This window comes from Streptomyces sp. NPDC107575 (assembly GCF_055657265.1).
The window spans coordinates 1-112,596 of sequence record NZ_JBVKBG010000009.1; the positions used below are offsets into that span (position 1 = coordinate 1).

Below are 112,596 nucleotides of genomic sequence, written 5' to 3' on the forward strand. Positions count from 1 at the left end.
CTGATGCTGGAGACGGGGTATCAACAAATTTTGGCGTTGATTTTTGGCACGCTGTTGAGTTCTCAAGGAACGGACGCTTCCTTTGTACTCACCCTTGCGGGCTTTCCTCCGGGCGCTTCCCTTCGGTATTTCGTGTTTCCAACTCTACCAGATCCGTTTTCCGTTCCGTTTCCGGTTCGGATTTCATTTCCGGTGGCCGTTGGAGGGCCTTTGCCTTTCGGCGATTCCGACTTTATCAGAAGTTTTGGGCCGGGCTGACCGGCTCAGGGTTTCCGATTAATCGGGAGGGGCTTCTCGAAGAATTGAATTTCGTGAAGCGCGCTAGATGCTAGCCGTTGCAATCGAACCTGTCTAGTTCGGGGCAACTGTTCGAATCTACCTCCCCGGTCTGGCCGTGTCAACGGTCTTTCCGGGGTGTTGAGGAGACTAGCAGGTCAGCGGGGCGCACGCACATCAGGCGGCAGTGGGCAGAAGCGCGCTGCGCTCGTCCGCGTCCACGTCGCCCGTCTCCCCTTCACGTACCGCTCGGCCACCGAGCACGTAGACGTACGTGAGGAAGGCCAGTTCTGCCGCGATGCCGATGCCGATGCGGGCCCAGGTCGGGAGGCCCGAGGGGGTGACGAAGCCTTCGATGGCGCCAGAGATGAAGAGGACGAGGGCCAGGCCGATGGCCATGCCGAGGGCCGCGCGCGCCTCTTCGGCCAGGGCTGTCCTTCGGGAACGGGGGCCCGGGTCGATCACCGTCCACCCGAGGCGGAGGCCGGTCCCGGCGGCCACGAAGACCGCGGTCAGCTCCAGCAGGCCGTGCGGGAGGATCAGCCCCAGGAAGGTGTCGAGGCGGCCGACGGAGGCCATCAGGCCGATGCCCACACCTACGTTGAGCATGTTCTGGAAGAGGATCCACAGGACCGGAAGGCCCAGGAAGACGCCCAGAACCAGGCACATGGCGGCGGCCTGCGCGTTGTTCGTCCAGACCTGGGCGGCGAACGAGGCTGCCGGGTGGCTCGAGTAGTACGTCTCGTACTGGCCGCCGGGGCGGGTCATCTCGCGGAGCTCGGAGGGGGCCGCGATGGAGGCCTGGACGTCGGGGTGGGTGCCGATCCACCAGCCGATCAGGGCGGCTATCGCGGTCGAGAGCAGTGCGGTGGGTACCCACCAGTGGCGCGCCCTGTAGACCGCTGCAGGGAAACCATGGGTGAGGAAGCGGGTCACATCGCGCCATGAGGCGCGGCGGGTGCCTGTTACGGCACTACGCGCGCGTGCCACGAGTTGAGTGAGGCGGCCGATCACCCGGGGGTCCGGTGCGCTCGACTGGATGAGCGAGAGGTGGGTGGCGGTGCGCTGGTACAGGGTCACCAGTTCGTCCGCCTCCGTGCCGGTGAGCCGGCGTCGGCGGCGCAGCAGGGCGTCCAGGCGGTCCCACTCGGCCCGGTGGGCGGACACGAAGACGTCGAGGTCCATCCGGTCTGCTGCTCCTCGCTTTCCGGCACCTGTACGGCGCGATGGTCCTTCAGCTTGGCAGACTGGCGGTTATTGGGGCAGCTCGTTGAAGGGTGGGTGGCCGGCGTGAGTGAGCTGGTGACGGGTGAGGCGGTGGCGCTGGAGCTGCGGCCCGCGAAGTTGCCGAGTCGGGCGCTTGCCGTGCTCATCGACCTGGCGGTGGCGTTCGCCGTCTATATCGCGGTGACCATGGCGTTCGCGGCTGCGACCGCCTCGCTCGACGACGCCGCGGTCGCGGCCGTCGCGGTGGCGACGTTTCTGTTGGTGCTGGTCGGGATTCCGATCGCCGTGGAGACGTTGAGCCATGGGCGGTCGCTGGGGAAGCTCGCGTGCGGGCTGCGCGTCGTGCGGGACGACGGCGGGCCGATCCGGTTCCGGCATGCGCTCGTGCGGGGGGCCGTCGGGGTCGTGGAGATCATCATGACCTTTGGCGTCGTGGCCTGCATCGCTTCGCTCGTGTCCGCGCGGGGTCGGCGGGTCGGGGACGTGTTCGCGGGGACCCTTGTCGTACGGGAGAGGGTGCCGACGGGGCAGTTGGCGTTCGTGCCTCCTCCCCCGCCGTGGCTGGTCGGGAGGTTCGCCGAGCTGGATCTGTCGGCCGTGCCGGAGGGGCTGTGGCTCGCAGTGCGGCAGTACCTGACGCGGATGGGGCAGTTGGATCCGCAGGTCGGGTGGGGGATGGCCGAGCGGCTGGCGGGTGAGGTCGCCGCGCACACCGGGGCGCCGGTGCCGAGTGACATGCCGCCCGCCGCGTATCTGGCGGCTGTGACGCACGAGCGGCAGTCGCGGGAGGCCCAGCGGGCGTTCGGGGCGGGCGCCGCCGCGGGTGGTCAGGCTGCTTCGCCCGTGGCCGGTGCGGCTTCCGGGCCGTACGGCGGATATCCGGAGGCCGCGCGGCCCGTGCCGCCCACGGTTCCGGCCGCTCCTCCCGTTGCTCCGGCTCCCGCTCCTTCGTCCGGTCCGGCCGAGAATCCTCCGGCCGGGTCCGGGAGTTCGGACGGGCCGGCCACCGGGTTCGTGCCGCCGGCCTGAGTCGGCGGCAGTGTCAGCGGAACACCGACGGCGGGTTCTCCAGGTCCTCCAGCTCGAGGCCGGGGGCCGCGAGGACCACGTCGCCGCTGATGTGGACTGAGTGCTGCTCCCCCGTGTCCAGGGCTGTGACCTGGTATTCGTCCACGGTCAGGGGTCCGCTGTCAGTGGCGTGTGCTTCGCTGTTCAGCAGGGTCCAGGACTGGTCCACGGTGAGTGGTGCGAGGACGGGGTCCGTCAGGGCGACGAGGCGGACCCGGGTCGAGGGGGAAGCGGGGGTGAGACCGAGCAGACGTGCGGTGGCGATGAGGAACGCGGGGGAGGTTCCCGTGAACGCGTGCGCGGGAGCGTTTCCTTCGGTGGCGTGAGTGCCCGTCGGGTCGGTGCGGACCCATGTGACGCCGTCAATGGCGGCACCTCTCACCTGCCAGCTCGCCGCGTTCAGTTCGAGGCGGATGGGGCGGCCGAGTTCGTCGAGGGCGAGGTCGATCGAGCCGGCATGGTCGCCGGAGGGGGTGGTCCGTTGCGCTACATAGCGCCAGCCGGAGGGGCCGGGCGCGCACTGGAAGTGTTCTTCGCCGAGGGGGGTGTGATCGTGCGGATCGTGGAGCGAATAACGGCCGCGGGGCATGGCGTTCGTGGGGTCCTCTGTCTGGCCTGGTGACGGCCGCCGTCGCGTACGAGGCGGGCGGGCGTCGAAGGGCGTGTCCACCGTAGCCAGCGGTGTGGGCGGACACGGGACAGGCCCCCGACACGGGGGTGCGGGGGCCTGTCCTGCGAGGCGGTCGGCCGACGGGCGGCCGGCGCGTGCTCAGTAGCGGTAGTGGTCCGGCTTGTACGGGCCCTCGACCTCGACGCCGATGTACGAGGCCTGCTCCGGGCGGAGCGTCGTCAGCTTCACGCCGAGCGAGTCCAGGTGGAGGCGGGCGACCTTCTCGTCCAGGTGCTTGGGCAGCACGTACACGCCGGTCGGGTACTCGGACTGCTTGGTGAAGAGCTCGATCTGGGCCAGCGTCTGGTCCGCGAACGAGTTGGACATCACGAAGGACGGGTGGCCCGTCGCGTTGCCCAGGTTCAGCAGGCGGCCCTCGGACAGCACGATGATGACCTTGCCGTCGGGGAACGTCCAGGTGTGGACCTGCGGCTTGACCTCGTCCTTGACGATGCCGTCGATCTTCGCCAGGCCGGCCATGTCGATCTCGTTGTCGAAGTGGCCGATGTTCCCGACGATGGCCTGGTGCTTCATCTTGGCCATGTCGCTGGCCATGATGATGTCCTTGTTGCCCGTCGTCGTGACGAAGATGTCGACCTTGTCGACGACCTCGTCGAGCGTCGTGACCTGGAAGCCGTCCATGGCCGCCTGCAGCGCGCAGATCGGGTCGACCTCGGTGACGATCACGCGGGCGCCCTGGCCGCGCAGCGACTCCGCGCAGCCCTTGCCCACGTCGCCGTAGCCGCAGACCAGGGCGGTCTTGCCGCCGATGAGGACGTCCGTGGCGCGGTTGATGCCGTCGACGAGCGAGTGGCGGCAGCCGTACTTGTTGTCGAACTTCGACTTGGTCACGGCGTCGTTCACGTTGATCGCCGGGAACAGGAGGACGCCGTCGCGCTGCATCTCGTACAGGCGGTGGACGCCGGTCGTGGTCTCCTCGGTGACGCCGCGGATCTCGGAGGAGAGCTGGGTCCACTTCTGCGAACCGTTCGAAATCGTGCGGTTCAGGAGCTGGAGGATGACGCGGTGCTCGTCGGACTCGGCGGTGTCGACCGAGGGGACCTTGCCGTCCTTCTCGTACTCGACGCCCTTGTGGACGAGGAGGGTGGCGTCACCGCCGTCGTCGAGGATCATGTTCGGGCCGCCGGTGGGCGTGTTCGGCCAGGTCAGGGCCTGCTCCGTGCACCACCAGTACTCCTCCAGGGTCTCGCCCTTCCAGGCGAAGACCGGGATGCCCTGGGGGTTGTCCGGCGTGCCGTTCGGACCGACGGCGATGGCCGCGGCGGCGTGGTCCTGCGTGGAGAAGATGTTGCAGGAGGCCCAGCGGACCTCGGCGCCGAGCGCGACGAGGGTCTCGATGAGGACGGCGGTCTGGACCGTCATGTGGAGGGAGCCGGTGACGCGGGCGCCCGCGAGGGGCTGGGCCGCGGCGTACTCCTTGCGGATCGCCATGAGGCCGGGCATCTCGTGCTCGGCGAGGGTGATCTCCTTGCGGCCGAAGGCGGCGAGGGAGAGGTCGGCGACCTTGAAGTCCTGGTCCTGTCGGTTGGCGACAGAAGTCATAAGTGAGCTGCTCCTCGGTGCTGTTGCAGTCGGTCGAGGTGGGCTGAGGCGCCTGCCCGCGATACGGGTGGTGCGCGCATGGCTGACCTGCGGCGTCCTGGGACACAAGTGTCCCCTGGTCGTTCGCAGCGCAGTCCGTCGGAGGCCCTCTCTCCCTCGGGTCGACCCGGCGTGCGGGCCGCCCGACCGCCATCAGCAGCGACGTCTGGCTCGGTACAAAGCTACACCGATCGGCCCAGCCGAACCCACCCCGCCTCTCGATCCGGTCGGGCGAGTTCCGGATCGGCCCGCGTCGGAAGGAGATCCGCAGCGAGAACAGGGATACATGACTACGGACTACCTGATACAGGACCTTTGAACTGTCGGGCCTGTGCGTATGTGTTGCACCATGCTGGGGGAGCCGCAAAGATTTGCGCGCTCTTGCACGGAACGCTTGAAGGAGACCCCACGTGACCAGTCCGGCCGACCCCCACGCGGGCGGAGGGGCCGTCGAGCAGCAGAAGAAGTTGAGGCTGCTCGCGGTGACCGCATGTCCGACCGGCATCGCGCACACCTACATGGCGGCGGAGAAGCTGCAGCAGGCAGCGGACGCCGCAGGCATCGACATGAAGGTGGAGACGCAAGGGTCCATCGGGGCCGAGAACGTCCTCACCGACAACGATGTCAAAAACGCCGACGGCATCATCATCGCCGCCGACAAGGACGTCGACCGCGCCCGGTTCGCCGGGAAGCGGGTGCTGTCGGTCGGCGTGTCGGAGGGCATCAGCCACCCCGAGCAGTTGATCGAGCGGGTCCAGAGCGCGCCCGTGGCCGGCTCTGCGGGCGGCGGGGCGCAGGAGGCCGCGGCGTCCGGCGGCAAGGAGCGCAGCGCGGCGTACAAGGCGCTGATGAACGGTGTCAGCTTCATGATCCCGTTCGTCGTGGTCGGCGGTCTGCTGATCGCGGTGTCGCTGGCGATCGGCGGGCATGCGACGCCGGACGGGATCCAGATCCCCAAGGACACGTTCTGGTTCAACGTCAACGCGCTCGGCACGCTCGGCTTCAAGCTGATGCTGCCGATCTTCTCCGGCTACATCGCCTTCGCGCTCGGTGACCGCCCCGCACTCGTGCCGGGCATGATCGGCGGCTTCCTCGCCGCCGACGCCAGCATCTACGGCTCCGACGCCAACGCCGGTTTCCTCGGCGCCATCGTGACCGGTTTCCTCGCGGGCTATCTCGTGCTCGCGATCCGGAAGATCAAGGTCCCGAAGGCCATCCAGCCGATCATGCCGATCATCGTGGTGCCCATCGCGTCCACGCTGGCCGTCGGCCTCGCCTTCATCTACATCCTCGGCGGGCCGATCTCCTGGGTGTTCACGCATCTCACCGACTTCCTCGGCGGGATGACCGGGTCGAGCGCGGTGCTGCTCGGCGCGCTGATCGGTCTGATGATCGCGTTCGACATGGGCGGCCCGGTCAACAAGACCGCGTTCCTGTTCGCCGTCGGTCTGATCGGGACGAACAACGCCGTCATGGGTATGGCCGCCGCGGCCATCCCGGTGATGCCGCTCGGCCAGGGCCTGGCCACGATGATCCGCCGCAAGCTCTATACGCAGCAGGAACAGGAAGCCGGTATCGCGGCACTGTTCATGGGCTGTTTCGGCATCTCGGAGGGTGCCATCCCGTTCGCGGCGGCGCGTCCGGCGCAGGTCATCCCGGCGAACATGCTGGGCGGCGCGGTCGCCGGTGCCATCGCCGGTCTCGCGGGTGTCGAGGACTCGGTGCCGCACGGCGGTCCGATCGTCGCGGTGTTCGGTGCGATCAGCGGTCTCGCCTGGTTCTTCATCGCGATCGTCGCGGGCACGGCGGTCACCGCCGTGACGACGAACGCGCTCATCGGCGTCAGCAACCGGCGTGCCGCCGCCAAGCAGGCCGCGGCCGACTCCGCCGAAGGCAAGGCCGACGAGGCCGCCCTGGCCGGTGCCACTCCGGCCGTCGCCGCCGAGAGCGCGCCCGAGCCGGCGCACGCCACCGCCTCGGTCGCCTCCGCGTCCGCCTCCGGCTCGCTCCAAGCGGCCACGGCGACCGCCACCGCCGCCGGTACGGCCGAGGCCGATGCGGCAGCGGACCAGGACCCCGAGGTCCTCTCCGGCTACCTCACCGACCGGACGGTGAAGGTGCAGCTGGACGCGCAGGACAAGGAGGCGGCGATCCGCGAGCTGGCGGGCCTCGCCGCCGCCACCGGCAAGGTCGCCGACGCGGAGGAGCTCGTGCAGACCGCGCTGCGCCGCGAGGAGCAGGGCACGACCGGGCTCGGCGAGGAGATCGCCATCCCGCACGCCAAGACGGACGCGGTGACCGCCCCGGTCGTCTGCTTCGCGCGGTCCGCCGAGGGCATCGAGTGGGGTTCGCTCGACGGCACGAAGGCCAGGCTGGTCTTCATGATCTCGGTGCCGGAGGCCGCGGCGGGCGACGAGCACCTGCGGATCCTGGCGCTCCTGTCGCGCAAGCTGATGGACACGGACTTCCGGGCGCGGCTCCAGGCCGCGCCGGACGAGGCCGCGATCCTCGAGGTGCTCGCCGAGGTGCAGTAGCCGAACGGCTCTCTACGTAGAGGGGCCCTACCGAGATTCTCGGTAGGGCCCCTCTACGTAGACGTGAAAAACGCGCTCAGTGCTCCGCGCTCGGGGTCGGGCCGCCGGGGCGGGCCTCCGGGTCGGAGCCCTTCGCGGCCTCGGACTCGCTGTAGATGTCGGGCTCGAGGTAGATCACGCGGGCGATCGGGACGGCGGCGCGGATGCGGGCCTCGGCATCGTCTATGGCGCGGGCGACCTCGGCGGCCGTGTCGTCGTGCTGCACGGCGATCTTCGCGGCGACGAGGAGTTCCTCGGGGCCCAGGTGCAGCGTGCGCATGTGGATCAGGCCGGTGACGGTGTCGCCGTCGACGACGGCCTTCTCGATCTTCGCGACCTCGTCGGCGCCGGCGGCCTCGCCGAGCAGCAGCGACTTGGTCTCCAGGGCGAGGACGACCGCGATGGCGATGAGCAGGATGCCGATGCAGAGCGTGCCGATGCCGTCCCAGACGGCGTCACCGGTGGCGAGGGTCAGGCCGACGCCGCCGAGCGCGAGGATCAGACCGATGAGCGCGCCGAAGTCCTCCAGGAGGACGACCGGCAGCTCGGGCGCCTTGGCGCGCTTGATGAACTGGCCCCACGTGAGCTTCCCGCGCAGCGCGTTGGACTCCTTGATGGCCGTGCGGAAGGAGAAGCCCTCGGCGATGATCGCGAAGACGAGCACGCCGACCGGCCAGTACCAGTGCTCCAGGTCGTGCGGGTGGCTGATCTTCTCGTAGCCCTCGTAGACGGCGAACATGCCACCGACGGAGAAGAGCACGATCGACACCAGGAAGGCGTAGATGTAGCGCTCGCGGCCGTAGCCGAAGGGGTGTTGGGGGGTGGCCTCGCGCTGCGCCTTCTTGCCGCCGAGCAGCAGCAGGAACTGGTTGCCGGAGTCGGCGAGCGAGTGGACCGACTCGGCGAGCATCGACGAGGAGCCACTGAAGAGGAACGCCACGAATTTCGCTACCGCGATCGCTAGGTTGGCGGCCAGCGCCGCCACGATCGCCTTGGCTCCGCCTGAAGCACTCATGTCGTTCCTGGTGTCCCTTCGAGGTTCTACGTATTACGTCCCGTGCGCGGTGGGTCATTGTTGCAGCACGGGACGCCTCGCATGCCTCTCAGGCCACAACGGTCGCCCGGAAAAGCGTGCCGGAACCGGACACATTGACCTTTTCGCCCGCCGGGACGAAGGCCGACTCGCCGGGCGCGAGCGCGAGCTCGCCGGCCCGGACGGTGCCCGCCGTGCACAGCAGGATCTGCGGCGTCGCGGCCGTCAGGTCGTGGTCCGCGCCGCCCTCGGGCAGGACGAAGCGCGAGAGGCGGAACTCGTCGATGGGGATGTCGTAGACCTCTTCGCCGTTCGGGGAGGCTTCGGGGCGCAGCACGCCCGCGTCGGTGGCCTCGAAGCGGACGATGCGCAGGAGTTCGGGCACGTCGACGTGCTTGGGGGTGAGCCCGCAGCGCAGCACGTTGTCGGAGTTGGCCATGATCTCGACGCCGAGGCCGTCGAGGTAGGCGTGCGGGACGCCGGCGCCGAGGAACAGGGCCTCGCCGGGCTGCAGTTGGACGTGGTTGAGCAGCATCGCCGCGATGACGCCCGGGTCGCCCGGGTAGTGGTGGGCGATGCCCGCGTACGGCTCGTAGGCGCCGCCGATGCGCTGGGCGGCGGCCGTGGCCTCGGTGACGGTGCGCTCCATGTCGGCGGGGTCCGCGCTCAGTACGGCGGTCAGGACCTCGCGCAGCGCCGCCTCCTCGGGGTGGGCGCGCAGCAGATCGGCGTATGGCTTGAGGCTGTCGACGCCGAGGCCTTCGAGGAGCTTCGCGGCCTCCTCGGGGTCACGGAAGCCGCACAAGCCGTCGAACGGCGTCAGGGCGCAGATCAGTTCGGGCTTGTGGTTGGCGTCCTTGTAGTTGCGGTGCGGGGCGTCGATCGGGACGCCCCGCTTCTCCTCGTCCTCGTAACCCTCCTTCGCCTGCTGGAGGTTGGGGTGCACCTGGAGGGAGAGGGGCGCGCCCGCGGCGAGCAGCTTGAGGAGGAACGGGAGGCGGGGGCCGAACTTCTCGACCGCCGCGGCGCCCAGTTCGTCGGCCGGGTGCGCGTCGATGACCTCGTTCAGCGGGCCGCGCTCGGTGCGCGAGGGGGCGCCGGGGTGGGCTCCCATCCACATCTCCGCCTGCGGCTCGCCGGTCGGCTCCGCGCCGATGAGCTGCGGGATGGCGGTGGTGGAGCCCCAGGCGTAGGGGCGGACGGTGTTGGTGAGGCGGTCCATGAGGGGTTCTTTCGGTACGCGGTCCAGGGCGGGGCGGCCGGGCGCCGTCGGCCGGCCGGGGAAAGGGTCGGTCCGGGTCAGGCCCGCGAGGCGAGGCCCAGGTAAACGGCGGCGAAATCCGTGACGGCGATCAGCTCCGCGAGGGTCTCCAGGTCGCTGCCCTCCTCCGGCTCCAGCTCGCTGATGGCGATGTCGTGCGAGAGCGCGAGTTCGCGGGCGGCGGGCGCGGCGGTGAGGCCGCCCGCGGGCCGGTCGCGCAGCAGGACGACGCGGGCGCGCATCGTCTGGACCTCCTCGACGCGGTCGCGGAAGAAGTCGTCGGGGTCGGCGCCCGCGGCCAGGTCGCCGGTGAGGAGCGCTCCGTGGGCCGGCATCGCCTCGGGCAGGTCCGCGGCGAGCGCGGCGCGTCCGGCGAGCTCGGCGAGGGCGGCGGCGAAGCGGCGGCCCGCCGGGCCCGCGGCGGCGCCCTCGGTCCAGATCAGCGGGAGCGCCTCGGCGAGCTCGGCGGCGAGGGTCTTGGCCGGGTTGCTGTACGTGGCGATGGCCGGGCCGCAGCGCTCGGCGACCTGGTCGAGGCGGTCGGCGACCTTTTCGAGCGTCTCCGGCTCGGCCGTGAGCAGACCGGTGCGGTCGAGCAGCGCGAGGAGGGGCGTGAGCAGCGCCCAGAGTGCGCCGGGCGCGGAAGCGGCCGCCGGTTCGTCCTGCTCGTACGGGGCGGTGGCCATCGGTACGAGGAGGCCGTGCGCCCGGGAGACCGCCTCGGTCAGCGGGGCGCCGGAGGGGCAGACCGCGACGGCGGTGACGCCGCGCCGGTACGCCTGCTCCACGAGGAGCGAGAGGCTCGGCTCCGTGCCGTCCGGCGTGGCGATCAGGAGGAGGTCGACCGAGCCCGCCCAGCCCGGCAGCTCCCAGCGCAGCGCGCCCGAGGCGGGGGCCACGCCGGTGGAGCGCAGGCGGACGACCGGGCAGGCGGCGCCCGCCAGGCGTCCGACGAAGTCGGCGACACCGGCGGCGGCCGTGCCGGGGCCCGCGATCAGGACGGCGCGGGGGCGGCCGTCGGGCTTCAGCTCGGCGATGCCGGCCTCGGCCGCGTGCCGGGCCGCCGTGCGGACGCGGGCGCCGGCCTCTGCGGCGCCGCGCAGCAGGCCGCGGCGGTCGGCCCTGGCCAGCTCGTCCGGGTCGTCCAGGAGCGTTTCGTCGAACATGGCGTCGGGCCTCCTGCGGGCGGCGTCTTTTCGGGGGTTACGCGGGGCGGCGCGCCTCGTCGATCAGGAGGACGGGGATGCCGTCGCGGACCGGGTAGGCCAGGCCGCAGTCCTTGCCGGTGCAGATCAGCTCGGCGTCGGCCTCCTTGAGCGGGGCGTGGCAGGCCGGGCAGGCGAGGATCTCCAGGAGGCCGGCTTCGAGCGGCATGGTTTCCCTCCGGGGGGTGTGGGGTTCGGGTGCGCTGCACCGCGTGCGGTGGCCGGATGGCCGGCCGGGGTGCGGCGCTGGTCACCAGCCTACCGGCGGGGGCGGTGGCGTGGGCGGGGCCGTGGCCTCCGGCGGGGGTGCGGCGCTCCGGAGGTCGGCCTTGGTGGCGGATTGCCCCGGGCGGCGCGAGCCTGGGCCCATCCGGGCTTGACGCCGCGGGGCTCCGCCCCGGACCCCGCGCCTCAATCGCCGGCGGGGCTGGAAAAGATCGGGGCTCTGCCCCGGACCCCGCTGCTCAATCGCCGCAGGGGCTTGATTGGCCGGGGGCCTCAGGCGCGGATGATCGACAAGGCCTCGTCCCGGATCTTTTCCATCGTTGACGTGTCGCGGGCCTCCGTGTTCAGGCGCAGCAGCGGTTCCGTGTTGGACGGGCGGACGTTGAACCACCAGTCGGTCGCCGTGACCGTCAGGCCGTCGAGCTCGTCCGTCGTGATGCCCTCGCGGTCCGCGTACGCCGCCTTGATCGCGGCGAGGCGGTCGGTCTGGTCGGCGACCGTGGAGTTGATCTCGCCGGAGGCCGCGTAGCGGTCGTAGGCGGCGACCAGGGAGGACAGGGGGCCTTCCTGGCCGCCGAGGGCCGCGAGGACGTGGAGGGCCGCCAGCATGCCCGTGTCGGCGTTCCAGAACTCGCGGAAGTAGTAGTGCGCGGAGTGCTCACCGCCGAAGATCGCGCCGGTGGTGGCCATCTCCTGCTTGATGAAGGAGTGGCCCACGCGCGTGCGCACGGGCGTGCCGCCGTTCTCCTTCACGACCTCCGGCACGGTCCAGGAGGTGATCAGGTTGTGGATGATCGTGCCCGAGCCGCCGTTGCGCGCGAGTTCGCGGGCGGCGACGAGGGCGGTGATCGCGGACGGGGACACCGGGTCGCCGTTCTCGTCCACCACGAAGCAGCGGTCCGCGTCGCCGTCGAAGGCGAGGCCGAGGTCGGCACCCTCGGCACGCACGCGTGCCTGGAGGTCCACGATGTTCGCCGGGTCCAGCGGGTTCGCCTCGTGGTTCGGGAACGTGCCGTCCAGCTCGAAGTACATCGGCACGACGTCCAGCGGCAGGCCGTCGAGGACGGTCGGCACCGTGTGCCCGCCCATGCCGTTGCCCGCGTCCACCACGACCTTCAGCGGGCGGATCGCGGTCAGGTCGACCAGTCCGCGCAGGTGCGCCGCGTAGTCCCGCAGCGTGTCCCGACGGGTGACGGTGCCGGGCGTGGCGGCCGGCTCCGAGGCGCCCGAGGCGCTCCACTCCTCGGCCAGGCGGCGGATCTCCGCGAGACCGGTGTCCTGCCCGACCGGCGCGGCGCCCGCGCGGCACATCTTGATGCCGTTGTACTGCGCCGGGTTGTGCGAGGCCGTGAACATGGCGCCGGGCAGGTCGAGCGCGCCCGACGCGTAGTACAGCTGGTCCGTCGAGCACAGGCCGATCTCGGTGACGTCGGCGCCGAGGGCGGCGGCCCCGCGCGCGAACGCCCCCGTCAGGCCGGGCGACGAGGGCCGCATGTCGTGGCCCACGACGATCGCGTCGGCGCCGGTCACCCGCACGAACGCGGCACCGAACAGCGCGGCGAGCTCCTCGTCCCACTGGTCCGGGACCACCCCACGCACGTCGTACGCCTTAACGATCTGCGACAGATCAGCAGCAGCCACGGTCTGCCCAGCCCTCCTGGAGTCCTGCACGGACCCACAAAGTACCTGGCCGCACCGACAACGGATCGTGAACCCCTCATTCCTCCCGAGGAACCCGCCCGCCCGCATCCTCACTGGTCACAGCAGTACCAAGCGAAACCCGCCCTCGCTCACGGCAGCATCCACGACAGCACGGCCGTGCTCTGCCCCCACACGATCAGACACATCACCAGGAGCAGGCCGAGGCTCCACGGCAGCACCTTGCGCAGCAGGTCGCCCTCCCGGCCCGCGAGGCCGACCGCCGCGCAGGCGATCGTCAGGTTCTGCGGCGAGATCATCTTGCCGAGGACGCCACCGGAGCTGTTCGCCGCGGCGAGGAGGTCCGGCGGCAGGCCCGACTGCTGCGCGGCCGTCACCTGGAGGGCGCCGAAGAGCGCGTTGGCCGAGGTGTCGGAGCCGGAGACGGCGACGCCGAACCAGCCGAGGACGGGCGACAGGAAGGCGAGCCCGGCGCCCGCGGCCGCCACGAAGTGCCCGATGGTGGCGGCCTGTCCGGAGAGGTTCATGACGTACGCGAGGGCCAGCACGCTCGTCACCGTCAGGATCGCGAACCGCAGTTCGTGCACGGTGGCGAACCACTCGCGCAGCGCGTCGCGCGCGTGCACGCCGATGACGACCGCGGTGAAGAGTCCCGCGATCAGGACGAGCGTGCCGCCGGTGGAGAAGATCGGCAGCGTGAAGATGTTGCCGCCCACCGGCTTGCCGCTCGGGTCGGCGACATTCAGGAAGGGCCAGTCGAAGACCCAGTTGGCCTTGGCGAGCCAGTCCTTGATGGCGGGGATCTGCGCCAGGGAGAAGATCACGACGATGAGCGCGTACGGCGCGTAGGCCCGCAGCACCTCGGGCCGCGCGTCCTCCTCGTCCAGGTCCTCACTGCGTACGCCGGTCAGGACCGCGGCGCGGACGGGCTCGGCGGCCGGCCTGCGCGCGTGCGGCACCGCGACGAGGGCGCCCGCGCCCACCAGGGCGGCGCCGATGTCGGCGAGTTGGGCGGACACGTAGTTGGAGGCCACGAACTGGGCGACGGCGAAGGCGAATCCGCATGCGAGGGCGGGCACCCAGGTCTCGCGCAGGCCCCGCTTGCCGTCCACCAGGCCGACGAGCACGAGCGGCACCACAAGGGCCAGCAGCGGCGTCTGACGGCCCACCACGGAGGCGACGGCGTCCAGCGGAAGGCCCGTGACCTGAGCCAGCGTCACGACCGGCGTGCCCATGGCGCCGAAGGCGACGGGTGCCGTGTTGGCGACGAGCGCCACGACCGCGGCCTTCACGGGGTCGAAGCCGAGCGCGACCAGCATCACCGAGCAGATGGCGACCGGCGCCCCGAACCCGGCGAGCGCCTCCAGGAGCGCGCCGAAGCAGAACGCGACGACGAGCGCCTGGATGCGCGGATCGTCGGAGAGCCGCCCGAAGGAGCGGCGCAGGATGTCGAAGTGCCGGGTGCGCACCGTCATCCGGTACACCCACAGGGCGTTGACGACGATCCACATGATGGGGAAGAGCCCGAAGACCGCGCCCTGCGCGGCGCTGGAGACGGTCTGCCCCAGGGGCATGTCGTACGCGAGCCAGCCGACGGCGGCTGCCACGGCGAGACCGATCAGGCCCGCCCGGTGCGCCTTCATGCGCACGGCGCCGAGCAGGACGAGGACGGTCACGAGCGGCAGGGCCGCGACGAGGGCGGACAGGCCGAGCGAGCCGCCTACGGGCTCCAATTGCTGGACGAACACGATTTCGCCTCCCGGAATCCCGGAGTCGGGTGGCGAAATCGTCGTGTCCTCAACAATCGCGGGTCAACGCGTTCGACTGTGAAGATCCCGTGAAGAGCCCTGACCTACAAGGAAGTTGAGCCCCGACCGCGAGAAAGAAGGCCGGTCAGTTGTCGGGCGAGCGCAGCACCCGGAGGTGGCCGCGGCGGGCGACCTCCATCGGGTCCGCGGTGCGCGGCCCGGAGCCGCCGGCCTCGGCGGCGCGCTCCTGCGGGCGGGCCGCCTCGCGCACGGCGTTGGCGAGGGCCTCCAGGTCGTCCCCGCTCGGGCGGCTGGGGCCGCTGCCGTCGGAGAGCCGGACGACCTCCCAGCCGCGCGGCGCGGTGAGGCGCTCGGAGTGCTCGGCGCACAGGTCGTAGCAGTGGGGTTCGGCGTAGGTGGCGAGCGGGCCGAGGACCGCGGTCGAGTCGGCGTAGACGTACGTCAGCGTCGCGACGGCGGGACGGCCGCAAGCGGTGCGCGAACAGCGACGTACAGGGCTCACAGCGTTGGACGGTACCGCACTCTTGAGCGGGCCGCGACGACTCTCCCCGAGGTCACCCCACCGTGTCGTGGCGTGATACGGCGCACACCGCCGCGCGCGGGCGCCTCGATGACCTGCGCCGACCCCGGGTTGTGCGCCCCACCGGGCAGTTGAAAGCGGTCACCACTACGGGCATATAGCGCCAATTGCCGCGAGATCATCGATCCGGGAGAGAAGTTGAATCAGCCCCAAGATTGGCTTGATCGGTCAGGAAGCGACATGGAGGGCTCCGTCCGGCGCCACCCCGCTTCCGGCGCCGCGGAGGACTACGCTGCGTCAGTGATGGAAAGGCCAGTCAACACAGACGACGCGGTTTCGCCGCCCTCCGGGGAGCCGCGCCCGCCGCGCCGCAGGGACCGGCACGGGAGGGGCATGCGCGGCCCTGTGGCTCCCCCGCAGGTGCCACTGTCCGCCAGCCGCGCGGAGGCCTTCTCCGATCTCGTACAGGACTCCGTGGAGCGCCTGGAGCGGCGCTGGCCGCAGCTCGCCGAGGTCGACTTCCTGATTCTGGACGTGCCGCGCCTGACGGCCGAGGACGAGGCCCGGACGGGCGGCACGGTGCCGCTCGGCGGCACCGTGCCCGCGCAGGACGACACCCCCGCGCGCGTGGTCGTCTACCGGCGCCCCGTGGAGATCCGCACCAAGGGGCGCGAGGAGCAGGCGGCGCTCGTGCACGAGGTCGTCGTCGAGCAGGTCGCGGAGGTCCTGGGGCTCACCCCGGAGACCGTGGACCCCCGGTACGGGGACTACGGCGACTTCGGGGACGGCGAGGACTGACCCCGCCGCCCGTGCCGCGGGCCGCTACTTCTGCACCACCGAGAGGTCCTCGTCGGCCTTCGGCACCGACACCATGCCCCGGTCGTCCGGCAGCGTCTGCACCGTGAACGCGGGGACGGAGCCCTGCTTCTTCTCCAGCATCCGCGAGCCGTGCACCGGGCCGCCCGACACCGGCTCCACCGTCAGCGCGTAGCTGCCCTTCAGGCCGGACGGGACGGGCGGGGTGACCGAGAGCGTCGTGCCGCCCTTGACCGTGTACTCCTTCGTGGTCGCCGTGCCGCCCTCGGTGCCCGCGGACGCGGTGACCTTGACCTTGCCGGTCGCCCCGGGGGCGGTCAGGGCGAGCGTGGAGCCCTTGGAGCGGTTGTCGGCGACCGTGGCGCGCGCGCCGATGCTCCGCGTGGCCGGGATGAACGCGGTCTCCTGGTCGGCACCCTTGCCGCGCGTGACGCGCAGCGCGGCCACCACCGGCACGGAGCCCTCGGACGGCGACAGGATCAGCGACCCCGCGTCGCCGCGCGTCACGGCACCGAGGTCGACGGCCGTGGTCATGCCCGACTTCAGGTGCAGCGTGTCGTGTCCGGCGGGGGCGATCTTGCCGCTGGAGGTGGCGAGCTGGACCTTGAGGTCGGCATCGTCCTGACCCGGCGCGAAGGCGACCAGCCGGACGTTCTTGGCGTCCTTCGGGATGCCGGGCAGCACGAGGGACGCGGCCGGGTCGGCAGCGGCGGACAGCCAGTCCCCGCCCTGCTTCTCGTCCACGTCCGACAGGGCCGCTCCGACCCGGCCGCTGCGCGCGGTCACGTGCAGCGTCAGGTTCGTGTACGCCTTGTCGGTCAGCGTCGACAGCAGCACCGGGACGCTGGAGTGCGGCGGGACGGTGATGCCCTCGCCGACCTCGGACTTGACGGGCCCTTCGGGGCCGTACATCTGCACGTCCACGACCGCGGCCTCGTCGTCCGGGTTCGTGAGGTGGACGTAGTCGCTGCGGCCCTTCGCGGTGCTGGCGCCCGGGAAGTAGAAGTCCGTGTCGGGCTCCGAGCAGTTCACACCGAGCAGCCCGCGGCCGGCGCCGGCGGTCACGCTGGTGGTCTGCTGAACGGTCCAGCCGGGCGCGAGGGCCCCGTCGGCGGTGCCGGTCAGCGCGGGCGCCTCCGCCCCCGAGGCGTCGCCCGCTACGGGCGTGCCGGGCTTCTCCGGGGTGACGACCGCCTTGCCCTTCTTGCCGCCCTTGGCGGGCAGCAGCTCCGCCGTGCCGCCGCCCTCGGTGCCCTTCGTGGTGGGCGTGTACGAGGTGTACGCGGTCTCGGCGAGGTCGGACTGGCTGGGCTCGGGGCACAGCAGGCTGGAGCGCTCGACCGGGAGGCGCGCGGCGGCCGCGCTGCCGGACGTGTCGTCCCCGCCGGGCGTCGTGGCGGCGGCGAAGCCCGTGACGGCGGCCAGGGCGGTCACGGCGGCGATCAGGGACAGGGTCGTGCGGTTCACTGCTGGCTCCCGTCGGGGCGCTCACTGTCGGCGCCGTTGCCGTGGCCGTGCTGCTGCTCGTACGCGGGGTCGAACTGCTGGTGCTGCTCGTACCCGCCTCCGTAGGCGTACGGGTCGTACTGGCCCGCCTGGTAGGGGTCGGCCTGCTGGTCGTAGCCGTAGGCGCCGCCCTGGTACTGCTGCTCCCCCACCGCGTACGTGCCGTACTCGGCGTTCGCGTAGCTGGGCTGGTCCCACTCCGCGTACGTCTGCTGGTGCGGGAAGCCGGCCACCGGGGCCTCCTCCGGAGGAGTAGGCACTGCGGCGCCCGGAACCGGCTGGGGCGCCGGCTCGGCCTGCGCGGCCTGCTCCGCCTCTGCCTGGGCGCGCAGCCGGCGGGCCCTGCGGCCGTCGCCCGCGAGGTCCTCCGCGGTCACCACGGGCTCGTCCGGCAGGTCGTCGTCGACGTTCTCGCGGCGGCCCGGCAGGGCCAGCACCACGAGGACGAGGGCGAGCGCGCCCTGGGCCCACATCCAGAGGGTGTGCGTGATCGGATCGTCGTACGTGACGTCCAGCGTGCCGCCCGAGGCGGGCAGTTCGAAGCCCTGCGCCCAGCCGTCGACGGTCGTCTTCGTAAGAGGTGCGCCGTCGAGCGTCGCGGTCCAGCCCTCGGCGGACTGGTCGGCGAGCCGCAGCACGCGGCCCTCCTTGCCCTGCGGCACCTTCGTGTGCAGCTCGACGGGGCCCGCCGCGACCGGCACGGCCTCCTCGGCGGTGGAACCGACGCCGGCCTTCGGAAGAACGACGGCCCGCGCCACCTGCCGGTCGACGCGCCACAGCGCCGTGCCGTCCTGCTGGCTGAGCCGGGTAAGGCCGGGCGTCGCGTCGAGGACGCGGCTCATCTCGCGCGGCGCGCCGCCCCGTACGAGGACGTAGCGCACGGCGAAGCCGCCGAGCTGGTCGGCCTGGTCGGCGCCGGAGCCCGCGACCAGGTTGGCGACGACCTTGTCGAGCTTGGCGTTCTCGCCCGCGGCCTCGGTCAGCTCGCCGTCACCGAGACGCGCACCCGCACCGCGGACCAGCGAGTACGAGACGTCGCCCGTGGAGCCGTCCATGACGAGCGTGCGGGCCTGGTCCCGGGTGCCGGCCTCCTCGGCGACGAACGCGGGCACCTGCACCGGGTCGCGCCGCTCCACCGGCCCGTCGGCGCCGCCGATCATCCAGCCCGCGGCGAGCAGTACGGGGCCCGCGGCCGCGGCGAACGCGATGAGCGCGGCCACCGGCTGGCGCCAGCCGAAGCTCTGCTCGGCCACCCGCGAGCGCGCGCCGTCGGCGCCGAGCGCGGCAGCGGCCAGGAGCGCGATGCCGTAGACGAGGGTGGCGGGACCGGCCCACGCCGAGCCGTTCGACAGCGCCGCGAAGACGAGCGCCACGAAGGCGACGGCCCAGGCGGTGAGGATCGCGGGACGCCGCTCGGTGCGGAGCAGGGCGGCCAGCGCGGCGAGGACGATGCCGATCAGCAGCAGGCTGCCCGTGGTCCCGGAGCCGCCCGGCGAGGCGCCGAGCAGACCGAGCCCGGTCGCGGCCCCCGCCTCGTACGGGAGTCCGGCCTCCTTGAAGAAACCGAACGGGAGCAGCGAGAGGGACCACGGGGCGAGCATCAGCAGCGGCGTGCCGAGCACGGCCAGGAAGCGCAGCCCGTAGGCGGTGATGTCCGAGCGCCGCACGACGAGGAGGGCGATGCCGAGGACCAGCGCGACCGGCCACACGATCGGCGTGAAGGCCGTCGTGATCGTGAGCAGCAGCGCGTACGCCCAGGTGGCCCGCCAGCTGCCGCGCCCGCCCTGAGTGTGCGTCAGGCCCGAGGCGGCGAGCCCCGCGCGCGCGAGGAGCGGCAGCAGGATCGCGAGGACCGCGGTGCCGATGCGGCCGCCCGCGAGGGCGCCCGTGACGGCGGGCAGGAAGGCGTACGCGACGGCCGCCCACGCGCGCAGCAGGCGCGAGGTGACGAGCGGCCTGGACGCGAAGTACGCGGTGAATCCGGCGAGCGGCACGGAGCCGACGAGCACCACCGTGACCGCGAGTCCGGTGGAGCCGAACAGTACGGAGGCGAGGGTGGCGAGGACCGCGAGGTACGGGGGCGCCGCCTGGGTGCCGCCCGTGCTGGTGGCGTGCCAGGCGTCCACGTAGCGTGCCCACAGCTCGGAGGCGTCGGCGGGAGCCGGCAGCAGCGCGCCGCCCGCGAGCGCCCCGCCGCCCAGCAGCCCTCTGCAGGCGATGAGGGAGACGAAGAGCAGCACCACGACGAGCATCGGCCCGGGGTTGCGGGCGATGCGCTTGAGGCGCGCGAACCGCTCGACCCGGACGAACTCGGCGTCGTCGGGCGACTCGAGGCCACCGCCACCGTGCCGGCCCGCCCTGGCGGTCTCCGGGTCGGAGCCCTCGAAGAGGCTTCCGGCCACCTGCTCGACGGTGAGCCGCACCGTCGCGCCCGGCGGCGGGAACAGCGGGCGCAGTTCCTTCGGGTCGACGGCGCCCTTGCCACGCTGCCTGCGGGCGGCGAGGATCCGCCCCGGCCGCAGCAGCGTCGCCAGCAGACCGGTGATCTCGTCGAAGGCCTGTCCCGGCACCTTGCCGACGAGGTACGCGAGCGTACGCAGCACCGTGCCGAACACGACGCGCAGCAGGACCCACGGAAGCGTCGCCCCGCGCGCGTTGGCGAGCAGGGTGTAGACGGCGCCCGCCTTGTCGACCTTGTGCGGCGACGTGGCGGTGCGGCCGACGCAGTCGACCGTGCGGCGCTCGCGCGAGGAGGCCTCGGCGTGCCGCACGACGGCGTCGGGGGCGACGACGACCCGGTGGCCCGCCGCCTGGGCGCGCCAGCACAGGTCCACGTCGTCACGCATCAGCGGCAGCCTGCGGTCGAAGCCGCCGAGCTGCTCGAAGACATCACGCCGGATCAGCATGCCGGCGGTGGACACCGACAGGACGGGCCGCACGTGGTCGTGCTGTCCCTGGTCCTGCTCGCGGCGGTCGAGGCCGGTCCAGCGGCGCCCGGAGTGGGCGATGGAGACGCCGACCTCGAGGAGCTGCCTGCGGTCGTACCAGCCGCGCAGCTTGGGGCCGACGATCGCGACGTCGCTGCCCGCCTCGCGCTCCCTCTCGACGACGCGCAGCATCTGGGCGAGCGCGTCGGGATCGGGCGCGCAGTCGTCGTGCAGCAGCCACAGCCACTGCTCGGGTTCGCCGTGCGGCAGGTCGGGCAGGTCGTACGCGTCGTCGCGCCAGGAGCGGCTGACGGGGTCCCAGCCGCTCGGGCGCTTCAGGTACGGAAGCTCTTCAGGGGTGAGGACGCCCGCGCTGCGCACGGCCTCCTCGACGGCCTGGCCGAAGCCGGTGCGGCGCGCGAGGTGCAGCACGCGGTCGTCACCGATGGCGCGGGCGACGAGCGCGGCGGAGTCGTCGGCGCTGCCGGTGTCGGCCGCCATCGCGTTCTGTACGGGGCGCTCCTGGGAGAGCAGTCCTGACAGAACGTCGGGCAGCCAGCGCGCTCCGTCGTGCGAGACGACGACGGCGGTGACGACATGCCTGGGGAACTCGGGGGCGCTGCTCGGGTCGACCCCTGCTGCGGGCCCCGGGTTGAACGCGGCGGCGGCAGTGCCGAATTGACCTGCCGAGTGGCTGTGCACGGACATCGAGGTACGGGCCCCGGTTCGTTGGACTGCGGTGGACGCCCGCGCCCACTGGGGACACGGTGGCGTCCGGGACGGGGCCCCACACTAACGGCTGCCAACAAACGCGACCCGCCGCCTGTGGACAACCACGGGCAGCGGGCCGGAAAGCACCGCACATCTCGGGCGACGACGGGAGTTCGAAGGCAGGTCCTAGACGGCGGCCTTCTTCAGCCGACGGCGCTCGCGCTCGGAGAGGCCGCCCCAGATACCGAAGCGTTCGTCATTGGCGAGCGCGTATTCGAGGCACTCGGAGCGGACCTCGCACGCGAGGCAGACCTTCTTGGCCTCTCTCGTGGAGCCGCCCTTCTCGGGGAAGAAGGATTCGGGGTCGGTCTGGGCGCACAGCGCGCGCTCCTGCCAGCCGAGTTCTTCTTCCGCGTCCTCGACCAGCAGATCCTGAAACGACTCGGTCATAGTGCGCCCCTCGTCTGTCCGTGCGTCCCCGTGATGTTGCCGCTACCGATTTCGGCTGAACGACACGAGTGAAATTACAAGTGTGCCGATCCGGGGCAGTCAAGCCGAGATCTGCTATTGGGCCCGTTATTCACTCTGCGGAACCAAGGCTATGCGGAAAGTGTTCAAATCGCCAAAAACCGTGACACTTGCCCGCGGCTCATGTGGAGCCGACCGCACACCGCGCGACCACCCCTCCTTCGATGACTGCTACAAGGAAGGACGCCGCGAAGATCACTGACGTTCCGACGTTTGCGCGCCGGGTTGCTGCGCCACATGTCCGGCCGCCTCACTGCACAAACCTTTCGCCTGACAAGGGCACCGGATGAGGTGAACCATATTCCACAATCCGGACATTGGGTTGACAACAAGGGCATGACCCGCTGTCCTGTTGGGCATGCTCGCGAATTCGGCACCCTCGACGACCCGCACCGCCGGGTCCGTCCGCGCTGCCCTCGCGTGTTGCTGTTGCTGTTCCAGCTGTTGAGTCGTTGAGCCTCCAGAGCTCCGACCACGCTTCTTCTCATCCCAGTACGGCCCTGTGCACCGCACTTCCTTGAGGAACACCACCACCCCATGAACAGCGACAGCGACCTCCAGATCGCCGGCGACATCTTCGAAGTACCGCACCTGCTGCAGCCCGCCAGGGAACACCCCGAGACGGTGGCCGAATTCGTCGGCCTCGCGCGCTCCATCGCGGCCGACCGCTCCCAGTGGGAGCACCTCGTCGAGTACGACGCCACGACCCGCTGGTACCACCGCCTGCGCACCGGGCCCGGCTACGAGGTGTGGCTGCTGTCGTGGGTGCCGGGCCAGGGCAGCGGGCTGCACGACCACGGCCGCTCCTCCGGCGTACTGACGCTGCTGCAGGGCGAGCTGACGGAGCGTACGGAAGGGGGCGTGCGCGCGCTCGGCACCGGCGCGCAGCGGGTCTTCGCGCCGGGCTATGTGCACGAGGTCGTCAACGACTCGCTCGAGCCCGCGGTCAGCCTGCACGTCTACTTCCCCGGGCTGACCGAGATGCCGATGCACACACCCACCTGCTCGGTCGCCGAGGGCGCGGAGGGCCCCGCCGCGGGCGCCACTGTCTGAGACCGGCCGACGCGCTGTCAGAGGTGCCTGCGATGCTGGGCACATGCGCATTGTGGTTCTGGCAGGCGGCATCGGTGGTGCCCGGTTCCTTCGCGGTCTCAAGCTGGCCGCGCCGGACGCGGACATCACGGTCATCGGCAACACCGGGGACGACATCCACCTCTTCGGCCTGAAGGTCTGTCCGGACCTCGACACGGTGATGTACACGCTGGGCGGCGGCATCAACGAGGAGCAGGGCTGGGGACGCACGGACGAGGCGTTCACGGTCAAGGAGGAGCTCGCGGCGTACGGGGTCGGACCCAAGTGGTTCGGGCTCGGCGACCGGGACTTCGCGACGCACATCGTCCGTACGCAGATGATGGGCGCCGGCTACCCGCTCAGCGCGGTCACCGAGGCGCTGTGCGAGCGGTGGCAGCCGGGCGTGCGGCTCCTGCCCATGTCGGACGACCGCGTGGAGACGCACGTGGCGGTCGATGTGGACGGCGAGCGCAAGGCCGTGCACTTCCAGGAGTACTGGGTGAAGCTGCGCGCCTCCGTGGACGCGCAGGCCGTCGTGCCGGTGGGGGCCCAGGAGGCGAAGCCCGCGCCGGGCGTCCTGGAGGCCATCGCCGAGGCCGACGTGATCGTCTTCCCGCCGTCGAACCCCGTGGTGAGCGTCGGGACGATCCTGGCCGTCCCGGGCATCCGCGAGGCCATCGCCGAGGCGGGCGCGCCCGTCATCGGGCTCTCGCCGATCGTCGGTGACGCGCCGGTGCGCGGCATGGCCGACAAGGTGCTCGCGGCGGTGGGCGTGGAGTCCAGCGCGGCGGCCGTCGCCGAGCACTACGGGGCGGGCCTGCTCGACGGATGGCTGGTCGACACGGTCGACGAGAAGGCCGTGGAGCGCGTCGAGGCCGCCGGGATCCGCTGCCGCGCCGTGCCGCTGATGATGACGGACCCCGTGGAGGGCACCGCCGCGGCGGAGATGGCGCGCGAGGCGCTGAAGCTCGCCGAGGAGGTGCGCGGCGCGTGACTTCCCCGGACGCTCCTTCCTTTCGCGCCTGGGCCGTCCCCGGGCTCCCCGAGGTGCGCGAGGGCGACGACCTCGCGAAGCTGATCGTCGCCGCCGAGCCGGGGCTGGTCGACGGTGACGTGCTGCTGGTCACCTCGAAGATCGTCAGCAAGGCCGAGGGGCGCGTGCTCCGGGCCGACGACCGCGAGGCCGCGATAGACGCCGAGACCGTACGGGTCGTGGCGCGCCGCGGCCCGCTGCGGATCGTCGAGAACAAGCTGGGGCTCGTGATGGCCGCGGCAGGGGTCGACGCCTCCAACACCCCCGCGGGGACGGTGCTGCTGCTCCCCGAGGACCCGGACGCCTCGGCGGCCGCCATCCGGGACGGCGTGCGCGACGCGCTGGGCGTCGAGGTCGGGGTCGTCGTCACCGACACCTTCGGCAGACCGTGGCGGAACGGGCTGACCGATGTCGCCATCGGGGCGGCGGGCGTGCGCGTACTCGACGACCTGCGGGGCGGTACGGACGCGTACGGGAATCCGCTCAGCGCCACCGTGGTGGCCACGGCCGACGAGCTGGCGGCCGCGGGCGACCTCGTGAAGGGGAAGGCCGGCGGCCTTCCGGTCGCCGTGGTGCGGGGTCTCGGCCCGGCCGTCGCCCAGGAACAGGGCGGTTCCGCACGGGAGTTGGTGCGGGTCGCGCGCGACGACATGTTCCGGCTCGGTACGTCGGAGGCGGTGCGGGAGGCCGTGACGCAGCGGCGGACCGTACGGGCGTTCACCGACGAGCCGGTCGATCCGGGGGCCGTACGGCGGGCCGTCGCCGCGGCCGTCACGGCGCCCGCGCCGCACCACACGACGCCGTGGCGGTTCGTGCTGCTCGAGTCGCAGGAGTCGCGGACGCGGCTGCTCGACGCGATGCGCGACACGTGGGTCGAGGACCTGCGGCGGGACGGCAAGAGCGAGGAGTCCATCGCGAAGCGGGTGCGGCGCGGGGACGTGCTGCGCAACGCGCCCTACCTGGTGGTGCCCTGCCTCGTGATGGACGGGTCGCACACGTACGGGGACGCGCGCCGGGATGCCGCCGAGCGGGAGATGTTCGTGGTGGCCACCGGGGCCGGGGTGCAGAACTTCCTGGTCGCGCTGGCCGGGGAGCGGCTCGGGTCGGCGTGGGTGTCGTCGACGATGTTCTGCCGGGAGGTCGTGCGGGACGTGCTCGGGCTGCCGGAGTCGTGGGACCCGATGGGGGCCGTCGCGGTCGGGCATGCGGCGGGGGCGCCGGGAGAGCGGCCGGAGCGGGTCGTCTCCGACTTTGTCGAGGTGCGGTAGGTCCAGGTGCGGTAGGGCGTCTTTGTCGAGGTGCGGCAGGGCGTCGCGGGCAGCTTCGCGGCGGGATTCCTCACCACTCCGCGATGTTCACCTTGCGCATCTTGGGCTGCCTGCGCGGCGGTGAGACGCCGCTGAGCATGATCAGGCGGGCCGCCCGGTGGCGCTGGCCCGCGTACGGGGCCAGGAGTTCCAGCATGTCCTCGTCCGTCGCGTTCCGGTTGGCCGCGAGGGCGTGGCCGACGATGCCGGGCAGGTGCAGATCGCCCGTCGTCACCTCGTCGGGGGCGCCGTGCGTGCGCTGGACCGTCTCCGCGGAGGTCCAGGGGCCGATGCCGGGGACCAGTTCCAGCCGGGTGCGGGCCTCCCCCGGTTCCATCGCCGCCGCCTCCTCCAGGCGGCGGGCCACCTTGGCCGCGCGAAGGATCGTCGAGGCTCGCTTGTTGTCGACGCCGGCCTTGTGCCATTCCCAGGACGGGATCAGCGTCCACGTACGCGGGTCCGGCATCACGCGCATGCGCAGGTCCTCGCCGGCCGGGCCCGGGGCCGGTTCGCCGTACTTGTTCAGGAGCAGGCGCCAGGCGCGGTAGGCCTCGTCCGTCGTGACCTTCTGTTCCAGGATCGACGGGATCAGGGATTCGAGGACCAGGCCCGTGCGGGTGAGGCGGAGGCCGGGGCGGCGGTGGGCCGTCCGCGCGACGAGGCGGTGCCGGGGTTCAAAGGCGGACGGGTCGTCCGACTCGCCCAGCAGGTGCGGGAGTTGGGACAGGAACCAGTCGGCTCCCTCGCCCCAGGCCCGGGCCCGGACCGCGCCGTCGTGGTCCTCGGTCATGCGGAGGGTGGCCGGGCCCTGGGGGGTGCGGCTGGATCGCCACACCGCGCCGTCCGGGGTGGTGCGGAAGGTGGGGTCCGCGGGGCCTCTGCGCAGGGGGCTGAGGGTGAGGCCCAGGTGGAGCGGGGTTTCGGAGGGGTATCGGCGGCCGGCCACGGGGTCCTTCTTGCGGGGCGGGGTGGTGGGGCGGGTGGTTCTTCGAGGGTAGAGGTTCTTCTCCCCCAGCCCGCCCCTTCCCGAAAGTGCCCCTTCGGGGCCCCGTGGTTGACGGCTCGGGGCTCTGCCCCGGACCCCGCTGCTCAATCGCCGCAGGGGCTTGAATGGTCGGCGGGGCTTGAAATGTCGCTTACTGGTCCGACGAGAAGCGGATCGATGCTGCGGGCAGAGTCGCGTTGCACCAGACGCGGACGCCCGAGTGGAGTTCGTTGTCCGCGCCCACGTGGGCTCCGTCTCCTATCACCGCGCCCTTGAGGGTCGTACGGGCGCCCACGCGGGCCGCCGTGCCGACCAGGGAGTCGGTGATCACCGCGCCCGGTTCGATCACGGCGTCCGGCAGGATCGTGGAGCCGGAGATGCGGGCGCCCTCGCCGACCCGCGCGCCCTCGCTCACGACCGTGCCCTCGGTGAGCTTCGCGTCCGGGGCCACGCGTGCCGACGGCAGGACCAGGCGGTCGCCCCTGCGGCCCGGGACCGCGGGCGACGGGGCGCGGCCCATGACCAGGTCGGCGGAGCCGCGGACGAAGGCCTGGGGGGTGCCGAGGTCCAGCCAGTAGGTGGAGTCGACCATGCCCTGGAGGTGGGCGCCGGAGGCCAGCAGGTCGGGGAACGTCTCGCGCTCCACCGAGACCGGGCGGCCCGTCGGGATCGTGTCGATGACCGAGCGGCGGAAGACGTACGCGCCCGCGTTGATCTGGTCCGTGACCATCTCTTCGGGGGTCTGGGGCTTCTCCAGGAAGGCCGTCACCCGGCCCGTGGAGTCGGTCGGCACCAGGCCGTAGGCGCGGGGGTCCTCGACGCGCGAGAGGTGGAGGGAGACGTCCGCGCCGGTCGTCTCGTGCTCATCCACCAGTGCGCCGATGTCGAGGCCCGTGAGGATGTCGCCGTTGAAAATCAGGACGGGCTCGTCGGGGCCCGAGTGCAGGTGCGAGGCGACGTTGCGGATGGCGCCGCCGGTGCCGAGGGGTTCGACCTCGGTGACGTATTCGAGGTGGAGGCCGAGGCGGGAGCCGTCGCCGAAGTAGGGCTCGAAGACCTCGGCCAGGTAGGAGGTGGCCAGAACGATGTGGTCGACGCCCGCCGCCTTCGCGCGCGCCAGCTGGTGCGTGAGGAACGGCACACCGGCCGCCGGGACCATCGGTTTCGGCGTGTTCACCGTGAGTGGCCGGAGTCTGGTGCCCTTGCCGCCGACCAGGAGGATCGCTTCTGTCACCTGTCGTCTCTGCTTCCTGCTGGGGCCGGCCGAACTGTCTTTCGGCCGGCCAGTGTATGCAGACCGTGCGAGGCGCCCAGGCCGGCCGGCGTCAGCGGCCCTGGAGGTGGGCGGAGCTGGAGCGGGCGCTGCCGAGCTTGTTGTAGAGCCGGCGTCCCGGACATTCGGTCGCGAAACCGTCCCTGTGACCGGAGATCACCTTGAGTCGTACATTCTTTCCCTTGCGGTAGAGATTGCCACCGCCCGACTTCAGATATGTCGACCCGCGCGGATTCGCGCCGTGGAGACCGAGCTTCCAGGCCGTGAGCCGGGCGATGGCCTTGACGGCCGCGGCGGGCGGGTTGGAGCTGCTGTACGAGCCCAGGACCGCGATACCCGTGCTGTTGGTGTTGAAGCCGAGGGTGTGCGCGCCCATCACCGGCTTGGTGACGCCACCGGCCCGGCCTTCGTAGATGTTTCCGCACTTGTCCACGAGGAAGTTGTAGCCGATGTCACGCCAGCCACTGCTCTTGACGTGGTAGCGGTAGATACTGCGGATGAGTGAAGGGGCTTGCGAGCAGCGGTAGTTGTTGCCGGTGGCGCTGTGGTGGATGAACGCCGCCTTGACGGTTTTGGTGTAGCCGAGCTTGCGTTCCCGCAGTTTCTCGTTGGCGCCCCAGCCCTTGCGCGTGATGATGCGCGGGCGCGGGCCGATGAACGGGCGGGAGCCGGCCGCGGCGGGGTCGGCGCCGCGGGCCTCGAGCAGCTCGTCCTCCGTCTGCTTCTTGTCGAGGGCGGGGATGACGGCGGCGCTGGTGCCCTCCGCTCGGGAGCCCTGGGAGGGCTCGTCGCCGGGGTCGACGAGTTCGAGGCGCAGGCCCTTGGGGAGGGCGGCCGGCTCCGTGGCGCGGTCGTCGTCGGAGTCCTCAGCCCTGACGCGGACCTCCACGCCGTCGCTGTCGCCGACCCAGAGGGGGGCGGTGGAGCCGTGCAGGTCGCCTGCGGCGCGCTCCGGGGTGTCCAGGTCGGGGGCGTCGTCGTTGTGGGTCTCGACGTCCTGCCAGGTGGACCAGTGGGTGGTGTTCGTGGTTCGCGTACGCACTTGTACGTGGCCGTGGAGGTGGTCGTCCGGGTCGTCCCAGACGACGCCGACGAGGGAGAAGGGTCGTACCTCGCGGCGGGTGAGGCCCTGTTCTTGAGGGGCGCCGGCGGCGCGCGTCGAGGTGCCGGTGGGCGAGGGTTCGAGGGGCAGGGACTGGGTGCTGCCGGGGACCGCTTCGCGCGTCGGGGGTGGCGCGGCGTGCGAGGCCGTGGGCAGGGTGAGCGGGAGGGCCAGGGCCGCCGCGCAGGTGACACCGATCGAGGAAGCAAGGAATCCACGCATGCGCACGATCGTGTGCGGATCCGTGGGGCTCGGCCATCGGGGGAGGGTCATACGGGTGTTGGGGCCTGGGGCGGGGTGGCGCCCCCCTTGCGCGGCACCAGGGTTGCGAGCCGTGCCGGGGCGGCGCCTGTCGTTCCGTTGCGCGGCACCGGGGGCCGCCTTGCCCACCCTGCCGCCCAAGGCGGCAGATTGCCCAAGGCGGTGGGGGCCGACCGCAACGGGTGGGGAGGCGTGGTGGCGGCAGTTACCCAAGGCGGTGGCGGTCGGCCGCAAGGGGCGGGAAGCCGTGCCGGCGGCAGAGTGCCCGACGCGGGGGCGGCCCAGCGCCTCGGGACGGGAGGCGCGGGGGCGGCGTGCGGCCGAGGCACGTGGGGGCGAGGGTGGTGCGTAGGGTGGTTGGTGTGAATGTTGCTGCTCGTACTCCTGCCGCTCTGCTTCAGGCCGCTCTCGGCGCCGATCCGGGGCGGCCGCTCGTCACCTTCTACGACGACGCGACCGGGGAGCGCGTGGAGTTGTCCGTGGCCACGCTCGCGAACTGGGTGGCCAAGACCGCCAACCTGCTGCAGGGCGACCTGAACGCCGAGCCCGGCGACAGGCTCGCTCTCCTGCTGCCCGCCCACTGGCAGTCCGCGGTGTGGCTGCTGGCCTGTTCGTCCGTCGGTGTCGTCGCCGACGTGGGCGGGGACCCGGCCGCCGCCGATCTCGTCGTCAGCGGTCCCGACACCCTCGACGCCGCCCGCGCCTGCTCCGGGGAGCGGGTCGCGCTCGCGCTGCGGCCGCTCGGCGGCCGGTTCCCGCAGCCGCCCGAGGGCTTCCTCGACTACGCCGTCGAAGTGCCGGGGCAGGGCGACCGGTTCGCCCCCTTCGCCCCCGTCGACGCGGACGAGCCCGCGCTCGTCGTGGCGGGCGCCGAGTGGACGGGCGCGGAGGTCGTCGAGAAGGCCGCCGCCGACGCCACCGGGCTCGGCCTGACCGGTCCCGGTTCGCGGTTGTTGTCCGGGCTCGCGTACGACACCTGGCAGGGGCTCGCCGCGGGCCTCTACGCGCCGCTGGCCACCGGCGGTTCCGTCGTGCTGTGCCGCAACCTGGACCGGCTCGACGACGAGGCCCTCGCCAAGCGCGTGGAGAGCGAGCGGGTCACGGCGACCGCCCGCTAGTCCGTTCGGCTCAGCTCCCCCGGCCCGGTCGCCCTGCAAGGTCCATGGTCGTAGGTACGCCTACGTTTCCAGAGGGGGACCTGTACGTGACCGACTCCGCTGCCACGCCCCCGGACCCCGGGCCGGCCCACGGCTCCACGCCCACCGGCGCGGGGCGCGCAAGGCGGCGCAGGAGATGGCTGCGGTACTCGGCGATCTGCGCGGCGTTCCTGGTGCTCGTCGCGGGCGGCGTCGGCTGGATCGCGTACGACAGGCTCAACGGGAACATCACCGAGGACACCGACACCGCCGCCGAGCTCGCGCGCTACGAGAAGGAACGGCCCACCGTGCTGGCCGAGGGCGCGCAGAACCTGCTGCTCATCGGCTCCGACTCGCGCGCGGGCAAGAACGGGAAGTACGGCCGCAACGACGGCACCCAGCGCTCCGACACCACGATCCTGCTGCACGTCGCGGCGGACCGGAAGAGCGCGACGGCCGTCTCGTTCCCGCGCGACCTGATGACCGACGTGCCGGCCTGCCGACAGGCCGACGGCAAGCAGCACGACGCGATGTTCGCGATGTTCAACTACGCCTTCGAGGTGGGCGGTTCGGCCTGCACGATCCGTACGGTCGAGAAGATGACGGGGGTCAGGGTCGACCACCACATGGTCGTGGACTTCGACGGGTTCAAGGACATGGTGAACGCCGTCGGCGGTGTCACGGTGTGCCTGGAGCGGCCGATCGACGACGACGACGCGCATGTGCGGCTGCCCGCCGGCACCCACCATCTGAACGGCGAGCAGGCCCTCGGCTACGTACGGGCCCGCAAAAGCCTCGGCAACGGCAGCGACACCGACCGGATGGACCGTCAGCAGCGCTTTCTCGGCGCGCTCGTCAAAAAGGTGCAGAGCAACGGCGTGCTCCTGAACCCGACCCGGCTCTACCCCGTGCTCGACGCCGCCACCTCCTCGCTGACCACCGACCCCGGGCTCGCCAGCCTGCGCGGTCTCTACGACCTGGTGCGCGGCATGCGGAACATCCCGGCCGAGCACGTCCGGTTCCTGACGGTGCCCCGCGAGTCGTACGCCTACAACGCCAACCGGGACCAGCTCGTCCAGCCCGCGGCCGAGCGGCTGTTCACGCAGCTGCGCAAGGACACCCCCGTGAAGGTGGCCGAACAGCCGCCCGCGGACGAGGAGTACGGCGCGCAGGAGGAATCCGGCACGAACGGCGAATCCGACGAATACTCCGACGGGTACGACGAATACGAAGGATCCGACGAATACGGCACGTACGACGGCGACGAGTCGAGCGACGAGACGAGTGACGGGAAGCCCCGCTCCCCCGCCCACGGGCCCGGCGCCTCCCCCGCCCCCACCTTCCGCGGCAACACGGCGGGGCCGGCCTCCTGCGGCTGAGACCGGACGCCCGGACGGCGCCTCAACCGCCCCTGGGTAAAGCTGTGGTCATCAGCTGACTCACAGGTTCAAAGAAATGGTCCGGATTGCCCAGTTGTAGGGGAGTGGAATTTGTCACCGTCCTCGCTTGACGCTGAACTGGGCGGATAGTGTGAGCGATCCGGTGCACCCGGCCATGCTTGCGAGCCCGGTCGCGCACTACTGACCGACTTGACCGGGCGCCCGCTTTTAAGGGGGGTGGGGCGCCGCGTGGCCCCGACGGAGGACACAGACAACCGTGGACGCGCAAGGCCGTGGGCGGGCTGAGAACATCGACCCCGCAGATCAGTGGGTGCTCAACCCCCACACCGGTGACTACGAACTGCGACTGACCCCCTCCGCTGGGCAGTCGGGAGTGCCGAGCCCCCGCCGCGCCGCACCGCGCGGCGACGGTCCGCGCCGCGGCAGCCCGCAGGGCGGCGGCAGGCGCGACGTTCCTCCGCAGCGCAGACGACGCGAGGCGCCGTCGGTGCAGGAACAGGGCCCCGGCCGGCGGCGTTCGCGGCCGAAGAAGAAGTCGAAGGCCAAGAAGATCCTGCTCTGGACGTCCGGCGGCATGGCCATGGTCGTCCTGGTGGGCGCCGGGGTCGGCTACTGGTACTGGGAGCACCTCAACGGCAACATCACCTCGCAGGACGTGGTCGGCGCCAAGAACGGCTTCGCCAAGGACGAGGCGATCAACATCCTCGTCATGGGCACCGACAAGCGCACCGGCAAGGGCAACGAGGGCTACGGCGACAAGGGCAGCGTCGGCCACGCCGACACGAACGTGCTGCTGCACGTCTCCAAGGACCGTACGAACGCGACGGCGTTGAGCATCCCGCGCGACCTCGTCGTGGACGTGCCGGACTGTCAGGTGAAGCAGAAGGACGGCTCGCTCAAGACCATCCAGGGCACGCCGAACAGCCGCTTCAACACCAGCCTCGGGCAGTCCGACCGCGACGCCGGCTGTGTCATGAAGACCGTCAAGGCGGTCACGGGCATCACCGTCGACCACTTCATGATGGCGGACTTCAACGCGGTGAAGACGCTGTCCAGCGCCGTGGGCGGGGTCAACGTCTGTGTCGCCAAGGACGTCAACGACCCGGACTCGCACCTCAAGCTGTCGGCGGGCACGCACAATCTGCAGGGCGAGCAGGCGCTGGCCTTCCTGCGCACCCGGCACAGCTTCGGCAACCAGGGCGACCTGGACCGGATCAAGGTGCAGCAGCAGTTCCTGGGTTCGCTGGCGCGCAAGATGAGTTCGAGCGACACGCTCACCAACCCGCGCAAGCTGACGAGCCTCGCGGAGGCGGCCACCAAGGCGCTCACCGTCGACAAGGGCATCGGCAGCCTGAACAGCCTCAAGGACCTGGCCCTTGAGATCAGGAAGGTGCCGCCGAAGAACCTGTCGTTCACGACGGTGCCCGTGATCGACAACCCGGCGGAGCCGACGCCGGTGACCGTCGTCGTGAACCCGACGGCCGGGCCGCCGGTCTTCAACGCGATCAAGAACGACGTGTCGCTCACGGAGACGAAGAAGAAGCAGAAGGAGAAGCAGGACGCGAAGCTCAAGGGCCCCAAGTCCGCCGCCTCCGCGGTCCGCGTCAACATCTACAACGGCAGTGGCCGCACGGGCGCCGCTCAGGAAACTCTCACGGAACTGCAGAACAATGAGGGCGTACTGAAGTCGAGCCAGATGGGCAACAAGCCGAATCAGGCGAAGACGAGCCTCGAGTACGCGCCGGACCAGGCCGATCAGGCCCGGCGGCTCGCGGACATCATGGGCCTTCCGGCGTCCGCGCTGAAGGAAGGCAAGAGCGAGAAGAACGATCAGGGGCTGCCGGCGATGACGCTCATCCTCGGCGGTGACTTCAAGGGTGCGGGGACACCCGTCGACGGAGCCTCGGCGAAGGCGCCGGAGGTCGACAAGACAACAGCGGACAAGGCTGTGTGCGCCAAGTGACCAACCTCTGCCGCCTGTTGACTGTCTAAGCAAGTGACAGTGGGCGGCCGAGCCGCTGTCACAGCGCGGGGAGGGCGGGGTAGGACATGGGGCGAGGCACTGTGCGTGGGGAGCGCACACGGCGGCCTGCCGGGCGGGGCGAACCACCGGACCAGGCGTCCGACCTGGGGTGGGACGACAGCCTGTACGAGGACGCGGCGGGCGGTGACGCGGACAGTCGCGGCCGCACCGCGCGCAGCAGGCAGCGGGCGGCCGTCCGGCCGCGCCGCCGCAGACGACGGATACTGCGCTGGACCGCGAGCATCCTCGCGTTCCTGATAATCGGCACGGCCGGCGCCGGATACCTCTACTACCGGCACCTGAACGGCAACCTCAAGACCGGCAAGCTCAACCTCGGCGAGCACAAGGTTCCCGAACCGACGCCGAACGCGGCGGGCCAGCGCCCGCTGAACATCCTGCTGATCGGCTCCGACAGCCGGAACACCAAGGAGAACCTGAAGCTCGGCGGGCACAAGCAGAGCGTCGGCTCCGCCCCGCTGGCCGACGTGCAGATGCTCCTTCACCTGTCGGCCGACCGCAGCAACATGTCCGTGGTGAGCATGCCGCGCGACACCCTGACCCGGCTGCCCCAGTGCACCGACCCGGAGTCCGGCGAGGTGTACGAGGCGACGGTCTCCCGGCAGATGGTGAACTCCTCGCTGGCCCGCGGCGGCCCCGGCTGCACGGTCGCCACGTGGGAGCAGCTGACCGGCATCCACATCGACCACTACATGATGGTCGACTTCTCGGGCGTCGTGTCGATGGCCGACGCGATCGGCGGCGTACCCGTCTGCGTCAACGCCAACGTCTACTCGCGGAACAGTTCGGGCGAGGGCTCGGGCCTGAAGCTGAAGAAGGGCACGACGTCCGTCAAGGGCGAGCAGGCCCTGCAGTGGCTGCGGACCCGGCACGGCTTCGAGGACGGCAGCGACATCGCGCGCGCCAAGGCGCAGCACATGTACATGAGCTCGATGGTGCGCGAGCTGCGCGAGAACGCGACGTTCAGCCACCCGGGCAAGCTGCGCACGCTCGCCGAGAAGGCGACGGACGCGCTGAGCGTCGACGACGGCCTCGACACGGTCAAGAAGCTGTACGACCTGAGCAACGAGCTGAAGCGGCCCGCGCCCAAGCGGATCACGATGACGACGATGCCGTTCGTCTACGAGGGCGCGCGCGTGGTGCCGAAGGAGAAGGACGCCGACGCGCTGTGGCGGCTGCTCCGTGACGACATCGCGCTCGACGGCAAGGACAAGGCCGACAAGGAGAAGCCGAAGGACGAGACGTCCGACGATCCGCCCGCGGCCGACGGCAGGATCGCGGTGCAGGTGCGCAACGGCACGCGTACGGCGACGACACCCGCGGCGCCCGGGCGGGCCGCACAGGTGGCGCAGGCGCTCACCGCCAAGGGCTTCACGCAGGCGGTCGCCGACCAGGCGCAGTCCCTCGTGGAGGACAGGACGGTGATCCGCTATCCGTCGGGCGACCTGGAGGGCGACGCGCAGGCGGTGGCCAAGTCCCTGGGGATTCCGCTGAGTTCGGTGCAGGAGTCGACGGAGGTGTCCGGCGTGACGCTGATCGTGGGCGCCGACTGGAAGACGGGCACCGCGTACCCGAAGTCCACGGACGACGAGGACGCGGGCAAGGCCCTGGACAAGGAGCAGACGCAGAACGGCGCGGACGACTCCACGTGCATGAAGGTGGAGCAGGGCTACACCTGGTAGCGCATCGGCTGCTACGAGAACGGGGCGCGGGAGGTGAACTCCCGCGCCCCGTCGAAGAGTTGACGGTCAGTTGACCGCGGGCTCCTGCGGCACGGCCGGCCTGCGCGAGGCGATGACCTTCTTCGCGAGCGACTTCGGGCTGGTCAGGAAGCCCCAGCCCCACGTCATGTGCATCGTGGCGAGCGCGACGGGGATCTGGGCGCGCGCCTTCAGCGGCAGCCCCTTGCCCGCCGGGATCGAGCCCGCGACGATCGCCGCGAGATAGCCGCCGGGGATCACGAAGCCCCACGGCGTGAGGGCGGCGCCGACCACGACGCCCGCCGCGATCGCGCACACGGCGGTCGGCGGGGCGAGGTAGCGCAGGTTGATCGAGCCGGAGTGGAAGCGGGCGACGACGTGCCGCCAGCGGCCGTAGTTCCGGTACTGCTTGGCGAGTTCCCTGACGCTCGGCCGCGGCCGGTAGTCGACCAGCAGGTCGGGCGAGAACCAGATGAGGCCGCCGGACTCACGGATCCGGAAGTTCAGCTCCCAGTCCTGGGCGCGGATGAACTCCTCGTTGTACCCGTCGAGCTTCTCCAGCACCTCGCGCCGGAAGACGCCCAGGTAGACGGTCTCGGCCTGCTGTGCCTCGCCGCCCGTGTGGAACGCGGCGTTGCCGACGCCGATCTTCGAGGTCATCGCGGCGGCGACGGCCTGCTCCCAGGCGTTGGTGCCCTGGGCGTGCATGATGCCGCCGACGTTCATCGCCCCGGTCTCCTCCAGGAGGCGGACGGCGGTGGCGATGTAGCCGGGCGAGAGCGCGGCGTGGCCGTCGACGCGGACGACGACCGGGTGGCGGGAGGCCTTGATCGCGGCGTTCAGGGCGGCGGGGGTGCGGCCCGTCGGGTTCGGCACCGTGGACACCTTGGGGTGTTCGGCGACGAGCCGCGCGGCGACTTCGTCCGTACGGTCGGTGGAGGGGCCGAGGGCGAGCACGACCTCCATCTCGCCGTCGTACTCCTGCGCCAGGATCGCCTCGACGGCCTCCTTCAGGTGCCGCTCCTCATTGAGGATGGGCATGATCACGGAGACGGCCGGGAGCTGCGTGACAGAGTTGGCGGTTGCGTTCATCGCGGGTCACGTTACCGCTAATGGGGGACACGGGCGCGCGCCGCCGAGTCGCTGCCGTGGGCAGCAGATCGTATGGGCCTACTGTGCTCGCGTCCCACGCCCACTGTCGCGGAGGTGTCCCCCGGTGCCCACGCCGCCCCGCTCCCCCGACCGTCCGCAGCGGCCGGGCCGCCCCCACGGGCAGGCCCGCGGGCCAGGACGGTCGCCGCTCAGGAAGAAGTCGCGGTGGGCCATGCGGGTGGCGACGGCGCTCTCGGTGACGGTGCTCGCCGCGGCCGGCGTCGGGCACGCGCTCGTCTCCGGCATCGACTCCGGCATCCACCGGATCGACCCCTTCAAGGACATGAAGAACCGTCCCGCCGCGGGCGACGGAATGAACGTGCTGCTGGTCGGCACGGACGGCCGCGACAAGATCAGCGACGAGGAGCGCCAGAAGTACAAGCTCGGCGGGGCGCCCTGCCACTGCACGGACACCGTGATGATCGTGCACATCTCGGCGAACCACGAGCGCGCCTCCGTCGTCTCCCTCCCCCGCGACTCGTACGCGGAGATCCCGGCGCACACCGACCAGAACAGCGGCGAGAAGCACCACCAGCACCCCGTGAAGCTGAACGCGGCGTACGCGGAGGGCGGGCCGCAGCTGACGCTGCGCACGGTCGAGCACATGACGAAGGTGAAGCTCGACCACTACCTGGAGGTCGACTTCACCAGCTTCATGAAGACGGTCGACGAGCTCGGCGGCGTCGACATCTGCACGGACACCCCGCTCAAGGACTCCTACACGGGGCTCGACCTGGGCGCCGGCACCCACCAGTTGAACGGCGGGGAGGCGCTGCAGTACGTACGGGCCCGGCATCTGGACGGCGCGGGGGACCTCGGCCGGATGCAGCGCCAGCAGCGGTTCATGGCGGCGCTGATCTCGAAGGCGACGTCGTCGGGCGTGCTGCTCAATCCGGTCCGGTTCCGCGGTGTCGCCCGTACGCTGCTCAGCTCGGTCCGCGCCGACAAGGGCTTCGGGTCGGACGAGATGGTGGACCTGGCGCGGGCGATGCGGAACTTCTCGCCGTCGTCGTCGGAGTTCACGACCGTGCCGATCGGGAACATGAGCTATCCCGTGCCGAACATCGGCTCCACGGTGAAGTGGGACGACAAGAAGTCGGCGGCGCTGTTCAAGTCGCTGCGCGAGGACAAGCCGCTCTCGCCGCACCGGCCGAAGGCGAAGCGGCCGGCCGTGGTCGATGTCGCGCCGAGCGAGATCCGGGTCCAGGTCGAGAACGGGACGGCGTCGGCGGGGCTCGGCAAGAAGGTCGACTCCGCGCTGAAGAAGACGGGGTTCCGGACGACGGGGGCGCCCGTCAACGCGGACGACCGCACGGCGAAGCGGACGACCGTGCTGTACGACCCGGGGTGGGACCGGTCGGCCAAGTCGTTGGCGGCGGCGTTGCCGGGGGCGGAGATGGAGGCGGTGGACGGGCTCGGGCCGACGTTGAAGGTTGTCGCCGGGGCGGACTATGGGGGTGTTCGGGCGGTGCGGGCGCAGGACGCGGATTCGGGGTCGTACGGGGCGGTTACCGGGGACCAGGTCGTGTGCGGGTGAGCTGGGCCGGGGTTGCGGTCGCGGGGCTCTGCCCCGGACCCCGCTGCTCAATCGCCGCAGGGACTTGATTTGGGGCTCTGCCCCATGCCCCGCGCCTCAATCGCCGGCGGGGCTTGAATTGCCGAGCTCGATTGGATCACTCGTCGCCTGACTGCGCCCTCAGCTCCTTGATCGCGCGGCGGCGGGCCAAGCGGTGTTGGCGGCGGATCTGGGCCTCCTGGTAGCGGCGGCGGTCGCGGTCGGTTTCGGGTTCGACCGGGGGGACCGTGCGGGGCTTGCCGTCCGCGTCGACCGCCGCGAAGACGAGATAGGCCGAGCCGACCTGCTGGGCGGGGGTCGACTCGTTCCAGCGCTCGGCGAGGACCCGCACGCCCACCTCCATCGACGTGCGCCCCGTCCAGTTCACCTGCGCCTTCACGTGCACCAGGTCACCCACGCGCACGGGCTCCAGGAACGCCATCTCGTCCATGGACGCCGTCACCGCAGGTCCGCCCGAGTGCCGGCCGGCCACGGCCCCCGCCGCGTCGTCCACCAATTTCATGATCACGCCGCCGTGCACGGTGCCGAGGAGATTGGTGTCGTTGTGCGTCATGATGTGCGACAACGTCGTGCGGGAAGCGGAAGTCGGCTTGCCCGGAATATCCGATTCCGCGCCGTGGGCCTGGTCTGTCATGCCACCAACCTTATGCGCGCGCCGATTGTGTTAGCTCTGCAACAGCACTGGTGCGATTTCCCTTCAGGGCTTGTAAGGCACGTATTCGAGCACGGCACACTGAGCCCATGAATGATTGGCCCGACGGGCGGAGCGACAGGCAGGGCGGCGCGGGCCGCGGCGGATACGGCCGTGGCAGCGGCAGCGCGCGCCCGGAGGGTGCCCGCGTCATGCCGCACGTGCAGCGGCCCGTGCCGCAGCAGCCGCCGCCCCCGTACGACGGCGGCGGGTACGACCAGTCGTACAACGACGGGTACAACACGGGCCAGGTCTACGGCCAGCCGAGCGGCCGGGGCCGGGGCGGCGGCTTCGACGACGGCGGCGACTACGGGCCGCCGACCGGCCGCCCCGTGCGGCCCCCGAACTGGGGCAAGCGCATCAAGCGGACCGTCATCACCGTGGTCGTCGTGCTGGTCGTCGCGAGCGTCGGGACGTACTTCTGGGCCGACTCCAAGCTGCACCGCGACGTCGACCTGTCGAAGGTCATCGACCGGCCCGAGGCGGGCGACGGCACGAACTACCTGATCGTCGGCACCGACAGCCGTGAGGGCATGTCCGCCGAGGACAAGAAGAAGCTGCACACCGGCTCCGCCGAGGGCAAGCGCACGGACACGATGATGATCCTGCACGTCGGTTCGAACGGGGACACCCTCGTCTCGCTGCCGCGTGACTCGAACGTCGAGATCCCCTCGTACAAGGGCGCCGAGTCCGGCAAGACGTACCCGGCCACCGGGCGCCAGACGAAGCTGAACGCCGCGTACTCCGAGGACGGCCCGACGCTGCTCGTGCGCACCGTCGAGGCCAACACCGGGCTGCACATCGACCACTACGCGGAGATCGGCTTCGGCGGCTTCGCGAGCATCGTGGACGCGGTCGGCGGCGTCGAGATGAACCTGAAGGAGGGCTTCAAGGACAAGTGGTCCGGGGCCGACTTCCAGAAGGGCAAGCAGACCCTGGACGGCCAGCAGGCCCTCGCCTTCGTCCGTACGCGGCACGCCTTCGCCCAGTCCGACCTGCAGCGCACCAAGAACCAGCAGCAGTTCCTCGGGGCGCTCGCGCACAAGGTGTCCTCACCCGGGACGGTCCTGAACCCGTTCACGCTGTACCCGACGATGGGAGCGGGCCTCGACTCGCTGACCGTCGACAAGGACATGAGCCTGTACTCGCTCGGCAAGATGTTCCTGGCGATGAAGTCGGTCAACGGCGGCGACGGCAAGTCCATGAACATGCCGACGAGCGGTTCGGTCGGCGGCAATCTGCTGTGGGACAAGGCCAAGGTCAAGCAGCTCGTCGACCAGTTCAACAACGACGAGAAGGTCACGGTCTCCAGCGACTGACTGCCTGTTCGCAGGCTCTCGGGCCAGGATGTCGTCATGACGTCCGCTGTCGTACTCGGTGCCGCCGGTGGGGTCGGCCGGGCGATCGTCGCCCGGCTCGCCACCGGCGGTTCGCATGTGGTCGCGGTCGACCTGGACCCGGCGGTGCGTCAACTCCCAGGCGTTTACGCCGCGTTGGAGGCCGACGCCACCCAACCGGCCACCCTCGCGCAGGCCTTCGACGCCGCACCCGAGCCGCCCGCCGTGCTGGTGCACGCACTGCTGCACGAACTGCGGGCGCCGCTCGGGGAGTTGACCCCGGCGCAGTGGCACAAGGTGTTCGACGTCGGGCTCGTCTCCGCTTGGCAGGCGGCCGCCGAGCTGGTGCGACGCAAGCCCTCGGGCGGTCCCGCCTCCGTGGTCCTCGTCGGCTCGGTGCACGCGCACGGCGCGGCGCCCGACTGCGCGCCGTACGCCGTCGCGAAGGCGGGCCTTGGCGCGCTCGCCCGTGCGGCGGCCACCGAGTGGGGGCCGCTCGGCGTGCGCACCAATGTCGTGGAGCCGGGCTTCGTGCCCGTCGAGCGCAATGCCCACCGCTGGCGCGACCCGGTCGCACGCGCCCGGGTCGAGGCCGACTACCCGCTCGGCCGCCTCTGCTCCCCGGAAGAGATCGCCGACGTCGTCGCCTTCCTGGCCGGCCCCACCTCCTCGTACGTCAACGGGGTCTGCCTGCCCGTGGACGGCGGCTACCTCGCGGCGCTGCCGGAAGTCACAAAAGGTGATGCGGCGGGCCCCCGCTCCTGACACTCTGCGCCGATGGATCGCGAAGAGATCTCCCGCATCGCCCACACCGACCACCCCATCAAGGCCCCGCTCGGCGACGACTCCGTGCGTGAGCTGCTGCGGCACGCCCTGCCGCGCGGCGACGAGCGCGTCCTCGATCTCGGCTGCGGCCCCGCCGAGTGGCTGCTGCGCGCCCTCGCCGACCGGCCCGGCGTCCGGGCCGAGGGGATCGACCTGGACGAGGGCGCGCTGGCGGAGGCGCGCGAGCGGGCGGAGGCGGCGGGCGTGGCCGACCGGCTCACGCTGCACCACAAGGCGGCCGAGGACCTCGTGCCGGAGAAGCCGTACGACGCGGTGCTCAGCGTCGGCGCCGCGCACGCCTTCGGCGGCCTGCTGCCCACCCTCGAAGCGGCCCGCGCACACCTGGCCCCGGGCGGCCGCGCCCTGATCGGCGACGGCTACTGGGAGGCCGCCCCCTCCCCCGAGGCCGTCGACATGCTCGGCGACTTCGCCGACCTGCCGACCACGCTCGACAAGGTCTCCGAGGCGGGCTGGACCCCGGTCGCGGCGCACCTCAGCACGCGGCACGAGCTGGACGCGTACGAATGGTCCTGGCTCGGCTCCGTCGCGAACCACGCCCTCGACACCGACAGCCCCGAACTCCTGGCCCTGGTCACCGAACGCCGCACGGAATGGCTCCGCACCTACCGCCACTCCTTCGGCTTCGCGTGCCTGGTGCTGCGCAGGACGCACGAAGGCCCCTGAACCGTGCGGGTGATCAGGGGCCTTCGGCGTGCGGGGTGTTACGGCAGGTTGCGCGCCATCACGATGCGCTGGACCTGGTTCGTGCCCTCGTAGATTTGGGTGATCTTGGCGTCGCGCATCATGCGCTCGACCGGGTAGTCGCGGGTGTAGCCGTAGCCGCCGAGGAGCTGGACGGCGTCCGTGGTGACCTCCATCGCGACGTCCGAGGCGAAGCACTTGGCGGCGGCGCCCTGGAAGGTGAGGTCCTTGTCGCCGCGCTCCGACTTGGCGGCGGCTGCGTAGGTCAGTTGGCGGGCGGCCTCGATCTTCATGGCCATGTCCGCGAGCATGAACTGGATGCCCTGGAAGTCGCCGATCGGCTTGCCGAACTGCTTGCGCTCCTGGACGTAGCCCTTGGCGTAGTCGAGGGCGCCCTGCGCGACACCGAGCGCCTGCGCGGCGATCGTGATGCGGGTGTGGTCGAGGGTCTTCATCGCCGTGGCGAAGCCGGTGCCCTCGGCGCCGATCATGCGGTCGGCGGGGATGCGGACGTTGTCGAGGTAGACCTCGCGGGTCGGCGAGCCCTTGATGCCGAGCTTCTTCTCCGGGGCGCCGAAGGAGACGCCCTCGTCGGACTTCTCGACGACGAAGGCGGAGATGCCCTTCGAGCGCTTCTCGGGGTCCGTGACCGCCATGACCGTGTAGTACTCGGACTCGCCGGCGTTCGTGATCCAGCGCTTCACGCCGTTGAGGACCCAGGAGTCGCCGTCGCGCACCGCGCGGGTCTTCATGCCCGCGGCGTCCGAACCGGCGTCCGGCTCGCTCAGGCAGTACGAGAACATGCCGTCGCCCTTGGCCAGCGGGCCCAGGTACTTCTTCTTCAGCTCCTCGGAGCCGGAGAGGATCACGGGGAGGGAGCCGAGCTTGTTCACGGCGGGGATCAGGGAGGACGAGCAGCAGACGCGCGCCACCTCCTCGATCACGATGACCGTGGCGAGCGCGTCGGCGCCCGCGCCGCCGTATTCCTCGGGGACGTGCACGGCGTGCAGGTCCGAGGCCGTGAGCGCGTCGAGGGCCTCGCGCGGGAAGCGCGCCTCCTCGTCCACGGCCGCGGCGTGCGGGGCGATCTTCGCCTCGGCCAGCGCGCGGATCGTCTCGCGGAGCATGTCGTGCTCCTCGGACGGGCGGTACAGGTCGAAGTCAGCCGATCCGGCCAAGGTCTCTCACGCTCCAAGCCACGCTTTTACTGATGCTAATTACCGTTAAGTAACCCGAATCTTAGGTCGCGGCCCACTGCGCGGATACGTGAGCTATGCGACAACGGTGAAGTTGCCCGGTGAGGCGCCTCCACATGCCACGGCTATGCTCGGCAGCGCCCTGAAGCACCCACACCTCTGGAGCCCCCCGATATGGCCCTCAAGATCACCGTGATCGGCACCGGCTACCTCGGCGCGACACACGCCGCAGCCATGGCCGAGCTCGGCTTCGAGGTGCTCGGCCTGGACGTCGTGCCCGAGAAGATCGACATGCTCACGCGGGGCGAGGTCCCGATGTACGAGCCCGGCCTCGAGGACCTCCTGCGCCGGCACGTCGAGGGGTTCGAGGGTTCGAGCGGCCGGCTGCGCTTCACGATGGACTTCGCCGAGGCCGGCGCGTTCGGCGACGTGCACTTCGTGTGCGTGAACACGCCGCAGAAGCACGGCGAGTACGGCTGCGACATGTCCTACGTCGACGCCGCCTTCGCCTCGCTCGCGCCGCACCTGAAGGAGAGCGCGCTCGTCGTCGGCAAGTCGACCGTGCCGGTCGGCTCGGCGGCCCGCCTCACCGAACTGCTGCCGCAGCACGCGGAGTTGGCCTGGAACCCGGAGTTCCTGCGCGAGGGCTTCGCCGTGAACGACACGCTGCACCCGGACCGCATCGTGGTCGGCGTGAACAGCGAGCGGGCCGAGCAGCTGCTGCGCGAGGTGTACGCGAAGCCGCTCGCCGAGGGCACGCCGTTCATCGTGACGGACTACCCGACGGCCGAGCTGGTGAAGACCTCGGCGAACTCCTTCCTCGCCACGAAGATCTCCTTCATCAACGCGATGGCCGAGGTCTGCGAGGCGGGCGGCGGCGACGTCGCGAAGCTCGCCGAAGCGATCGGCTACGACGAGCGGATCGGGCACAAGTTCCTGCGCGCCGGGATCGGCTTCGGCGGCGGCTGCCTGCCGAAGGACATCCGCGCGTTCATGGCGCGCGCCGGTGAGCTGGGCGCCGACCAGGCGCTGACGTTCCTTCGCGAGATCGACTCCATCAACATGCGGCGCCGCGGCGCGATGGTCGAGATGGCCCGCGAGGCGCTCGGCGGCGGCGCGTTCCTGGGCAAGCGGGTGGCTGTCCTCGGAGCTACTTTCAAGCCGGACTCCGACGACGTACGCGACTCCCCTGCCCTCAACGTCGCCGGCCAGATCCACCTCCAGGGCGGCCAGGTCACGGTCTACGACCCGAAGGGCATGGACAACGCGCGGCGCGTGTTCCCGACGCTCGGCTACGCGGACTCGGCCCTCGAGGCGGTGCGCGGCGCGGACATCGTGCTGCACCTCACCGAGTGGCGCGAGTTCCGCGAGCTGGACCCGGCGGAGCTGGCCAAGGTCGCCGCGAGCCCGGTCCTCCTGGACGGCCGCAACGCGCTGGACAGTGCGCTGTGGCGGGCCGCCGGGTGGACGTACCGGGCGATGGGCCGCCCGTCCGCGTAACCCTTCTTCGAGGTACTACTTGGCGCGGTAGCGCCGCATCTTCGCCCGGGCCCCGCAGACCGCCATGTCGCACCAGCGACCGCGGCCCGCGGGGCTCCGGTCGTAGTACGCCCAGTGGCAGTCGGCCGCCTCGCAGGCCTTGAGCCGCGCCCAGGTGCCGTCGCCGCGCGCCTCGGCGATGGCCGCCGCGACCCGCCCGGCCAGCGACTTCGGGTCGACCGGGACCAGGCTCGCCGCGCCGTCCCGCCCGTCGACGACCACCCGCAGCGGGACCGGGGCGAGCAGCTCGCTCAGCGGGGTCACGGTGCGGTGCGGCGGATGGCCCGCGTGGGCCAGGCACACCGCGCGCAGCGACTCGCGCAGCTCTCGCGCGTCGTCGACCTCGGCCGCCGCGATGCCGAAGCGCTCGCGCTCCTCGGCCCGGTCCAGCGCGTCCTCGCCCGTCGTGATGTCGAGCAGCGTGTTCACCAGGGCCTCGATCAGGGCGAGGCCGCCGGGTGCGGTCTGACGGGCATTCATGGTTGCGACGTTACCCCCAGTGCGGGAGTATGCAGTAACGCCGAAGTTACCGGTTGGCCCCGTATAGGGGTAACACGAGGAGGCATCATGCCCATCGCACAACTCGGAGTCGTCGTCCTGGACTGTCCGCGGCCGCGCGAGCTGGCGGAGTTCTACGCGGCCGTGCTCGGCGGCAGCGTCACGGGGGAAGAGGAGGACTGGGTCGACGTGAAGGCGCCGGGCGGCCACGCGCTCGCGTTCCAGAAGGCGCCCGGGTACGCGGCGCCCTCCTGGCCCGCCGCCGACCACGACTCGCAGCAGTTCCACCTCGATCTGACCGTGGAGGACCTGGACGCGGCGGAGAAGGAGGTACTCGCGCTGGGGGCCACGGTGCTCGAGGCGGAGGACCGTTCGCGCAGCTGGCGGGTTTACGCGGACCCGGCAGGGCACCCGTTCTGCCTCTGCGCCTGCTGATCCTTCCGCGCCTGCTGTCCTTCCGACCGAGGGAGCCTTCATGGCCTTCGCGAAAATCGGCACCATCGCCTACGACTGCCCCGACCCGCTCGCGCTCGCCGAGTTCTACGCGGCCGTGCTCGGCGGCGAGATCGAGAACTACGAGGGCAAGGGGTACTGGTACAACCTGTACCCGCCGGGCGGGCAGCGGCTGTCCTTCCAGCGGGTCCCGGACCACAAGCCCCCGCAGTGGCCCGCCGCCGACCACGACTCGCAGCAGTTGCACCTCGACCTCGACGTGGCGGACATCGAGGCCGCGCAGGAGCAGGTCCTCGCCCTCGGCGCGGTGCCGCTCGACCTGGACGACGAGGGCGGCGCCCGTGACTTCCGGGTGTACGCGGATCCGGCGGGGCATCCGTTCTGCCTGATCCGGCCGGACGCGGGTTAGCGGCCGGGCCGGGGGGCTACGGCTCCGGGGTCGCCGTCGACGGGCCGCGGCGGTGCCGTGCGGCGCGGGCGGCGAACTCCGTGCTGCGCAGCACCCGTTGGACGTTGCCCCAGGTGAGGAGGGCGAGGTCGGCGTCGGTCCAGCTGCGGGCCTGGAGTTCCGCGATCAGGGCCGGGTAGCCGGCGACGTCGGCGAGGCCCTCCGGGTGCGCGTCCCCGGTGTCGTACGTCCCGGAGAGGCCCACCGACTCGGGGCCCGCGAGGCGGTGGACGTGGTCGATGTGGTCGGCCACGTCGCGCAGGGCCGGGCCGGTGCGGTCGGCCGAGCACGGCACGAGGCACAGTCCCCGGCTCTCGCCCAGGGCGCCGAGGAGTTCGTCCGGGGCGTTGTCCGGGTGGTGGTTCAGGGCGCGGGCGCCGGAGCGGGTCAGGACGACCGGGGCCTTGGAGACGGCGAGGACGCGGGCGGCGGTCGCGGCGGAGGCGCCGGTGAGGTCGATGAGGAGGCCGAGCCGGTTCATCTCCCGTACGACCTCCTCGCCGAACCGGGTCAGGCCGTCGTCCGACGCCCATGAGGTGCCGCTCAGCGTGAGGGCGCGCAGGCCGAGGGCGTGCAGGGAGCGCAGCGTGCCGAGCGAGTCCGCCGCCGCGGAGGCCGGGGCGGGGCCGACGAGGACGGCGATCCGGCCGTGGGCGCGGGCGTCGGCGGTGTCCGAGGCGGAGCGGGCGAGGCGGAGGTCCTCCGGGTGGGCGGCCACGATGCCGATGATCAGGTCGATCTGTTCCAGCGTCGAGGTGACCGGGGCGTCCGGGTCCACGTGCGGTGCCCACAGCTGTGCGCCGGTGCCGCCCGCGCGCAGCCTCGGCAGATCGGCCTCCACGGCGCTCTCGCCCAGCTCCAGGTCGTACCAGGGGAGGGTGCGCAGCACCTGCGGGAGCCCGCAGTACCCGTCGGCCACGGGGTGGCGGGCGAGGAGGGCGTGGGGTGGGGTTGCGGAAGGCTCGGTGGGGGGTGCGGTTGCGGAGGGCGCGGTGTGGGGTGCGGTTTCGGAGGGCGCGGTGCCCGCGGCGGCCGGGACGTGGCCTGCGGGCGCGGGTCTCGCGAGGTCGGAGGGGTCGGAGGGGGCGCCCTCCTCGGCGGTGGACCTGGTGGTTTCCAGGTCACCGGCCTCGGCGGGAGCGCTGAGCTCGTCCTGTAGGTCTGCCATGGCAGGGCTCCGGACGTCGGTGGGACAGTCGTTCGAACCACCGTTGCACGGGGTGGGGGCGGGGTCTCGGCGAGCGGTGCCGTTCGGGTGGGCGGGGTGGTTGTTGGGCGGCGGCTGGGGTTGAGCTGGGTCGGGGTTGGCGCCGCCCGCGGCCGTTGCGCGGCGCCGGGGGGGGCTGGATCGGGGCCGACGCCCCACACCTCGCGACGCGCAGTGCCTGCCCTCCGCTCCAACCACGCCGATCCCTCGCCCATCTCCCACCCGCCCGCCCCCTCCGGGGGCTACGGCCCCACCGGGACCCAGGGGCTGCGCCGCCACCGACGTCGGCGTAACGGCTGCGCAGCACTGGGCGCCCCGGCACGGGGTCGACGCCAACGTCCGATGTACGGCACCGAGGCCGGCGAAAGTGGGCTCGGCGCCAACCGCACCCGGCACGCGGCACCGAGGGCGGCCCTGCCGGGGCCGACGCCCCCACGCCTCGATACGCGGCACCAGCCCGCCACTCCAACCATCCCGATCCCCCGCCCCCTCCGGGGGCTACAGCCCACCGGGACCCAGCGGCTGCACCGACACCAACACCAGCCGCGACGGCTGCGCGACACCGGCGCCGGGGCAAGAAGACGGGGGCGACGCCAACCGTGCCCATACGCGGCACCGGGGGCCGCCTTGCCCACCCTGCCGCCCAAGGCGGCAGATTGCCCAAGGCGGTGACAGCCGACCGCGACCGCACGGAAACCGTGGCCGGCGGACGCCCCGAAGCGGGCAGGCTCGGCCGCCTCGGGTGGGCAGTCGGTCCGGCCGAAGATTGCCCAAGACGGTGCAGTCGCCCCCGGCGGCCGGGAAGCCGTGGTCGGCGGACGCCCCGAAGCGACCAGGCTCAGCCGACCCGGGTGGGCAAGCGCCCCTAGCCGCGCCGGTCGTCGCCGGTGAAGTGCCGGGACCCGGTGGGCCGAAGCCCCTGGAGGGGGCGGGTGGGTGGGAGATAGGCGGAGGCCGTGAGCGAGAGGCAAGCGGAAGGGAAGAGGAGAGTCCTGCGCGAGGAGGCGGTAACCGGGCAGGGAAGCGCGCCGCTCGGTGGGCTACCGGCAGCCCCGGGCTACCGGAAGTCCCGGCTATCCGAAACCCCGGGCCACCCGAGCCCACCCACAGGTCGCCCCCGGTCGACCGCAACCACCCACCCGGTCCGGCAGAGCGCCCCCGTTACCCGTCCAGCTGGGACAGCGTCGCGTTCGACGGGCCCCGGCGGGTCCGGAGGTCGGCCGCCACCGATTCCGCGTCGCCGAGGACGCGCACCGCGTTGCGCCACGTCAGCTTGGAGAGGTCGTCCCGGGACCAGCCCCGGTCGAGGAGCTCGGCGATCAGGTTCGGATAGCCGGAGACGTCGTTCAGGCCGTCCGGCGTGAACGCCGTGCCGTCGTAGTCGCCGCCGATCCCGATGTGGTCGATGCCCGCGACCTCGCGCATGTGGTCGAGGTGGTCGGCGACGGTCGAGACCGTGGCGACCGGGCGCGGCCGCGCCTCCTCGAAGGCGCGGTGCAGCTTCATCGCCTCCGGGGACGTGTCCAGGTGGTGGTAGCCGTGGGAGCGCAGGTTCTCGTCCGCCGCGGCCGTCCAGTCGACCGCCGCCTGCAACACGAACTTCGGGACGAACGTGGCCATCGCAACCCCACCGTTCCCCGGCAGCCGCTCAAGCACGTCGTCCGGGATGTTGCGCGGGTGGTCGCACACCGCGCGGGACGAGGAGTGGGAGAAGATCACGGGCGCCTCGGACACGTCGAGCGCCGCCCGCATCGTCGTCGCCGCGACGTGCGAGAGGTCGACCAGCATGCCCTCGCGGTTCATCTCGCGGACGACCTCGCGGCCGAAGGCGGAGAGGCCGCCGACGCCGGGCTCGTCCGTCGCCGAGTCCGCCCACGCGATGTTGTCGTTGTGCGTGAGCGTCATGTAGCGCACGCCCAGCGCGTACAACGCCCGCAGCGTGGCGAGGGAGTTGTTGATCGAGTGGCCGCCCTCGGCGCCCTTGAGCGACGCGATACGGCCCTCGCGGCGCGCGGCCTCCATGTCCGCGGCCGTGCGCGCCTCCCGCAGCTCACCCGCGTACCGGGCGGTCAACTGGTCGACGCAGTCGATCTGTTCGAGCGTGGCGGACACCGCCGCGTCACCGGTCAGGTCCGTGCGGACGTACACCGACCAGAACTGTGCGCCGACGCCGCCGGCCCTCAGCCGCGCCAGGTCCGTGTGCAGGTGGGCGCTCTGGTCGGTGGCGATGTCGCGCGCGTCGATGTCGTACGTGACCTGCTCGCGCAGCGCCCACGGCAGGTCGTTGTGCCCGTCGACGACCGGGAACTCGGCGAGGATCGCCCGGGCCCGCTCCAGCGCGTCCGTCATGCCGCTCACTTCCCGAAGCCGAAGCCGGTGCCCGAACCCTCGACCTTGGCCCGCAGCCGCTTGCCCTTCTCGGTCGCCTGGTCGTTCAGCTCCTGCTGGAAGTCCTTCATGCGGCCGAGGAGTTCCTCGTCGTGCGCGGCCAGCATGCGCGCCGCGAGCAGGCCCGCGTTGCGCGCGCCGCCGACGGACACCGTCGCGACCGGGACGCCCGCCGGCATCTGCACGATGGAGAGCAAGGAGTCCATGCCGTCGAGGTACTTGAGCGGGACCGGGACACCGATCACCGGCAGCGGCGTCACCGACGCCAGCATGCCGGGCAGGTGGGCCGCGCCGCCCGCGCCCGCGATGATCGCCTTGAGTCCGCGCCCGGCGGCCTGCTCCCCGTACGCGATCATCTCGTGCGGCATCCGGTGCGCGGAGACGACGTCGACCTCGTAGGGGATCTCGAACTCGTCGAGGGCCTTGGCCGCGGCCTCCATGACGGGCCAGTCGGAGTCCGAGCCCATGACGATCCCGACGACGGGTCCCACTGCGGCGCTGCTCATTCGGTGATCGTGCCCCTCAGGTAGCCGGCTGCGTGACGGGCGCGGTCGAGCACCTCGTCCAGATCGTCGCCGTAGGTGTTCACGTGGCCGACCTTGCGGCCGGGCTTCACGTCCTTGCCGTACATGTGGATCTTGAGCTGCGGGTCGCGGGCCATGCAGTGCAGGTACGCGCTGTACATGTCCGGGTAGTCGCCGCCGAGGACATTGCACATGACCGTCCACGTCGCGCGCGGGCGCGGGTCGCCGAGCGGCAGGTCGAGGACGGCGCGGACGTGGTTCGCGAACTGGGACGTGATCGCCCCGTCCTGCGTCCAGTGGCCGGAGTTGTGCGGGCGCATCGCCAGTTCGTTGACCAGGATGCGGCCGTCGCGGGTCTCGAAGAGCTCGACCGCGAGGTGGCCGACGACGCCGAGCTCCTGCGCGACGCGAAGGGCCAGCTCCTGCGCCTCGCCTGCGAGCGCCTCGTCAAGCTCGGGCGCGGGCGCGATCACCGTGTCGCAGACGCCGTCGACCTGCTGGGACTCGACGACGGGGTAGGCGACGGCCTGGCCGTGCGGGGAGCGGACGACGTTGGCCGCCAGCTCCCGTACGAAGTCGACCTTCTCCTCGGCGAGGACCGGCACGCCCGCCTTGAACGGGTCCGCGGCGTCGGCCTCGGAGCGTACGAACCAGACGCCCTTGCCGTCGTAGCCGCCGCGCACCGTCTTGAGGATGACGGGGAATCCCTCGCCCTCCTCGGCGAACGCGACCACGTCGGCCGGGTCCTTCACGATGCGGTGGCGCGGGCACGGCACGTCGAGCGACGTGAGCTTCGCGCGCATCTCGCCCTTGTCCTGGGCGTACAGCAGCGCGTCGGGCCCCGGGCGGACGGGGATGCCGTCCGCCTCCAGGGCACGAAGGTGCTCTGTCGGTACGTGCTCGTGATCGAAGGTGATCACGTCGCAGCCGCGCGCGAACGCGCGCAGCGTGTCGAGGTCGCGGTAGTCGCCGACCACGACATCGCCGACGACCTGCGCCGCGGAGTCCTGCGGGGTGTCACTGAGGAGCTTGAACCTGATGCCGAGCGGGATGCCTGCCTCGTGTGTCATACGAGCGAGCTGTCCACCGCCGACCATGCCGACTACGGGGAACGTCACCGGACCAGGGTATCGGCCAATTGACCGGATCCCGTACCCGCCTCTTCCTGTAGGAAAGGACAAGGATCGCCGTCCCCCGACGTCCGGGAGGGCCCCCGGTTAGCATGGCTGGGTCGGTCATGACCGGACGACCGGCCCGGATCACGACCGGCCCGGACCACGAAACGACGGGGGCTGAGGCGACGAATATGGGGATCACCGGACGCACCGGCCGCATCGGGGCACTGCGACAGCGGCTCGCGGGCGTGGCCCGTGAGGTCGCGAAGTTCGGTGTCGTCGGCGCACTGGGCGTCTTCGTGAACTTCGCCGTCTTCAACCTCATGCGGCACAGCACCGACCTCCAGGTGGTGCGGGCCAGCGTGATCGCGACGATCGTCGCCATCGGCTTCAACTACGTGGGGTTCCGCTACTTCACGTACCGCGACCGCGACAAGAGCGGCCGCACCAAGGAACTCACGCTGTTCCTGCTGTTCAGCGCGGCGGGCCTGATCATCGAGAACGGGGTCCTGTACGCGGCGACGTACGGGTTCGGCTGGAACAGCTCGCTGCAGAGCAACATCTTCAAGTTCCTCGGCATGGGCCTCGCGACCCTGTTCCGGTTCTGGTCGTACCGCACGTGGGTGTTCCGGACCCTGCCCGCGCGAGAGGCCGTGGCCAGCGCGGAGTCGTTCCTCGGCGACTCGGAGCCCGCCCGGCCGGTGCGCCCCCGGCCGGAGACCGAGCGCGTCACCTGATCATTTGCTCCTCGTCGCCGTCCGCCGTCTTCTTCATCGGCGTACGGGAGAGGAACAGGCCGAAGACCGGCGGGCTGCCCTGGAGCATTTCGAGGCGGCCGCCGTCGGCCTCCGCCAGGTCGCGGGCGACGGCGAGGCCGATACCCGTCGAATTGCGGCCGCTGATGGTCCGCTCGAAGATCCGCGAACCCAGTTCCGCAGGGACGCCGGGGCCCTCGTCCGTGACCTCGACGATGGCCTGGCTGCCGGTGACCCGGGTGCGCAGGGCGACCGTGCCGCCACCGTGCATCAGGGAGTTCTCGATCAGCGCGGCGAGCACCTGCGCCACCGCGCCCGGGGTGCCGACGGCCGTGAGGTGGCGCTTGCCCGAGGAGACGATCGCGCGGCCGGCGCTGCGATAGGCGGGCCGCCACTCCTCCAGCTGCTGCTTGAGCACCTCGTCCAGGTCGAAGGGGACGGCGGAGCCGGTGCGCGGGTCGCGGGAGTTGGTGAGCAGCCGCTCGACGACGTCGGTGAGCCGCTCGACCTGCGCGAGCGCGATCGTCGCCTCCTCCTTCACCTCGTCGAGGTCCTCGGTCATCGTGATCTCCTCCAGGCGCATGGAGAGCGCCGTGAGCGGCGTACGCAGCTGGTGGGAGGCGTCGGCGGCCAGGCGCCGCTCGGCCGTCAGCATGCGGGCGATGCGCTCCGCCGAACCGTCGAGGACGTCGGCCACGCGGTCCAGCTCGGGGACGCCGTAGCGCTTGTGCCGGGGCCGCGGGTCGCCGGACCCGAGGCGCTCCGCCGTCGAGGCGAGGTCGGTGAGCGGGGACGCGAGGCGGTTGGCCTGGCGTACGGCGAGCAGCACGGCCGCGACGATGGCGAGCAGGGCCACGCCGGCGATGATCAGGAGCGTGCGGCCGACCTCCGTGGTGACGGCCGACCTGGCCTCCTCGACGGTGACCTTCTCGCCCTGCTCGCCCTTGGCCGTGTAGGAGATGACGTCGCCGACGGGTTCCTTGCCGATGGTGAGCGGGGCGCGGCCGGGCATGTCGATCTCGGCGTAGCGGTCCCCGGCGACCTGGTCCTGGAGGATGCTGCCGGTGATCTGTTCCTCGCCGAGGATTCTGCTGTCCACGATGGAGGCGAGGCGGACGGCCTCGGACTCCACGCGTTCCTGGGCGCTGTTGGTGATGGTTCGGGTCTCCACGATGACCAGGGAGACGCCGAAGACGGCGATCACTACCAGGACCACGGCGAGGGTGGAGTTGATCAGTCGGCGACGCATAGGTCTCAGTGTCCCGGATTGGTGCCCGGTACCGGCGTTACGGCCACGGGGCTCCGCCCCGGACCCCGCGCCTCAATCGCCGGCGGGGCTTGATGGAGCAAGCCCGGCGGAGCTTGATCCGGCAAGCCCGGCAGATGTTGGTATTTCAAGCCCCTGCGGCGATTGAGCAGCGGGGTCCGGGGCGGAGCCCCGTGCGGGTGACCTCTAGCTCTTCTCGAAGCGGAACCCGACTCCCCGCACCGTGGCGATGTAGCGCGGGTTCGCCGCGTCGTCGCCCAGCTTTTTGCGGAGCCAGGAGATGTGCATGTCGAGGGTCTTCGTCGAGGACCACCACGTCGTGTCCCAGACCTCGCGCATCAGCTGGTCGCGGGTGACCACGCGGCCCGCGTCCCGGACGAGGACGCGCAGGAGGTCGAACTCCTTGGCCGTGAGCTGGAGTTCCTCGTCGCCCATCCACGCGCGGTGCGACTCGACGTCGATGCGGACGCCGTGCGTGGCCGGGGCCTGGACGGGCTCGGTGGCGCCGCGCCGGAGCAGGGCCCGGACCCGGGCGAGCAGTTCGGCGAGGCGGAAGGGCTTCGTCACGTAGTCGTCGGCGCCGGCGTCGAGGCCGACGACCGTGTCCACCTCGTCCGCGCGGGCGGTGAGGATCAGGACCGGCACCGTGTGCCCCTCGGCGCGCATGCGGCGGGCCACTTCGAGGCCGTCCATCCCCGGCAGTCCGAGGTCGAGCACGACGAGGTCGATGCTTCCCTGCAGTCCGGCGTCGAGGGCGGTGGGGCCGTCCTCGCGCACTTCCACCTCGTAACCCTCCCGGCGCAGGGCACGGGCCAGCGGCTCCGAGATGGACGCGTCGTCCTCGGCGAGCAGTACACGGGTCATGAGGTGATGGTAGTCCGCGGCGGACGACGCCCGTGGGGTGATCGACCACTGCGCCGTCCGGTGGCTAACGGAATTTTTGCCTCCGGGTTCGTTCCCTGGGGTGTCGGGGTGTCATCGTGGGGAACACCTTTGAAACAGTGCGGGCGGTTCCGTGAAGGCCTGTGATCCATCTCTCAAGTCCTTCCATATGCCACTGAGTCGTTCGTAAGGTGATTCAACGCCTGATGCACTACTGGGGGACCTTTGGAGCGCACCGCGCACCCAAGGTCCCTTTCTTGTGTGAGCTGACTCCGTCAGCATTTTTAGGAATGACCTGTGGCCGGGCCCCGCGTGTAAGGAAGCGCGCCGGGTGTGGATCTCGAGCCCACCGCACCGGTGGGCTTCGGTGCCGGCCTCCCCCACGCGGGCGCCGACTCCCCACGAAGGTGCGGCGTCCCGAGCGAGCAAGGAACCCCCATGGCGTCCAGCCTGACGAAGGAAGCCACCGCGCCCGGCGCCGGTGAGAAGACCTTCCTTGGCCACCCTCGCGGCCTGGCCTTTCTGTTTCTGACGGAGATGTGGGAGCGGTACAGCTTCTACGGGATGCGCGCGCTTCTCGTGCTGTACCTGTCGGCCGGCGTGATCGACGGCGGTCTCGGCCTCGATGTCGCCACGGCGACCGCGATCTACTCCGTCTACAACGCCCTTGTGTACCTGCTCGCCCTGCCGGGCGGCTGGCTCGGTGACCGCGTATGGGGTCCCCGCAAGACGACCGCGGTGGGCGCCGCGATCATCATGGCCGGTCACTTCACACTGGCGCTTCCGTGGGCCGGTTCGTTCTACCTCGGCCTCGGCCTGATCGCCGCCGGTTCGGGTCTGCTCAAGGCCAACATCTCGACGATGGTCGGCCACCTGTACCCGGAGAAGAACGACCCGCGTCGTGACGGCGGATTCTCGATCTTCTACATCGCGATCAACGTCGGCGCCTTCTTCGCGCCGCTGACGATCGGCACGGTCGGCCAGACGGTCAACTGGCACCTCGGCTTCGCGATGGCCGGTGTCGGCATGGCGCTCGGCCTGGTCTGCTTCCTGTTCGGTTACCGCTACCTCTCGGGCGAGTCCAACGTCGTCCCGTCGCCGATGAGCGACGACGAGAAGCGCGACCTCTGGAAGAAGAGCGCGATCTGGGCCGTCGTCGCCGTCCTGTTCTACGCCGTCACCGGTGCCGCCGGTGCGCTGACCGTGAACTGGATCCTGTGGCCGCTGACCATCCTCGGCCTGGTCCTGCCGGTCTGGTACCTGGTCAAGATGAAGCGCGACCGCGAGCTGTCGGACACCGAGCAGTCCCGGGTCTCCGCGTACATCTGGTTCTTCATCGTGGCCGCCGTGTTCTGGGGCATCTTCGACCAGTCCGGCTCCACGCTGAACCTGTTCGCCGACAAGGACACCGCGAACACGCTGTTCGGCTTCGAGTTCCCGTCCAGCTGGTTCCAGTCGCTGAACTCGCTGTTCGTCATGGCGCTCGCGCCGGTCTTCGCCTGGCTGTGGCTGTGGCTCAACCGCCGCGGCAAGGAGCCCAGCTCCCTCTCGAAGTTCGCCAACGGCGTCTTCCTGATCGGCCTGTCCTTCTTCGTCATGATGCTCGCCCAGACCGCCGCCTCCGGCGACGCGAAGGTGACCCCGATGTGGCTGGTCATCGTCTACCTGATCCAGACCATCGGTGAGCTCACGCTCTCCCCGGTCGGCCTGTCCCTCACCACGAAGCTGGCGCCGGAGAAGTACGGCTCCCAGATGATGGGCGTCTGGTTCCTGGCCGTCACCGCCGGCGACTCGGTCATCGCCCTGCTCCAGCTGGTCGGCGCACCGACCGGCAGCGAGTGGTGGTTCGCCGCCCAGGGCGCCCTCGCCGTCCTCGCGGGCGTCGCGGTCTTCATGCTCCGCAAGAAGGTCAAGCCGCTGATGGGTGGCGTGCACTAACGCCGCCGTCTCCGGTCCTCGTGACAACGAAGGGGCCCGGTCGCACCGTTCGGTGCGGCCGGGCCCCTTCGCGTGTCCGGTGTCACTTGCAGTGCGTGTGGAACAGCCACCGCGCCATGGAGCAGCCGAGGGCGTATCCGGTGCCCCCGCTCTGCCACTGGGCCGGGCTGTCCTCCCCGTAGCCGCCCCCGCCGGCCGCGCCGGCCGTACCGGCCACTCCGAACGTCAGCCCCGCCGTGAGCAGCGCGACCGCACCGGCCCTCCGCAACTTGCGCATTGCCAATTCCCCTTGCGTCGATCGTTCCCGCCGTGCCTGGTCAAGCACAGCGTGCACCCCGGACTGAGCCGGGATCATCCACACAAGCACACAGCAAAGAGATCAGCGAGGGGTGGAAGATTACGAGGCAGGCACGATTCTCGCCGGGCAACGTCTCGAGGAATGTTTGCTTCTGCATTCCTCGAGACGTCGCCCCTGACGCTCATCCGGCTACCGGCGAACCACCTTCCGTGCACGCGGCAAGAACGTGAACACCGCGCCGCCCAGGAGGATCACCGTGCCGGCTGCCAGGCCGAGGGCGCGGAGGGCGCCGTCGTTGGAGGAGCCGGTTTCGGCGAGGCCGCCGCCGCCAGAGGCCGCCGCCGCGCCGCCGGCCGCCGCGCCGCCGCCCGCGGAACCCGTGCCGCCCGCCGCGCCGCCCGCCTGCTTCGACGTGTCGAGCTCCAGGGAGACTGGGGCCTTGTTCGGCGTGCAGGTGGTGGTCGTGCCCAGCGCCTTCACCGTGAGGACGCCCGGCGACAGCGTCGACTTGCCATCGGCGCCCGGCTTGTACGTACCGGTGAGGTCCGGGATCTCGATCGGGTCGCCGGACTTGAAGGCCTTCTTGTTGGTCGGGCCCTCCACGGGGACCGTGCCCTTGTCGGAGCCGCCCAGCTTCACCTGCATCGACGGCTTCACCGAGTCGGCCGGGATGTCGGCCGGGCTGTCCATCACGGACTTCTTGAACTTCACCGTGAGGCCGAAGTTCCCGCCGTCCTTCTTGGCGTTGATCTGCACCGGGGACGTGGCGCTCTTGTCGCCGATGGGCGTCTTGCAGGAGTAGGGGACGCTGACCTCCTTGCCGGTGAAGTCGCTCTGGCCGCCGCTGTCACCGCCACCACTCGTGGACCCACCGGAGCTGGACGAGCCGCCCGAACCGGAGGAGCCACCGGAGCTCGACGAGCCGCCCGAGGAGCCACCGCTCGACGTGCCCGGCAGGCCGCCGATCACGCCCCCAGAGCCACCCGAAGAACCGCCCGAACCCCCGGCCCCCTCAAGGACCTTGATGATCGCGCCCGGGTCCACGGCCTCCTTCGGAGAGCACTTGGTGTCCGTCGACATCGGCTTGCTGACGTTGATGTTGTACTTGTCCGGCGTCAGCTTCACCTCCCCCGGCTTCTCCAGCTTCAGCTTGCCCGTCATCGTGGACAGCTTCATCGGACTGTTCTTGGGGATCGCCGGGTTCTCGCGCGGCCCCTGCATGTCGATGTCACCGGTCTGCGCCCCGGCCGCCTTGAGCGTGCCGGTGGGCTGGACGGTGTTCTCACTGAGGTCGAGGACGTCCGGGTTCTTCGACGCGCCCTGGATGAACTTCCAGGTCACGTTCACCGTGTCGCCGACCTTCGCCGTGGCGGGCGCCGTGATCTGGGTGATCGTGGTGCCCTGCACCGGGTCGAGCCCGGAGATCGAGGGCGGTATGCACTCCGTCTTGTACGAGATGTCGGCGGCCTGCGCGGGCGCCGCCACGAACAGCAGGCCCGCCCCTCCGAGCATCAGGGCGACACCGGCCGCGCTCACTCTCCGTTGGGTGCTCACGTGTTTCCTTTCGTCGTCGGACTGTTCTCGGGCGGTGCGGAGAGTTGACCGGCCGCGGGCCGCTCCGGAGCACCGGTGGGGCCGGTGTCCGGGGTGAACCAGGGCAGGGTCGTGGTCTGTGTCGTGCTCGTCGGCGCGGCGGGCGCGTCCGCGGGTGACGGTGGCTTCGGCTTCTGCTGCGGCAGCCGCACCTTCGGCAGCCGCACGGTGCGCCCACCGGCCGCCCCCTTGGGACCCTTGGAACCCTTGGGCCCCTTGCCGTACGAGGAGCGCCGGTCGCGCGGCCGTACGCGGTCCACGACCGCCATGCCGATCCGGAAGACGGCGGCCGGCACGACGACGCACAGCAGGATCCAGAAGAGCGTGACGCCCCAGGGGCGGCCCACGCCCCAGGGCTGTTCGGCCAGCACCTTCCCGCCGTACTTGAGCGAGACGAGATAGTCGCCGTGCGCGCCCGCCGACAGTTCGACGGGCAGCTTGATCCGCTCCTTCTGCCCCGGCTCGATCGTGCCGCGCCACTGCTGGTCCTCCCATTGCGGCGCGAACACGCCGTGGGAGGTGCCCACTTGGAAGATCGGGTTCTTGACCGGGGTCGATCCGACATTGCCGACGGTGAACGTGAAGGACCGCGACGGCGGCGCGCCGAACCACGTCAGCAGCCCGCTGGACCCTTCGAGCCGGGTGTCCGCCACCATCGTCAGCTGCCCGCTCCCGGAGGACTTCGGAAGCGCCTTCACCGGGTGCCCGGCCACCTGGAACACGGCGTCCGCCTGCGCCTTCTGCCCGGTCACCGTGGCGACGTGGACGACACAAGGACACGGCTTCGGCGGCTCGGCGACCGGCAGCGACTTGCTGAACGCCCCCTTGGCGTCGGTGGTGACCGCACGCCCCTCGGAGTTGGCACAGGAGTTGGTGCCGCCGATGACGCCGCGCGACGGGCTCGACTGCCCGCAGATCAGCATCATCAGCAGCGTGTCGGGCCGCCAGTCCGCACCCTTCACGGTGATCGAACCCCCGGTCCCCGCCTGGGACTTGGAGAGGCTCACGGACGGCCTGTCGGCGGCGGACGCGGTGGCCGCCCAGGGCGCGGTGCCCGCGAGCAGGCCGCCCACCAGGGCGAGGACGGTCAGCAGCCGCGAGGCACGGGCGCTGCGGCGGCGGTTCATGGCGTACTCCTTACGTTCCCTTGTCGTCGGAGCAGTCGAAGCAGGTGCGGCGGTACGGGCCAGGAGGGCCGCCGCCTGCGTACGTACCAGTAGGCGGCGCACCCCGCCCCCGCCAGCACGGCGAGGACCCCGCCGACCGCCGGCCACGGCACGAACCGGGCGCTCGCCGTGGCCGAGTCCGCCGCGCCGCCGCCCGCCGTGACCGTCACCTTCACGTCGACGGCGTCCAGCGCCGGGGCGTCCTTCCACGGCTCGCTGAGGCTGATCCTGCGCCCCGGCAGCAGCTGCACCGGCAGGGCCCGGCTCCTGTCGAGGGCGGCGCCGAGCACCCCGTCGGCCTTCATCGCGAGGCGCGGCGACAGCGTCGTGTTGCCGCGGTTCACCACGTCGTACGCGACGGACCCCTTGCGCACCCGCACGTTCTCGACCGTGAGGGCGGACAGCGTGGGACCGCTGACCCGCAGATGGATGCTGACCCCGGAGTCGCGCCCGCCGGCCCGCGCCACCACCGCGCCGGGATGGTCCCCGGGGGTCGCGCCCGCGGGCACGGACACCGTGAAGGGGACCTCGGCGCGGGTGCGCGCCGGGATCCTCACGGACTCCTCGGCGAACCGGATCCAGGACCCGGTGTCGGTCGCCTTCTTACGGACGTCGAGCGAACCGTCGCCCTTGTTGTCCGCGTCGGCCCCGCGCAACGAGACCTTCAGCGCCTTGTCGCCCGGATTGCTCACCGCCACCTTGTCCTCCAGCACGGCCCCGGGCGTCCCCTCGGCATAGATGTACGGCCGCCCGTCCCCGTCGGCGGGCCGGGTACCGGCGGAGGAGGAGGGCGCGACGGTCCAGCTGGGCGCGGCAGCGACTGAGCCACCTACGGGCAGCACGGAGACAGCGGCGATCAAGCACACCATCAAGCCCCTGCGGCGATTGAGCAGCGGGGTCCGGGGCAGAGCCCCGCGACCGCAACCCCGCGAGGCCCCACCGACCAAAGACGAGCGCAACGTCATCTCGGCGACTCACGCCCCCTTAACGGGACGCCGCCTGATGACGCCGCGTCAACCACAACACGCCCGCCGCCCCGGCCAGGAGCACCGTCCCCCCGAGCGTCCCGAGCGCGATCGCCGAATCCTCGGGCCCGGTCTGCGGCAGCTCCCCGCCGGAGGGCGCCGACGCCGAAGAGCCCGACCCGGAGTCCGCGGACCCGCCACCGCCCGCCGCACCCTTCACGTCCATCTCAAGGGACGGCTTCGGGCTGTTGGACGGCGTACACGTGGTGTTCGTGCCGAGCGCCTTGATGGTGAGGACACCGGCGGTGAAGTTCACCTTGCCGCTCTTCTTGGGCGTGTACGTACCCGTCAAGTCACTGATCTTGATCGGGGTGTTGGCGGGGATCGCCTTGTCGTTCGGCGGTCCGGTGGCCGTGAACTGGCCGCTGTCCGCGCCGCCCACCTTGATCACCGCGCTCGGGTGCATGGCGCCCTTGCCGAGCTCGACGGGGCTGGAGGAGACGCCCTTCTGGAAGGACATCGTGATCTTGTAGCCGCTGCCGCTCTTGGCGCTCTTCATGTCGATCGGGGAGACGGCTCCCTTGTTCCCGATCGGGGTCTTGCACTGGTAGTTGACGTTCTGCACGGTGGCCGAGGCAGTGGGGGCGGCCATCAGCACCGCCGAGCCCGCCAGGGCCGCGCTGAGCGCGAACGCGGCGGTTCGTTTCTGGTACGTCCGGTACGTCACCTCGAAGTCCCTTCAAACCGAAGGTTACTGACGGTTCATCAGATCTGGGTGGCTCAAGGTACGCCCGGGGCCCTGCCGAGGGAAGACAAAGAGCACGCCGGATCGAAGTCGATCCGGCGTGCTCGGAAATACGCACGTGGGGCGGCTACGCGGGGGCGCCGACCTCCGCCCACACGACCTTGCCCGTGACGCCCGGGGTGCGGACGACGCCCCAGTCGAGGCAGAGGCGCTGGACGATGAACATGCCGTGCCCGCCCGGGCGGCCGACCCGGTGCGGGGTGCGGGGCGCGGGCTGGCCCGCCCCGCGGTCCGCCACCTCGATGCGCAGCACCTTGTTGGCCGGGGAGTCCCCGAAGTACAGGATGATCTCGTCGGGCCCCTCGGCGTGCAGGCACGCGTTCGTGACGAGTTCGGAGACGACGAGCAGCACGTCCTCCGCCGCGGCCCGGCGGTCCGCGGTAGCCGCCGGCAGCCAGCCCCAGGCGTGCAGCGCTTCGCGGGTGAAGTCACGGGCGAGCGGCACGATTCCGCTCGCGCCGCTGAGGCTCAGCCTGCGGACCCGCGGACCCGCGACGACCGGTACTTCACCGGACTCGGGGCCGTGGTCGCCCGGCGAGTAAGGCCGGGTGGTGCTCATCAGCACTTCACCTCACCGATTCACCAATTCAGCTTCAGGATTCAGGGTCTTCAGGGTCCGAGTGCCCACTGCCCGGCCAAGAAGTCCGGGTCGCGGATCGGAGTCGGAGGGTCGTCGAAGTCGCAGGGTCGGGGTCGTGTTCGGGGGGTCTCCTGCCCGAGGGAACGACGGAAACACCCACTTGTTCAGAACGGCTCCTGTGACGCTGGTAACGCCTCGATCACACAGAGACAACTGGAGCGTAACTTCTATGGTTGGCCACTGCACGCAGCCGCCCGGCTCCGGTCAGTCGCCGGAGGGGTCGGGCGCGAGGGCCTCGTCGAGCGACGCGTGCACCGTGAAGACTGCCTCCGCACCGGTGATCTCGAACACCCTGGCAACCACCGGGAGCATGCCCGCGAGGTGCACTCCGCCACCGGCCGCCTCGGCCTTCAGACGGGCCCCGAGCAGCACGTTCAACCCCGTCGAATCGCAGAATTCGAGCCGGGAACAGTCGATCACCAGCCGGGAATGTCCCTTGTTGAGGCATTCATCCAGGGGGTCGCGCAGCAGATCGGCCGTATGGTGATCCAACTCACCGGCCGGGGTCACGACGGCACTGGAGCCCTCTTGTCGCACCTCGACCAGAAGCCGGCCCCGATGCGCACTGCCGACTGTCCCGCGGTCCATGACGTCTCTCTCTCGCTGCCTACGACGTGCCGATTGACGCCCTCGAACACTACGCCCTCTGGCTGTGCATCGACACCCGAACAACCTCTAGAATTCGGACATTTCGCCGCAATACGCACTTGCGGCCCGGTGTGGAAAACGGGTAGGCCTAGTAAGGACAACATTCGACCACGGCCGGCTTTGGAGGCGCCGCACTAAGAAGCAGTGCACGCATTGGCATCGGCAGCCATATGCCGAGAACGCATGGAGGACATCATGTCAGCCCGGCTCGACGAATCGCGTACTGACCAGGCGACGTCGACACTCCCCCCGGAAACTCATGTCGACGTCGAGACCGAGGGCCTCGAAGGCCTTGAAGGCCTCCCGGAGATCCCCCCGTACGACGAGGTGGGTCCGCTCGACGCCCGAGCCCTCTCCAAGACCCTCTTCGAGCGACTCGAGTCCCTCGAAGAAGGCACGCACGAATACTCGTATGTCCGCAACACGCTGGTCGAACTGAACCTGGCTCTCGTCAAGTTCGCGGCCTCCCGGTTCCGCTCCCGCAGCGAGCCGATGGAGGACATCATCCAGGTCGGCACCATCGGCCTGATCAAGGCGATCGACCGGTTCGAGCTGAGCCGCGGCGTCGAGTTCCCCACCTTCGCGATGCCGACCATCGTCGGCGAGATCAAGCGCTTCTTCCGCGACACCTCCTGGTCCGTGCGCGTACCGCGCCGTCTCCAGGAACTCCGTCTCGACCTTGCCAAGGCGGGCGACGAACTCGCCCAGCAGCTCGATCGCGCCCCCACGGTGGGCGAGCTCGCCGAACGCCTGGGCCTGTCGAAGGACGAGGTCGTCGAGGGCATGGCGGCGTCCAACGCCTACACCGCCAGCTCGCTCGACGCACAGCCCGAGGAGGACGACTCCGAGGGTGCGCTCGCGGACCGCATCGGCTACGAGGACCACGGACTCGAGGGCATCGAGTACGTCGAGTCCCTGAAGCCGCTGATCGCCGATCTCCCGCCGCGCGACCGCAAGATCCTCTCGTTGCGCTTCGTCGCCAACATGACGCAGTCCGAGATCGGTGAGGAACTGGGCATCTCGCAGATGCACGTGTCGCGACTGCTTTCGCGGACGCTGGTGCGCCTGCGCAAGGGTCTGACGCTCGAGGAGTAATCGCTCGGCCCTGCAACACCAGCACCACCCGTAACGCCCTGTCACGTCGAGGGGGCCGACCGTGAGAACGGTCGGCCCCCTCGGTGTTTTTTGCGCCAACTCCCGCCGCCCGACGCCCGGTTACCGCGAGAAACACCTTTCCGTACCCCCTCCCCTGCACCACTATGAGCACCCATCTGGGCCCCGGTGACAGGAGGACACGGTGTCTGCGAACGGCGGCGTCCATGCCACGGCGCCCGACCACCGGCTCGTCGGCCTGCTGCGGGCCGACACCGCGACCGCGTACCCGGCGCTCGGGGAGCTGCGCGGCAGGCACCGGCACGCGCTCCTCGCCTACGCCCGGGTGTGCGCGAACGATGCGGACGCCGCGCGGCAGTTGGGCGCGCAGGCCTTCGCCCGCGCCGCACGCGAGGTCGCGCGCGGCGCCGAGCCGCGCGGCTCCTGGCGCCACCACGCGCTGCTGCTCGTCCACCGCACCGCGGCCGAGTGGGCCGCCGACGAGCGCCGCGCACGCCTCGCTCCCGGCCTCCTGGGCGCCCTCGGCGCCCCGGACGCCCACCGGGCGCCCGCGCTGCTCGCCGCCTTCCACACGCTGCCGCCGCGCACCCAGACGCTGCTGTGGCACTCCGTCGTGGACGGGGAGCCCGACGCCGCCGTCGGCCTCGTCGTCGGCGCGCCCGCGCGGGACGTGGCGCAGGCGCGGGGCGCGGCGCTCGACGCCCTGCGCGGCGCCTGCCTCGCCGCGCGGCAGGGCACGCACTGCCGGGCCTACGGGCGGCTCATCGAGGGGGCCACGAGACCGGGCCGCCCGCGCGGCACCGCCGACCTGGACGCGCACCTCGCCCGCTGCCCGAGCTGCACGGCGGCGTACCTGGAGCTGACGGCCCTGCGGGACGACCCGCGCCGCGCGCTCGCGGAGGGGTTGCTGCCGTGGGGCGGCACGGACTACCTGCTGACCGAGGCGCCGGCGACGGCCCCGGCTCCGGTGCCGCGGCGCGCCGCCGCCCCGCGCCGCCACCGCGCGAAGCCGCCGACGAGGGCCGACCGCCGGAAGGCCCCCCGTCGCCAGCGGCCCGTGCGCGCGACCCCGATGGGCTTCGCGCTCGCCTCGGCGGCGGTCGGCGTGGCGCTCGTACCGCTGCTGATCCTGACGCTGACGGAGGGCCGCCCCGACCTGTCGTCGGTGGGCCAGGGCATGGGCGCCACGCCCTCGACGCCGCCCCCGGTCCGGGTGACGGTCACGGCGACGACGACGGCCACCACCACGACCACGACGACCGCCACGGCGACGACGACCGCGCGCAGCACGGAGACGGTCACGGTGCCGCCGCCCTCACGGGCCGAGCCGACCCCGAAGCCGTCCGCCTCCTCCTCCGCCCACAAGCCGAAGCCCCCGCCCTTCCGCCCGCCCGGCGAGGACTACGCGGAGGTGGTCGACGTCGCCTCCGGGCTCTGCCTCGACGTCTCCCGCACGCCCCTGGCGGACGGCGACGACGTCGTGGCCGTGAAGTGCGACCGCACGGGCAGCCAGCAGTGGCGCGTGGACGCCGACCGCGGCGTCGTCCAGTCCGCGGCCAACCCCGACTTCTGCCTGGACAACCGCGGCGACACGGCCCGCACGATCGGCCTGTGGCACTGCGCGGCCGTCGACGACGACACCCACGGCGCGAACCTGGCGTTCTCCGTCCACGCCGACGGCTCGATCCGCCCCGGCACGGACTGGAAGGCCGCCGTCACGCCGCTCGACGACGGGTCCTTCCGCCTCGGGCAGCGCAAGTTCCACGGCGGCGACGACACGCAGCGGTGGCGGGCGGGGAAGAGCCTCTAGCCGCGCCGGCCGGGGCTCGCGGCGAAGTCCACGAAGGCGGCCCAGCTGTCGGCCGAAACGGCCAGTGTGGGGCCAGCGACGTTCTTCGAGTCGCGGACGTGTATGGCGGAGGCGCGGGCGACCTCCAGGCAGTCTCCACCCGAGTTGCCGCTGTAGCTGGACTTGCGCCACTCCAGGGCGGCTTCGAGGCACTGCCCGCCCGAGTCGCCGCTGTAGCTGGACTTGAACCACGTGAGGTCTGCGGTGGTCATAGTTCGCTCGCCATCCTCTCGATGAGCTTCACGGAGTCCCCCGGCGTGAGGGCCTGGGACCGGATCATGCCAAACCGCTGGAACAACTCGCTTACCGTCGTGCGGTGTTCGAGCACCAGGCCGCCCGCCTGCCCCTCAACGTACGCGACCCATTCGCGCTCGGGCGTCTCCAGCAACGTCCACGGCCCGGTGAAGCCAGCGTGCGACTCGATGGCGGTCGGCATGACCTGGATCGAGATGTTGCGCTTCTCGCTCAGTTCCAGCAAGCGCTCCAGCTGGCGGCGCAGGACGGCCGCCCCGCCCACCGGGCGCCTCAGCACCCACTCCTCGACGACCAGCGCCAGCGACACCGGCGGCACACGGGTGAGCAGCACCTGCCGTTCCAGGCGGGCCTGGACGCGCCGCTCGATCTCCTCGTCGTCCAGTACCGGCACGCGCGCGCCGAGCACCGTCCGGGCGTAGCCCTCGGTCTGCACCAGCCCATTGATCACGTGGGAGTCGTACGCCCAGAGACTGACCGCATCCGCCTCCCGCTCCACGTAGTCGTCGAACCACGCCGGATACCGCCGCCGCTCCAGATGCTCCGCCGCCGCCTCCACCGCAGCCCGCGCCTCCAGGAACTCCCCCGCCCGCGCCACGAACCGCGCGCTCGGCATCCGTGCGCCGCGCTCGACCATCGCCACCTGCGACGCCGAATACCCCACGTACGCCCCGAAGTCCTCCCGCGAACCGCCCCGCGCCTCGCGCAGCGCCCGTACCACCGCCCCGAACATCCGCATGCTCGACGATCCGTCGACACAGTCCTGCACAGGGAACCCCCTCGCCTGCACACCTCGTTGTGTGCTGCTCGCAGTCCTGGCCAGGCTAGCCAGCGGTCACGCACTGTGAACGCATGAAGACGCAATCTCCACCCGAAGTCGTCATCCAACTCCGGGCGGATCCCGAGCAGTTCTCGGACGTACGGCGAACGGTCGCCACGCACCTGCGGGCCTGGGGGCACCCCGCCCTCGTCGACGCGGCGCAGCTCTGCGTGACGGAAATACTGGCGAACGTGCACCGGCACGTGGCCGTCCCCGAGTGCGAGATCCGGCTGCGGGTACTGCCGGAGGCCGACGCCGTGCAGGTGTCCGTGGCCGACCGCTCCCCCGCCCCGCCGGTCCCGTGCGCGGAGCCGGACTGGGCGGCGGAGTCGGGGCGCGGCATGTTCCTGATCGCGGCGGCGGCCGACCGCTGGGGTGTGCTGCCGACGCGGGACGGGAAGCTGGTGTGGGCGCGGCTGACGGCGGAGGGGTGAGGCCTCAGGCGGCCCGCTCGCCGCGGCGCCACACCTCCGAAACCAGCGGTACGCCCGGGCGGTACGCGAAGTGGACGTGGCTCGGGGCGTCCAGGAACGTCAGGTCGGCGCGGGCGCCCGGGGCCAGGTGGCCGACGTCCGTGCGGCGCAGGGCCTTCGCGCCGCCCGCCGTCGCCGACCAGAGGGCCTCGTCGGGGGTCATGCCCATGTCCCGTACGGCCAGGGCGATGCAGAACGGGACCGAGGACGTGTAGGACGAGCCCGGGTTGCAGTCCGTGGAGAGGGCGACCGTCGCGCCCGCGTCCAGGAGGCGGCGGGCGTTCGGCCACTCGGCGCGGGTCGAGAACTCCGCGCCCGGGAGGAGCGTCGCCACCGTGTTGCCGTTCGCCAGGGCGTCCACGTCCGCGTCCGTGAGGTGCGTGCAGTGGTCGGCGCTCGCCGCGTCGAGTTCCACGGCGAGCTGGACGCCGGGGCCGTAGCTGAGCTGGTTCGCGTGGATGCGGGGCAGCAGGCCCTTGGCCTTGCCCGCCGTGAGGATCGCGCGGGCCTGGTCGCCGTCGAAGGCGCCCTTCTCGCAGAAGACGTCGACCCAGCGGGCGTGCGGGGCGCAGGCGTCGAGCATCTCGCCGGTCACGAGGTCGACGTACGCCGCCGGGTCCTCCGCGTAGTCCGGGGAGACGATGTGGGCGCCGAGGTAGGTGACCTCGTCGGTGTGGGCCGATGCGATGCGGAGCGCGCGTTCTTCGTCGGCCGTCGTGAGGCCGTAGCCCGACTTCGTCTCGAACGTGGTCGTGCCCTGGCGGAGGGCCTCCGCCAGGTGGTGCTTGAGGTTCGCCTCCAGGGCCTCGTCGGTGGCCGCGCGGGTCGCGGCGACCGTGGTGCGGATGCCGCCCGCGGAGTAGCTCTGGCCCGACATGCGGGCGTTGAACTCGGCGGTGCGGTCGCCCGCGAAGACGAGGTGGGAGTGGGAGTCGACGAAGCCGGGGATGACGGCGCGGCCGGCCGCGTCGTGGGTGGTGTCGGCGGCGGGGGTCTTGGCGGTCGGGCCCGCCCAGGCGATCTTGTCGTTCTCGATGACCAGGGCGGCGTTGTGGATCTGGCCCAGGGGGCCCTCGCCGAGGGTCGGGTCGTTCGTGACCAGGGTGCCGATGTTGGTGATGGCCGTCGTGCGGTTCGTCATGGGTCCTCTCCGTGGGCGGGTGGGGGTTTTTCTCCCCCAACCCGCCCCTTCCCGAAAGTTGGCGCTACGCGCCGGTGGTCAACGACTCGGGGCTCTGCCCCGGACCCCGCGCCTCAATCGCCGGCGGGGCTGGAGGCGTGCAGTGCCGCGATGGCGTCCGTCAGGGCGCCCGCCACGTCGCCCACCCGGACGTGTTCGCCGTCGCGGACGGTCGCCCGGCCGCCGGTCACCACGTCGGAGACGTCCGCCGCGGTCGCCGCGAAGACTGCCGTTTCCGCGCCGAAGCGGGGGGCCGGGCCTGCCGTGCGGACCGAGTCGAGGCGGATGGTGACCAGGTCGGCCCGCGCGCCCGGTTCGATGGTGCCCGCGTCGTCCCAGCCCAGGGAGGCGTGGCCGTCGGCGGAGGCCGCGCGGAGCAGGGCCGCCGCCGTCCAGTGGCCGCGGGTGCGGGAGCGCAGGCGTTCGTTCAGCTCCATCGCGCGCGCCTCTTCGAAGAGGTCGATCACCGCGTGGCTGTCGGAGCCCAGGGAGAGCGGGGAGCCCGCCGCCTGGAGGCGCGGCGCCGGGCCGATGCCGTCGGCCAGGTCGCGCTCGGTGGTCGGGCACATGCACGTTCCCGTGCCCGAGCCGCCGAGGAGCGCGATGTCCGCGTCCGTGAGGTGCGTGTTGTGCACACCCGTCGTACGCGCGCTCAACACACCGTTGTCGGACAGGAGTTGGGTCGGCGTGCAGCCGTGCGCCGCCTGGCACGCGTCGTTCTCCGCCGTCTGCTCGGAGAGGTGTACGTGGAGGGGTGCGCTGCGGGCCGAGGCCCACTCGGCGACCGTCGACAGCTGCGCCGCCGGGACCGCTCGTACCGAGTGGACCGCCGCACCGATCCGGACTCCGGGGCGCTCCTTCAGCAGCGACGCCCGCTCCGCCCACGCCTCGGCCGTGCCGTCGCTGAACCGCTGCTGGTGGTGGTCGGGCGCCTTGCCGAAGCCGGAGGACAGGTACGCCGTGTCGAGCAGCGTGATGCGGATGCCCGCCTCGTCCGCCGCCGCGATCAGCGCCTCGCCCATCGCGTTCGGGTCGGCGTACGGGGTGCCGCCGGGGGCGTGGTGGAGGTAGTGGAACTCGCCGACGGCCGTGATGCCGGCGAGGGCCATTTCCGCGTACACCGCCCGCGCCAGCGCGTGGTACGTGTCCGGGGTGAGGCGGTCCGCCACCGAGTACATGACCTCGCGCCACGTCCAGAACGTCCCGGAGCCGACCTGCACCGTCGAGCGCAGCGCCCGGTGGAAGGCGTGGCTGTGGGCGTTGGCGAGGCCGGGGACGGTCAGTCCGCGCAGCGCGGTCGCGCCGGGCGGGGGCGTCGTGACGCCCGTGCGGACCGCCGTGAAGCGACCCTCGTCCGACACGTCCACGGCCACGCCGGGCTCGACATGCGTGCCGAGCCAGGCGTGTTCCAACCAGTAGGTCGTCGTCACTTGCAGGCCAGCCCTTCCAGTACGTCGGCCAGTGCGCGCACCCCTTCCAGGCAGTCGTCCTCGGCCGCGGACTCGGCCGGGGAGTGCGAGACGCCCGTCGGGTTGCGTACGAACAGCATGGCGGTGGGGATCGACTGGGCGAGGATTCCCGCGTCGTGTCCCGCTCCCGTTCCGAGCACGGGGACCTTCAGGTCGGTGTCCGTGCCGAGGATGCGGCCGAGCTCGTCGCGGAGCGCGTCGTCGAACTCGACGATCGGCGTGAACGACTCGCGGGTCAGCGACACGTCGATGCCGTGCGCCTCCGCGTACTCGCGGGCCGCCTTCTCGACCCCGTTCACCGTCGCGTCCAGGGACTCCTGGTCGGCGGCGCGGGAGTCGAGCCAGCCCCGTACGAGGGAGGGGATCGCGTTGACGCCGTTCGGCTCGACGGAGATCTTGCCGAATGTGGCAACCGCGTTTGCCAGTTGGGCTTCGCGGCGGGCCGCGAGGACCGTTTCCGCGTACGTCAGCATCGGGTCGCGGCGGTCGACCAGGCGGGTCGTGCCCGCGTGGTTGGCCTCGCCGCGGAAGTCGAAGCGCCAGCGGCCGTGCGGCCAGATGGAGCTTGCGATGCCGATGGCGTCGCCGGAGAGGTCCAGGGCGCGGCCCTGTTCCACGTGCAGTTCGATGAACGCGCCGATGCGGTCGAGGCGTTCGCGGTCGGCGCCGATCGCGTCCGGGTCGTAGCCCGCGCGCTCCATCGCCCGGGGGAGGGTGATGCCGTCGGCGTCCGTGAGCTTGTGGGCCTGGTCACGGGTCAGCACGCCGGACGTGAGGCGGGAGCCCACGCAGGCCAGGCCGAAACGGGCGCCCTCCTCGTCGCCGAAGTTGGTGATCGCGAGGGGCTTGGTGAACTCCACTCCCCTGCGGCGGAGTTCGTCGAGTGCGGCGAAGGAGGAGACGACGCCGAGGGGGCCGTCGAAGGCGCCGCCGTCGGGGACGGAGTCCAGGTGGGAGCCGGTGACGACGGCGTCGCCGGCTTCCGGGTCGCCGAGCCAGGCCCACTGGTTGCCGTTGCGGTCCAGTTCGTAGGTCAGGCCGCGGCTCTCGGCCTGGGCCTTGAACCAGGCGCGGCAGTCGGCGTCCGCGGCGGTCCAGGCGTGGCGCCTGTAGCCGCCGGAGTCGGCGTTGCGGCCGATCGGGCGGAGGTCGTGCCACATCTCCGTGAAGCTGGGCTGCACCGAATTTCCAGCCCCTCCGGCGTTTGAGGAGCGGGGTCCGGGGCGGAGCCCCGCGGCCGTCACTCGCCCTCCCGCATCGGGACCCGCACACCGCGCTCGGCGGCGACGTCGGCGGCGTGCTCGTAACCCGCGTCCACGTGCCGGATCACACCCATCGCCGGGTCGTTCGTCAGCACCCGCTCGATCTTCGCGGCAGCGAGCTCCGTTCCGTCCGCGACGCAGACCTGGCCCGCGTGGATGGAGCGGCCCATGCCGACGCCGCCGCCGTGGTGGAGGGAGACCCAGGACGCGCCGGAGGCGGTGTTGACCAGGGCGTTCAGGAGCGGCCAGTCGGCGATCGCGTCGGAGCCGTCCTTCATGGCTTCCGTCTCGCGGTACGGAGAGGCGACCGAGCCGGAGTCGAGGTGGTCGCGGCCGATGGCGACGGGCGCGGAGAGCTCGCCGTTCGCCACCATCTCGTTGAACTTGAGGCCCGCCAGGTGGCGTTCGCCGTAGCCGAGCCAGCAGATGCGCGCCGGGAGGCCCTCGAAGGAGATGCGCTCGGCGGCCATGTCGAGCCAGCGGTGGAGGTGCTTGTTCTCGGGGAACAGCTCCTTGATCGCGGCGTCCGTCTTGCGGATGTCCTCCGGGTCACCGGAGAGCGCCGCCCAGCGGAACGGGCCGAGGCCCTCCTCGAACAGCGGGCGGATGTGCGCCGGGACGAAGCCCGGGAAGTCGAAGGCGCGGTCGTAGCCCGCCTTGCGGGCCTCGTCGCGGATCGAGTTTCCGTAGTCGAAGACCTCGGCGCCCGCGTCCAGGAAGCCGACCATGGCCTCGACGTGCAGGCGCATCGACTGGCGGGCCTTATCGGTGAAGCCGGCCGGGTCCGCCTCGCGCTCCTTGTCCCAGTCCTCGACGGAGATGCCGACGGGCAGGTAGGCCAGCGGGTCGTGCGCGGAGGTCTGGTCCGTGACGATGTCGATCGGGGCGCCGCGGCGCAGCAGCTCAGGGAAGATCTCGGCCGCGTTGCCGACGACGCCGATGGACAGGCCGCGGCGCTCGTCGCGGGCCTGGACCGCCAGCTCCAGGGCGTGGTCGAGGTTGTCGGCCTTCACGTCCAGGTAGCGGGTGCCGATGCGGCGGTCGATGCGGGTCTCGTCGACGTCGACGCAGATCGAGACGCCCTCGTTCATGCTGATGGCGAGGGGCTGGGCGCCGCCCATGCCGCCGACACCGGCCGTGAGGGTGATGGTGCCCGCGAGCGTGCCGTTGAACTTCTTCCGCGCCACCGCGCCGAACGTCTCGTACGTGCCCTGCACGATGCCCTGGCTGCCGATGTAGATCCACGAGCCGGCCGTCATCTGGCCGTACATCATGAGGCCCTCGGCCTCCAGCTTGCGGAACTCCTCCCAGTTGGCCCAGTCGCCGACCAGGTTGGAGTTGGCGAGCAGCACGCGCGGCGCCCACTCGCTGGTGCGCAGCACGCCGACCGGCTTGCCGGACTGGACGAGGAGGGTCTCGTCCGCCTTCAACGTCTTCAGCGTGCGCACGATCGCGTCGTACGCCTCCCAGGACCGGGCCGCCTTGCCGGTGCCGCCGTAGACGACGAGCTTGTCGGGGTGCTCGGCAACCTCGCCGTCGAGGTTGTTCATGAGCATCCGCAGGGCGCCCTCCTGCTGCCAACCCAGGGTGTTGAGCTCGGTGCCACGCGGGGCGCGTACGGGGCGGGGTCCTGACATCGGCGGCCTCCTGGGGGTCCTGGGGTGCGTATCCAACGGCTGTTCAGTCTTCTATTCACATCCTGGCGACATGAATAGGTCTAGTCAAGAGGGCTCCGGGGGAATCCATACCTCCTACGCGGACAACCACCTACGCACCTCGCGGGAGGTCCAGTGACATCTGCGACGACCGACACCCCACTGCACCGGGCCATCGGACCGAAACTCCTGATCCTCTTCGTGATCGGGGACATCCTCGGCACCGGGATCTACGCGACCACGGGCAAGGTCGCGGGGAAGGTCGGCGGCGCGCTGTGGCTGCCGTTCGCGATCGGGTTCGTCGTGGCGCTGCTGACGGCGGCCTCCTACGTGGAGCTCGTCGGCAAGTACCCGAAGGCGGCGGGCGCGGCGCTCTACACGCAGAAGGCGTTCAAGGTCCCGTTCCTGACCTTCATCGTCGCCTTCATGGTGATGTGCTCGGGCCTCTCGTCCGCGAGCGCCGCCGCCCGCGCGTTCAGCGGCGACTACCTCGGCGAGCTGACGAACGACGCGCTGCCGCCCACCCTGATCGCCATCCTGTTCGTGCTCGCGCTCGCCGCGCTGAACCTGCGGGGCGTCAGCGAGTCCGTGAAGGCGAACGTCGTACTGACCCTGGTCGAGCTGACCGGGCTCGTCATCATCCTCGCCATCGGCGCGTACGCCGTCCTGACCGGGGACGGGGAGCCCTCGCGGCTGACCGACATCGAGACGGGCGGCACCGGATTCGCCCTGATGACGGGGGTGCTGGGGGCGACGGCGCTGGGGTTCTTCGCGTTCGTCGGGTTCGAGGACTCGGTCAACATGGCCGAGGAGACCAAGGACCCGACCCGCACCTTCCCGCGCGCGATCTTCATCGGCGTCACCGTGACCGGCACCATCTATGTGCTCGTCGCGCTCGTGTCCTCGCTGCTCGTCGACCACAAGGTCCTGGAGTCGTCGAGCGGGCCGCTGCTCGAAGTGGTGAAGGCCGGCGGGATCGACTTCCCGCACAAGCTGTTCGCACTGATCGCCCTGTTCGCCGTCACCAACTCGGCGCTCATCAACATCATGATGGCCTCGCGGCTCTGCTACGGGATGGCCAACGAGCGCATCCTGCCGCGCGCCATGGGCCGCGTGCTGCCCAAGCGGCGCACGCCCGTCGTGGGCATCGTCTTCGTGTCGCTGCTCGCGGTCGGGCTCGTGTCGACCGGGGAGATCGAGGGGCTCGGCGACACCACGTCGTTCCTGCTGCTGTGCGTGTTCGCCGTGGTCAACGTGGCCGTGCTCGTGCTCCGCAAGGACCGGGTCGGCCACGAGCACTTCCGTACGCCGACGATCCTGCCCGTGCTCGGCGCGCTCACCTCACTGATCCTCGCGAGCCCGCTCGCGGACCGGGCCGCCGAGGTCTACGTCCGGGCCGGCGTGCTCATCGCCATCGGGATCGGACTGTGGGCCGTCAACAAGATGGTGATGAAGGCGCACGGGGAGAACTGAGCCACCCCTGCGACAGGTTGGCGGATTCTAGTCGCCCTGCGCATGTTCCACCGGGAAATGCCAGAAGCCTCACCTGGTCTCCGTACGTTCCGTAGCTTCGTCGTCACACACGCACCAGTGACACAAATGCGGCGATCAGGTGGGGAGTCCGAGGCGTGCCCGGAATTGACGAGTGTCTCCTGGAGGTCATGCGACTGCCGGGCGCGCGCGGCGCCTCGGTCGTCGACTGGACCAGTGGACTCGCCCTGGGGACGGTCGGCGCGTCACGCAGCGGGGACCACGAGGAGGGCGCCGCCGAGACCGCCGAGCTGGCCCGGATCGCCGCCGAGCACCTGGCCTTCGCCCCGGCCGAGGGCAGCGACTGGGCCCCGGGCACCGCCTCCGACAAGGCGCCGCCCGTCGAGGACGTCATCGTCACCAACCGCGACGGGTACCACCTGCTGCGCTTCGTGCGGACCACCTTCGACAGCAGCGTCTTCATCCACCTGTGGCTGGACCGGGCCGAGGGCAACCTCGCGCTCGCCCGGCTGCGGCTCGCCGACATGGCAGACCGGCTGGTCGTCGGATGAGCACCGCCGCCTCCGCCGGTGTCTCGCCGATGCTGACCCGCCTCGCCGACGAGCAGGCCACCGGCGCCCTGATCCGGGAGTACGGCACGCTCTACCTCGAAGGCGGCCGGGTCGTGCACGCGGAGTCGCCCGCGACGCCCGGCATGGACGTGCTGCTCACCACGGGCGGCGCGGTGCAGGCCGAGCGGTGGTCGGAGGCCGTCGACCGGGCGGGGGCGCGGCAGCGGGTCGGCCGCTTCCTCGTCGAGCAGGGCCGGCTCTCCGACGGGGCGCTCGAACTGTGCCATCTGGGCGCCCTGTTCGACGCCGCGTACTTCACGCTCGCCCCGGGCAGCGGGCCGAGCCGGTTCCGCTACGGCGTCTCGCACTGGTTCGGGACGGTGCGCCCGGTGCCGGTGGCGGCCGTCGAGCGGGAGTCGCTGCGCCGGCGCGAGCTGCTCCAGCGGATCTGGCCGGAGCCCGACACGGACACGGCGCCGATCAGTCGGATCATCCGGCAGGACGAGGCGGGCGTACCACCGCGCAGGCGCCGCGTCCTCGACCTGGTCGACGGCGCGCGGACGGCCTCGCAGATAGCGCTCGCCCTGGGCAGGCCCACCTTCCACACCCTGGTCGACCTGCGGCGCCTCGCCGCGTGCGGCCTGGTGACCACAGCCCCCGCCCCCGCTCCGCCCGAGTGGCTGGAGCTGGCCGTCGTCGAGGACCCCGACGTGGCCCTGCTGCGGCGACTGCGCGCCGGTCTGGAGGCCCTGTGAGACGCCTGCTGCGCTCCTCCGCACGCACCCCCGAAAGGAGACCTCCGATGGTCGACCAGGGCGAACTCCTCGCCGAACTGCACCGGTTGAGAGTGCGCGTGCCCCAGGTCACCGGCGCCCTCGCCGCCAGCGTCGACGGCCTGGTCCTCGCCCAGGACACCCCGGGCATCGAACCGGAGGGCGTCGCCGCGCTCACCGCCACCGCGCTCGGCGTCGCCCAGCGCCTCGCCGACGCCACCGCCCAGGGCGCCTTCCGTGAACTCCTGGTGCGCGGCGCCGGCGGCTACATCGCCACCTACGCGGCCGGGGACACGGCCGTCCTCACGCTCCTCGCGCAGGACCGGGTCAACGTCGGCCGCCTGCATCTCGAAGGGCGCCGCTCCGGCGCCCGGATCGGGGAACTCACCGCTCCCGACGAGGAAGAGGCGCCGCCCGAGCCGGCCCCCCGCACCCGCGGCCGGGCCCGTGCCCGCACGGCGTCCACCACCACGACCGAGACCGGACTCCCGGTCAGGCCGTCCGCCAATGTGCCGCCCCAGCCCACGAGCTGACCTGCGGCACGCCCTCACGAACGCACGAAAGGACCAGCATCATGGCCAACACCGACACCGCACTCAAGGACGCCCTCGCCTCCATAGAGGGCGCCACCGCCGCGGCCCTCGTCGACTACACGAGCGGCATGGCCCTCGGCACCATCGGCGGCTCCAAGAGCTTCGACCTGGAGGTCGCGGCGGCCGGCAACACCGACGTGGTCCGCTCCAAGCTGCGCACCATGGAGCAGCTTGGGCTCAAGGACGGCATCGAGGACATCCTCATCACCCTCGGCTCCCAGTACCACCTGATCCGCCTGCTCACAGGGCGCGGCGGCAACGGCCTCTTCCTGTACCTGGTGCTCGACAAGTCCCGGGCGAACCTGGCGATGGCCCGCCACCAGCTGAAGAAGATCGAGGCCGAGCTGGAGGTCTGAGCGCCTGTCCGCAGGCACTGAACACGCGAAGGCGCCGCGCTCCACGGAGCACGGCGCCCTTCCTTCCCGTCCCGGGGCCCGCGCCCGGCTACCCCTCCCAGTCGGACTCCTCGCGGTCCCGGCGCTCGCGGCGGCGGACGGGCCCCCACCGCACCGCGTGCAGCCCGTTCACCCCGACGATCCCCGCCCAGGCCACGAAGAGCCCCGGCAGACCGGCGTTGACCACGGCGATCGCGGAGAGCGGGATGGCGAGGACGAGCGAGACGACGGCGAAGCCGAAGCGCTCGCCCCAGTTGTCGGCGCCGGAGTCGCGGGCCCCGCGGGCCACGGTGATCCGGTGCTCGGCCAGCTGTCGTCGCACCCTGCGGTCGACGACGGAGTCGAGTCGCTGCTCGACCTTGTCGAGGAAGGAGTCGACGAGCGCCGGCTCGTACTCGTCACCCAGCTCCCTGCGTGCGTGCAGGGTGGCGTCGAGTTCCTTCTTGAGTTCGGCGTCGCGTGCGCGTTCGCGGGCTTCCATACCGCTCGACGTTACGGAGCGGTGGCCCCGACCGCAGTAGGGCTATCCCCCGTCTTCTCACTGGGCCACGCCCCCGCACCGCGCCGGGCGAGCAGCCAGTACAGGGCGGCGGGCACGACGAGCCCCACGATCCAGGACACGTCCGCGCCGCCCAGCGGCCCGACGAGCGGGCCCGTGTAGAAGGCGGTGGCCAGGAACGGCAGCTGGGCGAGGAGCCCGACCCCGTAGACCACGAGCGCGTCCCAGCGCCAGGCGCCGTAGCGGCCGTGCACGTCGAAGAGCGCCGGGATGTCGTAGCGCTCGCGCGAGATCAGGTAGTAGTCGACCAGGTTGATCGCGGACCACGGCGTGAAGAACGTCAGCAGGAACAGCAGGAAGTCCTTGAACGAGGTCAGGAAGCTGTCCTTGCCCGCCAGGGCGACCACCGTGCCCGCGACCATGATGATCCCGATGTAGAGCGCCCGGCCGCGCTGCGAGAGCACCCGCTGCCCGCGGAATCCGCTGATGCCGGTGACCATCGACATGAAACCGCCGTACGTGTTGAGCACGTTGACGGTGAGCTTGCCGAGCGCGATCACGAAGTAGAAGAACGACGCGGCAAGGCCCGCCCCGCCGAGCGAGACGACGTACCCGACCTGGTTGTCGATGAACTTCTCGCCCGCGCTCGCCGCGACCAGCACACCGAACGCCATCGACCACTGCGAGCCGAGCGCGGACCCGGCGAGCGTCCACCAGAAGGTGGCCTTGCCGCTCGTCGTACGCGGCAGATAGCGCGAGTAGTCCGCGACGTACGGGCCGAAGGCGAGCTGCCAGGAGGCCGACAGGGAGACGGCGAGCAGGAACATCGGCAGCGAGAAGTGCGCGTCGGACAGCAGCGCGCCGACGTCGACCCGGTCGAAGAGCCGCACCGCCAGATAGATGAAGGCGAGCGCGCACACGATGCTCGCCACCCGCCCGAGGACGTGGATGACCCGGTAGCCGACCGTCGCCACGATGCCGGTGACGAGCGCGAAGACGATGATGCCGGTGGTGTCGTTCGTGTGCGTCAGCTGCGCCGTGGCCTGCCCGGCGAGCACGGTGCCGCTCGCGAAGAACCCGACGTACATCAGGATGACCAGGAGCAGCGGGACGACGGCGCCCTTCACCCCGAACTGGGCCCTGGACTGGATCATCTGGGGCAGCCCGAGCTTCGGCCCCTGCGCCGAGTGCAGCGCCATGACGGCGCCGCCGAGCAGGTTGCCGAGCACGAGCCCGATCAGCGACCAGACCACGTCGCCGCCGAAGACGACGGCGAGGGCGCCGGTGACGACGGCCGTGATGTGGAGGTTCGCGCCGAGCCAGAGCGTGAACTGGTTGAACGCGCTGCCGTGCCGCTCACTGTCCGGCACCACGTCGATGGAGTGCTTCTCCACTACCGCTGCGGCCATGCGATGGCCTCCTTACTTCTTGCTGATCCCGTGGCGGCGCGCGTAGTCGTTCGCGACGTCCTCGGGGTCCTTCTTGTCCTTGTCCACGAGCCGGTTCAGCTCGGTGAGGTCCTCGGTCGTCAGCACGTTGCCCAGGCGGGCAAGGGCCTTGCGCACGGTCGAGTCGGCCTTGCGGTCGGCGATCAGCGGCACGATGTGCTGACCGGGGACCAGGTTCTTGGGGTCGCTGAGGACGACCCAGTCGTTGGCGGCGATGTCGGTGTCGGTGGTGAACAGATTCGCCACGTCCACATCGCCCTTCTTGAGGGCGCCCTTCACCAACGGGCCCGACGAGTCGAGGGACTTGAACTCCTTGAACTCGACGCCGTACACGTCCTTGAGGCCGACGGCGCCGACCTGCCGCTTCTTGACCTCGGGAGCCGCGCCGATGACGAGCTTCCCGTTGTGCTTCGCGAGGTCGGCGAGCGACTTGAGCTTGTACTTCTCCGCGGTCTCGCGGGTCACCGCGAACGCGTCCGAGTCCTCGGCCATCCCGTACGGGAGGATCTGCAGGCCGGCCGGGAGGACCATGGCGAGGGCGTTCTGCATCTCGCCCTCCTCGGTGGCCTTGGACTTGGTGTCGAGGTAGTGCAGGAGGGCGCCCTGGTACTCGGGCAGCAGGTCGATGTCGCCGCCCTTGAGGGCGGGGATGAGGATCTCGCGGGTACCGAGGTTGGGCCGCACGCTCGTCTTCACACCTGCGGCCTCCAGCGCGGCCGCGTACAGGTACCCGAGCACCTGGTTCTCGGTGAAGTTGGCGGTGCCGATGGTGACGCCCTTCTTGCTGGAGCCACCACCGGACAGCGAACCCCCTTGCTGGTCCAGGGAGGTGATGCCACTGGAGCAGGCGGCGAGCGCGGGGACGGAGGCCGCGGCGGCCAGGCCGCCGAGGAGAGTACGTCGGTTCATGGTGCCCATCTGGCGTGCTCCTAGGCGGACTTGAGAGTGGAGGGACGATTGCGGAAGAGAAGCCGCTGGAGCCCGGACAGCGCCAGGTCGAGAACGATCGCGACGACCGCGACGAGCACGGCCCCGCCGAGCACCTGCACGAGGTCCCGCTGGGCGAGCCCGTCGAAGACGTAGCGGCCGAGCCCGCCGAAGGACACGTACGCGGCGATGGTGGCGGTGGCGACGACCTGGATGAGCGCGAGCCGAAGCCCCGTCATGATCAGCGGCAGGGCGAGCGGCAACTCGACCTGGAACAGCACCTGGTGGGCCTTCATGCCCTGCCCGCGCGCGGCGTCCCGCACCTCGGGGTCGACGGCGGTCATCCCCGCGTACGTATTGGTGACGATGGACGGCACGGCGAGGGCGACGAGCGCGATGTAGACGGGCCACATGGAAAGCCCGCTCGCGAGGAACACCAGCACGACCAGGCCCACGGTCGGCAGCGCCCGCCCGAAGGACGACAGGTTGATGGCGATGAAGGCGCCGCGCCCGGTGTGCCCGATGAGCAGCCCGACCGGGAGGGCGATGGCGGCGGCGACGAGCGTGGCGAGCAGCGAGTACTGGAGGTGCTCGGCGATGCGCGTCGCGATGCCGTCGCTGCCCGCCCACTGCTCCGAGCCGACCAGCCAGGCGCCGAGGTTCTTGAAGAGTTCGAACATGGCGGGTTCAGGCCTTCCGGGTCCGGGTCCACGGGGTGAGCAGCCGCTGTACGCCGACGAGCAGCGCGTCCGCGACGAGCGCGAGCAGCAGGGTCAGCACGACGCCCACGATCACCGGGGTCGGGAAGTTCCGCTGGAACCCGTCGGTGAACAGCTGACCGAGCCCGCCGTCCCCGATGTAGGTCGCCACGGACACGAGCGAGATGGCCATCACGGTGGCGATCCGCACGCCCGCCATGATCACGGGCAGCGCGAGCGGCAGCTCGACGGTGAGCAGCGTCCGCATCGGCCGCGTCCCCATGGCCTTCGCGGCCTCCTTGGTCTTCGCGGGCACGGAGTCGAGCCCCTCGACCGTGTTACGGAGCAGCACGACGAGCGTGTAGATCGTCAGCCCGATGACGGTGGTGGTACGGGTGAGCCCGGAGACGGGCAGCAGCAGCACGAAGACCGCGATGGACGGGATGGTGAACAGCACGTTCGACATCCCGAGCAGAAACCCGCGCAGGGCCCGCACCCGATGCGCGACGACGGCGAGCGGCAGGGATATGAGCAGCCCGAACAGCACGGCACTGAGGGCGGCTTGGAGGTGCGAGAGGGTGAGGGTGGCGAGATCGGCCTGGTGCGAGCCGATCCATTCCCAGTCGATGGTCACGCGACGTCCCCGGCCTTCTCGCCGTTCCCCGCCCCGGCACCATCGACCTCTGCTTCGGTGCCGTCGAGCCCCGGTGCAGGCAAATCAAGCCCCTGCGGCGATTGAGCAGCGGGGTCCGGGGCAGAGCCCCGAGACGTCAACCCCGCCTGGGCATCAAGATGCGCCCGACCGGACCGCTCATGGACGTCGTCCCGCGACGACACCCCCGTGAACACCCCATCCGCATCCACCCGGACGACCAACCCCACGGGCGACGCCACCGACTCGTTCAACGCCGACAACAGCGAGTCCCCATCGCGGAGCGCCCGCACGGGAGACTCCGCCCCACCGTCCCGCTCGCGCCAAGCGACCGGCTTACGCCCCTCGTCGAGCACCAGCTCCCACGAACCGCCCTCCGGCGCGGCCCCCTGCGCCACATCCCCCAACGTCGACAGCGACAACAACTTGAGCCCCCGCTCGGCCCCCAGGAAGTCCGCGACGAACTCGTCGGCCGGCCGCGCGAGCAGCTCCCCCGGCGGAGCACACTGCACGAGGTGCCCGCCCTCCCGGAACACCGCGATCCGGTCCCCGAGCCGCACCGCCTCGTCGATGTCGTGCGTGACGAAGACGATCGTCTTGCTCAACTCGGTCTGCAGCCGCAGCAGTTCGTCCTGAAGCTGCGTGCGCACGACCGGGTCGACGGCCCCGAACGGCTCGTCCATCAGCAGCACCGGCGGATCCGCGGCCAGCGCCCGCGCGACACCCACCCGCTGCTGCTGCCCGCCGGACAACTGGTGCGGATACCGCTTCCCCATGTCCGCCGACAGCCCGACCCGCTCGAGCAGCTCACCGGCCGCCGCCCGCGCCTTCTTCCGCCCCCACCCGAGCAGCAGCGGCACGGTCGCGACGTTGTCGAGAACCGTCCGGTGCGGGAAGAGACCCGCCTGCTGGATCACGTACCCGATGGAGCGCCGCAGCTCGGCCGCGTCCTGCTCCAGGACGTCGCGCCCGCCGACCCGAATGGTGCCCGACGAGGGCTCGACCATACGATTGATCATCCGGAGGCTCGTCGTCTTGCCGCAGCCCGACGACCCGACGAAGACGGTCACGCCCCCTTCCGGCATGTCGAGCGAGAGATCGTGGACCGCTGTCGTGCCGTTGGGGAATCGCTTGTGGACCGCTTCGAACTGGATCATGGAGCGCCTCTGGAGTCCTCTTGCCCGTCCTGCATATCGTCATGCAGAGTTCTCGGTGCGTGAATAATTTGTCAATGCCTCCGTGTAAATCATCGGTAAATCCCCTCGCCGGGCCCGAACTGTGAGACGCGGACGCCCTTTTGCGGCACAGGCGACCTTTGGCCACCTTTCGAGGAGGAAAAGCCAGTGATGTCCCACCCGGCCCACCCGGTCGTCGTGCTCGACGGCCACGGCCTCCCGGTCGCCGACGTCGTCCGCCTCGCCCACGCGAGCGCCCGCCCGGTCCCCGGCACGGACGCCATGAAGCGCGTGGAGCGGTCCTGGAACGCGGCGCGGGAGATCGCCGCCTGGGGCAGGGTCTACGGCCGCTCCACCGGCGTCGGCGCCAACCGCAGCGAGGACGTGCCCACCGAGGCCGCCGCCGACCACGGCCTGCGCCTGCTGCGCAGCCACGCGGGCGCGATCGGCGACGAGCTGCCCGAGCGCGAGGTGCGGGCGATGCTCGCGGTCCGCGCGAACCAGCTCCTGGCGGGCGGCGCGGGCCTGCGCCCCACGGTCGTCACGGCCCTGTGCGAGGCCCTGGAGGCGGGCGCGTACCCGGCGGTCAACGAGCACGGCTCGGTCGGCACCGGCGACATCGCGCCGCTCTCCCAGATGGGCCTGGCCCTGGCCGGCGAGCACCCCTGGCGCGGCAAGGGCACCCCGCCCAAGCCCCAGCCCCTCGACAACAACGACGCCCTCGCCCTGATCTCCTCCAACGCGCTCACCCTCGGCCAGGCCGCCCTCGCCCTGCACGAGCTGCGCGACCTGCTCGCGGCGACCGACCTGGTGGCGGCCCTGAGCCTGCTCGCGGTCGACGGTTCCTACGAGGCGTACGCCCTGCCCGTGCACGAGTCCCGCCGCCACAAGGGCAGCTTCGACGTGGCGGCCCGAATGCGCGGGATCCTCGGCGCGGACGACCACCCCACGCCCCCGCTGGGCCGGATCCAGGACCCGTACGGCTTCCGCTGCGTGCCGCAGATCCACGGCCCGGCGCTTGACGCCGCGGACGCCCTGGAGGACGTCCTCACGGTGGAGATCAACGCCGCGGCGGAGAACCCCCTGATCTCGTACACGGAGATGGCGGCGTACCACCACGGCGGCTTCTACATGGCCCAACTCGCCCTCGCGCTCGACCACTTCAGGCTCGCGATCAGCCAGGTGGCCCGCCTCTCCACGTCCCGCCTCTCCACCCTCAACGAACCGAACTTCACCCGCCTGCGCCCGTTCCTCGCCGACGGCGAACCGGCCTCGTCCGGCGTGATGATCCTGGAGTACGCCGCCGGTGGCGCCCTCGCCGACCTGCGCGCCTTCTCCGCCCCCGCATCGCTCGGCCACGCGGTCCTCTCGCGCGGCGTCGAGGAGCAGGCCAGCTTCGCCTCCCTGGCGGCCCGTCAGACCCTGCGCGCGTGCGCGGCGTTCCGCCAGGTCGTGGGCTGCGAACTGGTCGCGGCGGTGCGGGCGTTGCGGCTGCGCGATCTGCACCCGGACACGGAGCTTCCGGTGGGGCGGGCCTTCGAGCTGGCGACGCGGGAGCTTCCCGACGACGTGGCGGACCGGCCCCTGACGCACGACGTGGAGCGGGCGGCGGCCCTGCTGGAGCGGTTCGTCGAGCAGTGACGGGGGGGGACCGGCACCCCGGCAGAAGGCCTGGAACCTCTGGCGCCCCCACCCCCTGCCTGAATAGAATCATGCACGAATTGCCACCGTTGAATGGACCGGCGGGAGACATGAGCGAGCGCACGGACAGCACACGGAGCGGGACGGGGAGCGACGCGGGGACGCACAGCCCCTCCGCCCGCCTCCAGAACCTCTTCGAGGGGCACCGCCTCACCCCCACCCAGCGGCGCATCGCGCACTGCATGGTGCGGCGGGCGGCCGAGGTGCCGTTCCTGTCGTCCGTGGAGCTGGCCGAGCTCGCGGGCGTCAGCCAGCCCTCCGTCACCCGGTTCGCGGTGGCGCTCGGCTTCGACGGCTATCCGGCGCTGCGCAAGCACCTGCGCGAGACGTCCCCCGCCGAACCGGCCGCCGACGCCCTGGCCAACGAGTACCAGCAGGCCGTGGAAGCCGAGATCGCCAACCTCCGGCACCTCGCCGACCTGCTCGCCGACCCTGAGCCGGTCGAGCGGGCGGGCCGGCTCCTCGCCGCCTCGCCGACGCTGCTCGTCCTCGGGCTGCGCGCGGCCGCGTCCCAGGCGTTCGGCTTCGCCTACTTCGCCGGGAAGGTGCACCCCGACGTCCGCCTCCTCGACGAGGGCGGCACCATGCTCGCCGACCGCATCGACGCGGCCGTCCGCGCGGGCGCCACGACCCTGCTCTGCTTCGCGCTCCCCCGCCACCCGCGCGAGGTCGTCGAGACCCTCGCGTACGCGAAGGAGGCGGGCCTGACCGTCGTCACGGTCGCCGACTCCGCCTTCGCGCCCGTCGCCCGCCACTCCGACCTGCTGCTGCCCGCGGCGGTCGGCACGGGCCTCGCCTTCGACACGGCGTGCTCGCCGATGCTGCTCGGGCGGGTGCTCCTGGAGGCGATGTGCGACGAACTGCCGCAGGCCCAGGCACGGCTCGAGGAGTTCGACGTCCGGGCCGCGGAGCGCGGCCTCTTCATGGAGTGAACCGGGGTGACTCCCGTACGGGAGAAGTGAGTTGCGCGGGGACCGCCGCACCCCCGTGAACGGGGGGCGGGACGACGGCGGTCCCCGCGAAGGGTGTTGCACCGGGTCAGGCCGTGTGCACACCCAGGGCGTCCGTGGAGGTCCGGGAGCCGCTCCGGAGTTCCTGGCGCCACTGACCAATGTGCCGGAGCCGTGTTAAGCCGGTGCTGCGTGCACGTGTCGCGCTCGTACCGTTTTCGCGAACCGGCGGCTCCGGTACGCCGGTCGGCTACTTCGTGCCGGTCCTCGTGCCGGTCCTCGCCAGGAACGACAGCAGGTCCTGACGGCTCACCACACCCGTCGGCCTGCCCTCGACCAGCACGATCGCCGCGTCGGCCGCGCCCAGCACGTTCATCAGGTCCGCCACCGGCTCACCGGATCCGACCTGCGGCAGCGGCGCCGACATGTGCTTCTCCAACGGGTCGTGCAGGGAGGCCCGTTGGGTGAACAGCGCGTCGAGCAGCTCGCGCTCCACCACGGACCCGATGACCTCGGCGGCCATCACGTCCGGGTGCCCGGCCCCCGGCTTCACGATCGGCATCTGCGAGACCCCGTACTCGCGCAGTACGTCGATGGCCTCGCCGACCGTCTCCTCCGGGTGCATGTGGACCAGCGACGGCAGCGCGCCGCCCTCCTTGTCCTTCAGCACGTCGCCGACGCGCGCGCTGGGCCCGGAGTCCTCCAGGAAGCCGTAGTCCGCCATCCAGTCGTCGTTGAAGATCTTCGAGAGGTATCCGCGCCCGCTGTCCGGCAGCAGCACGACCACGATGTCGTCAGGACCGAGCCGCTCCGCGACCCGCAGCGCCGCCACCACGGCCATCCCGCAGGAGCCGCCGACGAGCAGCCCCTCCTCCTTCGCGAGCCGCCGCGTCATCTGGAACGAGTCCTTGTCGGACACCGCGACGATCTCGTCGGCGACCTCCCGGTCGTACGCGGTCGGCCAGAAGTCCTCGCCGACGCCCTCGACGAGGTACGGCCGCCCCGACCCGCCCGAGTACACCGAGCCCTCGGGGTCGGCCCCGACGACCTGGACCCGCCCCTCGCTCGCGTCCTTCAGATAGCGCCCGGTCCCGGAGATGGTGCCGCCGGTGCCGACCCCCGCCACGAAGTGGGTGATCCGGCCGTCCGTCTGCTCCCACAGCTCGGGGCCGGTGGAGTGGTAGTGCGACTCGGGATTGTGCGGGTTGCTGTACTGGTCCGGCTTCCAGGCGCCGGGCGTCTCACGGACGAGGCGGTCCGAGACGTTGTAGTACGAGTCCGGGTGCTCGGGATCCACCGCCGTCGGGCAGACCACCACCTCGGCGCCGTACGCCCGCAGCACATTGATCTTGTCCGTGGAGACCTTGTCGGGGCAGACGAAGATGCACTTGTAGCCCTTCTGCTGGGCCACCATGGCGAGGCCGACGCCGGTGTTTCCGCTGGTCGGCTCGACGATGGTGCCGCCGGGCCTCAGCTCACCGCTCTTCTCCGCCGCCTCGATCATGCGCAGCGCGATGCGGTCCTTCACGCTGCCGCCGGGATTGAAGTACTCGACCTTGGCCAGGACGGTCGCCCGCAGCCCTTCGGTCACCTTGTTGAGCCTCACCAGCGGGGTGTTGCCGACGAGGTCGATCATCGATTCGTGGATGCGCACCGTGGTCTCCGGGTTCTCCTCCGTAATGGTGCCGCCAGGGTAAGGCGCACACCATGGACCATGTCGCTTCATCCGGCGTTGCGATTGGCCGACAGGGATAACGGGGCAAGGAGTCCTTGTAGCCGTAAAAGAGTCGCAGAGGCAGGTGGCCGCGGAACATGTCGAGCAGGGCGAGGGTGGCACGGCGGATCGCAGCGGGCGCGGCGTACGGCGGCGGCGGGATCGGGCTGCTCGGCGCGGCCACGGTCGGCGTCGTGCTCGCCGAGGTGCAGATCGCGCGCCGCCAGGTCGGCAATCACGGCTCCGAGCCGGTGCACGTGCCGGCGGCGGACGGGGTCTACGGCCGGCGGATGTACGGCCCCCGTGACGGCGAACCACTGCGCTTCCTCATGCTGGGCGACTCGACCGCCGCCGGGCAGGGCGTGCACCGGGCCGGGCAGACGCCGGGCGCGCTGCTCGCTTCCGGGCTTGCGGCGGTGGCGGAGCGGACCGTGGAGCTGCGCAATGTGGCGCTGCCGGGCGCGCGCTCCGACGACCTGGATCGGCAGGTGCCGCTCGGCCTCGCCGATCCCGGCTGGCAGCCCGACGTCTGCGTGATCATGATCGGCGCGAACGACGTCACGCACCGCATCCCGGCGACGAAGTCCGTACGCCATCTGTCCGCGGCCGTCCGCCGGCTGCGCACGGCCGGTGCGGAGGTGGTGGTCGGCACGTGCCCGGATCTCGGCTCGGTGGAGCCGGTCCAGCAGCCGCTGCGGTGGCTGGCCCGGCGCGCCTCGCGGCAGCTCGCCGCGGCGCAGACCATCGGGACGGTGGAGCAGGGCGGGCGCACGGTGTCGCTGGGCGACCTGCTGGGGCCCGAGTTCGCGGCGAACCCCCGGGAGCTCTTCGGCCCGGACAACTACCACCCCTCCGTGGAGGGGTACGCGACCGCGGCCATGGCCGTCCTTCCGACCCTCTGCGCCTCGCTGGGCCTGTGGCCCGAGGAGGAGCGCCCGGACGTCTCCCGCTCGGAGGGCTTCCTGCCGGTCGCTCGCGCGGCGGCGAGGGCGGCGCAGGAGGGCGGAACGGAGGTCGCCGCCGCGATGCCGACCGGTCCCCGGGGGCCGTGGGCGCTGCTCAAGCGGCGCCGTAGGCGGCGGGTCTCCAGCGAGGACCCGGTACCGGCTCACTCAAGCCCCGCCGGCGATTGAGGCGCGGGGCATGGGGCAGGGCCCCAATCTTTCGCCCCGTCCGGCGTCGCGCTCCCGGGGCTCCGCCCCGGACCCCGCTGCTCAATCGCCGCAGGGGCTTGATATTTCAAGCCCCGCCGATCCCTCCCGGGGCTTGATGGGCTGAGCAAGCGCTTAGTAAAGTGCGGTGGGGGTCACACCCCTGTACCGGTGACCCGAGCCGTACGTACGGGTAACTTCCCTCACGGTCAGCCGTATCGAACTCTTGGAGCCGCGTGATGCCCGAAGCAGTGATCGTCTCAGCCGCCCGTTCCCCCATCGGCCGCGCCTTCAAGGGGTCGCTCAAGGACCTCCGCCCGGACGACCTGACCGCCACGATCATCCAGGCCGCCCTGGCCAAGGTCCCCGAGCTCGACCCGCGCGAGATCGACGACCTGATGCTCGGCTGCGGCCTCCCCGGCGGCGAGCAGGGCAACAACCTCGGCCGCATCGTCTCCGTGCAGATGGGCATGGACCACCTCCCGGGCTGCACCGTCACCCGGTACTGCTCCAGCTCGCTCCAGACGACCCGCATGGCGCTGCACGCCATCAAGGCCGGCGAGGGCGACGTCTTCATCTCGGCCGGCGTCGAGATGGTGTCCCGCTTCGCGAAGGGGAACTCCGACTCCCTCCCCGACACCCACAACCCGTTCTTCGCCGAGGCCGAGGCCCGCACCGCCGAGGTCGCGACCCAGGAGAACACCACCTGGCACGACCCGCGCGAGGACGGCCTGGTCCCGGACGCGTACATCGCGATGGGCCAGACCGCCGAGAACCTGGCCCGCCTGAAGGGCATCACGCGCGAGGACATGGACGTCTTCGGCGTGCGCTCGCAGAACCGCGCCGAGGAAGCCATCAAGAACGGCTTCTGGGAGCGCGAGATCACCCCCGTCACGACCCCCGACGGGACCGTCGTGAGCAAGGACGACGGCCCGCGCGCCGGCGTCACCCTCGAAGGCGTCTCGGGCCTCAAGCCCGTATTCCGCCCCGACGGCCTCGTCACGGCCGCCAACTGCTGCCCGCTGAACGACGGCGCCGCCGCCCTCGTGATCATGTCGGACACCAAGGCGCGCGAGCTGGGCCTGACCCCGCTCGCCCGCGTCGTCTCCACCGGCGTCTCCGGCCTGTCCCCGGAGATCATGGGCCTCGGCCCGGTCGAGGCCAGCAAGCAGGCGCTGAAGCGCGCCGGGCTCGGCGTCGACGACATCGACCTGTTCGAGATCAACGAGGCCTTCGCCGCGCAGGTCATCCCGTCCGCCCGCGACCTGGGCATCGACGAGGACAAGCTGAACGTGAACGGCGGCGCCATCGCCGTCGGCCACCCCTTCGGCATGACCGGCGCCCGCATCACCGGCACGCTGATCAACTCGCTCCAGTTCCACGACAAGCAGTTCGGTCTGGAGACCATGTGCGTGGGCGGTGGACAGGGCATGGCGATGGTCATCGAGCGCCTGAGCTGACCCCCTGCCGATCCCCTTCGGACCCCGGCGGTCTATCCGTTCGTGATCCAATCTCCCCCAGGATGTGACGTGCATCTCGGGGGAGATTCATTTTCGCAGGTCAACCCCGTTCCCACCCCATACCGGGCCTAAACGCCCGCCAAAAGACCTGTCCGTTTCGTGACGTAATGCACTGACAGCTGGTTCGTCCAGGCTTCAAGCTGATGTAGGAAGTCGGGGGTCGACTTGAAACCGGGAGTACGTCAGTGAGCGCCATGCCCGCAGCCATCAGTGTCCTTGTGCTCGCCACGGCCGCTGCCACGGCCGTCGGAGCCGTCACCCTGCAGCACGTCAGGGGACTGCGTCGACAGGTCTCGGAACTGCGCGACGAGCTGAGCAGGGACCGCGCCGATCAGGCGCTCCCCGCCGTTCCCGCCGCGCGTGCCACGCCCGACGCCGAGGCGATACGCAACGCCGTCGCCGACGCCCTCGCCGAGGAGCGGGAGCGCGAGCTGGCGGAGGCCCGTGCGTTCTGGGCCGCCCAGGAGGCGCGCGACAGCTCGGAGCTGCCGCCGTTCCTGGCCGGCGGAGCGCTGGGCGACGACATGTTCCTGCCGCGTCAGGCGGACCTCGCGGGCCTGGAGCCCTTCGGGGAGCCGGCCCTGGAGCCGGAGGACGAGTTCGCCGGCACGGCCGCGCTCGATGAGATCGTCGAGGAGTCGCCCGAGCTGGCCGCCGCCCGCCGCAGGCACCCCTCGCACCCCGACTTCGTCCCGGTGCAGTCGCCGGTCGTCGGCGACCACGAGCGCACGGTGCAGTGCCTCGAGGAGCTGGCGCAGACCCGCACCGCCCTCGCGGACGTCCGTCCCGGCCCGCTCGGCACGCTCGACGTGTACGTGTTCGCCGACGGCACGACCCTTTGCATGACCCCCGGCCACCGGGAGACGGCGGAGCAGCTGGCGTCCGCCCTGCGCGACGGCGAGACCCCGGTGCTGCTCGGCGGCTCGGGCGTCTCCGGCGCGTACGCCCTGACCTTCGAGTGCGCCAAGGACAACGTCTACATACTGGCCGACCGCGTCATAGCTTCGGCCTGAACCGGCGTTGCGCCCTCGGGGCTCCGCCCCGGACCCCGCGCCTCAAACGCCGGCGGGGCTGGATATGTCGCCCCGGATGTACGGCCCCCGCGCTTCCAGCTGCGGACCAGGTATGTGAAGCCCCTGCGGCGATTGAGCAGCGGGGTCCGGGGCGGAGCCCCGTGAGCTAGACCCCGGCCCGCTTCATCGCCGCCTCGACCAGCTCCACCGCCTCCGCGACCTCCCCCGCATCCCGGAGGGAGACCGCCAAGTCCCGCCCGGCCACCGTGATTTGATCCGCCGCCGCGAACATCCCCGCGTCGGGCATCTCCCGCACGGACCCGCCGGGCGCGTCCAGCCTCTGGGCCCACCCCGAAAGCTCCCTGGCCAGCGCCAGCGCCTCCGCTGCGGCACCCCGCTGCAATCTGCTCTGCGGCGCGGCCCGGAGCCGATCGGCGAACTGATCCACTGCTGCGGTCAAAGGCGTCGTATCAAGCACGCGCCGACTGTAGCTGTTTACAAGGCCCCGACGCTCAGGCACGGTGGCGTGAAGGACCGGCCACATCGAAGCGTTCCGGAGGCGCCGATGTCCCAAGTCTTCTCCGAGGAGACCCACCGCAATCTGCTGGCTCGCATCCCCCACTGCACCGGTCGTGAACTTGCCGACTGGATGCGCACCGTCGAAGAAGGCCCCTGCTTCCTTCGCTTCGAAGAGAAGGTCAGTTGGCTGCGTGGCGAGCACGATCTCGCGTACGGCCACGCGAAAGCGATCATCCACGAGTACGACCTGAGGCGCGCCGCACGGCGATTCCGTTAGCGCGCCGCTCCCCCTCACAACACTCACCTCACGGAAAAGGGGCCCGCGCACCGTCCGGTGCGCGGGCCCCCTACCGTCGGGCGGCTGTTACGCCTAGTCGTTGCCCTGCAGGATCGCGATGAGCCGCAGGAACTCCATGTAGATCCACACCAGCGTCATGGTGAGACCGAAGGCCGCGAGCCACGCCTCTTCCTTCGGGGCGCCGTACGCGATGCCGTCCTCGACCTGCTTGAAGTCGAGGGCCAGGAAGCAGGCACCGAGCAGGATGCCGATGATGCCGAACAGGATGCCGAGGCCACCGCTGCGGAAGCCGAGGCCGTCACCGCCGCCGAAGACGGCGAACAGCAGGTTGATGCCCATCAGCAGGACGAAGGCCATCGCCGCGGCCATCACGAAGCCGTAGAAGCGACGGTTGACTCGGATCCAGCCCGCCTTGTACGCGACGAGGACCGCCGTGAAGACGGCCATCGTGCCGAGCACGGCCTGCATGGCCGCGCCGCTGGCGATCCAGTTGTCGACGATGCTCGAGAGCACGCCGAGGAAGACACCCTCGAGGGCGGCGTACGTCAGGATGATCGCCGGCGACGCCTTGCGCTTGAAGGCCTGGACGAAGCCCAGGATCATCGCGACGAGGCCGGCTCCGATCGCGATGCCGTACGACTTGCCGATGTTGGCCTCGTCGACGGGCAGCAGCGCCCAGGAGAGCGCCGCCGTGACGATCAGCAGGCCGAGCGTCATGCCCGTCCGCGTGATGACGTCGTCGATCGTCATGCGGCCGGTGGTGGCGGGCGCCTGCGGAGCCCCGTACTGGACGTCCTGCTGCGCGTAGGGGTTCTGCGCGTACGGGTTGCCGGCGGGGGCCTGGCCGTACGGATTGGCCTGCGTCCCTACGGCGGGGCCCCCGGCCTGCGGCTGCTGCGCGTTCGCGTTGAACTGCGCGTAGCCGTTGTCGCGGCTGAACCCCCGTCGCGAGAAGACCGGGTTGCTGCTCCTCATTTCACTCCTCCATGGCCACCGTGTATGGCCTTGCCATCAAGAGTAATGGTCTGGCAAAGATCCGACCCTAGTGCTCAGGGAGGATCTTTCCCACACTGTTACGAGGAACGTCCCGTGCGCCCTCTGTGTTCCGCCTTCCGGCCCCTCATACGGGGAAACCGGTGTACGCCTCCGCAAGATCCGTCTCGGCCGCCTCCGAGGTGGTCACGCGGTCCAGCTGGGCCAGCTGGATCTTGTCGTCGAAGGCCGTGGCGTCGGGCGCGCGGTGCAGCATGGTCGTCATCGCGTACGAGAAGCGCTCGGCCTGCCAGACGCGCCGCAGGCAGTCCCGCGAGTACGTGTCGAGCGCCCCGGCGTCGCCCTTCTCCGTGTACGTGACGAGGGCGCGGGCGAAGGTCACGACGTCGCCCACGGCGAGGTTGAGGCCCTTGGCGCCGGTCGGCGGGACGATATGCGCCGCGTCCCCGGCGAGGAAGAGGCGGCCGTGCCGCATCGGCTCGTGGACGTAGGACCGCATCGGGGTGACGGACTTCGACGTGATGGGGCCGCGCTCCAGACGCCAGGCCGGGTCGTCGACCTCCAGGCGGCGGTCGAGCTCGGCCCAGATCTCCTCGTCGGACCAGGACTCGGCGTCGGTGCCGGCCGGAACCTGGAGGTACGCGCGCGTGACGTGCGGTGAGCGCATCGACATGAGGGCGAAGCCGCGGTCGGAGCGGTTGTAGATCAGCTCGTCGTGGGAGGGCGCCACGTCGGCGAGGATGCCGAGCCAGGCGTACGGGTAGGTGCGCTCGTACGTCCGGACCAGCTCCTCGGGGACCGCCTTGCGGGCCACGCCCCAGAAGCCGTCGCAGCCGACCACGTAGTCGCACTCCAGGGTCTGCTCGCGGCCCTCGTGACGGAAGCGGACGCTCGGGCTCTCCGTGTCGGCGCCCTCCACCGCCAGCGCCTCCGCCTCGAACAACAGGGGCCCGCCGTCGGCCAGTTGGGCCGCGATGAGGTCCTTGCAGACCTCGGTCTGCGCGTACACCATGACCTGCTTGCCGCCGGTCAGGGCGGGGAAGTCGACGCGGTGGCGGCGCCGGTCGAAGCGCAGCTCGATGCCGTCGTGCGGCAGGCCCTCGCGGTCCATGCGGGCGCCGACGCCGGCCTCGCGCAGCACGTCGACGGTGCCCTGCTCCAGGATCCCTGCGCGCTGCCGCTGCTCCACGTAGGCGCGATCGCGGCTCTCCAGGACGACCGACTCGATGCCGGCGTTGTGCAGGAGCCTGGCCAGGAGCAGCCCGGCCGGGCCCGCTCCGATGATGCCGACGGTGGTGCGCATACGGGATCCCTCTCGCGTCATTGCGTTCGTTCGCCTGTGGTGCCGTGCTTGCGTGGCGCTTGTTCGCCCCGCTTGTTCGCCTGGTGAACTTTCGTTCATCAAGTTCAGTGCGGATCCTCGCCCCGCACGGGGCGGGTGTCAATGATTTCGAGGATGCCCGGGCCGACGAGGCCGCACGGGAAGGGGAAAAGGGCGCGCCAACACTCCCTGGAACGGGGGAGGTTGGGGTCCGCGACGCGAAGCGGAGGGGAAGGTTCGGAGGTGCCCGGAACCGGACTTGAACCGGTACGCCCGTTAAGGGCAGCGAGGTTTAAGCTCGCCGTGTCTGCATTCCACCATCCGGGCAGGCTGTGGGGCTCCGCGTCGACGTTCCGAGCCTATCCGGCGGCGTCCCCCGATCAGCGGAAGTACGTCCCCACGTTGTCTTATTTTATTGACGTCTGAGGGTGCATCAGCACACGCGGGGGCCCATCAGCACCTGCCGGGAGCCCTGCCGACTCCGGGGACGGGTTCCCTCGGATTGACGGAATTTCACCGCCCAGGTTCACGCACCCGGCTCCGGTGTCCCTCAGGGGCCGGGGTCATCCCCAGGTATGACTCCGGCTCCCCCGGTCCCTCCGAAGTCGCCCATCGGAACGAGAGCTGCGGCTGACCCTCCCGGCCCGATCCGCCGTGAGGATGGAAGCGTCCCCGAAAGCAGCACACAGACCGACAGGAGCACCCTCCCGTGACCACCACCCCGCTCGCGGGCCGCCCCACCACGACGGCCGCCGCCCGCGCCACGGATCTGTCCAAGATCTACGGACAGGGCGAGACCAAGGTGGTCGCGCTCGACCAGGTCTCCGTCGAGTTCCGGCAGGCCGAGTTCACCGCGATCATGGGCCCGTCAGGCTCCGGCAAGTCGACGCTGATGCACTGCGTCGCGGGCCTCGACACGTTCTCCTCCGGCTCCGTCCGGATCGGCGACACCGAGCTGGGGTCCCTGAAGGACAAGCAGCTCACCAAGCTTCGCCGGGACAAGATCGGTTTCATCTTCCAGGCGTTCAACCTGCTGCCGACGCTGACGGCCCTGGAGAACATCACGCTCCCCATGGACATCGCGGGCCGCAAGGCCGACAAGCAGTGGCTGGAGAACGTGATCCAGATGGTGGGCCTGTCCGGGCGCCTCGGGCACCGGCCCTCGCAGCTCTCCGGCGGGCAGCAGCAGCGCGTGGCGGTGGCCCGCGCGCTCGCCTCCCAGCCCGAGATCATCTTCGGCGACGAGCCCACGGGAAACCTGGACTCCCGCTCCGGCGCCGAGGTCCTCGGCTTCCTGCGCAACTCCGTGCGGGAGCTCGGCCAGACCGTGGTCATGGTCACGCACGACCCCGTCGCCGCGGCGTACGCGGACCGGGTGATCTTCCTGGCGGACGGGCGGATCGTGGACGACATGCGCGACCCGTCCGCCGACTCGGTCCTGGACCGGATGAAGCGGTTCGACACGAAGGGGCGGACGAGCTGAGCGTCCGCGTCCACGTATCGGCCCCACCCACCCAGGACTGAGTAGACCCATGTTCCGAACAGCTCTGCGCAATGTGCTCGCGCACAAGGCCCGCCTGCTGATGACCGTGCTCGCCGTGATGCTCGGCGTCGCCTTCGTCAGCGGCACCCTCGTCTTCACCAACACCATCTCCGGCGCCATGGAGAAGTCCTCCGCCAAGGGCTACAGCCACGTCGACGTCGCCGTCACCGCCGAGCGCGCCGCCGACAAGGGCAACACCGTCGGCAAGGAGGCCCGGCTCACCGACGCCACCATCAAGGCGGCGCGGGACACCCAGGGCGCCGGCTCCGCGTACGGCGTCGTCAGCGGTTACGCCGCCGTCGCCGACCAGGACGGCAAGCTCGTCGGCAACGGCTTCTCCACCAAGGGCGGCAACTACTGGGGCTCGTCCGACAAGCCCGACTCCCGGTACCCGCTGAAGAAGGGCACCGCCCCGCACGGCGCCGACCAGGTCGCCCTCGACGCGAAGACCGCCGAGCGCGCCGGCTACAAGGTCGGCGACCAGGTCCGGATGTCCGTCGACGGGCCGGTGCTCACCCCGACCCTCACCGGCATCTTCACCACCGACGACGGCAACGTCTCGGCGGGCGGCTCGCTCGCCCTGTTCGACACCCCGACCGCGCAGACGCTCTTCCACAAGCCGGGCGCGTACGACGAGATCGATGTGACGGCCGCGGCCGGGACCAGTCAGGACCAGCTGAAGTCCGCGCTCGACAAGACGCTGCCGAAGGGCCAGACCGAGACCACCACCGCGCAGCAGCTCGCCGACGACCAGGCCGAGCAGATCTCGTCGTCGATGAGCTCCATGAAGACGATGCTGCTGGTCTTCGCGGGCATCGCGCTCTTCGTCGGCATCTTCATCATCGCCAACACCTTCACGATGCTGGTCGCCCAGCGCACCAAGGAACTCGCGCTGATGCGGGCCGTCGGTGCCTCCCGCCGTCAGGTCACCCGCTCCGTGCTCCTGGAGGCCTTCGTCGTCGGCGCGGTCGCCGCCGTGGCCGGTCTCGCCGTCGGCATCGGCATCGGCGCGGGCATGCGGGCCCTGATGGGCACGACGGGCGCGATCATGCCGGACGGGCCGCTCGTCGTCTCCCCCGGCACCGTCGTCGCCGCGCTGGTCGTCGGCATCCTGATCACGATGCTGGCCGCCTGGCTCCCGGGCCGCCGCGCCGCGAAGATCCCGCCGGTCGCCGCGATGAACGCGGTGCACGCCGCGCCCACCGCCAAGTCCCTGGTGCTGCGCAACACGCTCGGCGCCCTGGTCTCCGCCGCCGGTGTCGCCGCCGTGCTCTACGCGACGACCCTCAGCGGCGACAGCGGCCAGGCCCCGATGGGCGCGGGCGCCGCGCTCCTGGTCATCGGCGTCTTCATCCTGACGCCGCTGCTCTCCCGCCCGCTGATCGCGCTCGCGGCCCCGGTCCTGCGCGCCTTCGGGATCTCCGGAAAGCTGGCCCGCCTGAACTCGGTGCGCAACCCGCGCCGCACCGCCGCCACCGCGTCGGCGCTGATGATCGGCCTGACCCTGATCACCGGCCTCACGGTGATCGCGGGCAGCGTGCAGTCGGCGATCAACAAGATGGCGGCCGACTCGATCAAGGCGGACTACGTCGTCGCGATGTCGAACGGGAACCAGCTCTCCCCCGACGTCGTGAAGACCCTCGACAAGACGCCCGGCGTCACGGCCGTCAGCGGACTGACCAACTCGCCGGCGCGCATCGACAACGGCACCGAGTACCTGACCGGCGTCAACGGCAAGACCATCACGCAGCTCGCCGAACTCCCGCTGGACAGCGGAAAGTTCACGGTCGGCGGCGACAAGGTCGTCGTCGACGACAAGACCGCGAAGGAGCACGACTGGACCACGGGCTCGACCTTCACGACGCACTACGAGGACGGAAAGCGGCAGAAGCTGACCGTCGCGGGCGTCTACGAGGCCAACGAGATGATGCGCGGCATCATGGTCGACAGCCCGACCCTCGCCCCGCACCTCAGCGCCGACTCCGGTGACATGCAGGTCATGCTGAAGACCGCCGACGGCCCGTCCGACGCCACCAAGGACAAGCTCACGAAGGCGCTCGGCGAGAACCCGGCGATCCAGGTCCAGGACAAGCAGGACATCACCAACCAGGTCGCCCAGGTCTTCACGCTGATGCTGAACATGCTCTACGGCCTGCTCGCCATGGCGGTGATCGTCGCCGTGCTCGGCGTCATCAACACCCTGGCGATGTCGGTCTTCGAGCGCCAGCAGGAGATCGGGATGCTCCGCGCGATCGGCATCGACCGCAAGGGCATCAAGCGGATGGTCCGCCTGGAGTCCCTGGTGATCTCCCTGTTCGGCGGCGTGCTCGGCATCGGCCTCGGCGTGTTCTTCGGCTGGGCCGCCGGTCAGCTCATCGGCAACTCCATGTCGACGTACGAACTGATCCTGCCCTGGGGCCGGATGGGGATCTTCCTCGCGCTCGCCGCGGTCGTCGGCATCCTGGCGGCCCTGTGGCCGGCCCGCCGCGCGGCCCGCCTGAACATGCTCGACGCGATCAAGGCCGAGTAGCGGTACGGGAGTTATGACATCGGGGCGCATCCGCGACTGCGGATGCGCCCCGATTCGCTTGCTCCAAGGGCTAACTGACGACGTTCCAGCTGCGGGCCCGCAACGGCATCCCCGACGCCCCGCTCTCCGGCGTCCGCACCGCGAGGATCTGGTTGACCCCGATGCGGTTGCGTTCGAAGCTGAGCGCGGAGGCGGCCATGTAGAGCCGCCAGACCCGGGCCCTGCCGGGGCTCACCAGCCTCAGGGCCTCGGCCCAGCGGGCCTCCAGGTTCCTGACCCACTGGCGCAGCGTGAGCGCGTAGTGCTCGCGGATCGCCTCGACGTCCCGCACCTCGAACCCGGCCCGCTCGAGCAGCCCCGCCGTGGAGCCGACCGGCGCGAGCTCACCGTCCGGGAAGACGTACGCGTCGATGAACTCGTCGACCTCGTACGCCGACTCGTCCCGCTGCGGCCGCCGCGCGATCTGGTGGTTGAGCAGCCGGCCGCCGGGCTTGAGGAGGGCGTACACGTCGGACGCGTACTCCAGGTACCGCTCGGCTCCCACGTGCTCGGCCATGCCGATGGACGAGATCGCGTCGTACGGGCCGTCGCGCACGTCGCGGTAGTCCTGGACGCGGATCTCGACGCGGTCGGTCAGACCCTCGTCGGCGACCCGCTTCCTGGCGTACGCGGCCTGCTCCTGGGAGAGCGTGACACCGACGACGCTCACGCCGTGCTCGCGCGCGGCGTGGATCGCCATGGAGCCCCAGCCGCAGCCCACGTCGAGCAGCCGCATGCCGGGCTTCAGCTCCAGCTTGCGGGAGATCAGCTCCAGCTTGTCGCGCTGGGCCGATTCGAGCCCCGCCTCTGGCGACTCCCAGTAGGCGCACGAGTAGACCATCGACGGGCCGAGGACCAGCTCGTAGAAGTCGTTGCCCACGTCGTAGTGGTGGCTGATGGCCTGCTTGTCGCTGCCCTTGGTGTGCAGGTGGAGACGGCCACCCCTGCGCATCTCCTCGGGCGGCGGGGCGGGCGGCAGCGGGCTGCCGGCGAGCTTCACCAGCTCCTTGGCCGCGGAGCGCACCTTGGGGTCCCTGAGGGCCTGCGCGAGGCTCCTGGAGCTCTCGGCGTCCTCGTCGGGGTCCCGCTCCCAGATCAGTCCTGCCATCCGGTCGAGGGCCGCGTACAGGTCGCCCTCCACGTCCAGGTCGCCCGCGACCCAGGCCCTGGCGAGACCCAACTCTCCCGGCTTCCACATCAGTCGGCGCAGGGCGCGACGGCTGCGGACGATGAGCACGGGGGCGTCCGGAGGGCCCGCCTCCGAGCCGTCCCAGGCGCGCAGGCGCACCGGGAGTTCGACGCCGAACAACTGCTCGGCGAGATTCTTCAGCCGCTGTGCGGCGTTCTGCATGGCGGACACCTCCGTGACGAGACGATTCTCGGAAATCCCGGAACGGTTCAACACCACGTAAACACCGACAGGGCGCCTGCGCAGTCCCGTTACCGAGTCACGGAAGGGCAAAATACCTGTAGCCACCATGCATATGGGTGCGGGAACGCCGAAGGGGCCGCCCGCACCACGGATGGCGAGCGACCCCTTCGGACTGGGCTAACTGCAGGTCAGGAGGCCTTGGCCTTCTCCTCGACCTTGTCGTCCTTCTTCTCCTCCGCCTTCGGCGCCTCGGCCGCGGGCTTCGGAGCCGGCTTGGCGGCCTCGTAGAACTCCTCGCGCGGAGTCTCCAGGGCGCCGAGCGCGGTGATGTCGCGCTTCTGGAACATGTTGATCGTCCACTCGGCGATCACACGGACCTTGCGGTTCCAGGTCGGCATGGCCAGACCGTGGTAGCCGCGGTGCATGTACCAGGCGAGCCGGCCCTTGAGCTTGATCTTCATCTTGCCCATGACGATCATCGCGACGCCCTTGTGGAGGCCGAGACCGGCCACCGCACCCTTGTTGGCGTGCTTGTAGTCCGCCTGCGGGAAGCCCCGCATGCCGGACACCACGTTGTCGCCGAGGACCTTGGCCTGGCGCATGGCGTGCTGGGCGTTCGGCGGGCACCAGGCGTTCGGGTTGCCGTTGGCGCGACCGACCAGGTCCGGGACCTGGGCGTTGTCGCCCGCGGCCCAGATGTAGTCCGTACCGGCGACCTGGAGGTCGGCGGCGACGTCGACGTGGCCACGCGGGCCGAGCGGCAGACCGAAGCGGGAGAGCGCCGGGTTCGGCTTGACGCCCGCGGTCCACACGATGGTGTTGGAGTCGACCTCGAGGCCGTTGCTGAGGACGACGTGGCCGTCGACACAGGACGGCATCGTCGTGGAGAGGTAGACCTCGATGCCGCGGGACTCCAGGTGCTTGCGGCCGTAGACGCCGAGCTCCGGGCCGACCTCGGGCAGCACCTTGTCGGCGGCGTCGACGAGCACGAAGCGCATGTCCTCGCGCTTCACGTTCTTGTAGAACTTGGCCGCGTCGCGCGCCAGGTCCTCGACCTCACCGATGGTCTCGGCGCCCGCGAAGCCACCGCCGACGAAGACGAAGGTGAGCGCCTTGCGGCGGATCTCCTCGTCCGTGGTCGACTCGGCCTTGTCGAGCTGCTCGAGGACGTGGTTGCGCAGGCCGACGGCCTCCTCGACACCCTTCATACCGATACCGGCCTCGGCGAGGCCCGGCGTCGGGAAGGTGCGGGAGACCGCGCCGAGCGCGATCACCAGGTAGTCGAAGGGAACCTCGTACGCCTCGCCGACGATCGGCGCGACGGAGGCGACCTTGCGGTCCTGGTCGATGGAGGTGACGCGGCCGGTGAGGATCTCGGCGCCCGGCACAGCGCGTCGCATGGGGACGACGACGTTGCGCGGCGAGATGCTGCCGGCGGCGGTCTCGGGGAGGAAGGGCTGGTACGTCATGTACGAGCGCGGGTCCACGACCGTGACGGTCGCTTCGCCGTAGCGCATCTTCTTAAGGATGCGACGCGCCGCGTACAGGCCTACGTACCCACCCCCGACAATGAGGATCCTGGGACGCTCCGTGGTGCTCATGCCATCGAGTATCCACCCGACTGGCGGGGGGTGCTCGTGCGCCCCTTCACAAGCTTGTAGGGGGGCTCTGCTACACTGCGCCGCCCACGTGACCCATGTCATGACACGACGGGGGAACCACGGCACCGTCCCAGACGTTGCTCACCCCTCTTGAGCAGCCACAGTGAGCATTTGGCGGTACTGGACCACTTCGGTCCGCAACCGGCCCGCAACACTGCGGCAACCTCACGCGCGACCCGCGGGAGCGCCCCCGCGAGCCCCCGAACGGGCCCGAGAACGCGTAACAGCCACCAAGTGGGCCGATTTCCTTGTGAAGAAGTTCACGAACTTTCCCGACAGCGTGTCGTGGCGGGGTGCCAGAAGCGCCCCGCACGGCGCTCAGACGCTGCGCGGGGTGCTCAGGAGAGACGTTCTCGGGCCCGTTTTCGGGGCCCGGTTCAGGCGATGGACCAGGCGATCCCGTCGAGGATGTCGTGCTCGCTCACGACCACCTCGCGCGCCCCGGTCCGCTCCATGATGAGCCGCAGCACAAGCGCGCCCGAGGCGATGACATCGACCCGGCCGGGGTGGATGACCGGCTTCAGGGCGCGCTGGTCGTGCGTGGACGCCAGCAGCCAGTCGGTCAGCTCGGCGACCTTGTCGTAGGAGATCCGGGAGTGGTGGATCGCCGCCGAGTCGTACTCGCTCAGGCCCAGCGCGAGGGCGGACACGGTCGTGACCGAGCCGGCCAGGCCCACCAGCGTGCGGGCCTCGGTCAGCGGCACGGTCCGGTCGACCAGGTCGAGGGCCTCGCCGATGTCCTGCCGGATCGCCTCGATCTGCGCCGGGGTGGGCGGATCGGTGACCGTGCCGTCCTCGCCGACGAGGTGGCGCTCCGTCATCCGTACGCAGCCGATGTCCACGGAGCGGGCGGCGCGCACGGAGTCGTCGCCGACGACGAACTCGGTGGAGCCGCCGCCGATGTCGACGACCAGGTAGGGCTTGTCGAGGTCGGCGCGGCCGGTGAGTTCCTTCGTCGCACCCGTGAAGGAGAACGTCGCCTCCTGGTCACCGGTGATGACCTCGGGCTCGACGCCCAGGATGTCGAGGACGCCGCTCACGAAGTCGTCCCGGTTCTCGGCGTCGCGGGACGCCGAGGTCGCCACGAAGCGGAGCTTCTCTGCGCCGTGTTCCTTGATGATCGCGGCGTACTCGCGGCAGGCCGCGAACGTCCGCTCCAGCGCCTCCGGGGCGAGCCGGCCCGTCTTGTCGACGCCCTGGCCGAGCCGCACGATCGTCATCCGACGGTCGAGGTCGACGAGTTCACCGGTTTCCGGGTTCGCGTCCGCGACGAGAAGGCGAATGCTGTTGGTGCCGCAGTCGATGGCGGCGACCCTGGTCATGGTGGGTGGGCTCCTCAGGTCGTCGTGTGGTTGCGGTAAGCCGCTGGGGGCGCTGCCCCCAGACCCCCGCGCCTCAATCGCCGGCGGGGCTTGATTTTCAAGCCCCGCCGGCGATTGAGGCGGCCCGTCCGGCGGGACTGAACTTCGAGCCCGTCCGGCAGGGATGAACTCCGAGCCCGTCCGGCGGGACTGAACTCCGAGCCCGTCCGGCGATTGAGGACTTTCGGGAAGGGGCGGGGTGGGGGGAAGAAGGTCAGTCGGTGGGACCGGACGTGACGCACGCGCCCTTGCGCCACCACTCCGGGAGCATCGCGATCGCCTCGTCGCCCAGCGGGTTCACGCCGGGGCCCGCGGCCAGCGAGTGGCCGACCAGGACGTGCAGGCACTTCACACGGTCGGGCATGCCGCCGGCGCTCGGGAAGTTCTCCAGGACCTCGATGGCGTCGCGGCGGGCGATGTAGTCCTCGTGGGCCGCGCGGTACTGACGGGCCAGCTCAGGGTCCGTCTTGAGCCGCTCCGTCATCTCCTTCATCACGCCGTTGGCCTCGAGCGTGCCGATCGCCGACGCCGCACGCGGGCACGTGAGGTAGTACGTCGTCGGGAACGGGGTGCCGTCCTCCAGGCGCGGCGCCGTCTCGACCACGTCCGGGTTGCCGCAGGGGCAGCGGTGCGCGATGGCGCGCAGGCCGCGCGGCGGGCGCCCCAGCTGCTCCTTGAACGCCTGGATGTCGGCGTCCGTGGGCGCGGTGGGCTCGGTCTGCGGCGGGGGAGTTTCCATCGCTCGGGTGTTTCCTTCAGTCTTTGTCAGTTGTCCGCCTGGTCGGCCTTGTCGACGCCGTCCCAGACGTTGGAGTACCAGGGGCGGTCCTCCGCGCCCTGCTCGGCGCGCTCGGCCGCGGTGCGCTCGCTCGGCACCACGTAGCCGGTCTCGCCCGGCATCACCATGTGCAGGCGCTCCCGGATCCGCTGCTCGGCGAACGAGTCGTCCTGCCAGCGGGCCTTCTGGTCGCGCAGCTTGTCGACCCGTTCCTTGGCCTCCTGCTGCTGGCGCCGCAGGTCCTCGATCTCGCCGCGCTGCGACACGTACTGCCTTATCGGGTACGCGAGCGCGACCACGAGGGTGCACAGGACGAGGGCGAGCAGGGCCGCGCGGCCCGTGAGCCGGGAGCGGCGGGCCTGCCGCTTGTTCTGCGAGCGGTAGACGCGCTCGGCGGTCTGCTCGCCCAGCACGCGCAGGCGGGTGGCCGTCGAGAAGCGCTCTCTGGAGTCCCTGTCCCGCACCTTTCCGGGCATCGCCTGCTTCCGCCTCCCCGCTCACGTACGTACGTCCCCGCACACGGTACGGGACCGAGTGCGGGGACGTACGTATCTACAGCGTCAGGGAAGCTCAGCCCTTGAAGCGCGGGAACGCGGAGCGACCGGCGTAGACCGCCGCGTCGTCCAGGATCTCCTCGATGCGCAGCAGCTGGTTGTACTTGGCGACGCGCTCGGAGCGGGCCGGGGCGCCGGTCTTGATCTGGCCGCAGTTGGTGGCGACGGCGAGGTCGGCGATCGTGACGTCCTCGGTCTCGCCGGAGCGGTGGGACATCATGCACTTGAAGCCGTTGCGCTGGGCCAGCTCGACGGCGTCCAGGGTCTCGGTCAGCGAACCGATCTGGTTCACCTTCACGAGCAGGGCGTTCGCCGAGTTCTCCTCGATGCCGCGGGCCAGGCGCTCCGGGTTGGTGACGAAGAGGTCGTCGCCGACGAGCTGGACCTTGTCGCCCAGCTTCTCGGTGATGACGTTCCAGCCGGCCCAGTCGTCCTCGTACAGCGGGTCCTCGATGGAGACGAGCGGGTACGCGGAGACGAGCTCCTCGTAGTACTCCGTCATCTCGGCCGCCGAGCGCTCCTTGCCCTCGAACTGGTACTTGCCGTCCTTGTAGAACTCGGAGGCGGCGACGTCGAGGGCGAGGGCGATCTGCTGGCCGGGAACGTAACCGGCTTCCTTGATGGCCTCGAGGATCAGGTCCAGGGCCTCGCGGTTCGAGCCCAGGTTCGGGGCGAAGCCGCCCTCGTCGCCGAGGCCGGTGGCCAGGCCCTTGCTCTTCAGGACCTTCTTCAGCGTGTGGTAGACCTCGGCGCCCCAGCGCAGGGCCTCGGAGAAGGACTCCGCGCCGATCGGGGCGATCATGAACTCCTGGATGTCGACGTTGGAGTCGGCGTGCGACCCACCGTTCAGGATGTTCATCATCGGGACGGGCAGCAGGTGCGCGTTCGGACCGCCGAGGTAGCGGAAGAGCGGCAGGTCCGAGGCCTCGGAGGCGGCGTGGGCCACGGCGAGCGAGACGCCGAGGATGGCGTTGGCGCCGAGCGAGCCCTTGTTGTCGGTCGCGTCCAGGTCGAACATCGCCTGGTCGATCAGGCGCTGCTCGGTGGCGTCGTAGCCGACGAGCTCCGGGCCGATCTGCTCGATGACGGCGAGGACGGCCTTCTCGACGCCCTTGCCCTGGTAACGGTTCGGGTCACCGTCGCGGAGTTCGATGGCCTCGAAGGCACCGGTGGAGGCACCCGACGGGACGGCCGCGCGGCCGGTGCTCCCGTCGTCGAGGCCGACCTCGACCTCGACCGTGGGGTTGCCTCGGGAGTCCAGGATTTCCCGGGCTACGACGACGTCGATGGACGGCACGAGCATCTCCTTCTGGGATGTGACGAAGCTGTGCGGGCGGCCGTCGGAACAACGGGTCCCGCCCCCCTGAGCCTAACCGGCTCGCGCTCATCGGCCATCCGAACGCCCGCCTCGTGGACAACGCCGTTAGCGAAATGTTCCTTAACGGAACAAAAACAGCGACCTCCGTCCCGGCTGTGCCGGGGCGGAGGTCGCCGAAGTGAGCGGCCCGTGGGGACGGGGTGCGGCGGGGCTCGGCGTCCGCCGATGCCGAGCCCGTGCCTGATGGCCTGGGAGGGCCTTGGGTCCTGTGCGGACCGGTGGCCCCTGCGCGGGGCCGGACGTCTTAGCTGAGGTGCAGCTGCTGACCCGGGTAGATCAGGTTGGCGTCCTTGACGATGTCCTTGTTCTTCTCGAACAGCTGCTGCCAGGTCGTGTCGTGCGCCTCGGCGATCTTGCTGAGGGTGTCGCCGGACTTGACCTTGTACTCGCCGTCGCCCTTCTCGACCTTGTTGCCGGTCGGGGTGGTGACGGTGTCCTGCTTCGGGGCGGCCTGCTTCGGGGCCTCCTGCTTGGGGGCCTCCTGCTGCTGCGGCTGCTGGCGCTGCTCGGAACGGTCGGCGCGCTGCTGGGTCTCCTGCTTCGGAGCCTGCTGCTGCGCGGACGAGTCGTCGCCGCCACCCTCGTTCGGGGTGGAGGAGAGGCCCGAGCCGCAGTTCGGCCAGGCACCGCTGCCCTGGGAAGCGAGAACCTTCTCGCCGACGGCTATCTGCTGCGCCTTGGACGCCTGGTCGGCGGTGGAGGCGTACTGGTCGCCGCCGTAGGCGGACCAGGTGGAGGACGAGAACTGCAGACCGCCGTAGAAACCGTTGCCGGTGTTGGTGGACCAGTTGCCACCGGACTCGCACTGCGCGACCTGGTCCCACTCGGAGGTGGTGGCGGCGGAGGCGGAGGTCGCACCCATCAGCGGCACGGCGACGGCGGCAGCGGCGACGCCGCCGAGCGTGGCGACGCGGACGGCCTTGGACGGGCGGCGGTGCTTGTTCTTGCCGGAAAACAGCATGGAGATGTCTCCTCACCGACGCCTGCGAGGTGAGCTGTCGGGTTCGGGCCAGTGAGTGCCCGGCAGACGCATCCTTGTGCGCTGCTTAACCCCAAGCCCGTCCGGTCTCCCGGAAGGGCGGCTTACCTGGGTCCCCCGCTCCTGCCTACGGCGCTTACGCGACGACTGTTCCCGTACGGACGTTGGCAGGATTCGGCGTGACATCCGTCGGGGCCCGCTGAAGCGAGCGGTCACGAACGTAAGCGGTCGATCCGCCCGATTTCAAAGTCGATCAGGGGCTTTGAGACCCATGTCTCACTCGATCGACATCGGACAAAGCCCCCTCAACCGACCTGAACCCCCGCTACCTTTTGTCCGATCCGTCCCCAAGATCCAGGCTCTGACCAGGAAGGATGAGGTCTGGGTCGGTACCGACCGTCTCCTTGTTCCGCTCGTAGAGCGCGTCCCAGCCGCCGTGCACGTCCTGGGCCTTCGCGATGTCCCAGAGGTTGTCGCCGGCGTGCACCTCGTACGTGTCGCCGGCGCGCTTGTCGTCGCGCGAGGCGTGACGGCCCTCTCCCGTACGGGAGCCGGAACCGTCGTCGTCGGCGCGGTCGCCGCGGTGGCGGCCGGAGGAGGAGTCGTCCGAGGCCGCACCGGAGGGCGAGGCGGACGGTGCGGCCGTCTCGGCGGGGGCGTCGCCAGAAGGCGCGTGGGACTTGTCACTTGACGGGGTCGAGGAGTCCTCGGCCTTGTTACCGGAGGTATCGCCCGACTCGTCGGCCGACGGGCCGTCCGACGCCTCGGGGTCGACGGACTCCTCGTGACCCTTGTCTCCCGAATCCGCGTCTCCCGAATCCGTCGCGTCCGGGGAAGAGGAAGCGGTCTTGTCGGCGTCGGCGTCCTCGTCCGACGCGCCGTCCGCATCGGTGTCGGACGAGTCGGAGGGCTGCGCCGACGGCGACGCGGACACGCCCGGGTCGACGTCCGCCGAGCCGTCGTCCTTGGTGAGGTCCGAGGTGAGCGAGCACATCGGCCAGGCGCTCGGGCCCTTGTCGCCGAGAACCTTCTCGGCGACGGATATCTGCTGCGAGCGGCTGGCCTGATCGGCACGCGGGGCGTAGTCGAGCCCCCCGTACTCCTCCCATCTCTCCTGCGTGAACTGGAGACCGCCGTAGTAGCCGTTGCCGGCGTCCAGGCTCCACTGCCCGCCGCTCTCGCACTCGGCGAGCTTGTCCCACGCCTGCGTGGTCGCGGCGCTCGCGCCGCTCGCGGCGAACAGCGGGATCGCGATGGCGCTGCCGGTGACTCCGGCGGCGACGACGAGAGCAGGGGCCTGACGGGGGCGACGGTGACGACCGTTCCCGGAGAGCATGCGTTTGCCTTTCGCGAGACTGATGCTGCTACGCGCGACGGGTGGTGCGAGTGGTGCGGGTTGTGCATGTGTCGCGATGATCCGTGAACGTAGCTGCACTCGAACGCCTGTCACAAGTCGATGCAGCGTAGATCACGTGAAAGTCACATTGTTGACGGTCCGTCAGTTCCGGCCGGGTTCTGACGCGGGGTGAACTCCACCGGGAGCGTGCGCAGTCCGCGCATGATGAGCCCGCCGCGCCACCGCAAATCGGTCGGTTCCACCGCAAGTCGCAGGTCCGGGAGGCGGCTCAGGAGCGTGCCGAGAGCGGCCTGTCCCTCCAGGCGGGCGAGCGGGGCGCCGATGCAGTAGTGGATGCCGTGCCCGTAGCCGAGGTGCTGGTTGTCGCGGCGGGAGAGGTCGAGGGTGTCCGGCTCGGTGAAGCGCGCCGGGTCGCGGTCGGCGGCGGCCAGCACGACGAGGACCGGGTCCCCGGCGCCGATCTCCTGGCCGCCGATGGTCAGCGGTTCCCTGGCGAACCGCCAGGTGGCCATCTCCACCGGCCCGTCGAAGCGCAGCAGTTCCTCGACCCCGGTCTCCAGCAGGCCCCGCTCCCCCGCCGCGATCGACCGCTGCAGGCGCTCGCGCTGCTCGGGGTGGGTGAGCAGCGCGTACGTGCCGTTGCCGATCAAGTTGACGGTGGTTTCGAAACCGGCGAAGAGCAGGATGAAGGCCATCGCAGCGGCCTCGTTCTCCGTGAGGTGTTCGCCGTGGTCGGAGGCGCTGATCAGGCCGGAGATGAGGTCGTCGCCCGGGTCGTTGCGCTTGCGGTGGATCAGCTCCACCAGGTACGCGCGGATCCGCTTCACCGCCCGACCCACGCCGCCGCGCGGTCCCCCACCGTGGCGGATCATCATGCCCGCCCACTCACGGAAGTCGTCCTGGTCCTCGCTCGGGACACCGAGGAGGTCGCAGATGGCGTAGATGGGGAGGGGGAAGGCGAAGTCGTGGATGAGGTCGGCCTCGCCCTTCGCCTCGAAGGCGGCGATGAGGTCGTCCGTCAACTGCTGGACGCGCGGCGCGAATTCGGCGACTCGGCGCGGGGTGAACGCCTTCGAGACGAGGCGGCGCAGCCGGGTGTGGTCCGGCGGGTCGATGTTGAGGAGGTGGGTGGTCAGCTCGGCCTTGCGTTCGCCGGGGATGCCCGTCTTCCCCTTGGCGTGGCTCGGCTCGTCGTGGTGGTCCGCGTTCTTGCTGAGCCGTTGGTCGGCGAGCGCCTGGCGGGCGTCCGCGTACCGGGTGACCAGCCAGGCCTCGACGCCGCTCGGCAGCGTGGTGCGGTGCACGGGCGCGTGCTCGCGCAGCCACGCGTAGGCGGGGTACGGATCGCCGGCGAACTCCCAGCTGAAGAGTTCGGGGGCGCTGGAGGGGGTGGGGCTCTCGGTCACCACCTGACCGTAACGGGCGCTACTCGCCGGTGAGGCCCTCGGTGGTCCGCACCGCGTCCCGGTAGGCGCGGGCGGCGGCTCTCAGGGCCGCCTCCGGGTCGACGCCCTCCGCCTCGGCGCGCAGGGCCAGCGTCAGGAGCTCGTAGCCGACGCCCTCGCCCGAGGGGACCGGGACGTCCAGGTCCGCCGTGCGCACGCGCGAGCCGAGCTTGGCGGCGAGGGCGAGGCCCGGCTGGCCGAGGGGGACGCCGTCCGTGACCGAGGCGCGGCGCTTGGACTCGCCCTTCTTGCGGAGCCAGATCTCCCGGACCTCCTCGGGGGTGGCCGCGCTCTCGTCGCCGAACACGTGCGGGTGGCGGTGGATGAGCTTGTCGACGATGCCGCCCGCCACGTCGTCGACGGAGAACGGCTCGTCGTCGCCGGAGGCCTCCTCGGCGATGCGCGCGTGGAAGACGACCTGGAGGAGGACGTCGCCGAGTTCCTCGCGCAGCTCCTCCCTGTCCCCCGCCTCGATGGCCTCGACCAGCTCGTACGCCTCCTCGATCGCGTACTTGGCGAGGTCCTCGTGGGTGCGCAGCTTCGACCAGGGGCACTCGCGGCGGATGCGGTCCATGACCTGGACGAGGTCGAGGAGGCGGGCGCCCGGCAGGTCGTACGAGCCGGGGAGCAGCTCCAGGTTCGGCATCTGCTCGCGGCCCGAGCCCGCGAGCCGCGCCAGGCCGTCCGTGAGCTGCCGGTCGCCCTCGGCGGTGGCGAGGACGACCAGCGTGCGCCCGCCGTCGGCGCAGCGGTCGACGAGCTCGCGGGCGGTGGGCGAGGCGATCGTGACCCGGACGCCCGCGTCCTTCACGTACGGCAGCTGCGGGTGCGCGGCGTCGGCGCACAGCACCTCGTCGGCCGCGCGCAGCGTCTGCCACGCCTGCCAGGAGAGGAGCCCGGGGGCGACCCGGTGGCTGGTCGTGAGCAGGACGACGCGGCCGGCGGCGTCCTGGACGTCGGCGGGGGCGTGGGGGTCGTGCGCCTCGGGTTCGTTCACCCCTCGAACGTAACCCAAGCCACTGACAACCCCGACTCCCCCGGCCCTACGCCGTCCGCTGCCCGGCCGGGGCTTCCTTGGTGATCTGCCGCAGCCACGGGGTCTTCGCGTCGACCCGGCTGTTCTTGGTGACGTCCCACGTTCCGTAGCGGGGGTTGAGGTCGACGTTCAGCTCCTTGGAGGCGCTGGAGAGCGCCTTCCAGAACACGGCCTTGCCCTGCGGGGTCTGCATGTCCGCGCCGAGCGCGGTCGACAGCTTCTGCGCCTCGATCTCCGTGCGCAGGCTCTCGGTGAGCCGCTTCGGCGGCACGTTGTACTGCTGCAGCCAGGCGACCTCCAACGCCTTGGCGCCGCCCGCCTGTTGTTCCAGGCCGGACCGCATGCTCTGCATCTCCTTGCGGGTGACGGAGATGCCCGCGTCGGTGGCGGCACGGTGCAGGACCCGGTCCAGGACCATCGTGTGCAGCGTGTTGCGGGTGAGGCCACCGGTCTTGGCGATGGCCTGTTCGTACTGCGCGGAGTCCTTGGTGGCGGTCTGCTGCGCGTCCCGCACCTCGTTCACCCGGCTCTCCAGCTGCGAGACGGTGATCCGCTGGCCGCCGACGACGGCCGCGGCACCGGGGTGCGCTTCGCTGCCGCAGGCGGTCAGGGCGGGGACTGCGACGATGGCGACTGAAAGAGCAACTACGGTGCGGCGGCTGTTGCGGCGGTGCAAGGTGGGCCTCCCTGCGAGCAGTTTGTGCTTCGGTGCACAAAGTCCGGCGGTGATCGATGTTAGGCAGTGACCGCTTGCCCGGCCACCTTTTCGACAACGATTCGCCATGAGTTGAGGTACCGGAGGTACGGGAAGCCGCCGCGGATCAGCCTCTGACCTGGCCCAGCCACTGCAGCGTGCGGCGCACCTCCGCGGGGAACGGGTGGCCGGGCCCGTGCAGCCGCTCGGCGTCGTGCAGCAGCCGGGTCAGCGTCTCGTGGGCCGCGCCCCGGTCTCCGACGGAGAGCAGCAACTGGCCGATGCGGCGGCGCACTTCGAGGGCGAGCCTGAGGTCCGTCGTCGCGTACTGGTTCTCGTAGTACGGCAGGAGGGCGCGGTATTCGGCGAGCGCCGCCGCGGGTTCGCCGAGGGCTTCGAGGCACTGGGCGGACTCGTAGCGGAACTGGAGGGACTGCGGGTCGGCGTGGCCCGCTTCCGCCGCCCGCTCGTCGGCGAGCCTGCGCAGTTCGGGCAGGGCGCGACGGTACTGGCCGTCGTCCATGAGAGTGGCCGCGTACTGCTTGCGCAGGGTGCGGACGACGGGTGAGTGCTCGCCGTGCTGGGCGGCCGCGGCGGGCAGGATCGCGCCGAGGATGTCGACGGCCTGCGTGATGCGGCCCTCGCCGAGCAGCACCTTCACCTCGTCGACGGCCCGTGCCACGTCGGGGCGGTCGCCCTGGAGGTCGGCTCCGGCGGGCTGCGGTGCCGGGGTGACGGCGCGGTCGGGCCAGGGGGCGTGCGGGCGCAGGAAGGGGCGGGTGGGGTCGAGCGGGCGTCCGGTGGGGACGCCGCGCGCGGGCAGCAGCGGGAGCAGTTCCTCGTACGTCTGCTGGGCGGAGGCCGGGCGGTCCTGCGGGTCCTTCGCGAGCAGGCGCAGCACCAGGTGCTCCAGGGCCTGCGGCACCTCGGGGCGCAGCCGGCGGACCGGGACGGGGGCCTCGTAGAGGTGGCGGTGGAGGATGCCGAGGGCGGTGGTGCCCGCGAACGGGACGTCGCCGCTGAGGAGTTCGTGCAGCAGCACCCCGAGCGCGTACAGGTCGGTGTGCGGGCCGACGGCGCCGCCCATCGCCTGTTCGGGCGCCATGTAGGCGGGCGTGCCGATGGGCGAACCGGTGTGGGTGAGGCGCGTGGTGTCGGTGTCGAGGACGGAGGCGACGCCGAGGTCGAGGACGGTGAGCGTGCCGTCCTGCTTGACCATCACGTTCCGCGGCTTGAGGTCGCGGTGCACGATCGGCACGGCGTGCACCGCGGAGAGCACGGCGCACAGTTGGGCCGCGACCGCGACCGCCCAGGGCCACGGGAAGGGGCTGTGCTCGGCGAGGTGGTCGGCGAGGTCGGCCCCGTCGATGTACTGCATGACGAGGTAGAGCTCGTCGCCCTCGGCGCCCGCGTCGTGCACGGTGACCAGGCCGGGGTGGTCGACCTGTGCGGTGACCCGGCATTCGCGCAGGAAGCGGCGGCGCAGCTCGTCGGCCTCGGCGCCGGCGACGCGGTCGGGGCGCACGAGCTTCACTGCGACGCGGCGGTCGAGGCGCTGGTCGTACGCCGTCCAGACCTGGCCCATGCCGCCCTGGCCGATGAGCGTGGAGAGTTCGTAGCGCCCGGCGACGACGCGGCCGCCGCCGGCCTTGGGCTGCCCGGTCACTGGCCGCCGTCCTGCTTGCGCAGGTAGTCGCTCAGCTCGTCCAGCTCGGCGCGGACCTGGTCGATGCGGTGCGGCGGCGGGGCCTGGTTCCGCGGCGGCGCGGGGGCGGGCGTGGGCGTGGGCGTGCCCATGGTCTGTGTGGGCATCGCGTGCTGCTGCGGGGGCGCGGCGGGCCAGGGCTGCTGCGGCTGCGGGTGGCCGTAGGCGGACTGCGGGGGCGTCGGCGCGTAGGGGGTCGGCGACGGTGCGCTGGGCAGCCTGCGTATGTCGTACACGAGGAAGTACACCGCGCTGCCGAGCGCGAGGAGCAGCAGCAGGGCGAGCGCGACGTCCGTGCGCGTGTCCTCCTCCGGCAGCGAGCCGACGATGCCGAACAGCGTGATGCCGACCGGGAGCGAGGCGATCGCCAGGATCCAGTCGACGGGCCTGCGGCGCAGCGTCGCGATGCGGAACAGCGGGGCGCAGGAGAGCAGGCCGCAGGTGAGCACGGACAGCGCGGGGAACAGCACCCTCAGGGTGATGGCCGCGCCGTCGCTCTCGCGGCGGGGCGGTCCCGCGCCGGGCCCGTACATGGCAGCTCCTGGTCACTTGTCCGAGTTGGAACACGCACGGCAAGGGGATGCCGGTTCCTTCGAGCGTATAGGCGGACTCGGACAACGGGCCCGGGGTTGTACGGAACGGATGTCGCTCCGCTCACACCCGGTCGAGCGGAACGGTTGCCTCCGGGGGGCGCCGGTCCGTTCCTACGTCGCGGGGCTCCGCCCCGGACCCCGCGCCTCAATCGCCGGCGGGGCTCTATTCGTCCGGTGGAAGTGTGCCCGCTGTCAGGCCGTCGTGGAGGCCCTGGACGAGTTGTTCGCCGAGGCGGGCCGCGCGGCGGAGGGTGTCCTCGAAGGCGGCGAGGGATTTGAAGCGTTCGCCGTAGCCCGCCTGTTCGGCCAGGGGGAGGCGCGGGAGCTGGAGGCGGCGGACGTCGAGGCGGGTGGCGGTGGAGGCGTAGCTGGAGGCCTGGCGGTTGTTGGCGGTCGAGCGCAGGAAACCGGCGAGGAACCACGGGTCGAGCGCGGCCGGTTCGGGCCGCAGCAGGGCCAGGCCCCTGCCGAGCGCGGCACCCGCGTCCGCCTCGTCGACGACGCGGACGGCGGCGGCGCCACCGACCACCGGCACGACGACGTCCCCCACTTCGAGGATCACCGGGTCGTCCTCCGCGGCATGGACACCCCCGGAGGGCGCGGTGCTCGTCAGCACGTCGTGATCGGTGAGCACGGGTACGCGCGCGTGCCCGCCCGGTCCGCCGCCCGGCGCCGCGGTGCGCAGCGACAGGGCGCCCGCGCGCGCCAGTTCGCCGACCGTGGTCAGTGGCCAGCGGGCCGGGGCCGTGGTGTCCGGAACGGCCCGCGGGGCGAGCTTCGTGGTGAGCCGCAGCGTGTCGGCGAGCTCCTCGCGCACGGCGGTCAGCTCCGCGGCGCCGCCTCCCGTGACCGGCGGGGGCAGGCGGCGGGCGGGCGCGAGGTCGACCTCGTCGTCGAGCAGGTCGATGACGGGCACGGAGCGCGCGAGGCCCGGCTGCTCCTCCAGCGCGCCGTCCCGGTCGAAGGCATGCCAGGCGTCGAGCACGGCGCTGTGCACCTCGTCCCACACCTGCTGCTCCCGTACGTCGCCGGACTCGGCCAGCGCGGTCGTGTCGACGAGCAGCAGCTCGGGCGCGGCGGGCGCGCCCGCGCCGGGACGGCGCAGCACCCACAGGTGCAGCGGGATGTTGTTGGGCGGTACGGCCCCGGCGGGCAGGGCGATCACGGCGCGCAGGGCGCCGCGGCGCAGCAGATCGGCGCGGATCCGGCGGCCCGAGCGGCGCGAGGCGACGGTGGGCGGCATCAGGAGCACGGCGCTGCCGCCGTCCGTCAGGCGCGCCAACGCGTGCTGCACCCACGCCAGTTCGGACTCGGTGCGGGCCGGGAGGCCGTACTCCCAGCGCGGGTCGTAGGCCAGTTCGTCGTGCCCCCAGCCGCGCTCGTTGAACGGCGGGTGCGCGAGCACCACGTCGGCCCGTACGTCGCTCAGGGCGTCGGCGCGCAGGGTGTCGGCTGCGGCGGTGCGCACGGCCGGGGCGTCCGTCCCGCCGTTGCCGTCGAGGGCGAGGCGGAGGGCGGTGAGGGCGGCGAGTTCGGCGGAGGAGTCCTGGCCGTACAGGGTGCGGCCGGGGCGCGGGGCGTGGGCGCGTACGGCGTCGAGGAGGGCGCCGGTGCCACAGGCCG

General features: G+C 71.2%; 99 protein-coding genes, 1 tRNA gene and 1 riboswitch (1 of these 101 only partly in view). Of the genes, 36 read left to right on the forward strand and 64 right to left on the reverse strand.

The genetic code is table 11. The features are described 5' to 3' along the window. Positions 1 to 258 (forward strand): hypothetical protein (locus tag ACZ7L4_RS36185; protein WP_472109249.1); only part of this gene is annotated, 258 nt, incomplete at its 5' end. Positions 259 to 453: 195 nt separating this feature from the next. Here ACZ7L4_RS36185 and ACZ7L4_RS36190 read toward each other — a convergent pair. Further along, positions 454 to 1,461, reverse strand: a complete 1,008-nt coding sequence (locus ACZ7L4_RS36190; RefSeq protein ID WP_472109250.1) for a stage II sporulation protein M — start codon at positions 1,459 to 1,461, stop codon at positions 454 to 456. A 105-nt stretch (positions 1,462 to 1,566) separates the two neighbouring features. Here ACZ7L4_RS36190 and ACZ7L4_RS36195 point away from each other — a divergent pair, with 105 nt between their 5' ends. Continuing rightward, positions 1,567 to 2,532, forward strand: a complete 966-nt coding sequence (locus ACZ7L4_RS36195; RefSeq protein ID WP_472109252.1) for an RDD family protein — start codon at positions 1,567 to 1,569, stop codon at positions 2,530 to 2,532. Positions 2,533 to 2,545: 13 nt separating this feature from the next. Here ACZ7L4_RS36195 and ACZ7L4_RS36200 read toward each other — a convergent pair whose 3' ends face one another. Together ACZ7L4_RS36200 and ahcY are read right to left on the reverse strand one after the other, a co-directional pair. Further along, complete coding sequence (locus tag ACZ7L4_RS36200; protein WP_472109254.1) at positions 2,546 to 3,160, reverse strand: hypothetical protein; 615 nt, start codon at positions 3,158 to 3,160, stop codon at positions 2,546 to 2,548. Between the two features lie 180 nt (positions 3,161 to 3,340). Then, complete coding sequence (gene ahcY / locus ACZ7L4_RS36205; protein ID WP_422407643.1) at positions 3,341 to 4,804, reverse strand: adenosylhomocysteinase; 1,464 nt, start codon at positions 4,802 to 4,804, stop codon at positions 3,341 to 3,343. 449 nt (positions 4,805 to 5,253) lie between these two features. Between ahcY and ACZ7L4_RS36210 the strand changes: the two genes are divergently transcribed. Beyond that, on the forward strand, positions 5,254 to 7,377 hold the full coding sequence (locus tag ACZ7L4_RS36210) for a fructose-specific PTS transporter subunit EIIC (protein ID WP_472109256.1): 2,124 nt from the start codon (positions 5,254 to 5,256) through the stop codon (positions 7,375 to 7,377). A gap of 76 nt (positions 7,378 to 7,453) precedes the next feature. Here the strand turns inward: ACZ7L4_RS36210 and ACZ7L4_RS36215 are convergent, their stop codons facing one another. From ACZ7L4_RS36215 to ACZ7L4_RS36245, 7 genes are all read right to left on the reverse strand, one after another. Continuing rightward, positions 7,454 to 8,431, reverse strand: a complete 978-nt coding sequence (locus ACZ7L4_RS36215; RefSeq protein ID WP_472109258.1) for a cation diffusion facilitator family transporter — start codon at positions 8,429 to 8,431, stop codon at positions 7,454 to 7,456. Positions 8,432 to 8,519: 88 nt separating this feature from the next. After that, positions 8,520 to 9,671, reverse strand: a complete 1,152-nt coding sequence (gene manA, locus ACZ7L4_RS36220; RefSeq protein ID WP_472109260.1) for a mannose-6-phosphate isomerase, class I — start codon at positions 9,669 to 9,671, stop codon at positions 8,520 to 8,522. 77 nt (positions 9,672 to 9,748) lie between these two features. Next, positions 9,749 to 10,876 (reverse strand): SIS domain-containing protein, encoded by a 1,128-nt coding sequence (locus tag ACZ7L4_RS36225; RefSeq protein ID WP_472109262.1) that lies wholly within the window; start codon positions 10,874 to 10,876, stop codon positions 9,749 to 9,751. 37 nt (positions 10,877 to 10,913) lie between these two features. Then, the gene (locus tag ACZ7L4_RS36230) at positions 10,914 to 11,084 is read right to left on the reverse strand and encodes a Trm112 family protein (protein ID WP_266710935.1); all 171 of its coding nucleotides are present in this window, start codon (positions 11,082 to 11,084) and stop codon (positions 10,914 to 10,916) included. A 329-nt stretch (positions 11,085 to 11,413) separates the two neighbouring features. Then, positions 11,414 to 12,781, reverse strand: a complete 1,368-nt coding sequence (locus tag ACZ7L4_RS36235) for a phosphomannomutase/phosphoglucomutase (RefSeq protein WP_472109264.1) — start codon at positions 12,779 to 12,781, stop codon at positions 11,414 to 11,416. Positions 12,782 to 12,930: 149 nt separating this feature from the next. Beyond that, entirely contained in the window at positions 12,931 to 14,547 is a 1,617-nt protein-coding gene (locus ACZ7L4_RS36240) for an L-lactate permease (RefSeq protein WP_472109266.1), read from the reverse strand. Between the two features lie 145 nt (positions 14,548 to 14,692). Beyond that, a complete protein-coding gene (locus tag ACZ7L4_RS36245; RefSeq protein WP_385765462.1) occupies positions 14,693 to 15,070 on the reverse strand; it encodes a DUF3499 domain-containing protein in 378 nt (125 codons plus the stop codon). A gap of 411 nt (positions 15,071 to 15,481) precedes the next feature. Between ACZ7L4_RS36245 and ACZ7L4_RS36250 the strand changes: the two genes are divergently transcribed. Further along, entirely contained in the window at positions 15,482 to 15,886 is a 405-nt protein-coding gene (locus tag ACZ7L4_RS36250) for a metallopeptidase family protein (RefSeq protein ID WP_472109268.1), read from the forward strand. A 24-nt stretch (positions 15,887 to 15,910) separates the two neighbouring features. On the opposite strand, the gene ACZ7L4_RS36255 is transcribed toward ACZ7L4_RS36250, so the two are convergent. The 3 genes from ACZ7L4_RS36255 to ACZ7L4_RS36265 form a co-directional block, all read right to left on the reverse strand. Continuing rightward, positions 15,911 to 17,371: a DUF5719 family protein gene (locus ACZ7L4_RS36255; RefSeq protein WP_472109270.1), complete on the reverse strand. Its 1,461-nt coding sequence runs from the start codon at positions 17,369 to 17,371 to the stop codon at positions 15,911 to 15,913. Continuing rightward, on the reverse strand, positions 17,368 to 21,045 hold the full coding sequence (locus ACZ7L4_RS36260) for a glycosyltransferase family 2 protein (protein WP_472109272.1): 3,678 nt from the start codon (positions 21,043 to 21,045) through the stop codon (positions 17,368 to 17,370). Before ACZ7L4_RS36260 ends, ACZ7L4_RS36255 begins: the two co-directional genes overlap by 4 nt. Before the next feature lie 189 nt (positions 21,046 to 21,234). Further along, complete coding sequence (locus tag ACZ7L4_RS36265; protein WP_127831770.1) at positions 21,235 to 21,498, reverse strand: WhiB family transcriptional regulator; 264 nt, start codon at positions 21,496 to 21,498, stop codon at positions 21,235 to 21,237. Between the two features lie 615 nt (positions 21,499 to 22,113). Between ACZ7L4_RS36265 and ACZ7L4_RS36270 the strand changes: the two genes are divergently transcribed. Genes ACZ7L4_RS36270 through ACZ7L4_RS36280 form a run of 3 tightly spaced genes read left to right on the forward strand, consistent with a single transcriptional unit; the run spans position 22,114 to position 24,948 of the window. Beyond that, the gene (locus ACZ7L4_RS36270) at positions 22,114 to 22,629 is read left to right on the forward strand and encodes a cysteine dioxygenase (RefSeq protein ID WP_472109274.1); all 516 of its coding nucleotides are present in this window, start codon (positions 22,114 to 22,116) and stop codon (positions 22,627 to 22,629) included. A 43-nt stretch (positions 22,630 to 22,672) separates the two neighbouring features. After that, entirely contained in the window at positions 22,673 to 23,641 is a 969-nt protein-coding gene (gene cofD / locus ACZ7L4_RS36275) for a 2-phospho-L-lactate transferase (RefSeq protein ID WP_472109276.1), read from the forward strand. After that, the gene (locus ACZ7L4_RS36280) at positions 23,638 to 24,948 is read left to right on the forward strand and encodes a coenzyme F420-0:L-glutamate ligase (RefSeq protein WP_472109278.1); all 1,311 of its coding nucleotides are present in this window, start codon (positions 23,638 to 23,640) and stop codon (positions 24,946 to 24,948) included. Before cofD ends, ACZ7L4_RS36280 begins: the two co-directional genes overlap by 4 nt. A gap of 70 nt (positions 24,949 to 25,018) precedes the next feature. On the opposite strand, the gene ACZ7L4_RS36285 is transcribed toward ACZ7L4_RS36280, so the two are convergent. From ACZ7L4_RS36285 to ACZ7L4_RS36295, 3 genes are all read right to left on the reverse strand, one after another. Further along, positions 25,019 to 25,933 carry a DNA-3-methyladenine glycosylase family protein gene (locus ACZ7L4_RS36285; protein WP_472109280.1) on the reverse strand — a complete coding sequence of 305 codons (915 nt, stop codon included), beginning with the start codon at positions 25,931 to 25,933 and terminating at the stop codon, positions 25,019 to 25,021. Between the two features lie 190 nt (positions 25,934 to 26,123). Beyond that, on the reverse strand, positions 26,124 to 27,206 hold the full coding sequence (gene manB / locus ACZ7L4_RS36290) for a mannose-1-phosphate guanylyltransferase (protein WP_472109281.1): 1,083 nt from the start codon (positions 27,204 to 27,206) through the stop codon (positions 26,124 to 26,126). Between the two features lie 91 nt (positions 27,207 to 27,297). Continuing rightward, positions 27,298 to 28,569 (reverse strand): peptidoglycan recognition protein family protein, encoded by a 1,272-nt coding sequence (locus ACZ7L4_RS36295; protein WP_472109282.1) that lies wholly within the window; start codon positions 28,567 to 28,569, stop codon positions 27,298 to 27,300. A 401-nt stretch (positions 28,570 to 28,970) separates the two neighbouring features. Between ACZ7L4_RS36295 and ACZ7L4_RS36300 the strand changes: the two genes are divergently transcribed. The 4 genes from ACZ7L4_RS36300 (at position 28,971) to ACZ7L4_RS36315 (ending at position 34,867) form a co-directional block, all read left to right on the forward strand. Beyond that, a complete protein-coding gene (locus tag ACZ7L4_RS36300) occupies positions 28,971 to 29,726 on the forward strand; it encodes a TIGR03089 family protein (protein ID WP_472109284.1) in 756 nt (251 codons plus the stop codon). An 86-nt stretch (positions 29,727 to 29,812) separates the two neighbouring features. Next, the gene (locus ACZ7L4_RS36305; RefSeq protein WP_472109286.1) at positions 29,813 to 31,123 is read left to right on the forward strand and encodes an LCP family protein; all 1,311 of its coding nucleotides are present in this window, start codon (positions 29,813 to 29,815) and stop codon (positions 31,121 to 31,123) included. A 277-nt stretch (positions 31,124 to 31,400) separates the two neighbouring features. Beyond that, on the forward strand, positions 31,401 to 33,107 hold the full coding sequence (locus tag ACZ7L4_RS36310; RefSeq protein WP_472109288.1) for an LCP family protein: 1,707 nt from the start codon (positions 31,401 to 31,403) through the stop codon (positions 33,105 to 33,107). An 86-nt stretch (positions 33,108 to 33,193) separates the two neighbouring features. After that, entirely contained in the window at positions 33,194 to 34,867 is a 1,674-nt protein-coding gene (locus tag ACZ7L4_RS36315) for an LCP family protein (RefSeq protein WP_472109290.1), read from the forward strand. Between the two features lie 66 nt (positions 34,868 to 34,933). Here the strand turns inward: ACZ7L4_RS36315 and ACZ7L4_RS36320 are convergent, their stop codons facing one another. Continuing rightward, on the reverse strand, positions 34,934 to 35,977 hold the full coding sequence (locus ACZ7L4_RS36320) for a glycosyltransferase family 2 protein (RefSeq protein WP_450817384.1): 1,044 nt from the start codon (positions 35,975 to 35,977) through the stop codon (positions 34,934 to 34,936). 124 nt (positions 35,978 to 36,101) lie between these two features. Between ACZ7L4_RS36320 and ACZ7L4_RS36325 the strand changes: the two genes are divergently transcribed. Continuing rightward, a complete protein-coding gene (locus tag ACZ7L4_RS36325) occupies positions 36,102 to 37,574 on the forward strand; it encodes an LCP family protein (RefSeq protein WP_472109292.1) in 1,473 nt (490 codons plus the stop codon). A gap of 136 nt (positions 37,575 to 37,710) precedes the next feature. On the opposite strand, the gene ACZ7L4_RS36330 is transcribed toward ACZ7L4_RS36325, so the two are convergent. Next, positions 37,711 to 38,247, reverse strand: a complete 537-nt coding sequence (locus ACZ7L4_RS36330) for an acyl-CoA thioesterase (RefSeq protein WP_450818123.1) — start codon at positions 38,245 to 38,247, stop codon at positions 37,711 to 37,713. A gap of 107 nt (positions 38,248 to 38,354) precedes the next feature. Here ACZ7L4_RS36330 and ACZ7L4_RS36335 point away from each other — a divergent pair, with 107 nt between their 5' ends. The 3 genes from ACZ7L4_RS36335 to ACZ7L4_RS36345 are packed head-to-tail and all read left to right on the forward strand — an operon-like array spanning position 38,355 to position 41,150. Continuing rightward, positions 38,355 to 39,623 carry an LCP family protein gene (locus ACZ7L4_RS36335; RefSeq protein ID WP_472109294.1) on the forward strand — a complete coding sequence of 423 codons (1,269 nt, stop codon included), beginning with the start codon at positions 38,355 to 38,357 and terminating at the stop codon, positions 39,621 to 39,623. A 36-nt stretch (positions 39,624 to 39,659) separates the two neighbouring features. Continuing rightward, positions 39,660 to 40,406, forward strand: a complete 747-nt coding sequence (locus tag ACZ7L4_RS36340) for an SDR family NAD(P)-dependent oxidoreductase (protein WP_472109296.1) — start codon at positions 39,660 to 39,662, stop codon at positions 40,404 to 40,406. Between the two features lie 12 nt (positions 40,407 to 40,418). Next, positions 40,419 to 41,150, forward strand: a complete 732-nt coding sequence (locus tag ACZ7L4_RS36345) for an SAM-dependent methyltransferase (protein WP_472109298.1) — start codon at positions 40,419 to 40,421, stop codon at positions 41,148 to 41,150. A gap of 38 nt (positions 41,151 to 41,188) precedes the next feature. Here the strand turns inward: ACZ7L4_RS36345 and ACZ7L4_RS36350 are convergent, their stop codons facing one another. Next, the gene (locus tag ACZ7L4_RS36350) at positions 41,189 to 42,346 is read right to left on the reverse strand and encodes an acyl-CoA dehydrogenase (RefSeq protein ID WP_472109300.1); all 1,158 of its coding nucleotides are present in this window, start codon (positions 42,344 to 42,346) and stop codon (positions 41,189 to 41,191) included. Between the two features lie 192 nt (positions 42,347 to 42,538). Here ACZ7L4_RS36350 and ACZ7L4_RS36355 point away from each other — a divergent pair, with 192 nt between their 5' ends. Then, complete coding sequence (locus ACZ7L4_RS36355; RefSeq protein ID WP_472109302.1) at positions 42,539 to 43,864, forward strand: UDP-glucose dehydrogenase family protein; 1,326 nt, start codon at positions 42,539 to 42,541, stop codon at positions 43,862 to 43,864. A gap of 15 nt (positions 43,865 to 43,879) precedes the next feature. Here ACZ7L4_RS36355 and ACZ7L4_RS36360 read toward each other — a convergent pair whose 3' ends face one another. Continuing rightward, positions 43,880 to 44,383, reverse strand: a complete 504-nt coding sequence (locus ACZ7L4_RS36360) for a CGNR zinc finger domain-containing protein (protein WP_472109304.1) — start codon at positions 44,381 to 44,383, stop codon at positions 43,880 to 43,882. Positions 44,384 to 44,470: 87 nt separating this feature from the next. Between ACZ7L4_RS36360 and ACZ7L4_RS36365 the strand changes: the two genes are divergently transcribed. Both ACZ7L4_RS36365 and ACZ7L4_RS36370 read left to right on the forward strand, forming a co-directional pair. Next, positions 44,471 to 44,836 (forward strand): VOC family protein, encoded by a 366-nt coding sequence (locus ACZ7L4_RS36365; RefSeq protein WP_472109305.1) that lies wholly within the window; start codon positions 44,471 to 44,473, stop codon positions 44,834 to 44,836. A gap of 40 nt (positions 44,837 to 44,876) precedes the next feature. Then, the gene (locus tag ACZ7L4_RS36370; protein WP_472109306.1) at positions 44,877 to 45,263 is read left to right on the forward strand and encodes a VOC family protein; all 387 of its coding nucleotides are present in this window, start codon (positions 44,877 to 44,879) and stop codon (positions 45,261 to 45,263) included. Between the two features lie 16 nt (positions 45,264 to 45,279). On the opposite strand, the gene ACZ7L4_RS36375 is transcribed toward ACZ7L4_RS36370, so the two are convergent. The 4 genes from ACZ7L4_RS36375 to ACZ7L4_RS36390 form a co-directional block, all read right to left on the reverse strand. Continuing rightward, the gene (locus tag ACZ7L4_RS36375; protein WP_472109308.1) at positions 45,280 to 46,470 is read right to left on the reverse strand and encodes a dipeptidase; all 1,191 of its coding nucleotides are present in this window, start codon (positions 46,468 to 46,470) and stop codon (positions 45,280 to 45,282) included. A 1,200-nt stretch (positions 46,471 to 47,670) separates the two neighbouring features. Further along, positions 47,671 to 48,858, reverse strand: coding sequence for a dipeptidase (locus tag ACZ7L4_RS36380; RefSeq protein WP_472109309.1), 1,188 nt, complete (start codon positions 48,856 to 48,858; stop codon positions 47,671 to 47,673). A 5-nt stretch (positions 48,859 to 48,863) separates the two neighbouring features. Further along, positions 48,864 to 49,403, reverse strand: a complete 540-nt coding sequence (gene purE, locus ACZ7L4_RS36385) for a 5-(carboxyamino)imidazole ribonucleotide mutase (protein WP_472109311.1) — start codon at positions 49,401 to 49,403, stop codon at positions 48,864 to 48,866. Further along, a complete protein-coding gene (locus ACZ7L4_RS36390) occupies positions 49,400 to 50,602 on the reverse strand; it encodes a 5-(carboxyamino)imidazole ribonucleotide synthase (protein ID WP_472109313.1) in 1,203 nt (400 codons plus the stop codon). The genes purE and ACZ7L4_RS36390 overlap by 4 nt, the downstream gene beginning before the upstream one ends. A 125-nt stretch (positions 50,603 to 50,727) precedes the next feature. On the opposite strand from ACZ7L4_RS36390, the gene ACZ7L4_RS36395 reads away from it, so the two are divergent. Further along, positions 50,728 to 51,273 (forward strand): GtrA family protein, encoded by a 546-nt coding sequence (locus ACZ7L4_RS36395; protein WP_472109315.1) that lies wholly within the window; start codon positions 50,728 to 50,730, stop codon positions 51,271 to 51,273. On the opposite strand, the gene ACZ7L4_RS36400 is transcribed toward ACZ7L4_RS36395, so the two are convergent. Both ACZ7L4_RS36400 and ACZ7L4_RS36405 read right to left on the reverse strand, forming a co-directional pair. Then, positions 51,266 to 52,540 (reverse strand): ATP-binding protein, encoded by a 1,275-nt coding sequence (locus ACZ7L4_RS36400; RefSeq protein WP_472109317.1) that lies wholly within the window; start codon positions 52,538 to 52,540, stop codon positions 51,266 to 51,268. The two genes, ACZ7L4_RS36395 and ACZ7L4_RS36400, sit on opposite strands and share 8 nt — an antisense overlap. 204 nt (positions 52,541 to 52,744) lie before the next feature. Further along, positions 52,745 to 53,422 carry a response regulator transcription factor gene (locus tag ACZ7L4_RS36405; RefSeq protein WP_399237506.1) on the reverse strand — a complete coding sequence of 226 codons (678 nt, stop codon included), beginning with the start codon at positions 53,420 to 53,422 and terminating at the stop codon, positions 52,745 to 52,747. A gap of 456 nt (positions 53,423 to 53,878) precedes the next feature. Between ACZ7L4_RS36405 and ACZ7L4_RS36410 the strand changes: the two genes are divergently transcribed. Beyond that, positions 53,879 to 55,378, forward strand: a complete 1,500-nt coding sequence (locus ACZ7L4_RS36410; RefSeq protein WP_472109319.1) for a peptide MFS transporter — start codon at positions 53,879 to 53,881, stop codon at positions 55,376 to 55,378. An 82-nt stretch (positions 55,379 to 55,460) separates the two neighbouring features. Here the strand turns inward: ACZ7L4_RS36410 and ACZ7L4_RS36415 are convergent, their stop codons facing one another. From ACZ7L4_RS36415 to ACZ7L4_RS36445, 7 genes are all read right to left on the reverse strand, one after another. Further along, positions 55,461 to 55,655: a hypothetical protein gene (locus ACZ7L4_RS36415; protein WP_450810009.1), complete on the reverse strand. Its 195-nt coding sequence runs from the start codon at positions 55,653 to 55,655 to the stop codon at positions 55,461 to 55,463. A gap of 210 nt (positions 55,656 to 55,865) precedes the next feature. Continuing rightward, on the reverse strand, positions 55,866 to 57,212 hold the full coding sequence (locus tag ACZ7L4_RS36420) for a hypothetical protein (RefSeq protein ID WP_472109530.1): 1,347 nt from the start codon (positions 57,210 to 57,212) through the stop codon (positions 55,866 to 55,868). Positions 57,213 to 57,226: 14 nt separating this feature from the next. Further along, positions 57,227 to 58,396, reverse strand: a complete 1,170-nt coding sequence (locus ACZ7L4_RS36425; RefSeq protein WP_472109321.1) for a hypothetical protein — start codon at positions 58,394 to 58,396, stop codon at positions 57,227 to 57,229. Then, on the reverse strand, positions 58,393 to 59,304 hold the full coding sequence (locus ACZ7L4_RS36430; protein WP_472109323.1) for a COG1470 family protein: 912 nt from the start codon (positions 59,302 to 59,304) through the stop codon (positions 58,393 to 58,395). The genes ACZ7L4_RS36425 and ACZ7L4_RS36430 overlap by 4 nt, the downstream gene beginning before the upstream one ends. A gap of 115 nt (positions 59,305 to 59,419) precedes the next feature. After that, a complete protein-coding gene (locus ACZ7L4_RS36435; RefSeq protein ID WP_472109325.1) occupies positions 59,420 to 60,127 on the reverse strand; it encodes an LPXTG cell wall anchor domain-containing protein in 708 nt (235 codons plus the stop codon). 145 nt (positions 60,128 to 60,272) lie between these two features. Further along, a complete protein-coding gene (locus ACZ7L4_RS36440) occupies positions 60,273 to 60,764 on the reverse strand; it encodes an ATP-binding protein (RefSeq protein WP_472109327.1) in 492 nt (163 codons plus the stop codon). A gap of 285 nt (positions 60,765 to 61,049) precedes the next feature. After that, positions 61,050 to 61,433, reverse strand: coding sequence for an STAS domain-containing protein (locus ACZ7L4_RS36445; RefSeq protein ID WP_472109329.1), 384 nt, complete (start codon positions 61,431 to 61,433; stop codon positions 61,050 to 61,052). A gap of 255 nt (positions 61,434 to 61,688) precedes the next feature. Here ACZ7L4_RS36445 and ACZ7L4_RS36450 point away from each other — a divergent pair, with 255 nt between their 5' ends. Further along, positions 61,689 to 62,588 (forward strand): RNA polymerase sigma factor SigF, encoded by a 900-nt coding sequence (locus ACZ7L4_RS36450; protein WP_422476646.1) that lies wholly within the window; start codon positions 61,689 to 61,691, stop codon positions 62,586 to 62,588. A gap of 202 nt (positions 62,589 to 62,790) precedes the next feature. Next, positions 62,791 to 64,416 (forward strand): ricin-type beta-trefoil lectin domain protein, encoded by a 1,626-nt coding sequence (locus ACZ7L4_RS36455; protein ID WP_472109331.1) that lies wholly within the window; start codon positions 62,791 to 62,793, stop codon positions 64,414 to 64,416. Here ACZ7L4_RS36455 and ACZ7L4_RS36460 read toward each other — a convergent pair. Beyond that, positions 64,413 to 64,667 (reverse strand): DUF397 domain-containing protein, encoded by a 255-nt coding sequence (locus ACZ7L4_RS36460; protein WP_472109333.1) that lies wholly within the window; start codon positions 64,665 to 64,667, stop codon positions 64,413 to 64,415. The two genes, ACZ7L4_RS36455 and ACZ7L4_RS36460, sit on opposite strands and share 4 nt — an antisense overlap. Beyond that, positions 64,664 to 65,446 carry a helix-turn-helix domain-containing protein gene (locus ACZ7L4_RS36465; RefSeq protein ID WP_472109335.1) on the reverse strand — a complete coding sequence of 261 codons (783 nt, stop codon included), beginning with the start codon at positions 65,444 to 65,446 and terminating at the stop codon, positions 64,664 to 64,666. Before ACZ7L4_RS36465 ends, ACZ7L4_RS36460 begins: the two co-directional genes overlap by 4 nt. 113 nt (positions 65,447 to 65,559) lie before the next feature. Here ACZ7L4_RS36465 and ACZ7L4_RS36470 point away from each other — a divergent pair, with 113 nt between their 5' ends. After that, the gene (locus tag ACZ7L4_RS36470; protein WP_472109337.1) at positions 65,560 to 65,961 is read left to right on the forward strand and encodes an ATP-binding protein; all 402 of its coding nucleotides are present in this window, start codon (positions 65,560 to 65,562) and stop codon (positions 65,959 to 65,961) included. Positions 65,962 to 65,965: 4 nt separating this feature from the next. On the opposite strand, the gene hutI is transcribed toward ACZ7L4_RS36470, so the two are convergent. The 4 genes from hutI to hutU form a co-directional block, all read right to left on the reverse strand. Beyond that, positions 65,966 to 67,141, reverse strand: a complete 1,176-nt coding sequence (gene hutI, locus ACZ7L4_RS36475; protein WP_472109339.1) for an imidazolonepropionase — start codon at positions 67,139 to 67,141, stop codon at positions 65,966 to 65,968. Between the two features lie 113 nt (positions 67,142 to 67,254). Further along, positions 67,255 to 68,610, reverse strand: a complete 1,356-nt coding sequence (locus ACZ7L4_RS36480; protein WP_472109340.1) for a formimidoylglutamate deiminase — start codon at positions 68,608 to 68,610, stop codon at positions 67,255 to 67,257. Continuing rightward, on the reverse strand, positions 68,607 to 69,809 hold the full coding sequence (locus ACZ7L4_RS36485; RefSeq protein ID WP_472109531.1) for an allantoate amidohydrolase: 1,203 nt from the start codon (positions 69,807 to 69,809) through the stop codon (positions 68,607 to 68,609). The genes ACZ7L4_RS36480 and ACZ7L4_RS36485 overlap by 4 nt, the downstream gene beginning before the upstream one ends. Positions 69,810 to 69,889: 80 nt before the next feature. Next, positions 69,890 to 71,548, reverse strand: a complete 1,659-nt coding sequence (hutU, locus tag ACZ7L4_RS36490; protein WP_472109342.1) for a urocanate hydratase — start codon at positions 71,546 to 71,548, stop codon at positions 69,890 to 69,892. A gap of 153 nt (positions 71,549 to 71,701) precedes the next feature. Between hutU and ACZ7L4_RS36495 the strand changes: the two genes are divergently transcribed. The 5 genes from ACZ7L4_RS36495 to ACZ7L4_RS36515 all read left to right on the forward strand — a co-directional run bounded on the left by ACZ7L4_RS36495 (position 71,702) and on the right by ACZ7L4_RS36515 (position 75,330). Beyond that, positions 71,702 to 73,039 carry an APC family permease gene (locus tag ACZ7L4_RS36495; protein WP_472109344.1) on the forward strand — a complete coding sequence of 446 codons (1,338 nt, stop codon included), beginning with the start codon at positions 71,702 to 71,704 and terminating at the stop codon, positions 73,037 to 73,039. Between the two features lie 155 nt (positions 73,040 to 73,194). Beyond that, the gene (locus tag ACZ7L4_RS36500) at positions 73,195 to 73,608 is read left to right on the forward strand and encodes a hypothetical protein (protein ID WP_472109346.1); all 414 of its coding nucleotides are present in this window, start codon (positions 73,195 to 73,197) and stop codon (positions 73,606 to 73,608) included. Further along, the gene (locus ACZ7L4_RS36505) at positions 73,605 to 74,363 is read left to right on the forward strand and encodes a transcriptional regulator (protein ID WP_472109348.1); all 759 of its coding nucleotides are present in this window, start codon (positions 73,605 to 73,607) and stop codon (positions 74,361 to 74,363) included. The genes ACZ7L4_RS36500 and ACZ7L4_RS36505 overlap by 4 nt, the downstream gene beginning before the upstream one ends. Before the next feature lie 47 nt (positions 74,364 to 74,410). Further along, entirely contained in the window at positions 74,411 to 74,914 is a 504-nt protein-coding gene (locus tag ACZ7L4_RS36510; protein WP_472109349.1) for a roadblock/LC7 domain-containing protein, read from the forward strand. 41 nt (positions 74,915 to 74,955) lie between these two features. After that, positions 74,956 to 75,330 (forward strand): roadblock/LC7 domain-containing protein, encoded by a 375-nt coding sequence (locus tag ACZ7L4_RS36515; RefSeq protein ID WP_472109351.1) that lies wholly within the window; start codon positions 74,956 to 74,958, stop codon positions 75,328 to 75,330. A gap of 88 nt (positions 75,331 to 75,418) precedes the next feature. Here ACZ7L4_RS36515 and ACZ7L4_RS36520 read toward each other — a convergent pair whose 3' ends face one another. Genes ACZ7L4_RS36520 through ACZ7L4_RS36545 form a run of 6 tightly spaced genes read right to left on the reverse strand, consistent with a single transcriptional unit; the run spans position 75,419 to position 80,750 of the window. Beyond that, positions 75,419 to 75,850 carry a hypothetical protein gene (locus ACZ7L4_RS36520; RefSeq protein ID WP_472109353.1) on the reverse strand — a complete coding sequence of 144 codons (432 nt, stop codon included), beginning with the start codon at positions 75,848 to 75,850 and terminating at the stop codon, positions 75,419 to 75,421. Between the two features lie 11 nt (positions 75,851 to 75,861). Further along, positions 75,862 to 77,277 carry a purine-cytosine permease family protein gene (locus tag ACZ7L4_RS36525; RefSeq protein ID WP_472109354.1) on the reverse strand — a complete coding sequence of 472 codons (1,416 nt, stop codon included), beginning with the start codon at positions 77,275 to 77,277 and terminating at the stop codon, positions 75,862 to 75,864. A 12-nt stretch (positions 77,278 to 77,289) separates the two neighbouring features. Beyond that, positions 77,290 to 78,225 carry an ABC transporter substrate-binding protein gene (locus ACZ7L4_RS36530; RefSeq protein ID WP_472109355.1) on the reverse strand — a complete coding sequence of 312 codons (936 nt, stop codon included), beginning with the start codon at positions 78,223 to 78,225 and terminating at the stop codon, positions 77,290 to 77,292. 20 nt (positions 78,226 to 78,245) lie between these two features. Next, the gene (locus ACZ7L4_RS36535; RefSeq protein ID WP_472109356.1) at positions 78,246 to 78,923 is read right to left on the reverse strand and encodes an ABC transporter permease; all 678 of its coding nucleotides are present in this window, start codon (positions 78,921 to 78,923) and stop codon (positions 78,246 to 78,248) included. A gap of 7 nt (positions 78,924 to 78,930) precedes the next feature. Continuing rightward, positions 78,931 to 79,575: an ABC transporter permease gene (locus tag ACZ7L4_RS36540; protein ID WP_472109357.1), complete on the reverse strand. Its 645-nt coding sequence runs from the start codon at positions 79,573 to 79,575 to the stop codon at positions 78,931 to 78,933. Further along, entirely contained in the window at positions 79,572 to 80,750 is a 1,179-nt protein-coding gene (locus ACZ7L4_RS36545; protein ID WP_472109358.1) for an ABC transporter ATP-binding protein, read from the reverse strand. The genes ACZ7L4_RS36540 and ACZ7L4_RS36545 overlap by 4 nt, the downstream gene beginning before the upstream one ends. A 189-nt stretch (positions 80,751 to 80,939) precedes the next feature. On the opposite strand from ACZ7L4_RS36545, the gene ACZ7L4_RS36550 reads away from it, so the two are divergent. Continuing rightward, on the forward strand, positions 80,940 to 82,409 hold the full coding sequence (locus ACZ7L4_RS36550; RefSeq protein ID WP_472109359.1) for an aromatic amino acid ammonia-lyase: 1,470 nt from the start codon (positions 80,940 to 80,942) through the stop codon (positions 82,407 to 82,409). 110 nt (positions 82,410 to 82,519) lie between these two features. After that, entirely contained in the window at positions 82,520 to 83,401 is an 882-nt protein-coding gene (locus ACZ7L4_RS36555; RefSeq protein WP_472109360.1) for a MurR/RpiR family transcriptional regulator, read from the forward strand. A gap of 268 nt (positions 83,402 to 83,669) precedes the next feature. Here ACZ7L4_RS36555 and ACZ7L4_RS36560 read toward each other — a convergent pair whose 3' ends face one another. Continuing rightward, entirely contained in the window at positions 83,670 to 85,073 is a 1,404-nt protein-coding gene (locus tag ACZ7L4_RS36560) for a cystathionine beta-synthase (RefSeq protein WP_472109361.1), read from the reverse strand. A gap of 158 nt (positions 85,074 to 85,231) precedes the next feature. Between ACZ7L4_RS36560 and ACZ7L4_RS36565 the strand changes: the two genes are divergently transcribed. The 3 genes from ACZ7L4_RS36565 to ACZ7L4_RS36575 all read left to right on the forward strand — a co-directional run bounded on the left by ACZ7L4_RS36565 (position 85,232) and on the right by ACZ7L4_RS36575 (position 88,817). After that, on the forward strand, positions 85,232 to 86,266 hold the full coding sequence (locus ACZ7L4_RS36565) for an SGNH/GDSL hydrolase family protein (protein ID WP_472109362.1): 1,035 nt from the start codon (positions 85,232 to 85,234) through the stop codon (positions 86,264 to 86,266). 257 nt (positions 86,267 to 86,523) lie between these two features. Beyond that, the gene (locus ACZ7L4_RS36570; protein ID WP_450809980.1) at positions 86,524 to 87,744 is read left to right on the forward strand and encodes an acetyl-CoA C-acetyltransferase; all 1,221 of its coding nucleotides are present in this window, start codon (positions 86,524 to 86,526) and stop codon (positions 87,742 to 87,744) included. A 254-nt stretch (positions 87,745 to 87,998) separates the two neighbouring features. Beyond that, a complete protein-coding gene (locus ACZ7L4_RS36575) occupies positions 87,999 to 88,817 on the forward strand; it encodes a hypothetical protein (protein ID WP_472109363.1) in 819 nt (272 codons plus the stop codon). A gap of 166 nt (positions 88,818 to 88,983) precedes the next feature. Here the strand turns inward: ACZ7L4_RS36575 and ACZ7L4_RS36580 are convergent, their stop codons facing one another. After that, positions 88,984 to 89,295 (reverse strand): hypothetical protein, encoded by a 312-nt coding sequence (locus ACZ7L4_RS36580; protein WP_472109364.1) that lies wholly within the window; start codon positions 89,293 to 89,295, stop codon positions 88,984 to 88,986. A gap of 87 nt (positions 89,296 to 89,382) precedes the next feature. On the opposite strand from ACZ7L4_RS36580, the gene ACZ7L4_RS36585 reads away from it, so the two are divergent. Next, positions 89,383 to 89,613: a DUF4287 domain-containing protein gene (locus tag ACZ7L4_RS36585; RefSeq protein WP_385765319.1), complete on the forward strand. Its 231-nt coding sequence runs from the start codon at positions 89,383 to 89,385 to the stop codon at positions 89,611 to 89,613. A gap of 93 nt (positions 89,614 to 89,706) precedes the next feature. On the opposite strand, the gene ACZ7L4_RS36590 is transcribed toward ACZ7L4_RS36585, so the two are convergent. The 3 genes from ACZ7L4_RS36590 to ACZ7L4_RS36600 form a co-directional block, all read right to left on the reverse strand. After that, positions 89,707 to 90,609: a Bax inhibitor-1/YccA family protein gene (locus tag ACZ7L4_RS36590; protein ID WP_472109365.1), complete on the reverse strand. Its 903-nt coding sequence runs from the start codon at positions 90,607 to 90,609 to the stop codon at positions 89,707 to 89,709. A gap of 145 nt (positions 90,610 to 90,754) precedes the next feature. Then, entirely contained in the window at positions 90,755 to 91,930 is a 1,176-nt protein-coding gene (locus ACZ7L4_RS36595) for a 4-hydroxybenzoate 3-monooxygenase (protein WP_472109366.1), read from the reverse strand. A 262-nt stretch (positions 91,931 to 92,192) separates the two neighbouring features. Next, positions 92,193 to 92,275: transfer RNA gene (locus tag ACZ7L4_RS36600), tRNA-Leu, on the reverse strand. 382 nt (positions 92,276 to 92,657) lie between these two features. On the opposite strand from ACZ7L4_RS36600, the gene ACZ7L4_RS36605 reads away from it, so the two are divergent. Then, complete coding sequence (locus ACZ7L4_RS36605; protein ID WP_472109367.1) at positions 92,658 to 93,431, forward strand: ABC transporter ATP-binding protein; 774 nt, start codon at positions 92,658 to 92,660, stop codon at positions 93,429 to 93,431. Between the two features lie 49 nt (positions 93,432 to 93,480). Further along, complete coding sequence (locus ACZ7L4_RS36610; protein WP_472109368.1) at positions 93,481 to 96,021, forward strand: ABC transporter permease; 2,541 nt, start codon at positions 93,481 to 93,483, stop codon at positions 96,019 to 96,021. A 70-nt stretch (positions 96,022 to 96,091) separates the two neighbouring features. Here ACZ7L4_RS36610 and ACZ7L4_RS36615 read toward each other — a convergent pair whose 3' ends face one another. From ACZ7L4_RS36615 to ACZ7L4_RS36680, 14 genes are all read right to left on the reverse strand, one after another. Next, complete coding sequence (locus tag ACZ7L4_RS36615) at positions 96,092 to 97,411, reverse strand: class I SAM-dependent methyltransferase (RefSeq protein ID WP_472109369.1); 1,320 nt, start codon at positions 97,409 to 97,411, stop codon at positions 96,092 to 96,094. Between the two features lie 209 nt (positions 97,412 to 97,620). Beyond that, entirely contained in the window at positions 97,621 to 99,033 is a 1,413-nt protein-coding gene (locus tag ACZ7L4_RS36620) for an NAD(P)/FAD-dependent oxidoreductase (protein ID WP_472109370.1), read from the reverse strand. A gap of 437 nt (positions 99,034 to 99,470) precedes the next feature. Beyond that, the gene (locus ACZ7L4_RS36625) at positions 99,471 to 100,415 is read right to left on the reverse strand and encodes a Ppx/GppA phosphatase family protein (protein WP_472109371.1); all 945 of its coding nucleotides are present in this window, start codon (positions 100,413 to 100,415) and stop codon (positions 99,471 to 99,473) included. Between the two features lie 253 nt (positions 100,416 to 100,668). Further along, positions 100,669 to 101,193 carry a DUF501 domain-containing protein gene (locus tag ACZ7L4_RS36630; RefSeq protein ID WP_472109372.1) on the reverse strand — a complete coding sequence of 175 codons (525 nt, stop codon included), beginning with the start codon at positions 101,191 to 101,193 and terminating at the stop codon, positions 100,669 to 100,671. 26 nt (positions 101,194 to 101,219) lie between these two features. Next, positions 101,220 to 101,708 (reverse strand): FtsB family cell division protein, encoded by a 489-nt coding sequence (locus ACZ7L4_RS36635; RefSeq protein WP_472109373.1) that lies wholly within the window; start codon positions 101,706 to 101,708, stop codon positions 101,220 to 101,222. Positions 101,709 to 101,802: 94 nt separating this feature from the next. Beyond that, complete coding sequence (gene eno, locus ACZ7L4_RS36640; RefSeq protein ID WP_399237548.1) at positions 101,803 to 103,083, reverse strand: phosphopyruvate hydratase; 1,281 nt, start codon at positions 103,081 to 103,083, stop codon at positions 101,803 to 101,805. Between the two features lie 325 nt (positions 103,084 to 103,408). Next, entirely contained in the window at positions 103,409 to 104,125 is a 717-nt protein-coding gene (locus ACZ7L4_RS36645) for a transglycosylase family protein (protein ID WP_472109374.1), read from the reverse strand. 4 nt (positions 104,126 to 104,129) lie between these two features. Next, positions 104,130 to 104,288, reverse strand: a riboswitch (cyclic di-AMP (ydaO/yuaA leader). Between the two features lie 180 nt (positions 104,289 to 104,468). Next, positions 104,469 to 105,479, reverse strand: coding sequence for a transglycosylase family protein (locus ACZ7L4_RS36650; protein ID WP_472109375.1), 1,011 nt, complete (start codon positions 105,477 to 105,479; stop codon positions 104,469 to 104,471). A 143-nt stretch (positions 105,480 to 105,622) separates the two neighbouring features. Then, positions 105,623 to 106,906, reverse strand: coding sequence for a cytochrome P450 family protein (locus tag ACZ7L4_RS36655; protein WP_472109376.1), 1,284 nt, complete (start codon positions 106,904 to 106,906; stop codon positions 105,623 to 105,625). Between the two features lie 19 nt (positions 106,907 to 106,925). Then, complete coding sequence (locus ACZ7L4_RS36660) at positions 106,926 to 107,942, reverse strand: nucleoside triphosphate pyrophosphohydrolase (RefSeq protein WP_472109377.1); 1,017 nt, start codon at positions 107,940 to 107,942, stop codon at positions 106,926 to 106,928. 46 nt (positions 107,943 to 107,988) lie between these two features. Then, positions 107,989 to 108,657: a SurA N-terminal domain-containing protein gene (locus tag ACZ7L4_RS36665; protein ID WP_472109378.1), complete on the reverse strand. Its 669-nt coding sequence runs from the start codon at positions 108,655 to 108,657 to the stop codon at positions 107,989 to 107,991. Between the two features lie 145 nt (positions 108,658 to 108,802). Then, entirely contained in the window at positions 108,803 to 110,341 is a 1,539-nt protein-coding gene (locus tag ACZ7L4_RS36670; protein WP_472109379.1) for a serine/threonine-protein kinase, read from the reverse strand. Next, on the reverse strand, positions 110,338 to 110,913 hold the full coding sequence (locus ACZ7L4_RS36675) for a hypothetical protein (protein ID WP_472109380.1): 576 nt from the start codon (positions 110,911 to 110,913) through the stop codon (positions 110,338 to 110,340). The genes ACZ7L4_RS36670 and ACZ7L4_RS36675 overlap by 4 nt, the downstream gene beginning before the upstream one ends. Before the next feature lie 223 nt (positions 110,914 to 111,136). After that, positions 111,137 to 112,596 carry the 3' portion of an N-6 DNA methylase gene (locus ACZ7L4_RS36680; protein WP_472109381.1) on the reverse strand. Its footprint extends 643 nt past the window's final position, so the window shows 1,460 of its 2,103 coding nt (coding positions 644-2,103); the start codon falls outside the window, past its right edge — the gene reads right to left on this strand; its stop codon occupies positions 111,137 to 111,139.

Excerpts from the sequence above, each read along its gene's own strand:
- ACZ7L4_RS36190 (WP_472109250.1), bottom strand. The coding sequence starts at position 1,461 with ATGGACCTCGACGTCTTCGTGTCCGCCCACCGGGCCGAGTGGGACCGC.
- ACZ7L4_RS36200 (WP_472109254.1), bottom strand. The coding sequence starts at position 3,160 with ATGCCCCGCGGCCGTTATTCGCTCCACGATCCGCACGATCACACCCCC.
- ahcY (WP_422407643.1), bottom strand. The coding sequence starts at position 4,804 with ATGACTTCTGTCGCCAACCGACAGGACCAGGACTTCAAGGTCGCCGAC.
- ACZ7L4_RS36215 (WP_472109258.1), bottom strand. The coding sequence starts at position 8,431 with ATGAGTGCTTCAGGCGGAGCCAAGGCGATCGTGGCGGCGCTGGCCGCC.
- manA (WP_472109260.1), bottom strand. The coding sequence starts at position 9,671 with ATGGACCGCCTCACCAACACCGTCCGCCCCTACGCCTGGGGCTCCACC.
- ACZ7L4_RS36225 (WP_472109262.1), bottom strand. The coding sequence starts at position 10,876 with ATGTTCGACGAAACGCTCCTGGACGACCCGGACGAGCTGGCCAGGGCC.
- ACZ7L4_RS36230 (WP_266710935.1), bottom strand. The coding sequence starts at position 11,084 with ATGCCGCTCGAAGCCGGCCTCCTGGAGATCCTCGCCTGCCCGGCCTGC.
- ACZ7L4_RS36250 (WP_472109268.1), top strand. The coding sequence starts at position 15,482 with ATGCGCGGCCCTGTGGCTCCCCCGCAGGTGCCACTGTCCGCCAGCCGC.
- ACZ7L4_RS36260 (WP_472109272.1), bottom strand. The coding sequence starts at position 21,045 with ATGTCCGTGCACAGCCACTCGGCAGGTCAATTCGGCACTGCCGCCGCC.
- ACZ7L4_RS36265 (WP_127831770.1), bottom strand. The coding sequence starts at position 21,498 with ATGACCGAGTCGTTTCAGGATCTGCTGGTCGAGGACGCGGAAGAAGAA.
- ACZ7L4_RS36270 (WP_472109274.1), top strand. The coding sequence starts at position 22,114 with ATGAACAGCGACAGCGACCTCCAGATCGCCGGCGACATCTTCGAAGTA.
- cofD (WP_472109276.1), top strand. The coding sequence starts at position 22,673 with ATGCGCATTGTGGTTCTGGCAGGCGGCATCGGTGGTGCCCGGTTCCTT.
- ACZ7L4_RS36295 (WP_472109282.1), bottom strand. The coding sequence starts at position 28,569 with ATGCGTGGATTCCTTGCTTCCTCGATCGGTGTCACCTGCGCGGCGGCC.
- ACZ7L4_RS36315 (WP_472109290.1), top strand. The coding sequence starts at position 33,194 with ATGGGGCGAGGCACTGTGCGTGGGGAGCGCACACGGCGGCCTGCCGGG.
- ACZ7L4_RS36320 (WP_450817384.1), bottom strand. The coding sequence starts at position 35,977 with ATGAACGCAACCGCCAACTCTGTCACGCAGCTCCCGGCCGTCTCCGTG.
- ACZ7L4_RS36330 (WP_450818123.1), bottom strand. The coding sequence starts at position 38,247 with ATGACAGACCAGGCCCACGGCGCGGAATCGGATATTCCGGGCAAGCCG.
- ACZ7L4_RS36335 (WP_472109294.1), top strand. The coding sequence starts at position 38,355 with ATGAATGATTGGCCCGACGGGCGGAGCGACAGGCAGGGCGGCGCGGGC.
- ACZ7L4_RS36340 (WP_472109296.1), top strand. The coding sequence starts at position 39,660 with ATGACGTCCGCTGTCGTACTCGGTGCCGCCGGTGGGGTCGGCCGGGCG.
- ACZ7L4_RS36345 (WP_472109298.1), top strand. The coding sequence starts at position 40,419 with ATGGATCGCGAAGAGATCTCCCGCATCGCCCACACCGACCACCCCATC.
- ACZ7L4_RS36355 (WP_472109302.1), top strand. The coding sequence starts at position 42,539 with ATGGCCCTCAAGATCACCGTGATCGGCACCGGCTACCTCGGCGCGACA.
- ACZ7L4_RS36360 (WP_472109304.1), bottom strand. The coding sequence starts at position 44,383 with ATGAATGCCCGTCAGACCGCACCCGGCGGCCTCGCCCTGATCGAGGCC.
- ACZ7L4_RS36365 (WP_472109305.1), top strand. The coding sequence starts at position 44,471 with ATGCCCATCGCACAACTCGGAGTCGTCGTCCTGGACTGTCCGCGGCCG.
- ACZ7L4_RS36370 (WP_472109306.1), top strand. The coding sequence starts at position 44,877 with ATGGCCTTCGCGAAAATCGGCACCATCGCCTACGACTGCCCCGACCCG.
- ACZ7L4_RS36375 (WP_472109308.1), bottom strand. The coding sequence starts at position 46,470 with ATGGCAGACCTACAGGACGAGCTCAGCGCTCCCGCCGAGGCCGGTGAC.
- ACZ7L4_RS36380 (WP_472109309.1), bottom strand. The coding sequence starts at position 48,858 with ATGACGGACGCGCTGGAGCGGGCCCGGGCGATCCTCGCCGAGTTCCCG.
- purE (WP_472109311.1), bottom strand. The coding sequence starts at position 49,403 with ATGAGCAGCGCCGCAGTGGGACCCGTCGTCGGGATCGTCATGGGCTCG.
- ACZ7L4_RS36395 (WP_472109315.1), top strand. The coding sequence starts at position 50,728 with ATGGGGATCACCGGACGCACCGGCCGCATCGGGGCACTGCGACAGCGG.
- ACZ7L4_RS36400 (WP_472109317.1), bottom strand. The coding sequence starts at position 52,540 with ATGCGTCGCCGACTGATCAACTCCACCCTCGCCGTGGTCCTGGTAGTG.
- ACZ7L4_RS36405 (WP_399237506.1), bottom strand. The coding sequence starts at position 53,422 with ATGACCCGTGTACTGCTCGCCGAGGACGACGCGTCCATCTCGGAGCCG.
- ACZ7L4_RS36410 (WP_472109319.1), top strand. The coding sequence starts at position 53,879 with ATGGCGTCCAGCCTGACGAAGGAAGCCACCGCGCCCGGCGCCGGTGAG.
- ACZ7L4_RS36415 (WP_450810009.1), bottom strand. The coding sequence starts at position 55,655 with ATGCGCAAGTTGCGGAGGGCCGGTGCGGTCGCGCTGCTCACGGCGGGG.
- ACZ7L4_RS36425 (WP_472109321.1), bottom strand. The coding sequence starts at position 58,396 with ATGAACCGCCGCCGCAGCGCCCGTGCCTCGCGGCTGCTGACCGTCCTC.
- ACZ7L4_RS36430 (WP_472109323.1), bottom strand. The coding sequence starts at position 59,304 with ATGGTGTGCTTGATCGCCGCTGTCTCCGTGCTGCCCGTAGGTGGCTCA.
- ACZ7L4_RS36440 (WP_472109327.1), bottom strand. The coding sequence starts at position 60,764 with ATGAGCACCACCCGGCCTTACTCGCCGGGCGACCACGGCCCCGAGTCC.
- ACZ7L4_RS36445 (WP_472109329.1), bottom strand. The coding sequence starts at position 61,433 with ATGGACCGCGGGACAGTCGGCAGTGCGCATCGGGGCCGGCTTCTGGTC.
- ACZ7L4_RS36450 (WP_422476646.1), top strand. The coding sequence starts at position 61,689 with ATGTCAGCCCGGCTCGACGAATCGCGTACTGACCAGGCGACGTCGACA.
- ACZ7L4_RS36460 (WP_472109333.1), bottom strand. The coding sequence starts at position 64,667 with ATGACCACCGCAGACCTCACGTGGTTCAAGTCCAGCTACAGCGGCGAC.
- ACZ7L4_RS36465 (WP_472109335.1), bottom strand. The coding sequence starts at position 65,446 with ATGCGGATGTTCGGGGCGGTGGTACGGGCGCTGCGCGAGGCGCGGGGC.
- ACZ7L4_RS36470 (WP_472109337.1), top strand. The coding sequence starts at position 65,560 with ATGAAGACGCAATCTCCACCCGAAGTCGTCATCCAACTCCGGGCGGAT.
- hutI (WP_472109339.1), bottom strand. The coding sequence starts at position 67,141 with ATGACGAACCGCACGACGGCCATCACCAACATCGGCACCCTGGTCACG.
- ACZ7L4_RS36485 (WP_472109531.1), bottom strand. The coding sequence starts at position 69,809 with ATGTGGCACGACCTCCGCCCGATCGGCCGCAACGCCGACTCCGGCGGC.
- hutU (WP_472109342.1), bottom strand. The coding sequence starts at position 71,548 with ATGTCAGGACCCCGCCCCGTACGCGCCCCGCGTGGCACCGAGCTCAAC.
- ACZ7L4_RS36505 (WP_472109348.1), top strand. The coding sequence starts at position 73,605 with ATGAGCACCGCCGCCTCCGCCGGTGTCTCGCCGATGCTGACCCGCCTC.
- ACZ7L4_RS36510 (WP_472109349.1), top strand. The coding sequence starts at position 74,411 with ATGGTCGACCAGGGCGAACTCCTCGCCGAACTGCACCGGTTGAGAGTG.
- ACZ7L4_RS36515 (WP_472109351.1), top strand. The coding sequence starts at position 74,956 with ATGGCCAACACCGACACCGCACTCAAGGACGCCCTCGCCTCCATAGAG.
- ACZ7L4_RS36520 (WP_472109353.1), bottom strand. The coding sequence starts at position 75,850 with ATGGAAGCCCGCGAACGCGCACGCGACGCCGAACTCAAGAAGGAACTC.
- ACZ7L4_RS36525 (WP_472109354.1), bottom strand. The coding sequence starts at position 77,277 with ATGGCCGCAGCGGTAGTGGAGAAGCACTCCATCGACGTGGTGCCGGAC.
- ACZ7L4_RS36530 (WP_472109355.1), bottom strand. The coding sequence starts at position 78,225 with ATGAACCGACGTACTCTCCTCGGCGGCCTGGCCGCCGCGGCCTCCGTC.
- ACZ7L4_RS36535 (WP_472109356.1), bottom strand. The coding sequence starts at position 78,923 with ATGTTCGAACTCTTCAAGAACCTCGGCGCCTGGCTGGTCGGCTCGGAG.
- ACZ7L4_RS36545 (WP_472109358.1), bottom strand. The coding sequence starts at position 80,750 with ATGATCCAGTTCGAAGCGGTCCACAAGCGATTCCCCAACGGCACGACA.
- ACZ7L4_RS36550 (WP_472109359.1), top strand. The coding sequence starts at position 80,940 with ATGTCCCACCCGGCCCACCCGGTCGTCGTGCTCGACGGCCACGGCCTC.
- ACZ7L4_RS36555 (WP_472109360.1), top strand. The coding sequence starts at position 82,520 with ATGAGCGAGCGCACGGACAGCACACGGAGCGGGACGGGGAGCGACGCG.
- ACZ7L4_RS36565 (WP_472109362.1), top strand. The coding sequence starts at position 85,232 with ATGTCGAGCAGGGCGAGGGTGGCACGGCGGATCGCAGCGGGCGCGGCG.
- ACZ7L4_RS36570 (WP_450809980.1), top strand. The coding sequence starts at position 86,524 with ATGCCCGAAGCAGTGATCGTCTCAGCCGCCCGTTCCCCCATCGGCCGC.
- ACZ7L4_RS36575 (WP_472109363.1), top strand. The coding sequence starts at position 87,999 with ATGCCCGCAGCCATCAGTGTCCTTGTGCTCGCCACGGCCGCTGCCACG.
- ACZ7L4_RS36585 (WP_385765319.1), top strand. The coding sequence starts at position 89,383 with ATGTCCCAAGTCTTCTCCGAGGAGACCCACCGCAATCTGCTGGCTCGC.
- ACZ7L4_RS36590 (WP_472109365.1), bottom strand. The coding sequence starts at position 90,609 with ATGAGGAGCAGCAACCCGGTCTTCTCGCGACGGGGGTTCAGCCGCGAC.
- ACZ7L4_RS36595 (WP_472109366.1), bottom strand. The coding sequence starts at position 91,930 with ATGCGCACCACCGTCGGCATCATCGGAGCGGGCCCGGCCGGGCTGCTC.
- ACZ7L4_RS36610 (WP_472109368.1), top strand. The coding sequence starts at position 93,481 with ATGTTCCGAACAGCTCTGCGCAATGTGCTCGCGCACAAGGCCCGCCTG.
- ACZ7L4_RS36615 (WP_472109369.1), bottom strand. The coding sequence starts at position 97,411 with ATGCAGAACGCCGCACAGCGGCTGAAGAATCTCGCCGAGCAGTTGTTC.
- ACZ7L4_RS36620 (WP_472109370.1), bottom strand. The coding sequence starts at position 99,033 with ATGAGCACCACGGAGCGTCCCAGGATCCTCATTGTCGGGGGTGGGTAC.
- ACZ7L4_RS36625 (WP_472109371.1), bottom strand. The coding sequence starts at position 100,415 with ATGACCAGGGTCGCCGCCATCGACTGCGGCACCAACAGCATTCGCCTT.
- ACZ7L4_RS36630 (WP_472109372.1), bottom strand. The coding sequence starts at position 101,193 with ATGGAAACTCCCCCGCCGCAGACCGAGCCCACCGCGCCCACGGACGCC.
- ACZ7L4_RS36635 (WP_472109373.1), bottom strand. The coding sequence starts at position 101,708 with ATGCCCGGAAAGGTGCGGGACAGGGACTCCAGAGAGCGCTTCTCGACG.
- ACZ7L4_RS36645 (WP_472109374.1), bottom strand. The coding sequence starts at position 104,125 with ATGCTGTTTTCCGGCAAGAACAAGCACCGCCGCCCGTCCAAGGCCGTC.
- ACZ7L4_RS36650 (WP_472109375.1), bottom strand. The coding sequence starts at position 105,479 with ATGCTCTCCGGGAACGGTCGTCACCGTCGCCCCCGTCAGGCCCCTGCT.
- ACZ7L4_RS36675 (WP_472109380.1), bottom strand. The coding sequence starts at position 110,913 with ATGTACGGGCCCGGCGCGGGACCGCCCCGCCGCGAGAGCGACGGCGCG.